Annotated in this window: 122 protein-coding genes, 1 tRNA gene, 1 other RNA gene and 2 pseudogenes (2 of these 126 only partly in view); 42 read left to right on the forward strand and 84 right to left on the reverse strand. The window is 55.2% G+C overall.

What is annotated here, in order from left to right; all coding sequences use genetic code 11:
- Both dnaK and grpE read right to left on the reverse strand, forming a co-directional pair.
- Positions 1–1,164, reverse strand: partial view of a molecular chaperone DnaK gene (gene dnaK, locus ACT3UM_RS02225; RefSeq protein WP_498895751.1) — the 5' portion only. The gene continues 768 nt to the left of window position 1, outside the view; the window shows 1,164 of its 1,932 coding nt (coding positions 1–1,164); the start codon lies at positions 1,162–1,164; its stop codon lies off the left edge, out of view.
- 158 nt (positions 1,165–1,322) lie between these two features.
- Positions 1,323–1,964 (reverse strand): nucleotide exchange factor GrpE, encoded by a 642-nt coding sequence (gene grpE, locus ACT3UM_RS02230; protein ID WP_035582918.1) that lies wholly within the window; start codon positions 1,962–1,964, stop codon positions 1,323–1,325.
- Between the two features lie 211 nt (positions 1,965–2,175).
- Here grpE and recN point away from each other — a divergent pair, with 211 nt between their 5' ends.
- Positions 2,176–3,849, forward strand: coding sequence for a DNA repair protein RecN (gene recN, locus ACT3UM_RS02235; protein ID WP_498895754.1), 1,674 nt, complete (start codon positions 2,176–2,178; stop codon positions 3,847–3,849).
- Positions 3,850–4,005: 156 nt separating this feature from the next.
- Here the strand turns inward: recN and fur are convergent, their stop codons facing one another.
- Positions 4,006–4,458 carry a ferric iron uptake transcriptional regulator gene (gene fur / locus ACT3UM_RS02240; RefSeq protein WP_007111850.1) on the reverse strand — a complete coding sequence of 151 codons (453 nt, stop codon included), beginning with the start codon at positions 4,456–4,458 and terminating at the stop codon, positions 4,006–4,008.
- A gap of 72 nt (positions 4,459–4,530) precedes the next feature.
- Between fur and bamE the strand changes: the two genes are divergently transcribed.
- Complete coding sequence (bamE, locus tag ACT3UM_RS02245; RefSeq protein WP_498895756.1) at positions 4,531–4,989, forward strand: outer membrane protein assembly factor BamE; 459 nt, start codon at positions 4,531–4,533, stop codon at positions 4,987–4,989.
- Between the two features lie 8 nt (positions 4,990–4,997).
- On the opposite strand, the gene ACT3UM_RS02250 is transcribed toward bamE, so the two are convergent.
- Positions 4,998–5,315, reverse strand: coding sequence for an RnfH family protein (locus tag ACT3UM_RS02250; RefSeq protein ID WP_498895758.1), 318 nt, complete (start codon positions 5,313–5,315; stop codon positions 4,998–5,000).
- A complete protein-coding gene (locus ACT3UM_RS02255) occupies positions 5,305–5,739 on the reverse strand; it encodes a type II toxin-antitoxin system RatA family toxin (protein WP_498895761.1) in 435 nt (144 codons plus the stop codon). The genes ACT3UM_RS02250 and ACT3UM_RS02255 overlap by 11 nt, the downstream gene beginning before the upstream one ends.
- 125 nt (positions 5,740–5,864) lie before the next feature.
- On the opposite strand from ACT3UM_RS02255, the gene smpB reads away from it, so the two are divergent.
- The 5 genes from smpB to ACT3UM_RS02280 all read left to right on the forward strand — a co-directional run bounded on the left by smpB (position 5,865) and on the right by ACT3UM_RS02280 (position 8,934).
- A complete protein-coding gene (gene smpB / locus ACT3UM_RS02260) occupies positions 5,865–6,356 on the forward strand; it encodes an SsrA-binding protein SmpB (RefSeq protein ID WP_007111854.1) in 492 nt (163 codons plus the stop codon).
- A gap of 45 nt (positions 6,357–6,401) precedes the next feature.
- Positions 6,402–6,782: a transfer-messenger RNA gene (gene ssrA / locus ACT3UM_RS02265) on the forward strand.
- A 204-nt stretch (positions 6,783–6,986) separates the two neighbouring features.
- Positions 6,987–7,217, forward strand: coding sequence for a DUF1654 domain-containing protein (locus tag ACT3UM_RS02270; protein WP_498895763.1), 231 nt, complete (start codon positions 6,987–6,989; stop codon positions 7,215–7,217).
- Positions 7,214–7,663, forward strand: a complete 450-nt coding sequence (locus tag ACT3UM_RS02275; RefSeq protein ID WP_498895765.1) for a LexA family protein — start codon at positions 7,214–7,216, stop codon at positions 7,661–7,663. Before ACT3UM_RS02270 ends, ACT3UM_RS02275 begins: the two co-directional genes overlap by 4 nt.
- On the forward strand, positions 7,660–8,934 hold the full coding sequence (locus ACT3UM_RS02280; protein ID WP_498895767.1) for a Y-family DNA polymerase: 1,275 nt from the start codon (positions 7,660–7,662) through the stop codon (positions 8,932–8,934). The genes ACT3UM_RS02275 and ACT3UM_RS02280 overlap by 4 nt, the downstream gene beginning before the upstream one ends.
- A 60-nt stretch (positions 8,935–8,994) precedes the next feature.
- Here ACT3UM_RS02280 and ACT3UM_RS02285 read toward each other — a convergent pair whose 3' ends face one another.
- From ACT3UM_RS02285 to ACT3UM_RS02310, 6 genes are all read right to left on the reverse strand, one after another.
- Positions 8,995–9,342, reverse strand: coding sequence for a hypothetical protein (locus ACT3UM_RS02285; protein WP_498895769.1), 348 nt, complete (start codon positions 9,340–9,342; stop codon positions 8,995–8,997).
- 333 nt (positions 9,343–9,675) lie between these two features.
- Positions 9,676–11,121 carry a hypothetical protein gene (locus ACT3UM_RS02290; protein ID WP_498895771.1) on the reverse strand — a complete coding sequence of 482 codons (1,446 nt, stop codon included), beginning with the start codon at positions 11,119–11,121 and terminating at the stop codon, positions 9,676–9,678.
- Positions 11,114–11,833, reverse strand: a complete 720-nt coding sequence (locus tag ACT3UM_RS02295) for a hypothetical protein (protein WP_498895773.1) — start codon at positions 11,831–11,833, stop codon at positions 11,114–11,116. The genes ACT3UM_RS02290 and ACT3UM_RS02295 overlap by 8 nt, the downstream gene beginning before the upstream one ends.
- A gap of 3 nt (positions 11,834–11,836) precedes the next feature.
- Positions 11,837–13,456 (reverse strand): hypothetical protein, encoded by a 1,620-nt coding sequence (locus ACT3UM_RS02300; protein ID WP_498895774.1) that lies wholly within the window; start codon positions 13,454–13,456, stop codon positions 11,837–11,839.
- Between the two features lies 1 nt (position 13,457).
- Positions 13,458–13,802 (reverse strand): hypothetical protein, encoded by a 345-nt coding sequence (locus tag ACT3UM_RS02305; RefSeq protein ID WP_498895776.1) that lies wholly within the window; start codon positions 13,800–13,802, stop codon positions 13,458–13,460.
- A gap of 61 nt (positions 13,803–13,863) precedes the next feature.
- Complete coding sequence (locus ACT3UM_RS02310; protein WP_498895778.1) at positions 13,864–16,680, reverse strand: phage tail tape measure protein; 2,817 nt, start codon at positions 16,678–16,680, stop codon at positions 13,864–13,866.
- Positions 16,681–16,810: 130 nt separating this feature from the next.
- On the opposite strand from ACT3UM_RS02310, the gene ACT3UM_RS02315 reads away from it, so the two are divergent.
- Positions 16,811–17,020, forward strand: coding sequence for a hypothetical protein (locus tag ACT3UM_RS02315; RefSeq protein ID WP_498895780.1), 210 nt, complete (start codon positions 16,811–16,813; stop codon positions 17,018–17,020).
- 121 nt (positions 17,021–17,141) lie between these two features.
- Here the strand turns inward: ACT3UM_RS02315 and ACT3UM_RS02320 are convergent, their stop codons facing one another.
- From ACT3UM_RS02320 to ACT3UM_RS02390, 15 genes are all read right to left on the reverse strand, one after another.
- A complete protein-coding gene (locus ACT3UM_RS02320; RefSeq protein WP_498895782.1) occupies positions 17,142–17,639 on the reverse strand; it encodes a hypothetical protein in 498 nt (165 codons plus the stop codon).
- Positions 17,640–17,711: 72 nt separating this feature from the next.
- Entirely contained in the window at positions 17,712–18,704 is a 993-nt protein-coding gene (locus tag ACT3UM_RS02325; protein WP_498895784.1) for a hypothetical protein, read from the reverse strand.
- An 89-nt stretch (positions 18,705–18,793) separates the two neighbouring features.
- The gene (locus ACT3UM_RS02330; RefSeq protein WP_498895786.1) at positions 18,794–19,204 is read right to left on the reverse strand and encodes a hypothetical protein; all 411 of its coding nucleotides are present in this window, start codon (positions 19,202–19,204) and stop codon (positions 18,794–18,796) included.
- A gap of 1 nt (position 19,205) precedes the next feature.
- Positions 19,206–19,778: a phage tail protein gene (locus tag ACT3UM_RS02335; protein WP_498895788.1), complete on the reverse strand. Its 573-nt coding sequence runs from the start codon at positions 19,776–19,778 to the stop codon at positions 19,206–19,208.
- Positions 19,775–20,095 (reverse strand): head-tail joining protein, encoded by a 321-nt coding sequence (locus ACT3UM_RS02340; protein ID WP_498895790.1) that lies wholly within the window; start codon positions 20,093–20,095, stop codon positions 19,775–19,777. Before ACT3UM_RS02340 ends, ACT3UM_RS02335 begins: the two co-directional genes overlap by 4 nt.
- Positions 20,095–20,301, reverse strand: a complete 207-nt coding sequence (locus ACT3UM_RS02345) for a hypothetical protein (protein ID WP_498895792.1) — start codon at positions 20,299–20,301, stop codon at positions 20,095–20,097. Before ACT3UM_RS02345 ends, ACT3UM_RS02340 begins: the two co-directional genes overlap by 1 nt.
- A gap of 60 nt (positions 20,302–20,361) precedes the next feature.
- Positions 20,362–21,387, reverse strand: a complete 1,026-nt coding sequence (locus tag ACT3UM_RS02350) for a major capsid protein (protein ID WP_498895794.1) — start codon at positions 21,385–21,387, stop codon at positions 20,362–20,364.
- 39 nt (positions 21,388–21,426) lie between these two features.
- Positions 21,427–21,780 carry a head decoration protein gene (locus ACT3UM_RS02355; protein WP_498895796.1) on the reverse strand — a complete coding sequence of 118 codons (354 nt, stop codon included), beginning with the start codon at positions 21,778–21,780 and terminating at the stop codon, positions 21,427–21,429.
- Positions 21,781–21,815: 35 nt separating this feature from the next.
- Complete coding sequence (locus tag ACT3UM_RS02360; RefSeq protein ID WP_498895798.1) at positions 21,816–23,045, reverse strand: S49 family peptidase; 1,230 nt, start codon at positions 23,043–23,045, stop codon at positions 21,816–21,818.
- A 104-nt stretch (positions 23,046–23,149) separates the two neighbouring features.
- Positions 23,150–23,728: a hypothetical protein gene (locus tag ACT3UM_RS02365; protein WP_498895800.1), complete on the reverse strand. Its 579-nt coding sequence runs from the start codon at positions 23,726–23,728 to the stop codon at positions 23,150–23,152.
- A complete protein-coding gene (locus ACT3UM_RS02370; protein WP_498895802.1) occupies positions 23,712–23,915 on the reverse strand; it encodes a hypothetical protein in 204 nt (67 codons plus the stop codon). The genes ACT3UM_RS02365 and ACT3UM_RS02370 overlap by 17 nt, the downstream gene beginning before the upstream one ends.
- A 212-nt stretch (positions 23,916–24,127) precedes the next feature.
- Complete coding sequence (locus ACT3UM_RS02375; protein ID WP_498895804.1) at positions 24,128–25,780, reverse strand: phage portal protein; 1,653 nt, start codon at positions 25,778–25,780, stop codon at positions 24,128–24,130.
- 3 nt (positions 25,781–25,783) lie between these two features.
- A complete protein-coding gene (locus ACT3UM_RS02380; RefSeq protein WP_498895806.1) occupies positions 25,784–25,999 on the reverse strand; it encodes a DUF6148 family protein in 216 nt (71 codons plus the stop codon).
- The gene (locus ACT3UM_RS02385; protein ID WP_498895808.1) at positions 25,996–27,996 is read right to left on the reverse strand and encodes a phage terminase large subunit family protein; all 2,001 of its coding nucleotides are present in this window, start codon (positions 27,994–27,996) and stop codon (positions 25,996–25,998) included. The genes ACT3UM_RS02380 and ACT3UM_RS02385 overlap by 4 nt, the downstream gene beginning before the upstream one ends.
- Entirely contained in the window at positions 27,944–28,498 is a 555-nt protein-coding gene (locus tag ACT3UM_RS02390) for a terminase small subunit (protein WP_498895810.1), read from the reverse strand. Before ACT3UM_RS02390 ends, ACT3UM_RS02385 begins: the two co-directional genes overlap by 53 nt.
- Positions 28,499–28,662: 164 nt before the next feature.
- Here ACT3UM_RS02390 and ACT3UM_RS02395 point away from each other — a divergent pair, with 164 nt between their 5' ends.
- Positions 28,663–28,974, forward strand: a complete 312-nt coding sequence (locus ACT3UM_RS02395; protein ID WP_498895812.1) for a hypothetical protein — start codon at positions 28,663–28,665, stop codon at positions 28,972–28,974.
- Between the two features lie 124 nt (positions 28,975–29,098).
- Here the strand turns inward: ACT3UM_RS02395 and ACT3UM_RS02400 are convergent, their stop codons facing one another.
- The 6 genes from ACT3UM_RS02400 to ACT3UM_RS02425 all read right to left on the reverse strand — a co-directional run bounded on the left by ACT3UM_RS02400 (position 29,099) and on the right by ACT3UM_RS02425 (position 33,721).
- Entirely contained in the window at positions 29,099–29,557 is a 459-nt protein-coding gene (locus ACT3UM_RS02400; protein ID WP_498895814.1) for a hypothetical protein, read from the reverse strand.
- Positions 29,557–30,057 (reverse strand): lysozyme, encoded by a 501-nt coding sequence (locus tag ACT3UM_RS02405; protein ID WP_498895816.1) that lies wholly within the window; start codon positions 30,055–30,057, stop codon positions 29,557–29,559. Before ACT3UM_RS02405 ends, ACT3UM_RS02400 begins: the two co-directional genes overlap by 1 nt.
- Positions 30,054–30,308 carry a hypothetical protein gene (locus ACT3UM_RS02410; protein ID WP_498895818.1) on the reverse strand — a complete coding sequence of 85 codons (255 nt, stop codon included), beginning with the start codon at positions 30,306–30,308 and terminating at the stop codon, positions 30,054–30,056. The genes ACT3UM_RS02405 and ACT3UM_RS02410 overlap by 4 nt, the downstream gene beginning before the upstream one ends.
- 293 nt (positions 30,309–30,601) lie before the next feature.
- A complete protein-coding gene (locus tag ACT3UM_RS02415) occupies positions 30,602–30,982 on the reverse strand; it encodes a hypothetical protein (protein ID WP_498895820.1) in 381 nt (126 codons plus the stop codon).
- Positions 30,983–31,220: 238 nt separating this feature from the next.
- Positions 31,221–32,687, reverse strand: coding sequence for a primase-helicase family protein (locus tag ACT3UM_RS02420; protein ID WP_498895822.1), 1,467 nt, complete (start codon positions 32,685–32,687; stop codon positions 31,221–31,223).
- Complete coding sequence (locus tag ACT3UM_RS02425; protein WP_498895824.1) at positions 32,687–33,721, reverse strand: PriCT-2 domain-containing protein; 1,035 nt, start codon at positions 33,719–33,721, stop codon at positions 32,687–32,689. The genes ACT3UM_RS02420 and ACT3UM_RS02425 overlap by 1 nt, the downstream gene beginning before the upstream one ends.
- 247 nt (positions 33,722–33,968) lie before the next feature.
- On the opposite strand from ACT3UM_RS02425, the gene ACT3UM_RS02430 reads away from it, so the two are divergent.
- The 3 genes from ACT3UM_RS02430 to ACT3UM_RS02440 all read left to right on the forward strand — a co-directional run bounded on the left by ACT3UM_RS02430 (position 33,969) and on the right by ACT3UM_RS02440 (position 35,412).
- A complete protein-coding gene (locus ACT3UM_RS02430; protein ID WP_498895825.1) occupies positions 33,969–34,457 on the forward strand; it encodes a hypothetical protein in 489 nt (162 codons plus the stop codon).
- Positions 34,458–34,581: 124 nt separating this feature from the next.
- Complete coding sequence (locus ACT3UM_RS02435) at positions 34,582–35,094, forward strand: hypothetical protein (RefSeq protein WP_498895827.1); 513 nt, start codon at positions 34,582–34,584, stop codon at positions 35,092–35,094.
- A 42-nt stretch (positions 35,095–35,136) separates the two neighbouring features.
- Positions 35,137–35,412 carry a hypothetical protein gene (locus tag ACT3UM_RS02440; protein WP_498895829.1) on the forward strand — a complete coding sequence of 92 codons (276 nt, stop codon included), beginning with the start codon at positions 35,137–35,139 and terminating at the stop codon, positions 35,410–35,412.
- On the opposite strand, the gene ACT3UM_RS02445 is transcribed toward ACT3UM_RS02440, so the two are convergent.
- The 3 genes from ACT3UM_RS02445 to ACT3UM_RS02455 form a co-directional block, all read right to left on the reverse strand.
- On the reverse strand, positions 35,405–35,617 hold the full coding sequence (locus ACT3UM_RS02445; RefSeq protein WP_498895831.1) for a TraR/DksA C4-type zinc finger protein: 213 nt from the start codon (positions 35,615–35,617) through the stop codon (positions 35,405–35,407). The two genes, ACT3UM_RS02440 and ACT3UM_RS02445, sit on opposite strands and share 8 nt — an antisense overlap.
- Positions 35,610–36,116, reverse strand: a complete 507-nt coding sequence (locus ACT3UM_RS02450) for a phage regulatory CII family protein (RefSeq protein ID WP_498895833.1) — start codon at positions 36,114–36,116, stop codon at positions 35,610–35,612. The genes ACT3UM_RS02445 and ACT3UM_RS02450 overlap by 8 nt, the downstream gene beginning before the upstream one ends.
- 189 nt (positions 36,117–36,305) lie before the next feature.
- On the reverse strand, positions 36,306–36,557 hold the full coding sequence (locus tag ACT3UM_RS02455) for a hypothetical protein (protein WP_498895835.1): 252 nt from the start codon (positions 36,555–36,557) through the stop codon (positions 36,306–36,308).
- Positions 36,558–36,645: 88 nt separating this feature from the next.
- Between ACT3UM_RS02455 and ACT3UM_RS02460 the strand changes: the two genes are divergently transcribed.
- The gene (locus ACT3UM_RS02460; RefSeq protein ID WP_498895837.1) at positions 36,646–37,278 is read left to right on the forward strand and encodes a LexA family protein; all 633 of its coding nucleotides are present in this window, start codon (positions 36,646–36,648) and stop codon (positions 37,276–37,278) included.
- A 12-nt stretch (positions 37,279–37,290) separates the two neighbouring features.
- A complete protein-coding gene (tcmP, locus tag ACT3UM_RS02465; RefSeq protein ID WP_498895839.1) occupies positions 37,291–38,154 on the forward strand; it encodes a three-Cys-motif partner protein TcmP in 864 nt (287 codons plus the stop codon).
- Here the strand turns inward: tcmP and ACT3UM_RS02470 are convergent.
- The gene (locus ACT3UM_RS02470) at positions 38,147–38,896 is read right to left on the reverse strand and encodes a DUF5131 family protein (RefSeq protein WP_498895841.1); all 750 of its coding nucleotides are present in this window, start codon (positions 38,894–38,896) and stop codon (positions 38,147–38,149) included. The two genes, tcmP and ACT3UM_RS02470, sit on opposite strands and share 8 nt — an antisense overlap.
- A 211-nt stretch (positions 38,897–39,107) precedes the next feature.
- On the opposite strand from ACT3UM_RS02470, the gene ACT3UM_RS02475 reads away from it, so the two are divergent.
- The 10 genes from ACT3UM_RS02475 to ACT3UM_RS02520 all read left to right on the forward strand — a co-directional run bounded on the left by ACT3UM_RS02475 (position 39,108) and on the right by ACT3UM_RS02520 (position 43,883).
- Complete coding sequence (locus ACT3UM_RS02475; RefSeq protein ID WP_498895843.1) at positions 39,108–39,314, forward strand: hypothetical protein; 207 nt, start codon at positions 39,108–39,110, stop codon at positions 39,312–39,314.
- A complete protein-coding gene (locus ACT3UM_RS02480; RefSeq protein ID WP_498895845.1) occupies positions 39,311–39,640 on the forward strand; it encodes a hypothetical protein in 330 nt (109 codons plus the stop codon). The genes ACT3UM_RS02475 and ACT3UM_RS02480 overlap by 4 nt, the downstream gene beginning before the upstream one ends.
- Positions 39,637–39,963: a phage antirepressor KilAC domain-containing protein gene (locus ACT3UM_RS02485; RefSeq protein ID WP_498895847.1), complete on the forward strand. Its 327-nt coding sequence runs from the start codon at positions 39,637–39,639 to the stop codon at positions 39,961–39,963. The genes ACT3UM_RS02480 and ACT3UM_RS02485 overlap by 4 nt, the downstream gene beginning before the upstream one ends.
- Entirely contained in the window at positions 39,947–40,324 is a 378-nt protein-coding gene (locus ACT3UM_RS02490; RefSeq protein WP_498895849.1) for a pyocin activator PrtN family protein, read from the forward strand. The genes ACT3UM_RS02485 and ACT3UM_RS02490 overlap by 17 nt, the downstream gene beginning before the upstream one ends.
- Positions 40,317–40,676 (forward strand): YfdP family phage-associated protein, encoded by a 360-nt coding sequence (locus ACT3UM_RS02495; protein ID WP_498895851.1) that lies wholly within the window; start codon positions 40,317–40,319, stop codon positions 40,674–40,676. The genes ACT3UM_RS02490 and ACT3UM_RS02495 overlap by 8 nt, the downstream gene beginning before the upstream one ends.
- A 50-nt stretch (positions 40,677–40,726) precedes the next feature.
- Complete coding sequence (locus ACT3UM_RS02500; RefSeq protein ID WP_498895853.1) at positions 40,727–41,527, forward strand: DUF2303 family protein; 801 nt, start codon at positions 40,727–40,729, stop codon at positions 41,525–41,527.
- Between the two features lie 71 nt (positions 41,528–41,598).
- Positions 41,599–41,844: a hypothetical protein gene (locus ACT3UM_RS02505; protein ID WP_498895855.1), complete on the forward strand. Its 246-nt coding sequence runs from the start codon at positions 41,599–41,601 to the stop codon at positions 41,842–41,844.
- Complete coding sequence (locus ACT3UM_RS02510) at positions 41,841–42,194, forward strand: hypothetical protein (RefSeq protein ID WP_498895857.1); 354 nt, start codon at positions 41,841–41,843, stop codon at positions 42,192–42,194. The genes ACT3UM_RS02505 and ACT3UM_RS02510 overlap by 4 nt, the downstream gene beginning before the upstream one ends.
- Positions 42,195–42,344: 150 nt before the next feature.
- Positions 42,345–43,511: a site-specific integrase gene (locus tag ACT3UM_RS02515; protein ID WP_498895859.1), complete on the forward strand. Its 1,167-nt coding sequence runs from the start codon at positions 42,345–42,347 to the stop codon at positions 43,509–43,511.
- A gap of 57 nt (positions 43,512–43,568) precedes the next feature.
- Entirely contained in the window at positions 43,569–43,883 is a 315-nt protein-coding gene (locus tag ACT3UM_RS02520) for a hypothetical protein (protein WP_498895860.1), read from the forward strand.
- Between the two features lie 378 nt (positions 43,884–44,261).
- Here the strand turns inward: ACT3UM_RS02520 and ACT3UM_RS02525 are convergent, their stop codons facing one another.
- From ACT3UM_RS02525 to ACT3UM_RS02545, 5 genes and pseudogenes are all read right to left on the reverse strand, one after another.
- Complete coding sequence (locus tag ACT3UM_RS02525) at positions 44,262–44,528, reverse strand: DUF2442 domain-containing protein (protein WP_498895862.1); 267 nt, start codon at positions 44,526–44,528, stop codon at positions 44,262–44,264.
- Positions 44,488–44,727, reverse strand: coding sequence for a DUF4160 domain-containing protein (locus ACT3UM_RS02530; RefSeq protein ID WP_498895864.1), 240 nt, complete (start codon positions 44,725–44,727; stop codon positions 44,488–44,490). The genes ACT3UM_RS02525 and ACT3UM_RS02530 overlap by 41 nt, the downstream gene beginning before the upstream one ends.
- A gap of 49 nt (positions 44,728–44,776) precedes the next feature.
- Positions 44,777–45,154 (reverse strand): annotated as a pseudogene (locus ACT3UM_RS02535) (carotenoid oxygenase family protein).
- On the reverse strand, positions 45,136–45,279 hold the full coding sequence (locus tag ACT3UM_RS02540) for a hypothetical protein (RefSeq protein ID WP_498895866.1): 144 nt from the start codon (positions 45,277–45,279) through the stop codon (positions 45,136–45,138). The pseudogene ACT3UM_RS02535 and the gene ACT3UM_RS02540 overlap by 19 nt, the downstream one beginning before the upstream one ends.
- The gene (locus ACT3UM_RS02545) at positions 45,276–45,872 is read right to left on the reverse strand and encodes an NAD(P)H-dependent oxidoreductase (RefSeq protein ID WP_498895868.1); all 597 of its coding nucleotides are present in this window, start codon (positions 45,870–45,872) and stop codon (positions 45,276–45,278) included. The genes ACT3UM_RS02540 and ACT3UM_RS02545 overlap by 4 nt, the downstream gene beginning before the upstream one ends.
- 94 nt (positions 45,873–45,966) lie before the next feature.
- Between ACT3UM_RS02545 and ACT3UM_RS02550 the strand changes: the two genes are divergently transcribed.
- The gene (locus ACT3UM_RS02550) at positions 45,967–46,851 is read left to right on the forward strand and encodes a LysR family transcriptional regulator (RefSeq protein ID WP_498895870.1); all 885 of its coding nucleotides are present in this window, start codon (positions 45,967–45,969) and stop codon (positions 46,849–46,851) included.
- Between the two features lie 228 nt (positions 46,852–47,079).
- On the opposite strand, the gene ACT3UM_RS02555 is transcribed toward ACT3UM_RS02550, so the two are convergent.
- From ACT3UM_RS02555 to ACT3UM_RS02580, 6 genes are all read right to left on the reverse strand, one after another.
- Positions 47,080–47,928 (reverse strand): sulfurtransferase, encoded by an 849-nt coding sequence (locus tag ACT3UM_RS02555; protein ID WP_498895872.1) that lies wholly within the window; start codon positions 47,926–47,928, stop codon positions 47,080–47,082.
- A 189-nt stretch (positions 47,929–48,117) separates the two neighbouring features.
- Positions 48,118–49,005: a carbon-nitrogen hydrolase family protein gene (locus ACT3UM_RS02560; protein WP_498895874.1), complete on the reverse strand. Its 888-nt coding sequence runs from the start codon at positions 49,003–49,005 to the stop codon at positions 48,118–48,120.
- Between the two features lie 13 nt (positions 49,006–49,018).
- Positions 49,019–50,290 carry an APC family permease gene (locus ACT3UM_RS02565; protein ID WP_498895876.1) on the reverse strand — a complete coding sequence of 424 codons (1,272 nt, stop codon included), beginning with the start codon at positions 50,288–50,290 and terminating at the stop codon, positions 49,019–49,021.
- 54 nt (positions 50,291–50,344) lie between these two features.
- Positions 50,345–50,743, reverse strand: coding sequence for a lysozyme inhibitor LprI family protein (locus ACT3UM_RS02570; protein WP_498895878.1), 399 nt, complete (start codon positions 50,741–50,743; stop codon positions 50,345–50,347).
- 162 nt (positions 50,744–50,905) lie between these two features.
- Positions 50,906–51,613 (reverse strand): metal-binding protein ZinT, encoded by a 708-nt coding sequence (locus ACT3UM_RS02575; protein WP_498895880.1) that lies wholly within the window; start codon positions 51,611–51,613, stop codon positions 50,906–50,908.
- A gap of 225 nt (positions 51,614–51,838) precedes the next feature.
- Positions 51,839–52,045 carry a cold-shock protein gene (locus ACT3UM_RS02580; RefSeq protein WP_007111857.1) on the reverse strand — a complete coding sequence of 69 codons (207 nt, stop codon included), beginning with the start codon at positions 52,043–52,045 and terminating at the stop codon, positions 51,839–51,841.
- Positions 52,046–52,415: 370 nt separating this feature from the next.
- Here ACT3UM_RS02580 and ACT3UM_RS02585 point away from each other — a divergent pair, with 370 nt between their 5' ends.
- Entirely contained in the window at positions 52,416–53,372 is a 957-nt protein-coding gene (locus tag ACT3UM_RS02585) for a calcium/sodium antiporter (RefSeq protein ID WP_498895882.1), read from the forward strand.
- Positions 53,373–53,457: 85 nt separating this feature from the next.
- Here ACT3UM_RS02585 and ACT3UM_RS02590 read toward each other — a convergent pair whose 3' ends face one another.
- The gene (locus ACT3UM_RS02590; protein WP_498895884.1) at positions 53,458–54,435 is read right to left on the reverse strand and encodes a TAXI family TRAP transporter solute-binding subunit; all 978 of its coding nucleotides are present in this window, start codon (positions 54,433–54,435) and stop codon (positions 53,458–53,460) included.
- A 458-nt stretch (positions 54,436–54,893) separates the two neighbouring features.
- Here ACT3UM_RS02590 and nhaD point away from each other — a divergent pair, with 458 nt between their 5' ends.
- Positions 54,894–56,372 (forward strand): sodium:proton antiporter NhaD, encoded by a 1,479-nt coding sequence (gene nhaD / locus ACT3UM_RS02595; RefSeq protein ID WP_498895886.1) that lies wholly within the window; start codon positions 54,894–54,896, stop codon positions 56,370–56,372.
- Between the two features lie 75 nt (positions 56,373–56,447).
- Here nhaD and ACT3UM_RS02600 read toward each other — a convergent pair whose 3' ends face one another.
- From ACT3UM_RS02600 to ACT3UM_RS02620, 5 genes are all read right to left on the reverse strand, one after another.
- The gene (locus ACT3UM_RS02600) at positions 56,448–58,286 is read right to left on the reverse strand and encodes a sensor domain-containing protein (RefSeq protein WP_498895888.1); all 1,839 of its coding nucleotides are present in this window, start codon (positions 58,284–58,286) and stop codon (positions 56,448–56,450) included.
- A 9-nt stretch (positions 58,287–58,295) separates the two neighbouring features.
- Positions 58,296–58,967, reverse strand: a complete 672-nt coding sequence (locus ACT3UM_RS02605; RefSeq protein ID WP_498895890.1) for a glutathione S-transferase — start codon at positions 58,965–58,967, stop codon at positions 58,296–58,298.
- 214 nt (positions 58,968–59,181) lie between these two features.
- On the reverse strand, positions 59,182–59,757 hold the full coding sequence (locus ACT3UM_RS02610; RefSeq protein WP_498895892.1) for an antibiotic biosynthesis monooxygenase: 576 nt from the start codon (positions 59,755–59,757) through the stop codon (positions 59,182–59,184).
- 127 nt (positions 59,758–59,884) lie between these two features.
- Positions 59,885–60,292 (reverse strand): hypothetical protein, encoded by a 408-nt coding sequence (locus tag ACT3UM_RS02615; RefSeq protein WP_498895894.1) that lies wholly within the window; start codon positions 60,290–60,292, stop codon positions 59,885–59,887.
- Between the two features lie 7 nt (positions 60,293–60,299).
- Positions 60,300–60,527, reverse strand: coding sequence for a DUF2835 family protein (locus ACT3UM_RS02620; RefSeq protein ID WP_022520746.1), 228 nt, complete (start codon positions 60,525–60,527; stop codon positions 60,300–60,302).
- Positions 60,528–60,625: 98 nt separating this feature from the next.
- On the opposite strand from ACT3UM_RS02620, the gene ACT3UM_RS02625 reads away from it, so the two are divergent.
- Positions 60,626–61,279, forward strand: coding sequence for a putative metalloprotease CJM1_0395 family protein (locus tag ACT3UM_RS02625; RefSeq protein WP_498895896.1), 654 nt, complete (start codon positions 60,626–60,628; stop codon positions 61,277–61,279).
- On the opposite strand, the gene ACT3UM_RS02630 is transcribed toward ACT3UM_RS02625, so the two are convergent.
- From ACT3UM_RS02630 to ACT3UM_RS02680, 11 genes and pseudogenes are all read right to left on the reverse strand, one after another.
- Entirely contained in the window at positions 61,276–63,081 is a 1,806-nt protein-coding gene (locus tag ACT3UM_RS02630; RefSeq protein ID WP_498895897.1) for a putative bifunctional diguanylate cyclase/phosphodiesterase, read from the reverse strand. The genes ACT3UM_RS02625 and ACT3UM_RS02630 overlap by 4 nt on opposite strands.
- A 313-nt stretch (positions 63,082–63,394) precedes the next feature.
- Positions 63,395–64,025 (reverse strand): annotated as a pseudogene (locus ACT3UM_RS02635) (histidine phosphatase family protein).
- Between the two features lie 39 nt (positions 64,026–64,064).
- A complete protein-coding gene (phnE, locus tag ACT3UM_RS02640; protein WP_498895899.1) occupies positions 64,065–64,880 on the reverse strand; it encodes a phosphonate ABC transporter, permease protein PhnE in 816 nt (271 codons plus the stop codon).
- Positions 64,881–64,909: 29 nt separating this feature from the next.
- On the reverse strand, positions 64,910–65,728 hold the full coding sequence (gene phnE, locus ACT3UM_RS02645) for a phosphonate ABC transporter, permease protein PhnE (protein ID WP_498895900.1): 819 nt from the start codon (positions 65,726–65,728) through the stop codon (positions 64,910–64,912).
- Positions 65,725–66,570, reverse strand: a complete 846-nt coding sequence (gene phnC, locus ACT3UM_RS02650) for a phosphonate ABC transporter ATP-binding protein (RefSeq protein ID WP_498895901.1) — start codon at positions 66,568–66,570, stop codon at positions 65,725–65,727. The genes phnE (ACT3UM_RS02645) and phnC overlap by 4 nt, the downstream gene beginning before the upstream one ends.
- An 81-nt stretch (positions 66,571–66,651) precedes the next feature.
- Entirely contained in the window at positions 66,652–67,617 is a 966-nt protein-coding gene (gene phnD, locus ACT3UM_RS02655; RefSeq protein ID WP_498895902.1) for a phosphate/phosphite/phosphonate ABC transporter substrate-binding protein, read from the reverse strand.
- A 91-nt stretch (positions 67,618–67,708) separates the two neighbouring features.
- Positions 67,709–69,493: an EAL domain-containing protein gene (locus tag ACT3UM_RS02660; RefSeq protein ID WP_498895903.1), complete on the reverse strand. Its 1,785-nt coding sequence runs from the start codon at positions 69,491–69,493 to the stop codon at positions 67,709–67,711.
- Positions 69,494–69,651: 158 nt separating this feature from the next.
- Positions 69,652–71,571 carry an alkaline phosphatase D family protein gene (locus tag ACT3UM_RS02665; protein ID WP_498895905.1) on the reverse strand — a complete coding sequence of 640 codons (1,920 nt, stop codon included), beginning with the start codon at positions 71,569–71,571 and terminating at the stop codon, positions 69,652–69,654.
- 19 nt (positions 71,572–71,590) lie between these two features.
- Positions 71,591–72,967, reverse strand: a complete 1,377-nt coding sequence (locus ACT3UM_RS02670; protein WP_498895907.1) for a sensor histidine kinase — start codon at positions 72,965–72,967, stop codon at positions 71,591–71,593.
- Positions 72,964–73,638, reverse strand: coding sequence for a response regulator transcription factor (locus tag ACT3UM_RS02675; RefSeq protein ID WP_498895909.1), 675 nt, complete (start codon positions 73,636–73,638; stop codon positions 72,964–72,966). The genes ACT3UM_RS02670 and ACT3UM_RS02675 overlap by 4 nt, the downstream gene beginning before the upstream one ends.
- Before the next feature lie 46 nt (positions 73,639–73,684).
- Complete coding sequence (locus ACT3UM_RS02680; protein ID WP_498895911.1) at positions 73,685–74,053, reverse strand: PepSY domain-containing protein; 369 nt, start codon at positions 74,051–74,053, stop codon at positions 73,685–73,687.
- A 159-nt stretch (positions 74,054–74,212) separates the two neighbouring features.
- Here ACT3UM_RS02680 and ACT3UM_RS02685 point away from each other — a divergent pair, with 159 nt between their 5' ends.
- Positions 74,213–74,689 (forward strand): PepSY domain-containing protein, encoded by a 477-nt coding sequence (locus tag ACT3UM_RS02685; RefSeq protein WP_498895913.1) that lies wholly within the window; start codon positions 74,213–74,215, stop codon positions 74,687–74,689.
- Between the two features lie 120 nt (positions 74,690–74,809).
- Positions 74,810–75,835 (forward strand): DUF1853 family protein, encoded by a 1,026-nt coding sequence (locus ACT3UM_RS02690; RefSeq protein WP_498895914.1) that lies wholly within the window; start codon positions 74,810–74,812, stop codon positions 75,833–75,835.
- Here the strand turns inward: ACT3UM_RS02690 and proB are convergent.
- The 4 genes from proB to rplU form a co-directional block, all read right to left on the reverse strand.
- Positions 75,832–76,971: a glutamate 5-kinase gene (proB, locus tag ACT3UM_RS02695; RefSeq protein WP_498895915.1), complete on the reverse strand. Its 1,140-nt coding sequence runs from the start codon at positions 76,969–76,971 to the stop codon at positions 75,832–75,834. The genes ACT3UM_RS02690 and proB overlap by 4 nt on opposite strands.
- A gap of 103 nt (positions 76,972–77,074) precedes the next feature.
- Entirely contained in the window at positions 77,075–78,262 is a 1,188-nt protein-coding gene (cgtA, locus tag ACT3UM_RS02700; protein WP_498895917.1) for an Obg family GTPase CgtA, read from the reverse strand.
- A gap of 209 nt (positions 78,263–78,471) precedes the next feature.
- Positions 78,472–78,729 carry a 50S ribosomal protein L27 gene (gene rpmA, locus ACT3UM_RS02705; protein ID WP_008957069.1) on the reverse strand — a complete coding sequence of 86 codons (258 nt, stop codon included), beginning with the start codon at positions 78,727–78,729 and terminating at the stop codon, positions 78,472–78,474.
- 29 nt (positions 78,730–78,758) lie between these two features.
- On the reverse strand, positions 78,759–79,070 hold the full coding sequence (rplU, locus tag ACT3UM_RS02710) for a 50S ribosomal protein L21 (RefSeq protein ID WP_035562544.1): 312 nt from the start codon (positions 79,068–79,070) through the stop codon (positions 78,759–78,761).
- Positions 79,071–79,426: 356 nt separating this feature from the next.
- Here rplU and ispB point away from each other — a divergent pair, with 356 nt between their 5' ends.
- Positions 79,427–80,431, forward strand: coding sequence for an octaprenyl diphosphate synthase (gene ispB / locus ACT3UM_RS02715; RefSeq protein WP_498895918.1), 1,005 nt, complete (start codon positions 79,427–79,429; stop codon positions 80,429–80,431).
- A gap of 102 nt (positions 80,432–80,533) precedes the next feature.
- Positions 80,534–80,610, forward strand: a tRNA-Pro gene (locus ACT3UM_RS02720).
- 136 nt (positions 80,611–80,746) lie between these two features.
- On the opposite strand, the gene ACT3UM_RS02725 is transcribed toward ACT3UM_RS02720, so the two are convergent.
- Positions 80,747–81,700: a sensor domain-containing diguanylate cyclase gene (locus ACT3UM_RS02725; RefSeq protein ID WP_498895919.1), complete on the reverse strand. Its 954-nt coding sequence runs from the start codon at positions 81,698–81,700 to the stop codon at positions 80,747–80,749.
- Between the two features lie 305 nt (positions 81,701–82,005).
- Between ACT3UM_RS02725 and ACT3UM_RS02730 the strand changes: the two genes are divergently transcribed.
- A complete protein-coding gene (locus tag ACT3UM_RS02730) occupies positions 82,006–83,145 on the forward strand; it encodes an MFS transporter (RefSeq protein ID WP_498896227.1) in 1,140 nt (379 codons plus the stop codon).
- A gap of 17 nt (positions 83,146–83,162) precedes the next feature.
- Here the strand turns inward: ACT3UM_RS02730 and ACT3UM_RS02735 are convergent, their stop codons facing one another.
- From ACT3UM_RS02735 to ACT3UM_RS02790, 12 genes are all read right to left on the reverse strand, one after another.
- Positions 83,163–83,945, reverse strand: a complete 783-nt coding sequence (locus tag ACT3UM_RS02735; RefSeq protein ID WP_035582815.1) for a sulfite exporter TauE/SafE family protein — start codon at positions 83,943–83,945, stop codon at positions 83,163–83,165.
- Positions 83,946–83,966: 21 nt separating this feature from the next.
- Complete coding sequence (locus ACT3UM_RS02740; protein ID WP_498895921.1) at positions 83,967–86,249, reverse strand: ATP-dependent DNA helicase; 2,283 nt, start codon at positions 86,247–86,249, stop codon at positions 83,967–83,969.
- Complete coding sequence (locus ACT3UM_RS02745; RefSeq protein ID WP_498895923.1) at positions 86,246–87,937, reverse strand: VRR-NUC domain-containing protein; 1,692 nt, start codon at positions 87,935–87,937, stop codon at positions 86,246–86,248. Before ACT3UM_RS02745 ends, ACT3UM_RS02740 begins: the two co-directional genes overlap by 4 nt.
- Positions 87,938–87,978: 41 nt before the next feature.
- Positions 87,979–89,748, reverse strand: a complete 1,770-nt coding sequence (locus tag ACT3UM_RS02750; RefSeq protein WP_498895925.1) for a M14 family metallopeptidase — start codon at positions 89,746–89,748, stop codon at positions 87,979–87,981.
- Positions 89,745–90,599 carry an ABC transporter permease gene (locus ACT3UM_RS02755; protein WP_035582806.1) on the reverse strand — a complete coding sequence of 285 codons (855 nt, stop codon included), beginning with the start codon at positions 90,597–90,599 and terminating at the stop codon, positions 89,745–89,747. The genes ACT3UM_RS02750 and ACT3UM_RS02755 overlap by 4 nt, the downstream gene beginning before the upstream one ends.
- A gap of 2 nt (positions 90,600–90,601) precedes the next feature.
- Positions 90,602–91,525 carry an ABC transporter permease gene (locus tag ACT3UM_RS02760; protein ID WP_035582805.1) on the reverse strand — a complete coding sequence of 308 codons (924 nt, stop codon included), beginning with the start codon at positions 91,523–91,525 and terminating at the stop codon, positions 90,602–90,604.
- A 97-nt stretch (positions 91,526–91,622) separates the two neighbouring features.
- Entirely contained in the window at positions 91,623–93,152 is a 1,530-nt protein-coding gene (locus ACT3UM_RS02765; RefSeq protein ID WP_498895927.1) for an ABC transporter substrate-binding protein, read from the reverse strand.
- Positions 93,153–93,202: 50 nt separating this feature from the next.
- Positions 93,203–95,050 (reverse strand): ABC transporter ATP-binding protein, encoded by a 1,848-nt coding sequence (locus tag ACT3UM_RS02770; protein ID WP_498896229.1) that lies wholly within the window; start codon positions 95,048–95,050, stop codon positions 93,203–93,205.
- 326 nt (positions 95,051–95,376) lie between these two features.
- Positions 95,377–95,712, reverse strand: coding sequence for a hypothetical protein (locus tag ACT3UM_RS02775; protein ID WP_498895929.1), 336 nt, complete (start codon positions 95,710–95,712; stop codon positions 95,377–95,379).
- Between the two features lie 102 nt (positions 95,713–95,814).
- Positions 95,815–96,849, reverse strand: a complete 1,035-nt coding sequence (locus tag ACT3UM_RS02780) for a histone deacetylase family protein (protein ID WP_498895930.1) — start codon at positions 96,847–96,849, stop codon at positions 95,815–95,817.
- Positions 96,850–96,858: 9 nt separating this feature from the next.
- A complete protein-coding gene (locus tag ACT3UM_RS02785) occupies positions 96,859–97,158 on the reverse strand; it encodes a GIY-YIG nuclease family protein (protein ID WP_498895932.1) in 300 nt (99 codons plus the stop codon).
- A complete protein-coding gene (locus ACT3UM_RS02790; protein WP_498895933.1) occupies positions 97,151–97,624 on the reverse strand; it encodes a YchJ family protein in 474 nt (157 codons plus the stop codon). The genes ACT3UM_RS02785 and ACT3UM_RS02790 overlap by 8 nt, the downstream gene beginning before the upstream one ends.
- Before the next feature lie 184 nt (positions 97,625–97,808).
- Between ACT3UM_RS02790 and ACT3UM_RS02795 the strand changes: the two genes are divergently transcribed.
- Positions 97,809–98,120, forward strand: coding sequence for a hypothetical protein (locus ACT3UM_RS02795; RefSeq protein ID WP_144813993.1), 312 nt, complete (start codon positions 97,809–97,811; stop codon positions 98,118–98,120).
- 93 nt (positions 98,121–98,213) lie between these two features.
- Here ACT3UM_RS02795 and argE read toward each other — a convergent pair whose 3' ends face one another.
- The gene (gene argE, locus ACT3UM_RS02800) at positions 98,214–99,377 is read right to left on the reverse strand and encodes an acetylornithine deacetylase (protein WP_498895936.1); all 1,164 of its coding nucleotides are present in this window, start codon (positions 99,375–99,377) and stop codon (positions 98,214–98,216) included.
- Positions 99,378–99,593: 216 nt separating this feature from the next.
- On the opposite strand from argE, the gene ugpB reads away from it, so the two are divergent.
- From ugpB to ACT3UM_RS02835, 7 genes are all read left to right on the forward strand, one after another.
- Positions 99,594–100,919, forward strand: coding sequence for a sn-glycerol-3-phosphate ABC transporter substrate-binding protein UgpB (ugpB, locus tag ACT3UM_RS02805; protein ID WP_498895937.1), 1,326 nt, complete (start codon positions 99,594–99,596; stop codon positions 100,917–100,919).
- A 90-nt stretch (positions 100,920–101,009) separates the two neighbouring features.
- Entirely contained in the window at positions 101,010–101,894 is an 885-nt protein-coding gene (ugpA, locus tag ACT3UM_RS02810) for a sn-glycerol-3-phosphate ABC transporter permease UgpA (protein ID WP_498895939.1), read from the forward strand.
- Positions 101,895–102,177: 283 nt separating this feature from the next.
- A complete protein-coding gene (ugpE, locus tag ACT3UM_RS02815) occupies positions 102,178–103,020 on the forward strand; it encodes a sn-glycerol-3-phosphate ABC transporter permease UgpE (protein ID WP_498895940.1) in 843 nt (280 codons plus the stop codon).
- Between the two features lies 1 nt (position 103,021).
- Positions 103,022–104,077, forward strand: a complete 1,056-nt coding sequence (locus ACT3UM_RS02820) for a sn-glycerol-3-phosphate import ATP-binding protein UgpC (protein WP_498895942.1) — start codon at positions 103,022–103,024, stop codon at positions 104,075–104,077.
- A 133-nt stretch (positions 104,078–104,210) separates the two neighbouring features.
- Positions 104,211–105,455: an RNA polymerase sigma factor gene (locus ACT3UM_RS02825; RefSeq protein ID WP_498895944.1), complete on the forward strand. Its 1,245-nt coding sequence runs from the start codon at positions 104,211–104,213 to the stop codon at positions 105,453–105,455.
- 82 nt (positions 105,456–105,537) lie between these two features.
- The gene (locus tag ACT3UM_RS02830; protein WP_498895946.1) at positions 105,538–105,927 is read left to right on the forward strand and encodes a YciI family protein; all 390 of its coding nucleotides are present in this window, start codon (positions 105,538–105,540) and stop codon (positions 105,925–105,927) included.
- Positions 105,924–106,292 (forward strand): DUF1428 domain-containing protein, encoded by a 369-nt coding sequence (locus tag ACT3UM_RS02835; protein ID WP_498895948.1) that lies wholly within the window; start codon positions 105,924–105,926, stop codon positions 106,290–106,292. The genes ACT3UM_RS02830 and ACT3UM_RS02835 overlap by 4 nt, the downstream gene beginning before the upstream one ends.
- 65 nt (positions 106,293–106,357) lie before the next feature.
- Here the strand turns inward: ACT3UM_RS02835 and ACT3UM_RS02840 are convergent, their stop codons facing one another.
- Together ACT3UM_RS02840 and ACT3UM_RS02845 are read right to left on the reverse strand one after the other, a co-directional pair.
- Entirely contained in the window at positions 106,358–107,989 is a 1,632-nt protein-coding gene (locus tag ACT3UM_RS02840; RefSeq protein WP_498895950.1) for a bifunctional metallophosphatase/5'-nucleotidase, read from the reverse strand.
- A 307-nt stretch (positions 107,990–108,296) separates the two neighbouring features.
- On the reverse strand, positions 108,297–109,301 hold the full coding sequence (locus tag ACT3UM_RS02845) for a porin (RefSeq protein WP_498895952.1): 1,005 nt from the start codon (positions 109,299–109,301) through the stop codon (positions 108,297–108,299).
- A 321-nt stretch (positions 109,302–109,622) separates the two neighbouring features.
- Between ACT3UM_RS02845 and ACT3UM_RS02850 the strand changes: the two genes are divergently transcribed.
- Positions 109,623–109,786 carry the 5' portion of a glycosyltransferase family 4 protein gene (locus ACT3UM_RS02850; protein ID WP_498895953.1) on the forward strand. The gene runs 1,000 nt beyond the window's last position, so the window shows 164 of its 1,164 coding nt (coding positions 1–164); it begins with the start codon at positions 109,623–109,625; the stop codon falls past the right edge of the window.

Below are 109,786 nucleotides of genomic sequence, written 5' to 3' on the forward strand. Positions count from 1 at the left end.
GTCTTTAACGTCGCCACCCAGTACGCCGCCCTGAATTGCTGCACCCACGGCAACCGCTTCGTCCGGGTTAACGTCTTTGCGGGCTTCTTTACCGAAGAAGTCAGCGGCTTTCTTCTGCACCATCGGCATACGTGTCTGGCCACCGACCAGGATCACTTCGTCGATTTCAGACGCGGACAGGCCAGCGTCTTTCAGCGCCATTTTGCACGGCTCGAGCGAGCGCTGAACCAGCTCTTCGACCAGCGACTCCAGCTTGGCACGGGTCACCTTAACGTTAAGGTGTTTCGGGCCAGTGTTGTCGGCAGTGATGTAGGGCAAATTCACGTCGGTCTGTTGAGCGCTGGAGAGCTCAATTTTGGCTTTCTCAGCGGCTTCTTTCAGACGCTGCATGGCCAAGTTGTCACCGGAAAGATCAATGCCGCTGTCAGACTTGAACTGGTCTACCAGGTAGTTAATCAGCGCCAGGTCAAAGTCTTCGCCACCCAGGAAGGTGTCGCCGTTAGTGGCCAACACTTCAAACTGAGTTTCGCCGTCGACATCAGCAATTTCGATGATCGAAATATCGAAAGTACCGCCACCCAGGTCATAAACCGCGATGGTTTTGTCGCCGCGGGATTTGTCCATACCGTAGGCCAGTGCGGCAGCGGTCGGCTCGTTAATAATGCGCTTAACGTCTAGACCGGCAATGCGGCCGGCGTCTTTAGTCGCCTGACGCTGACTGTCGTTGAAGTAGGCCGGTACGGTAATAACCGCTTCGGTCACCGCTTCGCCCAGGTAGTCTTCGGCGGTTTTCTTCATTTTCTTCAGCACTTCCGCACTTACCTGCGGCGGTGCCATTTTTTTGCCTTTTACTTCAACCCAGGCATCACCGTTGTCGGCTTCGCTGATTTTGTACGGCACCATTTTGATGTCTTTTTGGACAACGTCATCTTTAAAACGACGGCCAATCAGACGCTTGATGGCGTACAGGGTGTTTTCTGGGTTAGTCACGGCTTGGCGTTTAGCGGCCTGACCCACCAGCGTTTCACCATCATCGGTATAGGCGATGATAGAAGGCGTTGTGCGACCGCCTTCAGCATTTTCAATGACTTTAGCGCTGTCACCATCGAGCACGGCCACACAAGAGTTAGTGGTGCCCAGGTCGATACCAATTATACGTCCCATAGCAATACCTCGAATTCGGTTGTTACAAAACTGGAAATTTATTTTTTAAAGCTTGTCTGCGGGTTTCCCCGCGGGGTTGCCCTTTATTTGGGGGCCGCCGCTGACATTTCAAGGGCTTTTTTTCACACTCTTATTTAAGACTCTGTGTCGCCAGTGGCTTAATCGGCTTTTTTACTCACTACGACCATGGCCGGGCGCACTAGGCGTCCATTGAGCAAATAGCCTTTCTGCATAACGTCCATCACGGTATTCGGGTCAAGATCCGGGTTAGGCACCATGGTCATGGCTTCATGCACCTGCGGGTCGAAGGGCTCGCCATGGGGTTCAATGCTTTCAACGCCGAATTTGTTAAGCACATCCAACTGCATCTTCAAGGTCATGGAGACGCCTTCACGGTGAACCTCCGAGGCCCCCTCTTCCATGGTCTCAAGGGCTTTTTCCAGGCTATCCACCACCGGCAGCAGCTCTTTAACAAACTTCTCCAGGGCAAACTTGCGCGCTTTCTCGGCTTCCTGCTCAGCGCGGCGACGCACATTTTGTGCTTCCGCGGCGGCGCGCAGGGCTTGATCCTTGGCATCGGCCAAGCTCTGCTCTAATTCACCCACCTGGGCGGCCAGCATTTCCGCTTCAGGATTGTCGGAACTGCCTTCTAGGGGCTCTTCGTCATTGATCAATCCTTCCAGCTCGCCCTCCATCAAGCGCTCTTCAGCGACTTTCTCAGCCGCTTGCTCGGCGCCATCGGCTTCTTGCTCGTGGCGGGCCAGCTCATCGTCCATTGGTGTTTGCGGTTCTTTCGCCATGTTGTGCTCCTAAAAAGTAGGGCGCAGCCACGCGGGCGGCGCGCAGAGAAGTAAGCCTTTAAATCACTCGCTTTAACTAACTATGCACGCTATATGGGGGCCATAAATTCCATCTCAAGAGGTGCATTGAAGTGAGTTATTAACTACTGTATAAATCAACAACTATTGGATAAGTATCCAGCTTCTGCGCTGAACCGCCTCAGGAGGCGCCATGCTTACTCAGCTAGCCATTCAAGATTTCGCCATTGTCGATCACTTAGAGCTCGACTTAACCGGCGGCATGACCGCGATTACCGGGGAAACCGGGGCAGGCAAATCGATTCTGTTAGGCGCCCTGGGGCTGTGCCTGGGCGAGCGCGCCGACGCCGGAAGCGTGCGCCACGGCCGCGAGCGTACCGACCTCTCCGCACGTTTTGACATTCAGCACCTCCCCGCCGCCGTCGAATGGCTGACCGCCCGGGAACTTCCAGCAGAAGAGTGTTTGCTGCGACGTGTGGTCACCGCCAACGGCCGTTCCAAAGCGTGGATTAACGGCCAACCCGCGACGATTTCCGATCTCAAATCTCTCGGCGAGCAGCTGATTCAAATTCATGGCCAGCATGCTCATCACGCTTTAATGCGCGAAGAGACCCACCTGGCCTTGCTGGACGATTACGCTGGCCTCAACGATGCCACCGCTCAATTAGCCGTCACCTTCCGCGCATGGCGCAATGCGCGCCGCCAGTTGAAAAAGCTCAGTGAAGAAGGCAGCGAAGTAGAGGCCAAACGCCAACTGCTGCGCTATCAGGTAGAGGAGTTGGATCAGCTCGCTTTAGCGGAGGGGGAATTAACCACGCTTGAGGAAGAACAGCACACCCTGGCTCACGCGGAGGAGACCCTGCGCGAAACCCAGTTTGCCGCCGACTGCTGCGCCAGCGATGAGGGCGGTGCGCTGTCTTTACTCAATCAGGCGTTCGCTCATTTAAGCGCACTGCCGGGAAGTGACAAAGGCACCCTGGCCAACACGCTTGCCATGCTGAGCGATGCGCGCATTCAAGTGGAAGAGGCCTCCAGCGAGCTCAACCGCCTCGCCAGCACCACCGAATTAGACCCCGACCGGCTGGCCTGGGTAGAAGAGCGCATGACCGACGTCCATCGCATTGCCCGCAAGCACCACGTTGCCCCTGAAGAGCTATGCGCCCTGCATGCCGACCTACAGCGAGAAGTCGCTCAGCTCGAAGAGGGTGGCAATGACCTGGAGGCACTCAGTGCACGGGTAGGCGTACTACGCGAAGCGTATCGCCTAGAGGCGAAGAAACTCACCGAGCGTCGTCAAAAAGCCGCTCTTCGTTTGGGCAAAGAGGTACAGCAGCAACTGGGCTTTTTAGCTATGGGTAAAGCACGCTTTGAAGTGGAAGTCACCGCCAAAGACGCGCCCTCCCCGGAAGGCCTCGACCGAGTGCAGTTTTTAATTAGCGCCAACCCCGGCCAGCCTGCACGCCCATTGACCAAGGTCGCTTCCGGCGGCGAATTGTCGCGGATTAGTCTCGCCATTCAAGTCGTCGCGGCGACGCACTCAACGGTGCCCAGCCTGGTATTTGACGAAGTGGATGTGGGTATCTCGGGCGCTACCGCAGAGATCGTTGGCCAACTGCTGCGCAAACTGGGCGAAAACGGCCAGGTCATGACCGTGACTCACTTACCGCAAGTGGCAGCCCAGGCCCACCAGCATCTGCATATCGAGAAACAGGCGAAACGCGACACCACCTTGACGCAAATGGCACTGCTCGACGAACAGGGCCGCATCAGCGAACTGGCGCGCATGCTGGGCGGCGTGACGCTTTCTGACCAAACACTCGCCCACGCACGGGAAATGCTCCACGCGAGCCAGCGCCCACCCCACTGACGCGCTGAACTAATGCACCAAATTAACACGCTGCATAAACACAAACGCCCCTGATCCACTGGCCGAATTCACTTAGCGAACTCGGCCCAGTAGATTAGGGGCGCTCATATTTCGAACAGCGGCTAGCGGTTTTCGACTAGCGGCGACCTAGGAACGTTATTTCTTGTTCGTCGGCCCGCTGTCCTGGCGCGTTACGTCGGAACCGCGCGGACGCACATATAGCACCAGGGCATGATCGACTAGTTCGTAGCCGTGCTCTTCAGCAATTTCTTGCTGACGTCGCTCGATGATCTCATCAACAAATTCAATGATCTCACCGCTTTCAAGGCACACCATATGGTCATGGTGGTCCTCTTGGGTCATCTCGAATACCGCATGTCCTCCGTCGAAATTATGACGGATTACCAAGCCCGCTGACTCAAACTGAGTCAATACGCGGTATACGGTAGCCAAGCCAACATCTTCGCCCGCATCGATCAGTGTTTTGTACACTTCTTCTGCGCTAAGGTGGTGCTGACCCGAAACATTTTCGAGAATTTGAAGTATCTTGACGCGCGGCAGGGTCACTTTTAGACCGGCTTTGCGCAATTCATGGTTCTGATCGGCCATGGTCGCTCTTCGCAGTAACTGGTTAGGTCGGGTATGATCAACCGAAACCACGATAGTGAAGAATAGGCCCAAATGCAAAAATTGACTCAAATCATCACGCTCTCCGTTGCCCTTACCGTCATTAGCGGCTGTAGTTACGTAGGCGTGTATAAGCGCGATATTCCCCAAGGCAACCTAGTCACCCAGGAGATGGTCAGCCAGCTTCAGCCTGGAATGACCCAGGAGCAGGTGACTTATGTCATGGGCAGGCCACTGCTGGAAGCGCCCTTTGACGCCAGCCAGTGGGATTATGTGTTCCGTTTAGATAAAGCGTATGGCGATGTAGAGCAGCGTCGCGTAACGCTCACCTTCGATCCCCAGGGTCGCTTGGTGAACATTGAGCAAGAGGGAGATCTATCTAAACCGCTGCCGCTGGAAGGCGAGAGCAGTATGGGTCCTGCAACAGAAGGGGTTGACCCAATGGATGCGCTACCTGAAGAGAGCACTCAGACACGGCCACCTGAAGGCACACAGCCTGTTCAACAGCCTTAATAAACGCCTTATTGCCTTGGGTCGCTCGCTTGGCGCTTAGCACGCTCTAAGCGAGCAACCTTGGGGTCGATCGCCAACGGTCGGTACACTTCGACACGATCCCCGTCGCGTAACGGCTGGGTATCGGGGTTGCGTAGCGCCTTACCGAAGATCCCCAGCGGTGCCTCGGCAAACATATCGCCGGGCACCTCGGGAAACAGCGCTGGCAAATCAGCCAAGGCAACGGCTTGGCGCGCAGTCGTGCCCTCAGGCACCCTCAGAGCCACTATGTGCTGTTTAGACGGCAACGCAAAGGCTACCTCAATGGCCAGCGCTTCAGCGCCCATACAGCTCGTTAGCGCGCTTGGTGAAGGAATCGACCAGTTGCCCGGCGATTTGCTGAAAGAGTTTTCCGAACGCCATGCCGAGCAAACGATTGGCGAACTCAAACTCCATTTCCAAGCTCACTTTGCAGGCGCCCTCTCCCATGGGGATGAATAGCCAGCGGCCGCTAAGTCGCTTGAAAGGGCCTTTGACCAGCGACAGCTCTATACGCTCAGGCGCGAAAAGGTCGTTGCGCGTGGTGATGGTTTGTTCGACACCGGCGCGCCCAAGGGTCATTTCGCCGATCAGATGCACATCATCATGCTCGAGCAAACGCGCCTGTCGGCAGCCTGGCAAAAACTCCGGATAGCGTTCGAAGTCGTTAACCAAATCGAACATTTTCTGGGGGGTGTGCCGCACTAAGGCGGAACGATTGACGGTTGGCATTGACCTCTCCGCTGACTTCACAGTGCCCAAAGCGTATCATGGGAAACATTTTTCAGACCCTAAATGGTATCACGCCTCCCCTAATAACGAAGGGGATGCCACTGACAGATTAATTATGAGGTTCCATGGCCACTAAGAAAGGTAACAGTAAAGGTCCCGGTAGTAGCGTCATTGCCCAAAACAAGAAGGCCCGATTTGAATATCATATCGACGAAACCTTCGAGGCAGGTCTATCACTCGCTGGCTGGGAAGTTAAAAGCATGCGGGCCGGTAAAGCTCAGCTCACCGATACCTATATTTTGGTGCGCAACGGCGAGGCGTTTCTGTTGGGCAGTCATGTTATGCCGCTTAACACGGCGAGCACCCACGAGATCGCCGACCCGACGCGCACCCGTAAGCTGCTGCTGCATCGTAAAGAGATTGCCAAGATCTTTTCGGTCACCCAGGACAAAGGCCATACCTGCGTGCCCCTTAAACTTTATTGGAAGCGCAATAAAGTGAAGTGTGAGCTAGCGCTCGTGACCGGTAAACAGCTGCATGACAAGCGCGCCACAGAAAAAGACCGCGACTGGAATCGTCAAAAAGGTCGAATTATGCGGGAACATACCAAGGCATAACTGGTCAATCAGCTGTGAGCACGTTAGAATGCTCACCTGTATTAAGGGGGCGACATGGTTTCGACGCCGGTGACAACCCTTGAGGTGCATGCCGAGAGCGTGATGTATCTCGTAAATCCCACATCACGAAAAAATAGTCGCAAATGACGAAAACTACGCTCAAGGCGCGCTAGCAGCTTAAACACTGTTAGCTTCTTGTCTGGCCCCAAGGTGATGTGCCTATTCATCGCTGAGGGGATACGAGCTAAAGCTGATAGGACCGCGTTTGGTGGTGTCTTCTCGCCAACCGTTAAACTTTAGAAGGCTCGCGTTGCTGAATCCTGACCGTCGGAGTCAGTCGCGCTAAACTAAATGACGGAATCTAAGCATGTAGAGCCAATAGGCGCGTGCTGGCGGACGCGGGTTCAATTCCCGCCGCCTCCACCACCTTACTATACAAATCAAGCACCTACGGGTGCTTTTTTTGTGTCTATGGGCTGTAAAAGGCTGTTTTAGGCATAGCTATGTCAACATTTGAGTCAACATTTTTGATCCTGCCTGCCACCAATTTCCCTCTCGCTTTCACAACCCCCCTTCTCTATACTCGCTTCTAAATACTGTATATATCACCAGTTATTTAAGGAGGCGCTTATGTCAAAATCCTACGAGCAGCTAGTCAAGCGGGTGCAGAAAGAGATCGGCAGCCCAGGAGCACAGTCAAAGCACTGTGTCGAGCTTCAACGCCGAGAAGATGAGAGCCCTGAAGATTGGGCACAAATGCTTGCTGACCTGAGCACCGTTGAGAACGTGACGCTAACCCACATGAACGATGACGCTGAGCATATTCGCATCACATGGAATCCCGAGGAGAGCATGGCATGAGTATGCATCTCTCAGTGCTAGGACGCGTAGATACCACCTCCCCTCCGATTAAATTGCCCCTCGCCGCAGGCGAGGTACGCACCGGCTTTCCTAGCCCGGCCGATGACTACCTTGAGGCTGAGCTGGATCTTGTCGATCACCTAGTTCAGCATCCCAGCGCGACCTACTATCTTCGCGCCAAGGGGACATCGATGACCGGTGCCGGAATCTACGATGGGGATCTCTTAATTGTCGATCGCTCCCTTGAACCTAAATCGGGCCATATTGTGATTATGAGTGTTGATGGTGAGCTCACGTGTAAAAAGCTGGGCAAGATCGGCAACCGCCCTTACCTAATTGCCTCAAACCCCGAATTTCGCCCAATCCCACTTGAGGGCAAGGAATGCCAGGTGTGGGGCGTGGTCACCCATAATATCCACTCACTGGCCCCCGGCTTCTCAACATGATCGCCCTGGTCGACTGCAATAATTTTTACGTCAGCTGCGAGCGCGTATTTAACCCAAAACTGGAAGGCCAGCCGGTTGGCGTGATGTCAAACAATGATGGCTGCGTCGTGGCTCGATCAGCTGAGATAAAACAGCTTGGGGTAGCTATGGGTATGCCCGCCCACCAGATCGATCCTCACCTTCGTCGTCAGTGCATTCTGCTGAGCTCGAATTATGCGCTGTACGGTGATATGAGTCGTCGCGTCACTGACGTTCTCAGCCAGCACACACCGCACGTTGATGTGTATAGCATTGATGAATCGTTTCTGAGCTTTGAGGGTTTCGATCCCGAAACACTTGAGGCTCGATGCCAGGCAATGCGGCACCAGGTGCGAAGGGATACCGGCATTCCGGTTAGCGTTGGACTGAGCACCAGCAAAACGCTCGCCAAAATCGCTAATCATCGGGCCAAAAAAGAGAAAGAGTTCGATGGTGTGGCCATCATGCAGCCAGATAGCGATGACACGCGTGCGTTCCTCGAGCAACTGCCGGTTACTGAGATCTGGGGCGTGGCGGGTCGAAGTGCTGTCCGCCTGCGCACCCTCGGAATTGAAACGGCCTGGCAGTTGCGCGAATCTTCGCCCAAGCATTTGAGAAAGCACTTCTCGGTAGTCATGGAGCGAATCGTCTGGGAGTTACGCGGCGATGACTGTATCCCGCTTGATGATATGACCCAGCCGAAGCAACAGATCATGGTCAGCCGCAGCTTTGGGCGCCTCACCAACAATAAAGCCGACCTTCACGAAGCGATCCGCGTGCACACGTCCCGGGCAGGTGAGAAATTGCGCAAGCAACAAGGCTTAGCCCAGGCGATTATGGTGTTTGTGAGAACCAACAGGTTTCGCAGCGACTTACCTAGCTATAGTAAAAACTTGGTGATACCTCTGCACCGCCCGACCGACGATAGCCGTGAACTGGTCAAGGGTGCCTTAGCGGGATTGGAAAGAATATTCAAGGAAGGAATTTGGTACCAGAAAAGCGGCGTGATGTTGATGGATCTCTGCGACCATGAGAATGAGCAATTGGGCTTACTGGCTGAACCACTGGGCGAAGAGAAGCGCGCTAGAAATAAAAAATTGATGGCGACGATGGATATGTTGAATCGTGAGCATGGCAAAAATACGGTACGACTGGGGATGCCAAGGCAGATCAATGCATGGGAATTGCGTTGCGAGCACCGGACACCTAGGTATACGACATGCTGGAAAGAACTAAAGATCGTAGAAACGTAAAACCCTCATTTCTGAGGGCTTAATGTATCGCTACATAGTGACTAAACTTTCATCTAATCATTAGAAAGATGAGGCCACCGACTGGCTATCACATCCCTTTTGGCGGCGGGCATTCTCTAGTGAGAGTAGCCGATCATTCGCACTTTCCGTAGCTGCATTCTTTTCCATTACATTACCGATGCCAAAATCACCCATAAAGGATAATACTGATCGGCCATCGAACTGGCTTTCATCTTTGATACGATCTAGAAAGCCGTGTGTTTTCGCAATTTCAATACTGATGGTTTGGCAGTCCAACAATGCCAATTCGCCTTCAGTGACCGTCGGTTGGCGGCCGTAGTTTTTAGTTGCACAACCTGCGACCAGAACAGAAAGGCCTAGCACCGAAAGCGTATTTATTAATTTCATATTGTTCCCTAGATTAAGGTAATCGCACCTCTGTGGGTACGACGGAAACAATAAAACGCTATTAAGCAAAGCTTGGCAAGAAACGTGGCCAACGCTTGGACACTGAAGATCAATCAGCCATCCCTAGCAATATCGAATACTTTCCCCTATTGGTCATGCGTTTTGTGACACATTCGACATGCTTAAAGCGGCGTTTATGGCGTCACGCATACAGCCTATCAGCTGAGGTAGCTGAATTCTGTAAGCCATATACCTCAGTTTTTGTAAGCAATCTCTTACATCAGTAGGCTAAATCACTTCACTAACATGATCGTATGCGGTCGATCCCCAAAACTATTCAACATCTTCAGGCCACTCCCCATTGCACCCCTTCTCAAGGATCAAGCTGCCCCTGCTTTCCGTATACGTGATCGATCTACCTTTTTGCGCGATACCTTCCCAGCCGCCCTCATCCTCATAGCCAACCTCCAAAACAGGCAACGGATCGCTCATGACAGGGGAACCGTTTGCGTCTATTGGCCCCTGCCCCCAGGCAAGCCAAGCTGGGCCTCTGTGTACAGTGCCGCCAGTATCGATGAAGTCGGATGATGCGTGCCATCGGCCACCCGCAAAGTCGGCACGGGCGGTAGGCGTAAGCTTTCCCATTACATCGCCCTCAGACTTGCTGCTGTCTTCCGAGTAAAACAGCTCCGCCACCACCTCTCTACGGATCACATCAGCTTCGTCTGGCAAGCCGTCCAACCGATAACTACCATCGGTGGCCTTAATAACGCCGCCGCTGTAAACAACCTCATTATCGCTTTCACCGGTGATACGCCACTCAGTGGTAGCGCCACCGGAAATCACTAAATCGCCATAGATTGATTGAACCTCCCAAAGCGCGTCTTCGTTGCTGTATACCGCCAGCACTTCCGGCACACAGCACACCTTTGGCGCCTGCTCAAACCCCACCACCGTTGGCCCTTCCACATTGCCTGCAAAGGCCACCAACACCTGATCGCCCTCTTCAAAGGCACTACCGTTGCAGTCCATATACAGGATCGGCACGTTGCTATAGCTCGCCCGGGCATTAACACCCAGCCCCTGCTGGCTGCTGGTGGCGGCATCCAACGTGATCGAACAGGTATCATCTTGCAGGCTGGTAATGGTGGCTATGCGGAAAGTCGGCCGCCACTTCTGCCAGCCGGGCAACATAGCCAGGTTGTAGAACGTTGCCGCTGGGGTGCTGGCCAGCGTGGGCTGCACGACACCATCTTCTGTGGCGCTCCAGGCGTTGCCTTCAAAGCCCGGCTTGATAATAACGTTGCCTATTTCACCGGGTACTTCCGCCGTGGCGACTTCGCCGCTCAAGTCTTCGGAGTAGTCCGCGCACCAGGCCTGCATCTGGCGCAGCGGTGGCAAAGCATTAATACGCGCCACCAGGGCTTCATCGGCAGCAATACGCAACTCATGGGTGCGTTGTTCTGCTTGTAGCGCATCGCGCTGGCTCGCCGCTTCAAGCAGATCGCGGGAGAACGCATCCAGGTTGATGCTGGACTGGCCTTGCTCTGCCATTTCCTGCTGGTACTGGTTAATGGCTGCATCCTGCTCGGCGGCGGCTCGGTTAACAGTTGCCTGGGCTGAGGCGATGCGTTGTTCCAAGGCCGTGATATTAGCCCGAAAAGTCTGGATCCGCGCTTTGGCTTCCTGTTTTGCAAGCTCTGCACGCTCACGGGCTTCGATAATCTCTATCGTATAGCGCCCTTCACCATGTGCTTCAAGTATCCGTGCTTTACCCATTGCCCACCTCGATCACTTCCATGGCCGCGCTTGTCGCGTTAACAAAATACTGGATTTGCTCTACTTGGAACGCGGATCCATCACCATCAACAGCGTAGTTACCGGGCCGCAAAAGCAGGTCTACGGTGGAACGGACACGCCGCACGCCTTGATTGATCGACCGGGTTTGCACGCCCTGCAATGTGCGTTCTCGGGGATCGGCCTGCGGGAAGTCGCCATAGCCACTCAGGGTCAGCGTGTAACGTGTCGGGCCTTCATCGCTCCTGATTTGCTCCAGTGGTGCCAGGGCAATGGTTTCCAGGCCGTCGTACTCATCAGCGCTGGGATAGTAGTAACCCAGTTGCACCTGCATCAGTGCACCATACTCCAGCGTGGGCAATACGTTGTCACCGGCGGGCACAATGGCTTGCAGGAAGGATTTACCCGTGCGGCGCATGGTGGCCTGGAACGATGACATGGGCACGCGCAACTCACCAATCAGCAGCAGATACACCTCTACCCGTTCCAGTGGATCAAACAGTGCACCTTGAGGGCCATCATCGCAGCCGATGACGATGGTGCCGCCGCTGGCGTTCAGTGCCCAGCTACCTAGCGGTGAACTATTCAGCACACTACCGGGAAGCCGTTTAATGATCGGTACACAGTCAATCCCGCCCTCTGGCGGCTTGGGTGACCCCAGCGCACGGCTATTGAGCGGATCGCTGTTCAGCATGGCTTAGATCTCCATGACGTAGCCGCGCACCACCACTTTGGCTGACAGCGTGCCGGTACCGGCAGCGACCACCGAGACACGTAGCGTTGTAACGCCGTCACTGATGAGTGGCTCAAACGTCTCACGCTCGCCTATAGCCGTTTTACTGATCGCCGTGGCTGCTAAATAATCAGCCGGATCGGTGTCGTCGGGGCCAATCTGAATTTCCGGCGCTCCCCCAACGCTATCAGCGTCGATGACCACCAGGTCAAAAGCGTCGGGAAACAGCATGGCGTTGGCAGGCAGCGTAAGGGTGGCCACTGCGTCACTGTCAGTAAGATCCAGTGGTTCAGTGGCTACCACCACTTGCATGGCTGCTTGTCGCGAAGTGTTCGGAGGTGGCCCCGCAAACTCACCGGTCTGGTTATACGTTGCCGGTATATAGCTGATCGCGTTGACCGCCAGGCCGCCTGGAATGTTAGCCACTGCACCGCGTCCCAGTGCCACGCAATAAGGTGCTTGCGCAGTGGCTTCAAGGCCAGCAGCGACCGTTTCAGGTGACAGCCCCTGGGCGCTAGAGCCTATTGCCGTCACCCCTGGTGGCTGGGCCTCAGCGCCATCACCATAAGCAGACGATTTAGGGCTGCTGGCGGCAGCATTTCGCCCGATAACGGTAACGCCCTCCGCATTGCCTTGGGCGCCCTTTCCGATCACGACAGAGGCTGGGCCGTTAGCACTCGAATCGGCGCCTAGCGCGATCCCTTCAGGCGCATTAACACCGGCTCCAACGCCTATAACAATGGCGGCATCGCTATAAGTGGAGCCAAACACTGCAAATGAGCTCTCACCTCCGCTGTTAGCGTCAGCACCGAGTGCGACAGCACCATCGCTTGATGCGTAGCCACCCGCTGCCGCTAATGAGTCATCGCCGTGACTACTGCTATTAGCGCCGATGGAACAGCTACGCGCCCCATTTGCCGAAGCTCCCGCTAGCGCGATCGAGCGCACCCCGTAGGCGCGGGAGCCGTCACCTATCGCAATACCCAGACCGGCAGTTGCCTGAGCACCAGGGCCAATAGCCATGGCACCGGTGGCATTGGCCTGGGCAGCACTCACCAGTACCGGGTCACCCTCCCATTCCAACGCTGCGTAGACCTTACCGCCTATTGCCATGGCGCTATCGCTGGTCGCATAGGATCCGCTGCCCAACGCCAGTGCTCCCGCCGCCACCGCCTGGGCAGGGCCAAAGGCTTCGCCTTCATGTTCATAGGCACCGCCAAGTGCAATCGCGCCAGCAATGCCTGTCGGCATGGTACCCGCGACTCCTTGGAGCATTTGCTGAAGGGGGGCTGCCGTTAACCGGGATTCCACACCATCCCCCGCCGTAAACGTAGCGGCAGTCGTGCCCTCTTGTTCACGCTCGACGGTGACCATGCTCTCAGCCACTGCCGTGGCATACACCACTTCGCGCTTGGTTTCGTTGCCCTGGGCGTCAACAACAAACAGCGTTAGCGCGACGGCGTCCGCATTCCCCAGCGCCGTGGCGATTGCTTCCGCGCCTGTTGACAGTTCAATCTCGATCGCGTCTTCGGCCACCGGCGCTGCCAGCTGCGCAGCGAAGTTATTCAAAAATCCAAAGCGCATGTCACGCCTCCTCGGCAATTAGAATAGTCAGTTCCTGGCGACGCTCCGCGTACTCGCTGGGCACACCGATAAAGCAGCCATCGGGAATCGACAGCGTGACCCGGGCATGGAGACGCACCATTCGGCGGGCCTGATCGACAAGCTCCCGCGGCAAGCCGCTAAAGGACAGCGTGACGGTGCGATCACCAGGGCTATGGCCGCGATTGGTGACCGCGACACCGCCATCCAGGGTGCTGACCCGGCTAACACGGCGGCTCACGTCGCCCAATGTAGAGCCTGCGCGGTGCGGCAACAGCATGGCCCCGCGCGGGTCATAGCCACGCGCGGCTAATCCAATTAGATACATAAGAGTTCTCGCCAGAAGGGATAGACGGAGCGTTAAACGCTAGAAGGGCTTATAGAAGAGCTCAAAGACCAAGCAGGAATTCAGCGCCTTCGGCATTGGCGCGCATCTGAATTTTTTCCAGCACCTGCCACATGATCATTTCCAGCGCAGGCTCCAGGCCGTCCGAGCTAATTTTGATCAGCCCATCGCCACTTTGCAGCGCCTGAGTACGCGCACGCATTTGCTCTACTTGCGCATCAATCAATTTGCCCTGCTGAGCAGCGGCCTCTTCTTGGATCTTCATCTGCTGGTCGATAGCATCACGAGCTGCCCACTGGTCACTAAAACCCAGATCGCCGCTGCCCAACGTATCGAACATGCTGGCGGCAGCCTCTCCGGTACTGGCAATGGTGGTGCTGGTGGCATTGAGAATCGCCTCCACTTTCTTGGCGTCCGCTTCCATTTGGGCGATTTTAAAATCAACCGCGAACTCCATGTTCTTGATGCGCTCATTGCTAGCCAGCTCTTCCAGCGCGAGGGATTGATCCAGCACGGCCTGCTTGGCTTTGAGTATCGCGTCTTCGCTACTCAATACCTCGCCAGTCAGCGACTCCTGACCTTGTGCCGCTTGCTCGCTGCTGTCTTTTAGCTCCAGCAGCGCGCCGGTCAGGCTGCGATACTGCTGTTCATTGATGTCGCCATTGTTGAAGGCGTCTTGAACGCGGCCTAGTGCAGTGCGAATCTCTTCACTGGTAGCCGTAATCGACGCCTCACCGCTACTCAATGCGGCCGCTGCGTCTGATAGCGTGCCCGGTAGATCCGCAATCTGATCAACCAAGGGGCTATCGATTGCTGCCAAGCCCTCGCTTAACTGATGACTGGCATCGGCTACCGCGAGCGCGGTTTCAACCGCGGCATCAGACAGCAGCTTAATATTGTCACTGCTTTCACCGCCCATACGCTGCGCCGCGCTGGCCACCGCCACGGCCGCGGCTTCTGCCTCGGTACCGACCATTGCAAAGTCTGCGGCCGCTTCCTCACCCCACCCAAAGTGCTGGCGTAGCGACTCATAGCCCGCTAGCAGGTTTTCAACGTTGAACAGTGAGAATTCATCGCCTTGTATGTTCTCGACGTCCGCTAAATCCTGCTCGATTTTCGATGCCAGCGTGATGGGCTGTTCATTGAACGCATTCACTTTGCCCATCAGGTCGTCAATGGCGGAATACGCCAGCCAGGCCGCGCCCGCGGGGCCCGCTATCTTACCTAATGAGGTAACAAAGCCACCGATTGCCCGGGTGGCCACGGGTACCGCGCCGCTTGAGCCACCCAGCGCCTGCAAAATAGTTAAAAAGCCGCCTATGCCTGCCAGAATACCGGAGGCGGCAACGCCCACGCCGCCAATAGCACCGCCCAGGGCAACCACATCGGGGTCAAGCTGTGTCACCCACTGCGCCAGCTCCGCCAGGGTTTCCATAAAGGGAACAAGCTGCTCAATCGCGCCCGCGGTGAACTCGCCCAGCAAATTAACGCCGCTGCCCAGCGTCTCAATAACGCTGACCAGGCCTTCTGCGGTGCTTAAATCAGCGTTATCGAACAATCCCGCCACCGCATCGCGCACGGCCTCAAAACCACCCACAAAGCCTGACAGGTCGGCGGCCTCTAAGGCTTGGGGCAGTTTTTCCGCGGCATCAAGTAGCGATTGCTCCAGGGAGCCCATCACCCCGTCGATTAAGTCGACAAACTGCTGCAGCTGGCCATCACTGACGCTGGCCCCAATGCTATTAAAGATCGCGGCTATGGCCTGCTGAATGCCGCCAAACTCATCAAGGAGCGGGTCACCTATCGTAATCAGCAGACTCTGGAACGCATTGCTAATACGCTGGTTGTTGTTCTCAACGGTATCGGCCATCTTCGCGTAGGCGACTTCCGTAGCGCCCGCGCTGTTGGCCATGGCGTCCAGGTTGTCAGCAAAGCGTTGCGCGCCGGTACCGGTTAACCCCAGCGCGCCGTTGAGTGCCTCACTACCGGAGAACAGTTTCGCCATGCTTTCGACGTTGCCACCAGTCGCTTCCTCAACTTCACGAAGAACGCCTTCAAGCCCCTTGCTTTGTAACGCGGTCGCGCCGAACTCAACACCTAGCTCTTCGGCGTACTTTAACGCGCCTTGTGTCGGGCTGATGATGGCGGCAATGGCGGCACGTATCTGGGTAATGGCCTGGCTGGTAGGCGCCCCCGACGCGGTGATGGTCGCAATAGCAGCAGAGAGAACATCAAACTCAACGCCGCCTGAGCTAGCGGTTTTGGTCACCTGGGCAAGTGAAGCGCTTAACTCAGGTAGCGTGGTCTGGCCGCTGCGCACGGTTTGGAACAACAGATCGCTATAGCGCTCGGCCTGATCCATGCCGTCGCCGTAGGCATTCAGCGTGGAGACCAGCACCGTCAGCGAGCTATCAAGATCGCCCTTACCGGCCACTGCCAGCTGTTCAGCCTGGCGAACCGCATCCAGTGACTGCGTGTAATCCACGCCAGCGGAAATCGCGCCGTAAACAGAGGCGTTGATCTGCTCATACGATTTAGTGCTGTCACGACCGTAGGCCAGAATATCGCCACGCAGCTTATCGAGGCTTTCGCCGGTGTCATCCACCAGCGTGGTGGCCTCTTTGAACTGGGCATCGAAGTCACCGGCCATTTTGACAGCCAGCGCGGTGGCCGCCGCGCCACCCGCTAACAGCGCCGCTTCAAACTTGAGGATGCCCGCGGTTGCATTAGCGATAGGATCAACCACGCCTTGCGCGGATCCGACGATGCTATTGAGGCGTTTTGTGGCGCTATCGACCCCGGCGCCCATTTGGTCAACGCCTTCGAAGATGATGGCAACGGATCGTTCCAGGTCAGCCATCGGCCACCTCTCTTAAATTGCAGGCATGGCAAAGCCCCATCAACGTTGAGAACGGACGCTAGTGGTAGCATTTGACGAATAAAAAGCTTGGGCTAAAGTAAATTAAGCCCATCACATAAGCAGGTGCAGTATGACTAACTGGCCCGACAATAAAGGCAAAGCATGGTCTAAGCAGGATGAGAAGCAGTTAAAGCAGTTGGCGAAAGAAAACACACCCACCAGAGTTATTGGCCTAAAACTAGGTAGAACCGAAGGTGCTGTATACAGCAAGGCTCAAGAGTTAAACACAAGCCTCAAGCCAACTAACCAAGCCCCTTACAACCGAAAGAAAACACCTTAAACGGTCATCTAGCTGCTTTTCTTCCGCTGCTCGAAATACATACCCCAAAGATCACACTCCAGCTCCGTCAGCATCGCCAGCGGGAACAGGTCAGGTCGAACTCGGAATAGAAATTCGCCCTTCAGGTCGCAGAGCTGGAGGGCGATTTGGATACCGGGCTGCCTGAAGAGCGCTTCGGCTTTCCCGGCTCACTGCCCAGGCCGGTCAGTTGGGTAATCTTGGTGGTCAGCTCCCAAAACTCGATGGGAAAGGCTTCCGCCAGTTTGACCGCTAATTGGTGGCTGCACTCTGGCTTCACACTCCCCATCACCAGCATTTCAATACGCCGCGCCAGGTCATCTGGCACGCTGTCACCGGATCCGATCAGTTCACGCACGGCATCGGTCACCTTGGCGTCTTTCTGGGATAAGAGCCCTTCCGCGATGGCGTTTCGATTACGGTTGCGAGCCTGGGCTTCATTAACGCTGGCCAACTCTGCACCGCTCAGGCCACGCACCCGCCACATCGGGGTTTCACCTTCCTTGATGCCCTTGAACCAATCACGTAGGTCGGGCACCGGCACATCCTCCTCACGGCGCTTAAAGCTGGCACCGGTGAAGCGGTTTACATCAAATTCCATGGCATCACCCTATTTAAGACTCATTTGGCAGAGCTGAGAAAGCCCGCCGCGGCAGGCTTTATGACGAAACGCTTAGCCTTCAAAATCGACGGTGGCTTGTTCAGCCGATACGGTGCAGCTGATATTCACATGGTCGCCCGCTGGATACGTGCGCCCGATGCCCAGGATGCCCTGGGTCAGCGAGAACGGCGCTCGGTGACGGTTCTGGTACCAGCGAAACCACAGCCGGTTGTTTTTAAGTCGAACCAGCGGATCGGTGGCATCGCCTTCGCCGTAATAGGTGAAGCTGGCCTGCCCAAGCGTTTGCGACACGCTGCCCAGCGTGCCGTTATAGATCTGCGTCGAGTTGGTGGAGTGGGAGGTTTCAGCGGGCACCCAATCACTGGCCCGGGGAATTTCTGCAAAGATGGGCGTATAGCCCCGCACACTGACGCGCTTGGGCAAACTCCCTGTATGGATCTTAGGCAGTTCTGCTGCGAAGTGGACTTCCCCACTGGCGGGGTCGGTTTGCCAAACAGGGCTGTCGTAGCGCTCCTGGTGGTTGCCGACGACCTGATAAATGTCAGTATCGTTCACGGGGGCAGCGCTGCTGCTGGCAAGACGCACCTGGCCAATCTCGACAGAATCCACGGGAATGAACGCTGGCCCGCCCGGTTCGCCACGCTGTTCGCTGAAGGTAGCGCCCTCGGCGCCAGCCACGGCCACTAGCGCGCCGCTGTTATCCACCGTAATGCTGGTAATCACGTGGGTTTCAGTGGAAGCACGCTCAATGGCCACATCCGCACTGGCCACATGCACCAGGCCATCGCTTGCTGCACCAGCAGCGGTGGGCATGTAAGCCGTTAACGCGGCCACAGTCACGTTGTCATTGCCGGTACCGGCGCGAATCTGCCCACCGGTCGCCAGCCCCCAGGGGCGTACCTCCGCTTCAAAGCCTGCGCGCCCGCTCCAGGGGGCGAACGTTGCTTCAAAAACGGTAGCATCGCCAATGTCAGATAGATGCTCCCAATCGTTAAAGGATTGGCCGGACTCATATTCCAGTTTAGGGTTGTCGGTAATCGCCACGGGGCGCCCTCCTATGTTGCTTGGATAAAAGCCCGGCACGCGGGCATAAAAAAACCCGCACACGGCGGGGAATATCAGAATTGCAGGTACTACTGGGAGTAAGGATCCCCCACGGCATGCGACCAGCGCACGGCAAGCACTAGATCCACGCCGATAATGTCGCTGCCCTCTTCGGGGTAATAGATCGTGCCGCCGGTATAGGCGATATCCTCGCATAGCCCGCCAAGCGTGCGATCGTTACCAGTGGCGGTGGCTATCAGCTCGGCCAGGATGGTATTGCCTTGGGTGCTCCACTGGCGGTGGTCGCGGTCGGCCTGGTGCACGGTTTCAACGGTGATTTCCGTGGTCACGCTCACACCGCCGTAGCGGTTGCGCTCCACAAGGCCGTCACTGCCATCCCAAAGGCTTCGCGCGGGCAAGGTGTCGATGATGCTGTTTGCCCGCTCTGCACTTAGCCGCTCGGCAAGTGCTGCGATGATCTGCTCTCTGATAGGGGTCATATCATTGCCGGTTCAGTAGTCGTTCTGATTCATAACTCATACGCTGCATTAAGCGGTTGCCACTGGGCGCCTGCAGGTCGTCTTTAACATCGCTAAACACCTGGCTGGTAGAGGGGCCGTAAAGCACTTTGATGCCTTCACTGCGCCCAAGGCCAGGGCCGTATTGGGTGCGAATAGCAATCGCCTGTACGCCGTTGGCGAAGCGGATAAAGAAGGCGCCAGGCATGCGCTTTTTGCCGCCGCTGGGTTTCACCTGCACGCCCACCCCGCCCGCTTTATAGGCGCGGTGTGGATAGCGCGTCAGTAGCGTGCCCCGCGTTGGCGTCCGGATCGCGCCGTTCAAGCTATTAACGGTGGCCCGTTTAACGGTCAGCTTGTCACGCACGTAGCCCGCTTTGAGCTTCACCTGCTTACGGATCTCTTTGCTGGCCTCGGTACGGGTGACACCTAACGTGTGATTGATGGCGCGGCTCATGGCGCGTGGTGCACCATTCTTTATGTGCATCAGGTCGCTTTCGATACGGCGGATCGCCTGCGTATCTACCGTAATCTTGATCGGGGAGGTTTGGCTCATGTTCGCTCCGGAGTCACAATCCAGGTCACCAGGTAACCGTCGTCGCGGGCCTTTTGGCCCAGCCGCCAGCCCTTGCCGTTCAGCGTCACCACATCGCCGCGGGAACCCGCACCGAGTTCACTGGTGTAGCCGGTTAACTCGGTACGGGCTTCCATGATGACGCCCTGCATGCCTGCCACCGTGCGCTCCACGTCTCGATCGAGCATGACGGTGACAGGCACAGGGTCGGCATTCAGCGCGGCGAAGGACGCGGGATCACCGGCTTCCACCAGTATTTCCCGCGTGCCTTCCCGCACTTCGTCGTCAAAGACGCTCATCACTCACCGCCTGTGCCCTGGCTGGGCATTGTGTTAGCTTCAGGTTCAAGGGCTTTCTGAGAACCTGGGGCCTCCCCAATCACCCCCGCTTTCACCAAGCGATCCTCCTCAGCTTTATTCTTTGGCTTGTAAGGCTGACCACGTTTCGCCAGCACCTCTTTGCCCTTTTCAATCTGCCCACGAATCACCACGAATTGCTTGGCCATGATGGCCTCCTGTCCAGTTTATGAATGGCATAAAAAAAACCGCATCATTTGGCGGGTCAGTTATGCAACGTTGGCGAAAATGAACGCGTCCGGTTCGTGGAAGCCTGGAAGCGGTGCTGACTGCATCATTAACCAGCGAACGCCAGGATCATCTTCCAGCCAGCTTTTCGGGTAGCGCGCCACATCAAATAGCCCGCCTTCCAGCGCTTTCATATCCTGAATAGCGCCATACAGCATTGAGCAGCGGGTTGAAGTTGGCCCGACGATCAGCCCGCCAGCGGGAATCATCGGCGCTTCTTCGCCCTTATCAGGCTGGTACCACTCTTCGTAGGCGTAGAGATCCATACCAGGATCATTTAAGTAACCTAGGTACGTCACACCGTCTGGCAGCTCTTCCGGTCGGATCATGCCAAGGTCGATGCGGCGCGTATTCAGCTTCTTGATCACCGATTCATTATCAAGGAAGGCATCAGCCGCTTCGGAGCTCATGACGCAAGCGTTAGCCGTGCGACCGGTTTTCTTGGCGATGCGGCGCTTGTACTTGCGTAGATCGGCAACCGGATCGGCGGCGTCTTCCGTCCACTGAACGGCCTCTGTGATCAAATTATCGTCGTCCATCTGGTAGTCGACAATATCGTCAACACCGTCACCTTTGACCTCCACCATGCCGGTGGTGAGCGCCTGGGCAACCATCCACTCTTCACGGCGATTGATCTGGTCATCCAGATCTTCCATATCCCGTGCCAGCTGATCACCGGCGCGCTCAAGCGGTGTGCGACCCGTATAGATATGCTCTCCCGGCTGACGCTGGTTCAACAATAGGCCAGCGCTGGTTTCCAGTTTCTGTTTAACGTAGGCAGGCTTATAGCTGCGCATAACGCTACCGGAGCGATCAACCACTTTGCCGGGGCGGTTAGGGTGCACAAAGGGCGCCATCTTGCGGTTACCCTTGATGATGTCGATATCAACATTTTCGGTGGTTGCTATGACCGGCTCAGCACCGAAGTAGAGGGTGCCCAGGAAGCGGCGGCTGTGCTGCATTTGACGGATAGCAGCCAGCATGGTGCGTGTTGCAAATAAGTCCATGGGATTCTCCATGATTGATAATAAATAGCGCGGCTAGGCTTAGTCGTGCACGAACAGGCTGAGCGGCCGCAGGGCTTTACGGACACTGCCCACTGTGTGCCCTTCTCCTAGCGTCAACGCCGCGGCACGCAAATCGCCGGTAAGCTGAACTTCAGCCCCCACCGTGCCCTCGGAAGCATCGACCGCTTCCCAGAGCACTACACTTGGCTTTTCGCTCCCGTCCTCGGCTGCAGCGGCGCTGAGTTTGAATTCTTCGTTGGCAGTTACCTCACCAAGCACGCTGCCAGCAGCCAGCACTTCACCTGCAGCGATGGTGACTGTGGCGTAACGGCGGGGGAAATCTCCCGCCATCATTGCCATTTGGGGATGGTTGGTTTGTGTCGCACTCGACATGGGTGTCTCCTCTTATCGCGTGTAAAGCGCTTGGCTTACTTGGTCTGCCAGCGGCGCGAAATTGCCGACACCGCTTGCTGTTCGTCTTCAGCTTCTTTGCCGCCTTTTGGTGGCGTTGCCGGGGGCGCCTCGGTACTGTCTTGCTGCATGTCGGCCAGCGATATGCCACGATCCTGAGCTGCTTTGAAAAGCGTTAAACCGGTTGCCTCAACGCTGTCCCCATTGGCCAGCGCCGCCGCGACTTCTTGTTCAAACCCTGGTGCTGCCAGCGATTGAATGCCGATACAGCGCTGGCGTTCAGCCTCTGCCGCTTCAGCACGTACCTTTTCGGTATCCACGGTTTCTGCAGCTGCAATTTGGATGGTTTTGGGATCGGTACCCGCGTCAATGGCTGCCTGAAGTTCAGCGGTCGTTTTAACGGTCGTCATCATGACGCTCCTTTGGGTGTTAGCTTGTGGAGTTGAGCCTGCCAGTTCGGCAATCAGGCCCTCTAGTGAACCGAGTCGGTCGGCCATACCGGCCTCCACGGCAAGTGCACCAGTAGCGATACCGCCCTGGCGGAAACGGTCATTAACCTCTTCACGGGGAATGCCACGGTTGCGGGCCACCTTGTCGAGGAACACATCAGCCAGTTCATCGGTGCGCGTTTGCAGCTGGGCACGGCCTGCCTCGGTTTCCAGATCAGGGCGCTTATTCGGCGCGTTGCTGGAAACGATCTCGTAGCTCTTTTCGCCGGGGCGGTCTTCGCGCTTGCGCAGGCTCAGTACCACGCCAACGCTGCCCAACTGGGCAGTGTCATCAACAATCACTTCATCAGCAGCACTGGCAATCCAGTACATGGCACTGGCTGCCTGCCCACCTACGTAGGCTTTGATCGGCTTGGTACCGCGCGCCTGATAGATCATCTCTGCCAGTTCATTAATGCCGGTGGCTTCACCGCCGGGGCTATCAGAGCTGACGATGATGCCCTTGATAGCGGGATCATCCAGCGCCGTTTGTATGTCGGTGGCGAGTACCTGGGTGCTGGTAGCGCCGCTGATCTCTGTGAAAAGGTTGGCGTAGCGGAAGATCGGCCCGGTAATGGGAATTACCGCCACGCCATCGCGCACCGTGACATTACGGGTATTGTCCAGCGAACGCCCCAGGCGGGCTTCCAGCGCCTGGATATCACCCTGGCGATCCGCAACGGCCATCAGGCTATCCAGTGCATCACCGGTCATCAGCCACGGGCGTGACGCCGCCAGCTCAAATGCAGTGCGGGGCATAGGTGGCTCCTTGATTTTCAGGCACAAAAAAACCCGCCGAAGCGGGTTATAAGAAAGCAAAAACCCCGTTAGGACGGGGCTTCAAATACGAACGATATGATTATCTACTCTGCATCTTCTGACTCGTCATCCTCAACGGCTTTCTTGTTACGCCGTCCTTCTAGAACTCGAGGAGCTACAAATAGCGCTACCATGCCGAATAAATCAAGAGTACCTATAATTCCCGCGGCAAAGGCGCTGTAGGGAGCGATTAGAACTGCTGCAATCAAACCCACAACCGCAATGGTGACACCACACAGCTGGCCTCTACGATCCTTCAGGATGCTTCCGGAAAGGCCTGTTTTGTTCATTTCGTGAACGTGTTTCTGATCATCAACTGCCATCTGTACGATGGTTCGGCGAGTTTCATCATCGAACTGATTCAAGATATCTGGATGAGGCAACGGGCCGCTGAAGCTTGTTTGCCTGACCCGCTGATGTATATGCTGCTCTCTTGCTGGCTCGATTTGCAAATGTCTAGAGAGTTCTTGCTGTTGCTCTTGAGTCAGGTTGCCTCGTTCAAGTTTAGCAACGAGGCGTTCAATCTCAGAGTCGGATTCAAGCTCCCCCTCTGCTAGTTCAACATGCCTATCAGCGTCGGAATGGCTATCGACTGCTTCATCTTTCTCAGGTTGATCCGGCATGCTGTACCCGCTTTTGATAATCGCTTACCGCTTTATACAGATGAGATCCAGCATTGGCCCAATGTTGGCCAATACGATCCTGAGCGGTGCCTTTCGGCATGTGCTGCGAGTAATCTCCAGTTGGCCAGATCTCCATGACACTACCAGCCGCAAGCACAGTGCGCGGAACCTTGTAGTGAGATTTCATGGTTTTGCTCCTATTTTCACCAACATACAGTATGTGTGCCAGTGTGTAGTTACTCCCGTCACATCAAGATGCCACCGAAAAACTACATTATTTAGTGTACTGTGAAAGTACAGATTAATGGAGCTTAAAAAGTTGCGCAAGTTCAGCTTCATTACTTCCCATATCCCCAAAAAGTAAGCACCGGCGTCATAACAGCGACACATCCGTTTATTCTACAAGCTTTCTTCACTTACCTTTTCAGGAGCCTCCTGAACCTTGCCACCCACATACAGCGGCACGCCGTTTTCACGTTTCCATTTGATCTCTCGGGCGCGATCCTGGGCAACGTCGTGCCAGTCTTCGCCGTGTAGCGCCATGGTTTCCAGCGTTTCATTGCTAGTACCGTTGGCGATGCGTTCAGTCGCGGCGCGGGCGTCCACCAGCTCATTCAATGAGCCAAGCGGTTCACCGATCCACAGCGCACGGGTATAGGCGCGGCGCTTGGCCGGGTCTCGATATCCAGGCATATGGATCATGCCCCGCGCTACCATCTCATCCACGACCAGGTCATAGGCAGGCTGGCACCATTGCGTGGTCAAGTGATGGCGGCGCTGTTTAACGAACTTCCACAGCTGGTTAAAGGCGGCGCGTGCTGCCGTATAGCTGGTTGAGAAGTGCATTAGCAGTACTTCTGCTGGCTGATCCAGCGCGGCGCCGATCTCTTTGACCACGGCCACAAAGAACGGGTCGAATTGGGCATTGGGGCGGTTAGGGCTGATCGGCACCGGCTCAGCGCCCTCTTCTAAATCCCAGACAGCCCCTTCACCCAGCGTCAGGTTGTCGCCTTCAGGTTCGTGATCTCGGTCGCTCTGCACCACCGGGCGTGATGGCTTGTTGGGATCGTTACTCTGTTCATCCCACAGCGTTGCGCCACCCAGGCCCGGTTCGTCCTCGCTTTTGTCGTGCTTGATGGCCACGGTGAACATGGCACTGATCACGGCGGCGGTCAGCTCGGCCTGGCTGAAGCGCTCAAGCTTCTGCAGTGCTTCAAGAATCGGTGCCAAGTACGGCACACCACGCGTCAGGCCAGGGCGATCCTTTTCATTCATCAGGTGGAGTATGCGGCGACGCCCGGTTTCTGCGCCGAAAACCGGCACCCACTCCCATGTTTGCCGGGTTAGATAATCACTTGGGTACCCGTCGCAAACCCGCACGTGGGTAGGTTTGCCAAGGGAGTCCACGCGTACACCGTCGATTTCGTTGGCGGTGTTCATATCTGTTAGCGGGCTGCCAACGCGCTCAGCCTCCACCAGCTGCAGCTTGAGATCAAACAAGCCACCGGGGCGGCGATCCATCGGCGTGAAGCCAAATACATCGCCACTCACCAGAGCACTGACAAACGCCAGCCGCTGCAGCATATAAAAATCCAGCGTGGCTTCCGCATCACATTCAGCGGGGTTCTCTGCCCATAAACGAAACCCGCGTGCCAACTGGTCGTTAAGAACTTCAGTTTGTTCGTCATCCAGCCCAAGAGCAGCACCATCAACGTTGGGTCGAACGGTCAGCCCCATCCCCACCACATTAGTGGCGGCACGGCTGATCGCGGCACGGCCCAGCATGTGATTGCGATAGGCGTCCCGCGATCGTGATATCAGCGTTTCGCGCTCGCTAGTCGGGTTATCCTGCCTGGGGCTGCCCAGGCCGGGTATCCAGCTCAACATGCTACGCAGCATGCGGCTGGCACCACGGTGGCGGGTTTCACTGCCCACATTGGCGTGGCTAGTGGGTTGGCTGGCCTTCAGCCTTTCTAGCTCCGCTGTCGCCTGTTTTGCCTGGGTTTCAGCAAGACGCGCGCGGGCATTACCCAAATTTCTAAAAATACCCATCACTCAGAACCCCACATAACGAACACGGCTACGACCACGTGATGCCGCTTGTTCTTTAGCGGCCATGCGCGCGTAGTGAGTCTCCATGCGCTGGAGCGTACCGAGATCGGAACGAGTGTATTGCCGATCGCCAAAGCGCCATGACTGTGAGCCAGAAAGAATTTTATCAATGGCTTCGCGTACCAACCTCAGGCGTTCGGTGTACGTTTGCTGTGTCATACGCTTCGATTCCTCATACGGCGGCCACGGCGGCGCGGCGCTGGCTGCTGTTGCTGCGGCTGTTCGAGCGGCGCTTCAAATAGCGTGGTTTGCGTTAGCGCGGCTTCCAGGCGATCCCAGTCACTTGCGCGCAGCACGTGCGTTCGGCAGCTGCGAGCGGCATGCAAAGCGTAAACCTCGCAGTCCAGTGCTTCATTGGGCTTGCCCGCTTTCTTCTGCCACACGCGCTTACGCGGATTGCGTGGATGTGGTGCTTTTACTTCCGCGGTGATCTGTTCCCAGTAGTCAGGGCGAACATCCTCATACCAGTGCATGCGACCGGGGCCGCTGCCCTGCAGTCGAATGCGTGTGTCGATCAGGTCTTTAGCTTTATGGGTACCCACGATAAACGGGCGTAAGCCGTACTTGTCCGCCTTCGTGTTATGGCGGTTGGTATCATCGGAAACTTTCGGACGGCTGAATATTTCGCGGTTTTCGTTATTTACCGACGCGCCTTTGACCGCCATCACACCGTGGCGCTGGCGAGCGCGTACATAGTGATACACCGCATCGCTGGTCTGGCCATCCGAACTGTCGATACCGCTTGCTGTGACGCGAAGGGTAGCGCCGCTTTCGTGCACAAAGCCTGTGGTCAACAGCTTGTCCAGCTCATCCCATACCGGATCCACCTTATCCATGGTGTTGCCGTAGAGTTCGCCCCAGTAAATCAGCCAGCTCTCTTCCCCCCGACCCCAGGCGCGAATAATCACCGCCAGCCGATCGTGCTGAACGTCCATACCAGCGGTAAGCAGCAAGCCGCCGCGGGGAATCGTTTTCTCTGCGTAGGCTTCAGCACGATCCTTCAGCTCATCGACTTCAGGCGCGTCCCCTTTGAACTGGTACGTCAGCCCCATTGAACTGTTGGTGAATACAATCAGATCGCTGAAGTCACCCTGCTCTGCAGCATGTTGAGCCGACAGCCACTTTTCCATCAGCTTGGCGAAGCGTGAATCAGGAAAGGTGCTTAGCAGCTCATTCATGTAGTACCCGGCCACACCTCGAAACTCTGCCGTGGCCACCCAACGCCCTTTTTTCAAATTGGCGTTTTTCTCGCGATCGCTCCATTCACTGCCACAGTGGGGGCAGGCATACACCGTTTGCTCAGGTCGGAAAGCACCATAAATGGGGTGCTGTTGTTCTGCGCTGGTAGGACAAACCAGATTATCAAAGCTCAGTTCGTGAGACTCGCCACAGTGGTGGCAAGGCACCAGCACGCGGCGCTTATCGCTAAGCTGCATTTCCGCTTCAATGGAGGAAAAGCCTGCAATGGTAGGCGTGCCACCGATAATGTATTTCTTGCGTCCACGGCCATAGGTTTTGCCGCGCTCTTTCAGCAGCAAGATGGAATCGCCCTGACCTTTCAGATTCAGGTTGCAGTCATCAGGCTCTTCAACAAAGCCGCGCGGGCTGGGGGTCGATTTCACTGACGCGGGCGAATTGGAGCCCACCAGCTTTAGAAAGCCACCAGGGAAACGCTTGAACTGCTGCCGCTGCTGCAGCTTCCGCGAACGCAGATCAATTTTGCTGCGTAGGCGCGGCGTTGCTTCCACCATCGGCTCAAATTTTTCCGCTACATACTCTTTAGCGGCCCCATCCTTCGGAAACAAACCGATGATCGGCGAAGGGTCGATATCGATCCAACGGCCAAGGGCATTACCAAGCACTCCGGATGTCCACGCGACCTGCGCTGACTTTTGGCAGCACACCTCTTCAACATTGGGATCGTCGATGGCCTCCAGCGGGCCGCCGGGCAATGCCAGCGCTGGCGTTACGTGGATGCTGTACTTACCAGGGCGCGCGGTTTCAACTTCGCTCATCCAACGATGTTTGTTCGCCCACTCCAACGTGCTGATACGCTCAGGGGGAGCCCACTTTTGAGCCAGCGACCGCGCCCAACGTGCAGCGTTACGCTTCAGCGCACTCCTCATCGCTGGGTTCAGGTTCGTCGCTGGCGTCATAGTGGCTCAATGTGGTTAACGCATCTTCGATATGACGGCGGATCACAGACACATCCACCTCTTCGCCGTGAATGGCTGATAACTCAGCCGCCAACGCATCGGGCGTGTTAAACAGCAACTCAGCGCGGGCAGCCTCCACCATCGCCTCATACTCAACATCCAGATCTTCGGGCATCACCAGCACGTCATCTTCCTTGAGCATTTCCCGCTCCAGCTGGTCACCACGTAGGCGATCCAGGCGATCTTTTGCAGATTCGCGGCTGGTATCGTTGGCACGGGTCAGTAGCCATGCCAACACATCGGCGGGCGAATACTCATTGCTTGCGCCACGCCCTGCAGAAACGGCCACCGGCATGCCTTTTTGCTGCCAGTCAGTCAGTGACCGTTCAGACACTTCAAGCAACTCAGATAAAGCCCGCTTATTAACCGTCACTGACAGGCCAGCAGCATGCCAATTCAGCAACGCTTGCTGGCAAACATTGATCAGTTCAACTGAGGTCATGCGGCTAACCCATTGATCAGATTAAAAGTAAGGAAGCCAGGGAGGACTCACAGCTGCACAAAATCCGGGGCTCTGCGACCCCGTGTAGCGCTGAGGGCGGCTAGGAGGACCCAAGCATTTACGTTAGTCTTTCCAACTAGTGAACTCGATGACGGAGGTAACCTATGCTGGCAAGCGCATGGTTTGGCGGTAGCAAGAAGTCACCCACTTACGGTATTCGTGTTGGTAATCAAAACCGAGATACTTACTTTGATCCTGCCTGGAAAACAGTAACGATCACCATCAACGGAACCAATGAGACCTTCAACATCACGCGAGGTTTTTGGAATAAATGTCCTGAAATACGAGATAACAGAAACAAAGCCATTAGAAGTTGGTTACAAACTAACCATCCACCACTCCCCTGGGATAAGTATCAGAACCCCAAATTTGAGCTAACCTCTCATGGCAGAGACCACTTTTCATTGGATGAGTAAATCTCACGGCCCCTCTGTCAAACTAGGATTGAGCAATATTTGGCCAACAGTCACTCGATCCGCATTCGCCCGTTTACGCAGCGATTCATAATCAGCCAGCAGCTGGAGCAAATCCCGATTGCTTTCAATCCGGCGTTTCGGTTCTGGTAGTGGCTTCAGCAGATACCCCGGCACCTCCGGGGTCAGCACGATCGGAACGGTCAACCTGCCCGGGGAGTTGGCGCAACCAGTGACGAACAGCATCAGGAACAGCAACGCCAGTCCAATCAGCCGTTTCTTCATCGGTTTGCTCCAGTTGTTCTAGCGCTTCCAACTGCTGGCTGTGTTCAGCTCTTACACGCTGCAGCTCAGCCTCCCGTGCTTCCAGCGCCTTCAGTTGCCGAGCTGCTTGTTCGCGTCGCCACTCCAGCGCGCTTTCAAGCACAGCGACCTCCAGGCGGGACGTTTTCAGTTGCCCGATCGCATCATCGCGTTCAGCCACCAGCCCCTGGATGTGGCCCCAAAGCAAAAAGGCCGCGATCACCAATGCGATCACAGCCCATAGCCAACCCGGCACCCAACGCAACAGTCTCCGGAAATGCATCACTCAGGCCCCGCCATTTCAGGCACTTCGTCGGGCTCCATCAAGCAAAGCTCACGCTCTGCATATCGCCGGTTGACCAGGCCCTGTAGGCGCACACCTCCAGCATGAACCCAACGTAATAACTCATCACATGCCGCCTTCACATTCCCCGCGTTCAATCTGCGTAGCAACGTCGAGCGGGCAAAAGCGCCTTCCCCAACGTTATAAACAAATGAAGCCAGCGCTGCCTCCCGGGTTGCCGGAAGCGCTACGGTTACATGACGTTCAACTGCATCGAACGCGTGCCCCAGATCCTGCTTTAGTAGCGCTTCGCACTCTTCATCAGAATGGGTTTGTCCAATGCGGGCGGTGGCGGTGTGCCCGTAGCAAATGGTCACCACACCTACCGGGTCGTGATACGCCTGGTTCTCCTTACCTTCAAAGAAGCCAACCGTGGCAGCGGCAATCGCGATGGCACCTGCACCGATGGCAGGCAAGCCAATCCGTTTTTTCCATTTCATTCGCCTGCCCTCTCACGCTCTGCCTTGAGTTTGGCTATCGTGATGTTGTGCTCACGCTTGGCCATTTCATGCTTTTCGCGCTCAATGCGAGCGCGGCGGACAATCAGAAATAACTGGGCCAGCATATAAATACAGGTCAACAGCCCGGCAATCAGCGTTACCTGGGTGCTAGGGTCAGAGCCAAGCATTGCAGCCCAACCCAATGGCACCGGCGCAATGCGCGCGCTCTCTTGCATCATTACAGAGGACATAAGCAGGCATCTTCAGCAGTCAGGCCATTACCAGAATCGGCAGCAGCACAAAATAAAATGCCCGGCACCGACCAGAGCCAGTACCGGGCACCGCCCACCACGGCGGGAGCAATAGGTAGTCATACGCCCAACAAAAACCCCGACACAAGGCCGGGGCTGATTAACACTGTGTGGACGCAACTATGTGACGGTAGCTGAATGATGGGCGCTGACTGCGGTGGCATCAATAGGTCGGTAATGCCAACGCCGTAATGTGCAGGCAATCCGCCGGGCCAACGCCGCAATACGCAGGGTTACGCCCGGTGTTTTTTATCGAAACTGGCTCGCAATACAGCCTTTAGGCGCACGTGCAGCCGATCAAGCCGCTCATAGTAAGTTCTTTCCGCCATGCCTAAACGCATCGCTTTGGCGTCGTTATAGCCATGCCAGCGGTAATGCTCATGGGCCAGCACCTGATCTTCATCGCTCAACGTGCGTAGCGCCTGCTCGACTTGCCAAGAAAGCTCATCCAACTCACCCAGTCCTAGCGGGTCACGGCTGCCTTTCGGCCCACTCCCCTGCGGCATCACGCCTTTAAACTCTGCCAGCCTACCCAGCGGGCTGCACTGACGCAGACCACGGCCACGCTGCTGATCGGCCCAATGCTGCAGTAGTTCGTCTATTTCTTTGATCATATCACCCTCTGTCTGACTGTCTGATTATCTGTCTGAATGTTTGTCTGATAATTTTTATCTTACTTATTAACTACTTATTTAATTATTCAGACATTCAGACAGTAATATATATAGTTAGTCATGTGCGTACGCGCGCGCACGGGCTACTTGGATAAAGTTTGTCGGACTGTCGGAAACCGCATGATGCCGGGATTCCTCTGTCTGAAAGTCTGTCTGATAGTCCGTCTGACTGTCGGAATCATGAATCAGAATCTCCGTGCTTCACTTCCACCTTGAAACGAAACTGACGCGCTTGATCTGCTGCAAAATCAGGCCAGCCGGGCTTACCGATCTTATCGGCGTACTCAGGGGGCACAAACATGCGCGTAGATTTGAAAGCACCAGAACTAGCCGGGTAACGAATATCACGCTTATCTCTTAACATGTCCCGAGCCACCTCATCACAGAACCACCTTTTCTTGGTCTTGAACTCGTTAGTGTTTTCGCACCAACGAAGGAATGCTTTCCAGAGATCAGTCACTGCCGCGACGCCATAGGGCAAATCCAAATCACCGTTGCGCCACTCGTGAACAAAATACCGAGCTGGGGTCAGACTGGAGTCAATCAGTCGTTGTTTCGCTTCAGATAGTGGCGGCTTGGTATGCGCCTTAAAATCACCCAGCGGAAGGTTCAGCAGATAGTGATAGAACGACTCAACGCCACCGTTATCTATCTCCTCAGAAAGTGCCTCAAAGTATTCAGGTGGCGGCACATCCTCCACGTGCAGCACGAAGTAGCGGCGATCGCCAAGGTCGAGCTCCAGCGGTACCGTTGAGTTAGATAGGAAGACGAAGTTCACATGGTTACGCTCACTGCGTAGCGGCATGTTCTTTTCGTTGATCTGAAGCTCATCACCGGTGACCACGTGCTTGAGAACACCTTTGTAATGCGCCTTCTCTGCCCTACTCACCACCTCTTCAGCCAGCGCGAATAACCGCCGCGACTGCCAACCGGTGAATTGGCTTTCCAACTGGGCCTGTCCGATCGTGATGCCATACTCGCCATAGATGCGCTTCAGTATCCCTTCAAACAGCAGTGACTTACCGGTACCTTCAGCACCGTGAACCAGCACAGCGCTGGCCATCTTGGTACCCGGTTGCTGCAACGGCAACGCCATCCACTTTAACAACCACCAGAATTCAGCATCTCGGTTACCACACAGCCGATAGATATGTGCCCGAATCAACTTACAGCCTTCGTCACTTCGTGGATCAGGCTCCATCTTAAAGCCGTCATACAGGTTCACGTTTAAGCGCGGATCCACCTCTTCAGTAGGGTCAAACACCACCTCCTCGGCAATCATCCGCCAGGGGTGATCCTGCCACTCCTTGAACGTCTCTCGGCCAACGGCTTCGCGGATATGAGGCACGCGAATCAGTTTGCCGCGCATCCCATCCCATACCAAGTCCGTGCCGTAGATCAGCCGGAAGTGCTTGAGCATGTCATCTTTGCGGATGCGCACGCCGTAAGGGTTTTCCTCCTGCCCCTCCGGTGGGTGTGAGGGCGCGGCATTCTGCCCTTGATCATTATCACTGGTACCGCACTCCGGAGAGGGGGCGCTGGGGAGAGGTTGGGAGCTATCATTCGCCGCTTCAACAGCGGCCAACAACTGTTGCCGAACAGCATCAAGCCCCTCAGCAACATGCAGGTCATTCCAATCTGCCATTACGCGGCCTCCCTGTTCAGCTGCGGGAATACCGCGACGGCATGCATGGCTTGCGCCACTTCCTCAGCTTTTTTACGCCCTGGGTTATCTTTTACCTGTGGGTCATCATCCCCACAAATTACCAAGCGCGCCTGTTGATAGAGCTGACCAAGTAACGGCACCACCCGCTGCAAGTTGCCTGCATCCAGGGCAACGGCTACCGGCCAGCCGGTCGCCATATGGATGCTAGCCGCGGTTGCGTAGCCCTCTGCCACGGCCACCACCGCCGCTTCATTAGCATTGCCAATGCGGTGCCAGGTACCCGACTTGCGGCCATACTTCGGGAACAGCTTGGTACCGTTGGGCTTGATCACCTGGATCGACACCACCTTGCCGTGCACATCACGCAGTGGCACCACCACATCGCCCTGCTGGATACGCATAAACGAAATATGATCCGGTCGCGGTTGAGGCAGGTCATCAAAAAACCGTTTAACCTCCGGCCCCGGCCATACGTCCGCCCGCTGGGCTTGATCATCAATGCTGATCACCACAGAGCAACGCGGGAACCACACCCCTAACGCGTCCACCTGTTTGGCATCCAGGTAAGGTGAGCGCCCTTCCCGGCGACAATGCTTTTTGATGAAGTGGCGGCACGCCATAGCCACCGTATTGCGCATTGCATCCCGGCGGCTCTCATCCACTTCGATCTCAGCTTGGCGCGCCTTCCGCCGCTGCTCTTGCTCTGCCTTCATCTGTTTGCGATCGGCCGCGCTCATCTCCACTTTTGCGCGCGTCCAACCGTGCTGTTGGGCTAGGTGAATGATGGTGCCCAAGCGATTACTACCCACTTGCAGGCTACGCCACACGCTCTCCGCATCCTTCGCGTTGTAACTCTCCCCGCCCTGGCTCCATTCATCCCAGGCAAACCAACCATTATCGCCATACTCTGTTTTAACGGCGTTGCCCACCTTCACCCAGGTATCGCGGTCATCAGGCGGGATATGGGTTAACGCCAACCGTAGCTCATCCAGAGTTAGTAGATCACGCTGCATGGTCAACCTCCTCTGCAACGCAATCATGAAAGGGTGGGCACTCAGCTTGATCGTGCAGTAAGCTCTTAGTTGCGAACACCAAGCCCATCACACTAACCAAGGAGTACCCATGACAACCGAACGTCGTGATCCAGCAAAAGTACCTGTATATCGGCCGCCCGCTGACGTAGACCGGGGTAAAGCGCAGGTACCTACGTCCAAACGCCCGCCACCCAAAGGCCAGTAAGAAAAAACCTAAGGAGACACTATGGAAGAAGTAATAAACGTTCCACGAGATCGACAAGAAGTGGAATGGGAGCTGAGAACGGCCATTTGTCTCCTTAGCCGGTATCGTAATCTTGCACGTAATGCTGATCTGGCACTTACGCTGGTAACGCTTATCGGCCTTAGCAGTGCAGCAGGGTCGGTTTTTAATAGCAGTGCCGTACTTGCCAGTGTGGCTGGTGTATTGCTGACCATGACTAGCATCATGCAAATCGTTTACAAGCCCGCAGAAGCAAAGGTTCATGCAGCTGTTAGCCGAAAAATGTACACCGACCTTTGGAGTGAGTCCTATAAGCTCTCTGACGCAGAATTCGATAAACGCGTGATCAAGCTGCACGGCGAAGATATAGGCGTTGTTGAAGGTTTGCGCCTTGTTGCCGAAATTGACACAACGCTTCAACTGGGGCTTGAAGATAAAGAGCTGATTGCGCGACTCACTAGCTGGAATAAATTCCTGCGCTTTTGTAGCTAACATCCACTCGTTACCCACCTGCATACAAGTATCGCGGTCATCAGCAGGGATGTGTGTCAACGCTAAGCGCAATTCGTCTATGCTAAGCAATTTAAGCACGGCCCACCTCTTTGCGAGATACGTTATGGTTAATAGAGAACTGCAATTGCTTCTTCTGGAAAGACTTAAGGCAGGAGGCCTTAAAAAGTACCAAACGCAGCTTGAGGCAAGTGAATACAGGCATGTAAACGAAGTAGATTTTAACTTGCGCTATTTGAGTGAGCTTGGTTTGCTGGAATGCACACAATGGAATGTAATATTGACAAGACCTGATAATCACCAAGCAGAAATCGCTGGTGTTAGCGTCACGGGAAGGATCACAGCAAAAGGCGTTGATTTTTTGGAAGACGACGGAGGTATTTCCGCCATCCTCGGCACGGTTAAAGTCAAGCTCCACGCAGACACTCTCCGAGGTCTTATTGATGCAAAAATCGTCGAGAACGAAGCCATACCTGAGCAAGAAAAACACGCCCTTCGTGAAGCCCTCAAGGGCATGAAAGAAGAAGGTTTGAAGCAACTGACCACTCGCCTGATAAGCTACGGGCTTGATCAGGGAGCCATCACAGCACAGCAACTCTCGACATGGCTCAATATCTAAGCGAATGTTAAATTCAGCAGCAAATTTGCAAGAGGTTCTGTAATGGCAGACCTGGACGACAATGACTGTCGCTTTCTCAATCAAATGCGTGATTCGGAACGCAAGCTTTTGAATTCCATTGCTCCCTTCAGCAGGGAAAAACCGTTTACTGCAGAAACCAAATATATGTCCATCCTCAAACTTATAAGGCTCGGTCTGCTTACCGGGGAGATAGGTGTAGAAGCCAACAAAACGCTTAACTATGCAAACATCACATTTACAGAAGAAGGCAAAAGGGCCTGGACTAAGCAAATGCTTATAGGGAAGTGTCTTAACTAACATTGCAGCCCTCCCTCATCGTCTGACAGGCAACACATAGCTGCACCCCAGGCAGTGCCTCACGCCGTGCTGCCGGAATGGGTTCCTCGCATTCTTTGCACTCCAAACGGCTTGCTATTGCCGGAACAGCCCGCCGGTGGCGCGCATTCATCACTTGTTCCAGCTTCCACTCGATCAGCTCCTGGGCGATATCAGCCTTATCCATGGCGGGCCTCCGCGTACTGATCGGCAGCGGCTTCAATGGCCAGCGCTGCCCCCATCAAACGCCGTACACGCAAATGCAGCTCAGCCGCTTCCAGCGGTGAAATCACCCCGTCTTCTAGGCTTTCCGACAGGGTTTTAACCATTTCCGCCACACGATCCTGCAGCACTGACAGCGTGGCCATCATGCCTTGCATCGGTGTTTCTGCCGTGGCTGTGCAGGGTGATACCCATATACCCCCGCCTGCCATTTCACCGATGCTATCCATGATGCGTTCATCACGCGTGACCGACAGCACCGCTTCCAAATCTTCCAGGTTGGGCTTATGGGGTTCGTGGGTAGGGCTCAGCTTGTGCTGCAGGGTGATGGGGTTAAGGCCGAAGGTAACGGCCACGGCCTTGATGCCGCCCTGGTAATCGCGAGCGGCGTGGTAGAGGGCCAAGGAAAGCGGCAGCACTTCACGCTGTGCTCTTTCCTTGGAAGATGGCCAGCGCTTAGACATGGCATTACTCCCGTAACGTTGCCATGCAACCCGCCCGCCAATCGGTTATATTGGAGACGTGCTGCATTTCATTGCATTGGTTTGCGCACACGCAGAGAGGGCCTGTGGTGGGCATTCAACCTCTCTGCACCTCGCCGGGGAGGTTCTACCTGTGGTGGGAAGGTCTCCCCGGCACCCTAAAACCGCTGGTTAGGCGGCTTTTTTGTTCAGCTCTTCAGCAGTCACTCCGTAGTGCATCAGCACTTCAGGGAGTGACACATTGCCCTCGCTTGCCTCGGCCAGCTTTCGCATATACCGCAACGAAGCAGCTTTACGTGCCTTTAAGACATGGACACGTAAATAGCCTGCAGATGTACCAACGCGATCTGCATATGCTTCAAGCGGGTTTTCACCTGAATACTCTGGCCGATCTAACTCACGAAGATAGTCATATAGCGTCATAATCACCTCGATACTACCTATACGGTATTAATATCTCAATACCTAAATGCTCGTTTACCTTTTAGGTAATGTCAAGGAAACTTGGGGTATGGACATTAAAACTACGCGCCGCATGCGCGTCCAAACCCTCATAAAAGAGCGCGACCTTACCCTCAAAGCATTTGCCGATATGATCGACAGAAGCCAGGGCCAAGTAAGTGCCATCGCAGGAGCCTCAGCCCACAAGGGCATAGGGGATGCCTTGGCGCGCCATATCGAACAATGTCTCCACCTACCTCATGGCTATCTTGATCAGCCGCTCGCTGACAATAATGCCGCTGTTATCACCACCACTACATCGCGCCAACTACCGGTACTTGGCCTAGCATCGGCAGGAAAGCTCATGGAAAACATCCAGGAAGCCTGCGTAAGCGAGTATGTCATTGCACCTGGGCCAACAGGCCCGAATGCCTTTGCGTTGCGCATCGAAGGAATAAGCATGGAACCGCGCTTTCAGGAAGGCGATAAGATCGTTATCGACCCTGATCTTGAATGGAAAAATGGCGACTATGTTTACGCAATGAGAATTTCTGATAACCACGGAACCTTCAAACAGCTCCGTTGTGAAGATGGGGAAATGTACCTTTGCGCTACAAATTCAAGCTTTGAGCCACGTTATACCCGGATGGACGGCGAGTGGACGATATTAGGTAAAGCCCGTTGGAGAGTCGAAGACTTATAATAAGGAGGGAGCATGATTCATGAAAAGCACAATTTTGGTGGTATTTGGACTACTAGAAAGTTAGAGATAATCGATAAGTATCTTAGATTTTATTCTACTGCGCTGAAAAATATGCCCTTCAGGAAACATTATATCGACCCGTTCTCAGGTACTGGCACTGTTGACTTCGATGATGGGCTTTTTAATAGCGATCCTATTGAGGGTTCAGTAAAAAGGTCTTTAATGGTATTCCCTCCTTTTGATCAATACCATTTCAACGAGCCACACCCCAAGCGAAACGCACAACTACAATCCATAGTTTCAGAGTATTGCAAAACTCAAGTTGATATCACCAGCCTGGATGCTAACGTTATGATAAATAACGTATGTGAGAGTCTTGGCAGAGATCGAGCGGTATTCTTTATAGATCCATATGGTTGTCAGTTAGACTGGGAGTCATTAGTTAAAATCTCAAAAGGCAGAGGAAATGATGTTTGGCTGTGGTTTCCAGTCAGCGCTGTGATTAGACAAGCGGCTGTAAACGCTAGTGATATTCATGAAACATGGAGACTCAGGTTAAACAAATTATTTGGTGACGACAGCTGGGAAAAAGCTCTTTATGACTCTGCAGAAGATGAGCACATCGGCTGCACTGGCTCACTATTTGATGATGATCCGCTACCAAACACAATACGATCCCGTCAAACTGGCACTGCACAGCTTGACAAATACGTCATGTCAAAACTCAAAGAAATATTCCCGTATGTAAACGAAAAACCAATGGCTTTTAACAATGCGAGAGGCTCAACTTTATTTAGATTGTACTTTGCAATGTCTAATGCAGATGAAGCTGCAATAAAGCTTGCAACCAGAGGCGTAAATAGCATCCTTAGGTGATCATTTGGTGAGATATCAGGGGGAATTGGTCATAAATATGCCCGTTGAGATCTCGCCCGTTAGCTTTTTTACTTCTTTTCTTACCGTCTTGCCCCCAGCCCCCCCATTGCTTGAAGAAAAAAGCGACATTTTGGGTTTCACATTGATGCTGAATATTCGCTGCCCACTCAGGCTGCATTGGGCGAGCGCCTTTACCAGACTCACCTCCAACTATGACCCAGTGGATACCGTCTAATTCCAACTGACCAATATCTTCTAGTAATGGTTCAGCACTAATAAACCTGACTGAAACAGATACTTTTCGTAGGTCTGCAATTCTGGGCACACCATATTTCCTATCTTCTACAGATACACCAAGCCATAAATTATCCGGCGCAATGCGATCGGCAAAGAATTCTGGCAACCGCCACCCACGCTTTGTTAATACCTGATAGGTATGCTGTGGCGTCTGAGACATAACAGCCAGCACCTGATCAATATAGCTATCAGGCACATCTTCGTGAAAAAGATCACTCATACTATTAACAAAGTAAGTGGTGGGCTTTTTTCTTTTCAGTGGTTGTGAGAGGCGCTCAGGCATGAGAGAGAGCTTAAACCCGTTTTCGTACCCTCGAGCCCCCATAGCCTTGAGCCGGTGCGCCATAGCCTCTGCATAGCAATGCTTACATCCAGGTGACACCTTTGTGCAGCCCGTAATGGGATTCCACGTATGCTCTGTCCACTCAATGTCACTTGAACTCATAAAACACCACCATTACTGTATAAATAACCACTACAAATTAGCATAACTGGGTTAATTGTACTAACTATGGCAAAAGGCTGCTTGAAGAGATTTGTATTTAATTTACCCCTGAATTTATTCTCCCCAACAAAAAATACCCAAATGGTATTTACACAATACCTAAATGGTACTAATCTGTTTTCTACACGCCCACCACGTGTAGGAGAAAGCTATGCAAACCAATGCCCACCCATGCCGGGTAATCCTTCACCCGGCGGCTGGCAACAGCCATATCGCCATACAGGCAATGCAACACGTCACCGGACGCGTTGCCGCTCGCTTGATCGGCTCAAAATCCCGCACGATCTATCTGCTCACCCCTGAAGAAGCGGCCCGCTATCGTAATGACCAGCGCGCACCGCAAGGCGGTGCTGCATGAGCTCCGTTGTTCATATTTCAGCCCCCAGCGTACTTACCCAGGCGCATCGCGATGCCATGGCCTACATCCAAGAGCTGGCCACCACCATCAGCATGCAAGGTGTCTATTGCGTTAGTGCGGAGTATGCAGGCGTTTCTCATGAGTTCAGGACTAGCGTGCTGCTGTTTAGTGAAATCGCTAAAGAAAACTTTAAAGCGCACACCACCCTGAACGTATACCTCCCGGGTCGCGAACGCTGGGCAGGTGATAACGCGCTTGAAGAGCTGCAGGCTATGGCACGCGTACTGGAAGGCTTCCTAATCCCACCTTCAGGAGACGCCGCATGAACGCCCCTCAACACCCACAACCGGCCCACGCACTCGGTAAACGCTACACGCTCATGGAAGCCGCTACGTTACTCGGTACCGGTCGGAACACACTTTGTAAGCAATTGCGTGCGATTGGCATGCTGGACGCTCACAACCTCGGCACGCGACCACACACCAGCGCAGGTCGCCTATTCGTGGAACTCAAAGCATTCGAGCATACCGGGCTGGGGGCAGAGCGCACCTATGGCAAAACACTGGTGACCGAGCGCGGCTTGCTCTATATCGCCAACCGCCTGGGGCTGCGACTTCAACGCGAGGCCGCGAATGATGCCGACGTCTGACCGCACCCACATTGGCAAGCTCAGCACTCGCCAGCCGATTGGTAAAACGCAGACCACCACAGCACTGCTTTACCAGCAATTTGGTGATGTGCTGATCCCGCTTGAAAAAGTACGGCTGGCGTATTTCCGAAACCGCAGCCCGGAGCGCTTTCGTCGTGCCCTACGCGAACAGCGCATCCCACTGCCCATTGTCACGCTGGATGACTCCCACAAAGGCCAGGGCTTTATCTGCCTGCACCATTTGGCAGCGCTAATTGAGTCACGCGCCCTTGAAGCCATCCAGCACCAATGCGATGACGACATCGCAGACACCCTGCGCTTCGGCGCAAACCACCACGAAAAGGAGGCCAGCAATGGCTAACGAACCCACCACCACCGATATCAATGCCCTTTTTGATGACCTGGACGCCGGTGTATTCCGCGACAAAGTTGGCCGCGCACTTAGCGAAGTCGCCGCGGGCATCGTCGCCACCGGCAAGCAAGGCAAAGTCACTGTCACCTTCGATATGAAACAGATCGACGACGCCCGGCAGGTCAGCTGTACCCACAAAGTCAGCAAGATTGAGCCCACCCAAAAGGGTAAGCGCTCAGAGGAAAACACCACCTCTACCCCGTTGCATGTAGGTCGTGGTGGCAAGCTCACGCTATTCCCTGAGAACCAGGGCAAGTTCGACTTCCAATCGGAAGGCCAAAGCGAAACCCAACGCGCCTAACCAGCGCTTAATCCACCACAACGCAAACCAATGCTATGAAGGAACACACCATGGATCACCAGGTAATTGAGAAAATCCAGGCGCTCGTACACGCGGCACAGATTGGCAACCCGGGCACTGATGTGCCCACCCTACTGGTGCCGGATGGCTATGAGCTCAAGTCGCTGGAGCAATACCAAGAAACGCCATCCCGCTTCCGCGGCACTTTCTCCACCAGCTCGATTGAGGACTACGGCAACTACGTCAACGCCGAAAATGAAGCCCGCGTATTCGTTGATATCGACGATATGCGCGCCGCAACCTTTTTTGACCTGGGCAACCCAGGTGCTCCCGGCCACGGCGAACACCGCGCATACCTAAAGCTTGAAGCCACTGGTGCTTATATAGCGTGCCTGCAAGCAAACGGCACGAGCTTTGCTCAAAAGGAATTGGCTCACTGGATTGAGGACTGGCATCACTGCATCACAGGGATCGATAGCAACGGCCAGGAGCTCACCGCCAAGCAGTTAGCCAACGCCGTGCGCAAAATCGAGATCAAAGCGACCTCAGAACGCAGCCATGAAGATGGCGATTGGAATACCAAGCGTTCGGGCATGGATGCGCTGGATGCCAGTGCCGGTGACAGCACCCCGGATATTATCCGCTTCCACTGTATTCCTTATGAAGGTCTTGCCTTCCGCACCTTTGAAATCCGCGTCTCGATAATGGCTGACGACACCAAGCCGCGCCTAAAGCTGCGCATTATCGGCCTGGAAACCGCAAAGGAAGAAATGGCTAAAGAGTTCAAGCAGGTGCTGATCGATGAGCTAGATGAACACGTCACGCTGCTACTTGGAGCGTTCAGTAAGTAACTCTCTGACCCGCAAAACAGCCCTGCCGCTGCCCACCACGGCGGCAGGGCTTCCACCACAGGAGCGAACCAATGCAAACCTTACAGAACCCGCCAGAGGCAGGCCCACAATATCCTCAGTTCAAATTCGTCGAGTTCAATAAGCGCCGCCAGATGCGCGGTGCCGAAGCTGCACGCATCGAGATCATCCACAGCGAAGGTGATCACGAAGAGCTTTGGATGACCGCAGGCGACCTACAGGGAAACATCCGCCTATTTGGCAAGCACGAAGCTCTAACCGAAGCACTTAAGGCTTATGGCCAAGGGGGTCGGGGATGAACTACGAGACTTGGCGCGCCACATTTCAAGACAGTGAGCAGGCCGCGAAAGCGGCCTATGCAGATGCCGAACGCTGGGAACGGCTATTCGCCATGGCGATCGGCAGCTTGGTGGAAGTCGCTGAAGCCGCTGGCATCCGCAAGGAAGACCAGCTGACAGGCGGCACTTTCCAAACCCTCACCGCTATCGAAAAGCTCAAGGAACGGCGTGACAAATGGAAAGACCGTGCTCTGAAAGCAGAAAAGGTAAACCGAGATCTTTTCCGCTTTGGCATTAACCCCGCCAGGATGCCAAGCCAACCCGCCGCCCTAAACGGCAAACTATCAGGAGGCGATCATGCTGCCCGTTGATCATGTGACGATCGAAAGATTTAGCGAGCTGACTGGCTACAGCGAGTTTGCCGTCAGATCAAAGATCAAGCGCGGCGACTGGCGCCAGGATGAGCAATTTTTCAAAGCCCCTGATGGGCGAATTTTAATGTCATTGGAGGGATACGCGCAGTGGGTAACCAAGGGAGTCACTACGAAGGGGTCAGGATCGGGTCTGCGAGTAGCATCAGCATCGACTTCATCTATAAAGGCGTCCGTTGCCGCGAACGGCTCAAGCTCAAGCCCACCCCCGCTAACTTAAAAAAAGCGGCGCAGCATCGCGCCGCTATCATGTCAGCGATCGACGCCGGTACCTTCGATTATCAAGTGACCTTCCCGCGCAGCAAAAACGCCAGAAAGTTTCTCCGTAAGGATCGGCTGGATAACTACCTGCGCAATTGGCTTAAAGCCAAACAGCCGACCATAAAAGCCAGCACCTATAAGGATTACCGAAAAACGATCGAAGGCCAGTTGATACCTCAATTTGGCCACCTGATGCTTCAAGAAATTAAACGTGGCCACGTGCGAGATTGGGCGGCCACTCTCACCTGCTCAAACAAGCGAATTGCCAACATCATCAGCCCACTACGCGCTGCGCTGGATGATGCCATGCACGACGAACTGATTCAGCATAACCCGCTGGCAGGCTGGCACTACCGAAAGATTGAGCCACCAAAGGAAGTCGATGATATCGATCCATTCAGCGCTGAAGAACAATCCGCGATCCTGGCGGCACTTCCAAAAGATGGTGTGCCACTGATTCAGTTCGCCTTCTGGACTGGGCTGCGCACTTCAGAACTGGTAGCTCTTGAATGGGGCGATATCGACTGGCGACAAAAGCGCTGCAGGATCACCCGGGCGATTACCCAGGCCTCAAAGGGAGAGGCAGAAACAACGAAAACCACCGCGGGCACCCGCACGATCGACCTGCTACCCAGAGCGATAGAAGCACTCAAAGCACAAAAAGCCATGAGCTACCTTCACCTCAGTGGCCGGATATTCCTTAACCCACGCAACGGAGAGCCATGGACAGGCGACCAAGCCATTCGTAAGACTATGTGGATCTATGCCCTTAAACGCGCTGGCGTCCGGTACCGCCGCCCTTATCAGACCCGCCACACCTACGCATCAATGATGGTCAGTGCAGGCGAGCCGCTGGCTTGGGTATCTAAGCAGATGGGGCATACTAGTGTTGTGACTACGGCTAGGATCTATGCGGGGTGGATACCGACGACTAATAGCAATGCAGGTATGCTGGCAAATGAAAAGTACACAATAAAACTTAGCACCTACTCTTGAAAGCGGTTAGATTTGCCTCCATTTATTAAGCAGACACCAAAAATAGGAGAGCACTGTATGACAATCGATACACCAATGTCTGAAGAAGGATTTGTAGTCCGAGCACTATCGCTAGCTATTGCTGATGCTGACCTGCAAGCAAGTCTTGTATGTAAGCAAGACCTTTTCAATGGGGCTTCTAGTGATGAAGTTAACCCTACTGCCAAAGCCTATACCATTGTAAGTATGGATATATTTCAAGCTAAATGCGTTGGAGTGAATTTAGTGGGCCCTGTTGTTGATGCCACCAATGCAAAAACATGCGGTGAACTTCAAGTAGCCATAGCTGAAGCCATCAACATATTGAGTAGTCGTAACACAGGTGGTTATTGATCTCCTGCAAATCATAGTCAGGAATTAGTCAACAGTTACCTTAAGTGATTGATATTAAAAAAGAGGAAGCGGGTTCAATTCCCGCCGCCTCCACCACCTTACTATACAAATCAAGCACCTACGGGTGCTTTTTTTGTGTCTGTGGGCTGAGAAGGGCTGGTTTTGGCATAGCGTGGTCAGCTTTATGGTCAGCCTTTTTTCTAAATATCTTCATCAAGCAGGATTAGTCAAATTGTCGTCCTAACCATTCTGACGGTTTATCGGCCACTTGTGCTTACGGGGCATATCATTTTCGGCAACGTGCGCGGCATTCAGCATGCACGGTTACGGAATGGAGGCGGAGTCGCAATGGAAAAGACCTCACCGTGTCTACGATGCTTACGTGCTGTGGGCGACGTTTGGAAATCTCTCAGGATGCTCGATGATTTCTTCTGTCAAGTCGACATCAAGGTCGGGCCAATAAAAGTGGCCTGGGGATTGTTCCTCAACATTCACAATCGCGCTAACCGGCTGCTCCTTAAACCAGGGGAAACTGTTATAGGGCATGAAAAACTCACGATCGTGCGCCAAAAGCCACACCCCATGCGCAGAAATGTTCGTCACCTCAACTTCCGAAGTGTTGTTTCCAAGCGCTGACAAGCTCATCCCGGTGATCCTCCACCAATGATTCGATTTCTTTCAATTGCTGCCGGTTGTATCCGTAATTTTTGGCCAGCTCAAGATCTGGTTCAAGCCAAAATTTCGCCTCGCCATCACCTGATACTACATGAACATGGATGCGAGACTCCTCTCGCGAGAAGAAAAAGAAACGGTATCCTTTTTCTCGGAATACTGTGGGGCTCATCCATACTCCTCGCACATCACAGGTATTAGGCTGTATATCCAAATTTAGCCTAGCACAGGATGCTTAAGTCGGCTGAGTATAGTAAGCGTGAGCTTTCCATTTCCAACTCGCCAAAAAAGCAGGAACTGCTATGGGTGATGTCCACCAAGTAGCAAATGACTATGGCCTTACGACGCAGGTCAGTGACAAAGGCTAATAACCATCCGTTATCTTCGCCGCGCCCCTGTGGATCGGGAACGAAGCAGGGCTCGGCCACATAGACACCTGCGGGAAGGTCAAGCACCCAGCGCCGGTCTTACTCCATGTCATATTTGACGATACCGTACCGGCGCGCGTCGGGGAAAACCACCACATAGGCGAAGCGGTTTTGCCGCCCGGTGACGCTGGGGTGGATCATGGGGAATTCAATCATAAGGTCATCGAGCAGCCAGGGACGGGGCCGGGGCTGCTGCCACTCTTGGCGAACGCTTCGAAGCTCAGGATGGAGGTTGCGAATGTGCTTGCAGCGAGGCCGCTTGCCATACGCAGGATATCGCGTCTGGTGTAATTCATTGGGCTGCTCTCCTTAGCTCAAGCTCCTTCACCCCGAGCGCTGTACTGCTTACGATCCAGCGCTTGAGTGTGGCGGCATACTCAACAGCAGCGGCATCAAGTGCTTCCGCGGACAGCTTGTCGGCCTGATAGAGAACAAAAGGCTCTGCCCATGGCAGACCACAGCGATGCGCAGTGGCCTGCAGCGGAGCAAAGAGTGCATTCATTGTGAACATGTTGCACCCGCCGGGACGGTAGGCGCCTGGTACATTACCGGCCGTTGCAGCCACCATGAGCGGCGTGCCTTCCAACATACGCCCTTCCGACTCGTAGGCGATGTAGAACATCCGCGTCAGCACGGCATCCTGCCAGGCTTTTAGCAGCAGCGGCGTGGAGTACCACTGAATCGGGAACTGCAGCACGATACGGTCACATTCAAGCAGCCGCAGGGCCTCGCGCTCGCCGTCTTTGGATAGATCGATGCCATCGGGGTAGATGGCTTGCATATCGACGACCTCTACACCGGGTAGCTTGGCCGCTGCCGCAGCTAGCGCAGCGTTGGCCTTCGAATGCGCAAGGTCGGGGTGGAACAGAAGAATGAGCGTCTTAGTCATGGGGTTTCGCCTCCTTTAGGTAACTGCACGGAAACGATGCACCCACGACCAAAATTACTCCAATCGATTAATAATATGTTCTATTATTTGTTTCATGAATCTTCGCTCACTCGACCTCAACCTGCTCGTTGTCCTTGATGCGCTTCTGGATGAGGCGCATGTCAGCCATGCTGCCGATAAGCTAGGCCTGTCACAGCCTGCCGCCTCCGCCGCACTGCAACGCTGCCGTTACCTTTTCAGAGATGAGTTGTTGGAGCGCGGTCGCGGCACGATGCGGCTAACGCCAAAGGCCGAGGCGCTGCGTGCACCGCTGAAATCACTACTTGCGGAGGTGATTAATCTTGTCGATCCGCCCAGGGTGCCGCTGGCTGAAATACGCAAAACAGTGCGGATCGCCATGGCAGACTATCCGGCGGTGTTCGTAACTGCGCCCTTGCAGCAGGAGCTGCAGCGTTCAGCTCCTGGCGTCGATATAGTGATCCAGCCCTGGCATGGCGCCGAGGCCGCACGTCAGGCACTACTCGACGGGGCCACCGATGTTGCTATCTCTGTTTTCTCGTCTGCCGAGGAAAAATTGCATCGTGAAGAGGTGTTTGTTGAACACTATGTCGTCGCCATGCGTGCCGGGCATCCTGTCGCCGCCGATTTCAATCTGAATGCCTGGTTGGAATACCCTCACATCATCGTCTCCGGGCGTGGCGACAAACGGACGTCGCTGGATTCGGAGTTGGCCAAGCTAGGCAACTCACGTCGGGTTGGTGCGGTGGTGCCCAACTTCCAGATGGTGCCAGCGCTGTTGCAGGGATCCGATATGATCGCCATGCTGCCTTCCCGTGTCGTAACTGACTTCACAACCCTGATATCTTTACCGCCCCCGGTGCCGGTACCCGGCTTTACCCTGCACTTGGCATGGCATCTGCGCCATGAGAAGGATCCTGTCGTTCGACACGTTGCTGATATTCTTATCGAACTGCTTTAGTAATACCGCCAGGCGATACCCAACCCGCAATCTGGGAGAGAATGTTCCAGACTACAGTGGTTATAGCGATTTCTGTAGCTGACATGGAGCTACTACGTCGACCAGAAAGCGCCTAGCACTGAGCTTAGCGGTGACCTTGTAATGGAGGCGAAGCCGCAATAGAGTAGACATCGCCGTGCCTGTGATTGTTAGGAACTGCCAATTCCTCTTGTAGCGAGATGATGTCCGCTACGCCACCGGCAATGACTCACTGCTGCCCCAGTCGGCCCAGGAACCGTCGTACAGCGACAGCTGAGTATACCCGGCCAGCTCGGCCGCCAGTAGGATGATGCAGGCGGTGATGCCGGAACCACAGGAAAACACCAGTTGGTGTCCGTTGCTGGGCTGAAGGGAGGGAGCGAGGTGGGCAAACGTTGACGCCAGTTGGCTGGCTGGCTTGAACCGATGACCCTCTAGCACCTCTGTAAACGGCAGGTTGAGGGAATTGGGGATGTGACCACCGCGCACACCAGGCCTGGGTTCTGGCGCTTGCGCCAGGAAACGTGCCTGTGATCGCGCATCGACGACCGTTACTCGCTCGTCCTCCAGATGCTGGAAAACGTAGGCAGAATCTCGAACCAGGGTGTGATCGAGCTTGCCAACCACGCTGCCATGCTTGGCCGCATCTGCCACCGAAGCAGAATCGATGTCCCGCCCTTCGGCCAACCACTGCGGCAGGCCGCCATCTAGAACAAACACCTGTTTGAGGCCCATAGCCCGCAGAATCCACCAGGCTCGTGGTGCCGAGTAGATACCCTGGTTGTCGTACAACACCACCAAGCTCTCGGGCTCGATGCCCAATCTACGGGCCTCCGCCGTGAACTGCTCTTCCGTCGGGAAGGCGTGAGCTTGGGAAGCTCCGGTATCGCAAAGCGCTCCTTCCAGGTCGATCCGGAAACTTCCCGGGATCAACATCGGACGGTCATAAACAATCGGCTCCTTGCCAACGACATTGGCCATGCTAGCGTCGATCAGTACCAAATGTTCGTTATCCAGATTGTCCTGCAGCCAGTCGGTGGTCACGAGGGGGGAAGGCATGGTGTTCTCCGGTCTAGGTCGACATGCAACAGTACATGATCGCGGACGGGCGAGACCAGCAAGTTAACGCGGATCGCGTAATCCACAGTATGCTGATCGACGAGCTGCAGAGCACCGGGCATGCCGATTGGATCGGGTGCTGGAGCCGTGTCCATATCGCCTTTTTCTCCAGTGATGGTGGTAGGCTGATTAACGCTTTTTACTCCACTTTCGCGGATCAATGCGCCCTTCGTACATGGGTAATTCCAGCACAGGGTCATCGTCTCGAAACTGAGACCACATACGGTTCAACCCTGCAGTGCCGAAGGTACGTACACGCACGACCTCATCCAGGTTGAGTACATCGGTGAGAATGCCCGGAGTAGCGCCGGACATCCGCGCGCGGATGCGACCCTCGGGGTCGACGATCAAACTCTGACCTTCCCCCGCAGGCGCGGCCGAATTAGCGCTCACCATATACACCTGGTTGAAAATAGCATTGGCCTGCACAAGGATTTGCTCCTGGGCGCGGTCGCAGGTGGTGGTAGCCACCTGGTTGATGATCACCTCCGCCCCCAGCCACGCTAGCTGACGTACCGTCTCGGGGAACCAGATGTCGTAGCAGATGGCCAGGCCAACCCGACCTATGCCTGGCACCTCGAACACTTCAAAGCGATCTCCCGGTTGATAGGGCTCGTAAGGCCGCCAGGGTAAACACTTACGGTAGGCAGCCACTCGCTCACCTTCAGGCGAATACACTGGCGCGGTGTTGTACAGATGCCCGTCCTCACCCCGTTCACATACCGTGCCGGGCAGCAGCCATACTCCCAGGTTGCGGGCGATACGTGATAAGTGCTGATGGCGAGGGCCATCGATCGGTTCAGCCGCGGCTTCCAGTTGCTCCCTGCGCTGCTGAGGCGTACCCGTGGCCCCGCATAAATGGAGCTCTGGATAAACCACCATCCTTGGCTGTTCAAAATCGGCACCGAAGTCGCTCAGGTGCACCGCCAGCGCGGCCTCGAAGTCCAGCAGTTCGGAGTCAATGCCGTGCGGCCGCGAGGCTTCCTGCACCACAAGGACAGGCAAATTTCTGGACATAGTGGATCTCCGTTTAAAGGGGCGCTTTTACCGAGGCGGGCGCTGACTCGGGCTCTGATTCATCAAAGGCCACTTCCGGCGGCTCGCGACGGAAAAAGCGGGTCAGGTAGGCCAGTTGGGCGAGACCGATTGAAAGCCAGATCAGGCCCAGAATAAAGGCGTTGATATCCAGCTTACTCATCAGCCAAAGGTTAACCAGGGCACCGATGAGCGGCACTAACATCCCTCTAATCACTCCATACTGGCGCCTTGCATCGGCGTCTTTGCTGACCAGAAAGATCACTGACAGGTTCACCATCGTGAAGGCGATAAAGGCACCGAAGTTGATAAACGAGGCGGCAGATAACACATCAAGGAACAAGGCAATGATGCCGATAGCACCCGTGAGGACGATGTTGAACACTGGCGTGTGGAAGCGTGCGTGCAGCGCTCCGAACAGCTTAGGCGGCAATACCGCATCCCGCCCCATGGCAAACAGCAGCCGAGAGGCACTGGCTTGAGCGGCCAAGCCAGACGTGAACTGGGCGAGCACCATGCCGGCCAGGAAGATAGCGCCGAAAAGATCCGCACCGATGGTCGTGGCAATCTCAAAGGCGGCGGAGTCTGAATTTACGAAACTGCTGCCAGGATGCACCAGCTGGGTGGTGTAGCCCACGAGTACGTAAATACCGCCGCCGATCAGAGCGGTGAGCATAATGGCCTTAGGGATATTGCGCTTCGGGTCGATGGTTTCTTCGGTCAGGGTGGTGACAGCGTCGAAGCCAAGAAAAGAGTAAGCGGCCACCGCTGCGCCCGCGGCAATCGCGGTAAAACCAGCATCCTCCCCCAAGAACGGCCCCAGGCTAAAAAGTGCGTCGCTGCCGCCGGTCGCAAATACATGACGAACCGACAGCAGCACGAAGAAAGCGATCACCAATATCTGGAACACCATCAGCAATGAGTTCACTTTGGACGCGAGCTTGATGCCGTAGATATTCAAGAAGGTGGTGATACCAATGAAGCCGAGCAGGAATATCCAGCTTGGCACGTCAGGAAAGCGCGCATTCAAGTAAGCAGCGCCGATCAACCAGATCACCATGGGCAGGAAGAAATAATCCAGCAGCACGCTCCAACCCACCATAAAGCCGACCCGGGAGTCGATGGCTCTGCGGGCGTAGGTATAGGCAGAACCTGCTACCGGATAAGTACGCGCCATAATGCCGTAACTGTAGGCCGTGAAGAGCATGGCAGCGGTGGTAATAATATAAGCGGTGGGTACGGCGCCATTGCTCGGCTGAACGAGCACGGATGACACCTGCACCTCGGGGCAACGGTTTGCACTCAAGCGATTGACCGCCGTTTACCGAGAGCAGCTGAGATCGCCCTCTTCGCAACTAGCATGCTCACGTAGTTGCTCAGTACGTTCCGCTGTCAGCGTTTCCAGACAGCCGTTACGCACCATGGGTTGGGCGCTACCGCCTTCCACAGCGCTGCTTTCAAATGCGCACTCAGCATCACGAAAGCCGATCCACGCCCGCTGCGCCGCTCTGAGCTTCTCGAGTGACGCTGAATTGTCCTCCAGACGGCTAACAACGGTTTGGTAAACCGCGTTGAGCTCGTCATCCGCCGCTTGATAGGCCTGTGCCGTGCACTGGTTTAGCTCGGTTTGCGTATTGGCGCTAGCACACGAATCATCCGCGGTAGCAAAGCTACTTGATAGCAAAAACCCGATACACAGAAAGAGAGACGATAAGCGCATAGTGACACCTCTTGATGCTGGTTAAATCCGAACCGGGAAAAGTTAGCACATGTCCACGAAGCTGTTTACCCTGTACTAATAAAGCAAAGCGCTGGCATCTCGGCCAGCGCTTTGTAGTCATTCGTACACATCAAAAGATGTTTTTCGCTTAGGCGGTAACCGCTAGTGCGCAATCATTTCTTCGACAATTTCTTCACCGCTCAGCTCCGATGGGTAATAAGTCGGCCAGTTGGTCACTTCTTCTAACAGCGCCTCACGGTCATCGCCCCAATAGAGATGGAAGTGATGCGCATCGGTGGGGTAAATACTGTGGTCACTAAATTGGATGTATTGGGGTAGATCGTCAGATGCTTCTTCAAGCGCGTAGATGAACCGCACACCCCGGTTACCCGCTTGGTAAGTTAAAATTTCATAGCCATCGTATTGGTATTCACCCGTGCGCTCTTGGCCATTTTCAAAGAAAGTGACGTCGCTTCCATCAATAACGATACGCGCTACATCCGTTTGGTAACCGGTATCGTAATACGCTTTATACTCTTCGGCGGTCTTGTCACCATTGTCTGCTTTATGCGCAAACACTTCGTCAAGGGTGCCATCTTGCAGGTAGGGATAAACGGACTGCCAATCACCCTCCCAGTCAGATAGCGCGCGATCCTCAACCTGGTCGTCATCAAAATAGCCCGAATAGATATCGCTATCGTGGTCGTGGTCGTGGTCGTGGTCGTGGTCGTGGTCGTGGTCGTGGTCGTTATGAGTATGATCGTGCTCATGCTCATGGCCATGATCGTCGGCGCTAACGCCTTGAATACCCGTCAGTATCAAAGCACTCAATACAAGCGCGCTGGTGCTCTTAAGTGGCAATGCTGTCATCTCCGATCTCTCCTTTTGCCGATTGCGAAATAATGCATCTCCAGAAAAAGATACATTATAACATAACTCTAAGCAAACCATTCTTATCTCAGCTTGGCTACAGCACAGAGGAGGTGCATTTAAATGGAAAAATCGCTTTTAATAGACACAAACGCATCGGGCCCCGCCTAAGCGGGGCCCGATCATCGAATCTAGAAGATTCGAGAGCTTACATAATCGCTAGGATTAAGAAAGCAGCTTGATGTTTGAAGCTTGAAGGCCTTTCTGACCTTGGGTAACGTCAAAAGAGACGTTAGCGCCTTCAGGCAGAGTTTTGAAGCCATCAGACTGAATTTCAGAGAAATGAGCAAAAACGTCATCGCTGCCGTCAGAAGGAGCAATGAAACCGAAGCCTTTAGAATCGTTGAACCACTTAACTGTGCCAGTTGCCATGATATTAAATCCTTTTCGCAAGTCGCGAATTGTAGAAATCCTGGTATTACCCAGATAAATAGTGAGTAGAACAAGGAATACAATTACAGACTACCGAAAGAATTCGAATGTTTCTGGAACCATGCTTGCTTGCTAACTTACTAACTGCGGACATCCTGCCACGTAGTCAGCAGCAGGTCAAAGCCTTTATGTTTTTTAATTTGTTGTTCTGCCTCTCATAACCGTTTTGAAACCGCGCAAATTATCCCAAATAGCCGTAATCTTGCCGATGAGCCAGGCAGCCTTAATTTGACCGCCTGGCGTACTTTGGCTTGCCTGGTGAATCCCGCGTTATTCGCGGCCTGGCGAGCTCTCTGGAAGAGGGTTTAACATGCTATACGGACTTAGTTTGTTGGCGGGTATTGTGCTACTGACCCTGGGTGGAGAATCGCTTATTCGCGGCGCGGTGGCGGGCGCGCGAAGAGTCGGGGTTTCGCCACTGCTAACCGGGCTAGTAGTGGTGGGTTTTGGCACCTCGGCCCCGGAACTGGTTGTCTCTATTGATGCTGCGATTAATCAGCAGCCTGATATTGCGGTTGGCAATATTGTGGGCAGTAATATCGGCAATGTCTTATTGATTTTGGGCATGTGCGCCGTTATTAGCCCAATGGTGGTTCAACCCTTAGCACTGCGCCGGGATGGCCTGGTGGTGGTACTCGCCAGCCTGCTGTTTATTGGACTCTCCTTCGGCGGCGCACTAGGGCGAGTTGATGCGGGGATTTTTATAGCGGGTCTCGTCGGTTATCTTATTTGGGCCTACGTTAGCGAAAGCCGCCAACACCTTCCTGTCGCGGAAATGCACGCATCAGAAGCGCAGGAAATGACCAAACTGCCCACCACTGGCTGGATGATCGCCGTAGCACTGGTGATTGGTTTGGGCATGCTGATTGGCGGGTCACAGCTACTTTTATACGGCGCCATTGGATTGGCACAAGCCATGGGCATTTCCGAAGCGGTGATTGGCCTGACCATCGTCGCTGTTGGCACGTCACTGCCGGAGATGGCCGTGTCGGTGATTGCTGCATTACGCCGTCATGCGGATGTAGCGGTGGGGAATATTTTGGGCAGCAATATTTTCAACCTGCTTGGCATCCTGGGCATCTCTGCCTTTTTACAGCCGCTGCCCCTTGCGCCGCGGGTGGCTCTGTTTGATCAGTGGGTAATGCTGGGAGCGGCGGGCATACTGGTACTTTTTCTATATACCGGTATGCGCTTAGCACGCTGGGAGGGCGCCGCGTTGCTCGTCGGTTATGCGGCTTATATCGCGTTAAGCTTTACGATTTTTTGACCTTAATGGCGGTGGTAGGTCTGGAGACGAGCGCGCCACTTGACATCGAAAGTGGCCCGCCGAAGGTACCAGGTAATCAAAAAGGCTAACGCAGCGCGTCAGGCACCTCGATACCTGCTTCTTGGTAGTAACGCAGCGCTCCTGGGTGGAACGTCCCGGTCATGTTTGCCACCATATCGGGGGTAATACTGCTCCACCACGCAGTTTCTTCCGCCATTGCATCGAGGTGCTCCCAATACGTTTTGGTTAGCGTATAGGCAGTTTCGTCGTCCATCGCCGTGGTGGTGTAGGCAATCACAGGGAGCGACGTCGTTTGGACATCGTTGTTAACACCAGGGTAAGTGCCGCCGGGTATTGTTTGGCGTGACGCTCCGGTTTGTTCGATTTGCTCATCGCTCAGGCTGACTAAAGAGATCGGCAGACGGCCAGCCGCCTCGATCACACCAGGAGAGGGGTAGGCACTTGCGGTAACAAAGCCATCAATCTGGCCGTTTTCGAGCGCATCGGGCCCGCTGTTAATAGCCGCATCAGCAATTCGGACGCTATCATCCAGGTCAAACAACGCTAGGTAGCGAGTTGCCTCACGAGCACTGAAGGTGCCTCGACCAATCAGTATATGCTTGCCTTCAAACGCGGAAAATTCAATGTCGCCTTTATCGCCTGCAAGCACAAAGTGCATGGTCATAGGAGGCAACGGAAATAAACCACGAATCTCTTGGAAACGAAGATACGGGCGCTCTGCAAAAGCCCCTTCCCCGACCACAGCCTGTTCAATTAAAGCTGACGGTGAGGTGAACACGTAATTGCCTTGGCGAGCCAATACTTCCATTACGTTTTGTACAGACCCCTGACTCTCTTCCGAGGCGAGCACAATGGCACCATCCGTCCCTTTACGGACGGCCTCAGCAAACTCTACGCCCATTAGGTAGTAGGAAGTACCCGCCGCGGCTGATTTATAGGTCACTCGGGTTTCAGCATGGACGGAGAAAGCGAGACTTACCAACGCTAGCATTGCTGCCGAAACGCCAAGCGCGTGGCGTAGTAAGCAAAAGGGGTTGCGCATCGTGTTATTCCTTAGCGTAAATCGGCCTTGTTTTATCGTCACCAGCTGTTTTGGCTATTGATCAAGCTGAGAGCATGACGCTGCCCAACATAACACGACAGCGCTCAGCCGGGCACGCTCCTCCCTCGCCCTTATACTCCAATACTCCACTTTCACCACATCTGCGGACATATAGTTTAAGGCCAAACATTAGCTGGAAAAGATATATGCTCTGAAACTTACTCAACAATGCTATGCGGCGATAGTATAATAATAAGTTGTCTATTAACTTTTTTATAAAACTAATACGCGGGAATTTACCATTACCTAAAAGATTAATTTCCTAAAAAAAGATGCTATTGCCTTAAGAAGAACTACTTTCGTTCGTTTTAATAAGGTATTGCGGCGCAATATAGGCTGATAAGATAAGGCCGTTTTTACACCACTCCTGACAACTTAACCATGAGGAAGAACGTCACATGCCTACGTTGTGCCAACCCTCTTGCCAGCCACGATTATATCGTCGCTGGCTTTTTTTGTTAGCGGCCTCACTATTAAGCGTAAGCCCCAACGCTTTTGCCGTGACCGGTGAATTAGACCTAACCACCTCTACCGTTGGCTTTTTCGCTGTTGCCATTTTCGTCTTGGCCTATGCGTTAGTCATGGCGGAAGAAAAGATCCATATGCGCAAGTCTAAGCCGGTGTTAGTGGCCGCCGGTATCATCTGGAGCCTCATCGGCTGGGTGTATGTCCAAAACGGCATGTCGGATGCGTCTGAGTACGCTTTCCGCGTCACGCTTTTGGAGTTCACCGAGCTGATGCTGTTCTTGCTGGTGGCCATGACCTACATCAACGCCATGGAAGAGCGCCGCGTCTTCGATGCCCTGCGCTCCTGGATGCTGCGCAAGGGCTTCAACTACCGGACACTGTTTTGGCTGACCGGCGGTCTCGCCTTTGTACTGTCCCCGATTGCCGACAACCTCACCACGGCCCTGCTGATGTGCGCCGTGGTAACCAAAGTGGCCGAAGGCGACCAGCGCTATATTAACCTGGCTTGTATCAATATCGTCGTGGCTGCCAATGCAGGGGGCGCGTTTAGCCCTTTTGGCGACATTACCACTCTAATGGTATGGCAAGCGGGCATGGTGGAGTTCCAGGAGTTCTTCATTCTGTTCTTCCCCGCCCTGGTCAACTTCATGATTCCCGCCTGCATCATGAGCCTATTTATCAAGGATGAAAAACCCTCCAGCGTTTATGAAGATGTGTGGCTAAAGCGTGGCGCCCGGCGCATTGTGCTGCTGTTTTTATTGACCATCGTTACCGCCGTGCTGTGTCACGTTGTGCTCCACCTCCCCCCGGTGTTAGGTATGATGACCGGCCTGGGCTACTTGCAGTTCTTCGGTTACTACCTGCGCCGCAGCCTGCCCCGCTCCTTGGAGCGCAAGCGCGAACGCTATAGTCGCCGTGGCGACAACAAAAAGCTTGAGCAATTGGGTGGCGTGGTGCCGTTCGATGTCTTTAACCGCGTGGCGCGGGCTGAGTGGGACACTTTGCTGTTCTTCTACGGGGTGGTGATGTGCGTTGGCGGGCTTGGTTTTATGGGCTATCTCGGCTTGCTGTCGGAAGCGCTGTATACCGGCTGGAACGCCACCGCCGCCAACATTGTATTAGGCGTTGTTTCAGCGGTGGTGGACAACATCCCGGTGATGTTTGCGGTGCTGACCATGGAGCCGGATATGTCCCATGGGCAATGGCTGCTGATTACCCTAACCGCGGGTGTCGGGGGCAGTTTGCTATCGATTGGCTCCGCGGCCGGTGTGGCCGTGATGGGCCAAGCCAGGGGTTCCTATACATTTATGGGCCACTTGCGCTGGTCGCCGGTTATTTTACTCGGTTACATTGCCAGCATTTTGGTGCATATGTGGCTTAACGCAGAGAGCTTTGCGCTGTTCAGTTAAGTACAGCTCAGTTAAGCACAGTAGTTAATTAGCAGCACGTTTAACCCCCTTTTCACCTGGCTGGAAAGGGGGTTTTTAATAGCTTTCAAACAGGTACTCAATGGGCGTCGGGCGACCAAATAGATACCCTTGATAGCGATAACAGCCGTGGCCTCTCAGCCAGTCGAGCTGCTCTTTTTTCTCCACTCCTTCCGCCACCACGGTTAAGCCTAAACTCACTGCCAGCAGAATGGTGGTATCCACAATCGCGGCGTCTGTTTTATCAGTGAGCAGTTCGTGAATAAATGATTGGTCAATTTTTAACTCATCCAGCGGTAAGCGCTTTAGGTAACTCAACGATGAGTAACCGGTGCCAAAATCATCCAGCGCAAAGCGAATCCCCTTAGCACGAAGCTTCAACATCGTATTGCGCACCCGGATTGGCTCGCGCATCAACAGGCTTTCGGTGACTTCGAGCACCAAGCGGCTAGGTGGCGCCTGGGTTTCGGCTAGCAGCGCCTCGACATCACACACGAACTCTGGCTGCTGGAACTGCACGGAACTCACGTTGACAGAAATACTTAACGGCGCGTAGGCCGCCTGGTGCGACCATTTGGCTAGCTGCTCGCAAGCTGACCGCAGCACCCAATAGCCAATCGGCACAATCAGCCGATTCTCTTCCGCAAGTGGAATAAAGGTCGCAGGGGAGACCCAGCCACGCAGAGGATGGTACCAACGTAGTAACGCCTCTACGCCGGTAGTCACGCCCTGGTGGTCGACCTGCACTTGGTAGTGCAGCGCCAGTTCGTTGCGCTCCAGCGCCTTATGCAGGTCGGCCTCTAAACTGGCCCTTTCCAGTACGCTGGTTTGCATATCCGTATTAAAAAAGCACAGCGTATTGCCGCCCGCACTTTTCGCCTGCTGCAACGCCATATCAGCCTGTTGCAGCACGCTATCCATACTGTGCTCGCCTCCTCCCGTAAATAGCGAAATACCGATACTGGCACTGATGGGTAACGAGTGACTGCTTCTTAACTGCGTAATGGTCTCCAGTAGTTGCCGCGCCACACGCTCGGCTTTTAGTGCAGCGTTCGTCTGTTGCTCGCCCAGATCATTGATTAGCACCACAAACTCATCGCTACTGAAACGCGCCAGCGTTACCTCTGGCTCAAGCCGCTGGCGTAGCTGTTCAGCGACGCTGATCAATAGCTGATCGCCACTCTCATGGCCCTGAATATCGTTCACTAAGCGGAAATTATCCAGGTCGATCACCATTACTGCACTATAGGACGCGGCCCACTCATCGTGCTCAATTGCAGCCGTTAAGGCGTCCATCAGTTGCCGCCGATTGGGTAGCCCGGTTAGCGAGTCATAGAAGGCCAAATAGTGGGTGCGCGACTGCATTTCGAGGTAGTCAGTCAGTTCGGTCGAAATACCGCACAGGGAAGGGGGAGCGCCGGGCGACATGGAAAGCGGCATTTTAATCGATAAGAACGTTCTTACCCGGCTTTCGCCCTGCAAGACGTTGCTCTCTTCTACCGTCACTTTTTTTCCTGAATCCAAGACACTGCGATCAACCTGCTTAATTTCAGCGGCGCTTCCGGGATCAAAAAAGGCCTCGTCGCGCTTGCCAATGATTTTGTTGGCCGGCAGGCCGAATAGATCGCTAATGCGATGGTTAACGTATTGATACTCTAAGGACGGCGACTTGATATAAATAAACGCATCGACGCTATCCAGAATCGTCGCCAGCATCTCTTTATTGGAATTGAGTAGCGCCCGGTTATGCCGCATACGCCGCTTAAGCAACAGATTGCCCAGCAGCGCCAAAAGAAGAAAAACCAGCAGCAAGGCGATCCCCCAACGCCCCAGGTGGCCATCAATACTGCGTATCAGCTCCGCCGGAAGCGCTGCAGACGAGGCAAAATAGTCCATAGCGGCTGGTCACTGACCCGGCATGGTAAGCGGGCCCGCCCGGTCTACCACTCGCTGCCAAGCGGCGTCTTGCTCAATGCGTGACACAAAAGCCGCTATGGCAGGATAGCTTTCCAGCGATTGGATGGCGGCCACCGCCTGAAGCGGGAAACTCATTTGCATATCGGCGCCGCTGGGCCACGGCCCGCCAAAGTTGCCCTCCGCTAACAAGTGTTGGTTAATAAAGTTGAGGTGCCGCTTAATCTGCGGTGTCAAAAAGCGCTTGCTGACGGTATCGCTAATCCCTTTCGCCAGCGGCTTAATCAGCCAGGGGGACTGTTTTGGAATTTGGCTGAACACAAGCTGCATCACCAGCAACGGCATGAATGAGCCTTCGGCATAATGCAACCAGTAGCGGTAATCCACCCAAGCACGCATATCATCCGACGAAGGCTGGCAGCGGCCCTGCCCATAGCGCTGCACAAGGTAATCAATGATCGCTCCTGACTCAGCCACAGTGAGATCGCCATCGGTAATCACCGGAGACTTACCCAACGGGTGGATTTTTTTCAGTGCGTCGGGCGCTTGCTGTGTTTTGCCATCGCGTTGGTAAACCACCAATTCGTAGTCCAGTTCCAGGGCTTCAAGTAGCCACAGGATGCGATGCGAACGGGACTTTTCCAGATGGTGAACGTGGATCATAAACTCTCCATGGGGCTGAGTTGCGCACCAGCTTGCACTGGCGACACTTATCCTTTGTTTACAGGCACATTTAGCTTAGTACCATAAAGCCCATCATCATAGGCGCAATAAACGCAGGTGAGTATCAACGCAACGTCGAACCCCATGGAAGCGCGAACGCAAGCAGTGGTTATTAAGAACTGTGTATTAAAGACAGTGCATTAAGACCGGAGCATTAAGACCGCTGCGCGTGGCGCCAACGCGCCAGCCAATCCAACGGTGACCATTTACCTTGTAACCAGGGCGCCAGTAAACGCATAGAGAGCGGAATAAACACACACACCATCACCGGGGTCAACATCAGCGTGCTTACCACTACCCGCGGCAGCAGCGCCCACTCGGCCAGTACGCCACCGAATACCAGCTGAAAAATCAGTGAGATAGGAAAAAAAGCCAGCCATACGGCCACGGCCTGTTTCCAGCGCGGCGGCGCATTGCTGCCGGTTTGAAACCATGCATCCAGGCCCGTGGCCCGGTGCTCATGGGGCGCTTCATACAAGCCCTTTCCGCGCGCCAACCACGCATGGCGTGAGGCGGAATGCTCCCAGGCGGCTAGGGTTTCACTGCTGCTAAAGCGGAAGATAATCTGGTATTCATCGTCGTCAGCCGGTGGCGCCAATACGCCGGAGCCGAGGTAGCCAGTAAAATCGGCCGCCAGCTCGCGCCCTTCGTTCAGCCAACGATTAAAATCAGCGTAGCGGCCGTGCTCAACGCGACGAGCCACCATCAATGTGACAGGTGAGGCAGACATGGTATATCTCCTAATGTGTCCACAGCCAGCGCCGGGTAGGCAGGCTGTTTTCTTTCAAGGGGGTAACCCTGAAAGTCGAATGGTCACATTATACAAGCAATGTTGATGCCATGCTGTGAATGTTGCGCTATAGCCGATAACGCGGCGAGGGCTCACGCCCAGGAATAGGTTGGGGGCGCTCACCCCGTTGGAAAGCGCATACGTGGATATAGATTTCCACCGCGCTATGAATGGCATCGGCCTCTTGGGGGTCGGGTTCTACTACCGGGCCAGTATACTCGCCTTCGCTGCGTAGCACGGCATCTACCTCGGCCCGGTAACGGCCCAGCAGGTGCTCAAGGTTCATCCGTATACGATGAATCTCCAGCCCAAACGCCTGACGCTGATCGGTGCGTTTAAGGATATCCAACGGGTTCGAAGCGGCTTCGATCAAGCTTTCTAGCGTAGCGAAAACTAACTTTTCAGCGCTGTTTAAATTGGGAATAATGGAATAAATGAGGTCATGTAAGGTGATCGGTGTTCCAAGGCGGTGCATAGGCAATTCAACGTCCGGTTAAGGGATCAATGCTAATAAATCGGCCCTGCTCAGAAAAACTTAATCGATAAATACCGCGAACGCCATCACGCCCCACCACTCGGCGAATCGCCTCGGCGGGAAAGATCACCCAGCGGCCATCCACGCTACGGGTACGTACGTTGGCAATACGCCCTTCGTAATGGGCTAGGCACTCGTCGTAGTTAAGATTAATGACTACATCAATGGTTTGCATAGGGTCGGCATAAGATCGGCATCGTGCAAACTTGCACTCTCGGCATTGCTCGCTAATACTTCATGGTATCCCAACTCGTACTTAGTCGGTAATGACCTATGGCCGTTTCTTCCGTTAGCAACGTTTCCCTCACTGCCTGGGCGTATCCAGCAGCAAACGCTACATCACCTCGCGTTGAACAAGCCGCAAAGGATCGTGCTCTTGAAGAAGATACGGCATCTAGCGACGATCCCAATGCGACAAGCAATAGCGAAGAGAGCAGCAGCGACGCCGCTGGCCCCAAACGGGCTGACGGAACGCCCATGGCGCCGGAAGAGATTCAGCTACTAGATCAGCTTAAACAGACGGATCGCGAAGTTCGCCAGCACGAGATGGCCCACCAAACAGTGGGCGGCGCCTATACCGGCGGCGCCAGCTATGAGTACGAAGTCGGCCCCGATGGCAAGCGCTACGCGGTCGCAGGCGAAGTGCCGATAGATTACGGCCCGGTGCCCAATGACCCCCAAGCGACTATCGAAAAAATGCAGACGGTGATCGCCGCGGCCATGGCGCCTGCGGATCCGTCGCCAAAAGATTACCAAGTGGCCGCCCAGGCACGTCAGTATCTATTGGAAGCCAAACTCGAAGCGTCCATGCAACGTAGTGAAATGGAGCAAGCCCGCAGCGACGGCGCCGCGGCGACACCATCCACTGCGATATCCACTACTACTCCCTCCGCTGATGAATCAGCCGCTGGTGAGCTAGCCGCTTAGTTGTCCGATACTGCGAGAGCGTTCCACTCTTCACGCTTAGGCCAATTCGCTAACCAGGCAGGTAGCGCCTCGGCGGGCATTGGCCGAGCGATACCATAGCCTTGGGCTAAGTCGCAGCCCAAGGCCATCAAGGCTTTGGCATGCGCTAAGGTTTCTACACCTTCCGCCAACATGGGTCGCTTAAAGCGATTCGCCATGTAAATAACGCTCTCTACAATCGCCATATCGTCCTGATCGCTAAGCATATCGCGGACAAAGCTCTGGTCAATTTTGATCAAGCTGACCGGTAGCTGCCGCAGGTGGGTCAACGACGAAAACCCGGTACCGAAATCATCAATAGCAAAACTCACACCCAGTGACTGGCAGCGCGACATATTTTGCAGTGCGGCCTGGATGTCGTGCATCGCGGCACTCTCCAGCACTTCGAGCTTGAGCATGGCGGGCGGCACATCGGGGTGACGTGCCAATAGCTCGCCTAAACGTTGACTGAAATTACCCACGAGCAAATGCGTGGGGCTTATATTCACATTGATCGGCAGCGCAATGCCTTGAGCCTGCCATTTAGTCAACTGGCGCAACGCCTGCTCAATAACCCACTCGCCTAGATCCACTTCTAACGGCGTGGTATCGATAATGGGTAAAAACTGCCCTGGCGCAAGTAGTCCCTCTTCAGGGTGCTGCCAGCGAATTAGCGCCTCCAAGCCGACCACGTTACCACTACGCATATCGACCTGAGGTTGATAATAGAGGCAGAGCTCGTTGTTATTGAGGGCATCAATAAAACGCTGCCGCTGCTCATGGCGCACCTGCAGCAAGCGGTCATGGTCAGGATCAAACAAGTGAAAGGTATCACGGCCGCGCTGCTTAGCGCGGTACATCGCCTGATTGGCATGGCGTAATAGCAGATCGCCCTGAACGTGATCATTCGGGTAGACCGTCACCCCCAGGCTTGCCGTCAGGTGAATGCTCTGCCCGTCGATCATCAGCGGTTGGCGAATGGAGAATAACAACTTCTCAAAAAAATCGTCGTCGACGCCATGGTGGAGTAACAGCACAAACTCGTCGCCCCCCACCCGCGCCAGCACATCATCGCCAAACAGCAGATGGCTTATCCGCTGCGCAAAAGAAGACAGCAGCGCATCGCCCACGGTGGAACCCAGGCGGTCATTAATATTTTTGAAGAAATCGATATCCAGCGAGCACACCGCCAAGGGTAGCTGCTTTGCATCGGCATGCTGCATGGACTCTTGAATCAATTGCGTCAGCAGTTGCAGATTGGGTAGCCCGGTTAGGGCATCAAAATAGACTTCTCGGTTCAGGTGGCGGGCATGAGCCGGTATAGCCGAAAGGTCAGCCAGCACAATGACATGGTGGTCAACCTCGCCGTGTTCGTTGCGGACGCGATTAATCGACATCATGCCCGGATAAAACTGGCCATCGTGGCTACGGTAGCTCACCTGGCTTTTACTACGGTCACGCAACTGCAGTTCTTCACGCATCAATCGCGTGGTGCGGCTATCATCCAGCGGTAAAATGCTGAACGCTTCCGGTGTTTTGCCCTGTACATCACCCTGGGTAAACCCCGTTAACTCACAAAAAGCGGGGTTCACCTCCACCACCCGATTTTCCCCATCGGTAATAATGATCGCTTCATTGGCGTAGCAAAATACTGATTCAGCGGGAGACACTGTTTGGCCGACAGATGCTGTTGGCATCGCGTTCGAACGGGGCAGTGAAGGTGTTGGCTGGGAGTGCTGTTGAGACAAAGACTGTTCCTTCGATACCTTCAAGGATTCATACATACGTCTTTGCTCTCCTCATCGTTTTTATAGAGCCATTGTTATAAAGCCATCGCTATAGGGCCATCGCTATATCGGTGCGTTGTTATAGAGAACCATTATTAAGTAAACAAAGCCGCTATTATGCGGACAGTATCATTGCTAGGTATAATAACACTCTATGACGGCTAAGGTACTTTGCGCTGCAAAGTACCTTATCGGCTGACGAGGTAATAAGTTAAGCCGCTACACAAATATAACGGCCAACAAGCTACGCGAGATAGAGCGATAAGCGGTGGGTTACCACCCCCTTATTATGCACCGGATAGAGACGGGGCTAGCGGCCGATCCACTCGACAAAGCTGGTTTCACCCAGCGCATGACGCTCATGGCGCACCCGGCTCATCGCCGCGTAGGGTAGATCCATTGCCAGTACCCGCGAAAGCGGCTGTTCAATCACCCGGCGCAGCAGGCCATTGCAGACAAATAGATGCGCCACTACCAGCACATGCTTGCCCGGTGGATTTTTTAACAGTTGCTGCCAGGCCTCGGCCAGGCGCGCGTCAAAGGCTTGTAGGCTTTCACCACCGGGGGGGAGACACCGTGGCAGGGTCGTACCAAAAGGCACTCATTCGCTCGGTGCCCTCTTCGGCAAATACCTGGGCGTGGGTTTTGCCCTCCCACTGGCCCAGGTGAAGCTCGGCGAAATCCTCTTCGACCTGAACGGGCAGATCAAACTCTTCGCCCAGCCACAGGGCAAATTCGCGGCAGCGCGTTAATGGCGAAGTCACAATCGCATCGTAGGGTAAATGCCCCTCTACGGTATGGCGCATCACGGCATCGGTGACCTGCTGCCAGCCGGTTTCACTCAGCGGATGGTCGGTGGAGCCACGCAGCATACGGCCACCTACCGGCTCGCCATGACGCAATAAATCAATCGTTGTGATCTCCGCTTCGGGAAAACGCATACTCGCCTCCTGGGCGGCTAACTCAGTTAAATAGTTCCGTTAAATAATCGCGTGGCGCACCCGTGCAGACACCCACTCCGACACTAGCACGGTGGCAAAAATCATAATAAAAATAACGCTGACCTGATCCCAGGCGAGGCTATTGATCGAGGCATTCAACTGCAGGCCAATACCACCGGCCCCCACCAAGCCCAACACCGTGGATTCGCGGATATTAATGTCCCAGCGGTAGACGCTAATGCCGGCAAAGGCGGGCATGACTTGCGGTAACACGCCGTAGTTCATCACCTGCATGCGGCTCGCGCCGGTCGCGCTAATCGCCTCAACGGGGGTGGGGTGAATCTCTTCAATCGCTTCGTAAAGCAGCTTGCCCACAAAGCCGATGGAGCGCAGGGCGATAGCGATAATCCCCGCCAGCACGCCAGGACCGAGAATGGTCACCAGCAGCATCGCCCAAATCAACGAGTTAATGGAGCGCGACGAGACAATAACCATCAGCGCGGCGCTGCGCACCAGCGGATGCGGCGTGGTATTCCGGGCCGCCAAAAATGCCACCGGAAACGCCATGATAATGCCTAATGCGGTGCCCAAGGTGGCAATATTGATGGTGTCCCACATGGGCTTCCAAAGCACATTGGCGTAGCCCCACTCTGGCGGCGTCATTCGACTGATTAAGTCTGCCCCCTGGCGGCCGGCATCTTCCACAAACACCCACATAGTGTTGTCGGAAATCATCTTCCAGCAGAGCAGAAATAGGCTGACACCCGCCAGCCAAGCCAAGTACTGCAACCATTGAGCGCGGGTAGTGCGCCGCCGCCAAACTGGCTGACCCTGGGATGTAGTAGATACGGGCATAACAGTTCTCCAGAATTTCAGGGTCAGCGTTACTGGGTCCAGCGGCGAACGTGGCTAGAGCTATATTCACACAGCAGCACGATGGCGATGATGATCAACAGAATCGCCGCGGAGGTGTCGTACTCATAGCGGCTCAGCGACGTATTCAGCGTGGCGCCAATCCCGCCCGCGCCGACAATGCCGATTACCGAGGACTCACGGAAGTTGATATCCAGGCGGTACATGGAGAGCCCGATCAAGCGCGGCATCACCTGGGGCTGCACGGCGTGATTCATGGTCTGCCACCAGCTGGCGCCCGTGGCACGCACCGCTTCCACCTGACGCCAATCCAAGTCTTCGATATCTTCCGCCAGCAGCTTGGCCATAAAGCCAATCGTCGCGAAGGCCAGGGTAATCATGCCTGCAAAGGGCCCAAAGCCGAACATCACCACAAACAGAATCGCGATGATGATCTCCTGGAAAGTGCGCGAAACGGCAATAATCGCGCGACACACAAAGTAGATCGGCAGCGGGGAAATATTGCGTGCCGCGCCTAAGCCCACGGGTATCGCCAGCAGTACGCCCAACACCGTGGAGGTGAGCGTCATGGTCAAACTTTCCAACAAGCCCGCGACAATATCGTCGTAGCGGCTAATAAAATCAGGCTGCATAAAGGCGCCTAAAAAATTAACCGCCCGCGCCGCCCCTTCGGCGACCCGCGCCCAGTTCACCTCTACCGAGGCAAGCGCCAGGATGAGATAAACCACCGCGCCGATGGCGAGCCCCCAGCGCAAGCGTGGACTTTCGATCAACGGAAGCCGACGCCACTCACCGCGCTGGGCCGCCTGCTGGCGCGCCTGTTCGTTCATCGTACTGCTCCTGCTTCGATTGACGACATCACCCGTGCATAAGGCGGATCAACCGGTGCATCATCTGCCGCTTCATCGTCCATGGGCTCCGGCGTGGTGTCCCACTCCTCTTCGCCATAGATCGTGGTAAGCATCTCGCTGTCGAGCTCGCTGGGAAGGCCGTCAAAAACAATTTCACCCGCCCGCAGGCCGACAATACGGTCGGCAAACTGCTGAGCCAGCGCGACGTCGTGAATATTGATAATCGCCGCCAGTTCTCGCTCTGCGCATAGCTCACGAATCAGGCGCATGATTTGGCGAGAGGTTTTCGGGTCAAGGCTGGCGGTTGGCTCGTCAACCAGCAGCAGCTTGGGGCTTTGCAGTAGCGCCCTGGCAATACCGACCCGCTGGCGCTGGCCACCGGAGAGGGCATCGGCGCGCTTGTCGATGGCATGGGTCAGCCCTACCCGCTCTAGCAGACGGAAGGCTTCGACCACGGCCTCCTGAGGGTAGCGGCGCAGAAAGCTGCGCCAAAAGCCCACATACCCAAGCTGGCCGGAGAGCACGTTTTCCATCACGGTAAGGCGGTCTACTAACGCATACTCTTGAAAAATCATGCCCATGGAACGGCGAGCGTGGCGCAGTTTATGGCCCGACAGTTTGGTCAGCTCGGTGTCTTCCAGACGGATGCTGCCCTGAGTAGGTTCAACCAACCGGTTCACGCAGCGAATCAGCGTGCTTTTACCCGCGCCAGAAGGCCCTATCAGCGCCATCACCTGGCCTTTGGGCAGGGTGAGTTCAATATCGTTAAGCGCTCGATCCCCAGTTGGGTAGCGCTTGCCTACGCCACTTAGTGTCAACATCGTTCTACCTCTTATGTATAGCGAAACGGCCAGAAGGTGAGCCCTCCTGGCCGAATAATTGCAGATTGCAGAGTCGACTGATTAATCGCAGTCGTAGGTCACGCCGTTGGCGTCGGCAATGGTGCGAATAACGGCCCAGTTTTCCTGATAGGTAATCGGAATAAACTGTGCTTCGCCGGAGTTGGCGAATTCTGACTCGAGGGCAGTGCCTTCCCAGTCATAGCTGAAGAAGGCGTCTTGAATTTTCTCGGCAAGTTCAGGGTTCAGGTTATTGGCCAGCCCGTACGCGGTGGTAGGGAAGGTTTGTGAGGTGTAGATAATGTCGTAATCACCTTCGTTAACCACACCGCGGGAAATCATACGCTTGCCTACGGAGTTAGCGATTGCAGCGGCTTCGTAGTCTTCGTTAACCACGCCGAGAATGGAGTTGTCGTGAGAGCCCGAAAACGCGGTCTCAAAATCTTCACCTGCTTCCATGCCGTACTCAGAGCGCAGCAGTGCAGAGGGAGCGCGGAAACCGGAGTTGGAGGTCTCGGAGGTAAACGCTAACTGGCGACCTTCCAGGTCTTCAACAGCCTCAATGCCGCTACCTGGATAGGTAATGATTTCCATCTCATAGCCAAAGCTGCCATCTTCGGCGGCCATCATCGCAAACGGGCGGAAGCCACCGCAGTTAACCGCCACCGGTACGCCGCCGGTATTAAAGCCAGCGACGTGCAGACGGCCAGCGCGCAGCGCTTCCTGCTGGGCAGCGTTGGACTGCACCGGGAAGAACTGGACTTTTTTGCCAGTGGCTTCGCTCAAGTGATCTAGAAAGTCAGACCAGACATCCGCGTAAACCGCAGGATCTTCAACCGGCGTATAGGCAAACACCAAGGTATCCGGATCTACCCACTGAGACTCGTCGCTGGGGACATCGGCGACCATGTCGCCATCGTTATCCACATAGCGCGATGAGAGATCCGCAGAGGCGTTCACCGCAGCCAAGGCAAAGGCGCTGGCAACAGCGGCGCTGATTAACGTGCGGGAGAGAGATAATGTCTGCATGGATCACCTGTAGCGTTGTTAGAAGATGCCAACATCCTGACGGCTTAAAATGACAAAGATGGGGCACTTATATGTCTACTGGGTGACTTTTTTATGAACGCTCAGTGACAGTGCTCGTCGCCTTGCCCTTGGGATCCGAGCAGCGACCACGACGTTCCACAAACAGACTGTTGCCAGGGATTTTTTTGGCCTGGTGCTTCAGCTCGGAAAGTTCGCCTGCGATGTCCAGCGATTGAGAGTTGGTCGTATCAAGAACGGGTTTCACCGCAATCGAGACACTGACAAAAGGGAAAAACGTCAGCCTATTTTGGCGGTTTTCGACCTGAATCCCGCCCTGAAGGCGGTCAGCTTCTTCATAGAAACCGGGTGCCATCACTTCGAATGAGTGCAGAATTTGCTGGCAAACACTTTCCCAGTGCTCAAGCGGCAGCAGCATCATAAAATCGTCGCCGCCAATATGGCCGATAAATCCCCCGGCGTTTTCTACCTGCGCTTGCAGCAGCCGTGATAGCGAAATAATGATGTGGTCACCTCGTGCGTAGCCATAGGCGTCGTTAAAGGCTTTAAAGTTATCCAAATCAACATAGGCCGCGGCAAACCCCTCCTCGGCAGCCAAATAGGTGACCAGGGTTTCATTAATCAGAATATTGCCCGGTAGGCCAGTCAGCGGATTGGCGTGGCGGGCTTGGCGCACCTGAATCGCGGTAATTTCGCGCAAAAGATCAACGATATTGCCCATCCCCAGATAGTCACCGTCAGCGTTAACAATGACAAAATCTTCCTGCTCGATATCTCGGCTATCGGTCAGCTGCTGGCTCAAAATTTCCAGTGGCGTATCCGCTTCCGCCACCAGCATACGGGTGTCAGCAACGTCCAGCACGCGGCGCTTGGCATACAAAGAGTGGCTGTAGGGGTTGGTAAACAGGGTTAAAAACGCATTGCGACGCACCACTGCCACGGGCTTACGATTTTCCAGCACGGCCACACAGCGCAAACTGGGGTGCTGGCGAAACCGTTCAGAGATATCGGGCACCGCGCAATCCGTCGTTATGGCGTCAATAGCTCGCAAAATCGAGCGCGCAGTGCGGCCTGCTGGGCTTTTTAATTGGCGGGTTGCGGGCAGCAGCATATTGATCTGTAACGGCGGCTGCTGGCTGGGTCGGGCGAAGTAGAAGCCTTGCAGCAGTGCGAGGCCGCGGTCGAGTTCCCACAGGCACAAATGCTCAGCGGCGGTCTCCACGCCTTCGGCGATCACTTGGCAATCCAGACTACGGGCCACGTCGAGAATCGAACGCAGGAATTCTCGCTTGGCAGGATCCTGGTCGATGCCAGAGATAAAGTGGCGGTCGAGCTTAACGAAATCCGGGCGCAGCTCCGACCAGTGGCGCAGGCTTGAGTGACCTGCACCGAGGTCATCCAGCGCCACCTGGAAGCCCATGGTACGGTAGTGATCCACCGCCTGGCGCATTAGCTCGTAGTCATGGATGGGCACGTGTTCGGTGAGTTCAATCACCACCCGCTCTGGGGGCAAACCACTGTCACGAATAAAGCCCAGCGTTAAGCCTTCGCGAAAATCGCGCTCGACAATCGTCAGCGGCATCACGTTCAGAAACAGCAGACCGGGCAGATCGAGCTGTGCAAAGCGCTGTATGGCGAGGCGCCGACAAAGTAAATCTAACTCGACTAACTTCCCTGCCTGGGTAGCCACCTCAAACAAACGTAACGGGGAGTGCAGCGGCGAGGTTTTAGGCCCACGTATCAGTGCCTCATAACCATAAATCGCCTGCTGGCTGGCATCCACAATGGGTTGAAAGAGCACGTGCAACTCTTCTTGTGCAATGATTTTTTTCAGCCACTGCGCTTCTTGTGCGGTCATTTGCCTGCGGCCCTCTTCTGCCACCCTCATAACCAGCGGTGGTGTCGATGATGTGTCACCTTCCCTGGAGGTTGTTGATAAGCTGCAAGCGTGCGTCATTTTTGTGACGCTATCATGACAATCATTAAGGGCATCAAGCAGTTGGCGCTAAACGGAGGTCATGAGAGGATCTTCTCTGGGGCAGGAAAGACAACTTCGCTACCGTTGGCGTCCAGCTGACGGATATCGATAGGGCGGCCTTTCTCGTCAAGGGTCACTAAGCCAATACCGCTGGCGTTCCACAGCCGTTCGCCGGCGCTGGCGCGGTCAGGGTCGCGGGGGTGAACGCTTAGTTTACGGCGCTTGGTAAATGCATTGAGCGGTGACCAAGGGGCGTAGAGCCAGCGGTTGAGGCGGTCAAAGGTATTGAGTAGCTGCTTAGGGAACGTATTCTTGATGCCGCTAGAGGTAATCTGCCACAGGTGAGGGGCGCTTTTTCGCCGACGTACCAAAATGTCGTAGACAAACGAGTAGTGCACGTCGCCCGATAAAATCACGTAGTTGCCGGGGGTTTTGGAGTGCTGCCAAATCTGTAGCAGCGTATTGGCTGCCCCACGGTGGGCCATCCAGTTTTCAGCATCCACCACCAGCGGCTTTCCGGCGAGGGTAAACAGCTTTTGAATGCCCTCTATCAACTTGACGCCAAACATCGGCGCGGGAGAGACAATCACCGCGCTCTTGGCCCCCATTAGCGCTTGCTGCATTTCCATTAGCGCCTCCCAGTCCATCAAGCCCGAAGGCCGATGCGGGCTGCGCTCGCTGCGCCAGCGGCGGGTGCGGGTATCGAGCACAATCAGGGCGGGGGTGCCCGGCACCTGAAACTCCCAGCCCTGAAAACGCAGCAGCCGCTCAATCAGCCCATCCTGCTCGGCACATACTAGCGGCTGGTCGCCATCGCCCAGCAGGGTGGAGGCGTGATGGACTAACGGGTTCATTTTATCCGGGTCGTTACCCCAGCCTTGGCAGAGCAGATAGGCCACCAGGGCATTACCGATAATGCGTTTAGAGAACGGATGACCATAGGCGGCGCGTTCCCAATCGGCGGTCAGGTTCCAGTCGTCGGTAACATCGTGGTCGTCAAAGATCATCAGACTGGGCAAGTGCGCCATCAGCCGCGCGCACTGGGGCAAACCCGCAACAAAGTCATCCATCACCGCCTGCTCCTGGCGATACAGCTCGGCATCTTTGTCACCTAAGGCAGGCGCCGTTGGCGCAATCACTTGCCAGGGCGTCGGCGACCACACCAGGCAGTACATGGCGAGCATTTCGGCAAGCGTCATCAAATGGTTATGGGCATTCGCCGAGGTAAACACCGGCTTTTTGACACCGCCAAAAAAGCGCTCCCGCAGCGCCGCGTTGCTGGTCACATCGGGCAGCAACTGCGCACGCTGGTAGTAGCTATCAGGCGACTGATAAAGCGCCTGGCTATCATCGACCGTCGCCCCTTCCAGCCACTCATCCACCAGCCCTAGCCGTTCAATCAGCGCATGCACGGCGCGTAGCATCGGCCCGGCCACATCGTCGGCGTACACCTGATCACCGGTCATCAAGAGCCAAGCGGGCCATTCGGTGGGCGCTGACTGCTGTTCGGCAAGCCAACTATCGGCGCGCACCAAGCCATCGGCACTGTCGTGATGGGGCTTGCGGCAGGAGCCGTGCATCAGGCGGTGGTGCCGCGAGGCAATCACAAAAGCAGGGTAAGCGGCACCGTCATAGCACAGCCACGGCGCCCACTCGGGCAGCGAGCGCCACTCGCCCTGCGAGGTTTCTACCTGCAGGTCGTATTCGATGCGCTCGTCGCAGGGCAGTGCTGACTCAAGCTCACAATCAATCAGGTAGATAAACGCGCGTTCACCGATAGCGATACACTGCTGATGGTGCGCCAGACCGATTGACTGGCTATCGGGGTGCCCAGGGTGCAGCACCAAGGCCATGTTCAGCGGCCGGGTGGCGACCAGCCAAAGTACCAGCCGGTTAGTGCTAATGCGTCTTAACAGGGGGCCGGCGACTATATCGGGCAGCGTATCTGTGCGATTCATTCGGTGCGGTCTCCATTATTTATGCGCGGCGATTACGCGCGACGACGGTTAGTTTCACCACCACTTTCAATCCGCCAGAACTGGCGCGACTCAGCTGCATTTGGCCGCTATACAGGGCAACCAGGTCAGTCACAATCGCCAGCCCCAGGCCGCTGCCCGAGCGCTGTTCGTCTAATCGTTTACCGCGCTGTACCGCCTGCTGGCACTCGGCTTCCGACATACCAGGGCCATTGTCGCTAACGGTCAAGGTTAATGTCTGCTCGTCAATCGCGACCTGTAGCTGCACATCGCTGTGCGCCCAGCGCAGCGCGTTATCCATTAGGTTACCCACCAGCTCTTGGATATCCTGCTCATCCATATGCACCTTAACGTCCCGCGGCCAGGTTTGGCGCAGCGCAATGCCGCGCCGCTGGGCAAGCCTGGCTAGCCCGTTGAGCAGCGGCGCTAGAGTGGCGTGCAAATCAATCGGCGCAAAACGTACGCCCTCGCCCGCTGCCGATGCCCGCGCCAGATGGTGACGTACCGCGCTATCCACGCGTGCCAGCTCAACTTCCCAGGCGGCACGGCTCTCTTCCGGTAATTGGCGTAGCTGCAGGCGCATCACACTCAGCGGGGTTTTCAGCGCATGGGCCAGGTTACCAGCGGTATGGCGGCCGCGCTCGATCAAGCGCTGGTCGCGGGCCAGCACCGCGTTCATAGAGGCCGCTAGCGTCGCTAGCTCGTCAGGCAAGCGGGTATCCAGCTGTTCGGCGCGCCCCTGCTCCACATCGTGTAGATTGGCATGCATACGCCGAAGCGGCGCTAGCCCCCAGCGTACTTGCAGCGCCAATACGCCGAGCAACAGCGCGCCCAAGCCTACTAAACCGCCCCATAGCAGGCGTTGAAATTCGCCAATATCGCGGGCTAACACACCGTCCCGAGCGGCCACGCTAATATGCAGCGGCGCCTCTAACGGCGCCAGATAGATATCGCGCTCTACCACACGCAGCGACTGGTCCCGGGGGCCCGGTATCAAGCGGGCGCTAAGGGTATCATTGTCGATGACCGGTAAGCGCTGATCCCACAGCGAACGCGAAGCCAGGGTGTTTTCCTCGCCATCGGTAATTTGCCAGTACCAGCCGGAATAGACATTCTCAAAACGTGGGTCACCCAGCGCCCGGTCGTGGACGAGCTGCTGTTCAATGGGGTCATAGGTAACGCCCGCGATAATGACGTTGAGGGTGGCTCCCAGGCGCTCGTCAAAGGCCTGAGTGGCGGAGGTCCGGTAATGATGAGACAGCAGCATACCCGCGATGGGCAACGCCAGCCCGACCATCACCAATACGGCCAGCAGTAGCCGTACGCTGATAGAGCGTTTTGCCCAGCGGTCTTTCCATGCGGTGGTGTCTTGACTCATTCGCTAGCAGGCTCTTCAGCTAATAGCCGATAGCCCTGGCCACGCAGGGTAGCAATCCGCCAGCTGCCCAATTTGCGGCGCAGACGGCTAACCTGAACGTCGATCACGTTGGAGTCTGGCTCGTGGTCGCGGTCGTAAACGTGCTCTGAAAGCTCGGTACGGCTGACAACCCGCGGTGCGGCGTGCATCAAATAACCCAGCAGACGGGTCTCCTGGGCGGTTAATCCCACCGGGCGACCGGCAAGCGAAACGTGCTGGGTGTGGGTATCCAAACTCAGCTCGCCCATTTTCAGCACCGGGTGGGCATGGCCATGGCTTCGTCGCACAAGTGCGCGCAGGCGAAAGAGGACTTCCGCCGATTCGAACGGCTTGGTGACGTAGTCATCCGCACCGGCGGTAAATCCTGCGGCTTTATCGGCCCAGCGCTCCCGGGCGGTAAGGATCAGCACCGGCAGGTCGATACCATCTTCCCGCCATGCTGCCAACCAGCGGGTGCCATCGCCATCGGGTAGCCCGACATCCAAAATCAGCGTGTCGTAGGCTTCCGTGCGGACTAGGAAATCGGCGTCCTGGCCTGTCGCTGCATGCTCCACCAGCCAGTCTCCATCGCGCAGGGACTGACTTAGCTCACGAGCCAGCGCCTGGTCATCTTCTACCAACAAACACTTCATTGGCTAACTACCTTTCTTCTTTTGTATGGCAAATGATAGCAACAGGCTAGCGGCGCATATCGTTGATACGTACACCTTCTATCGACATCAACTGGCCGTTATGGCCATCAAATTCAAACTCGACGACTTGCCCTTGCGGGCCAAGCAGCTTAATTTCGTACTCGACATAACCCCCTTCACGCTCCACTTCAACCTCCAGTACTTCACCTATGTAGTGCGCTTCCAGCCAATCCAGAATAGAGTCAAGAGGCACAACCTCGCCACGGCGAACCTCTCCGTGCAATGATTCCCAGGGCTGGTCGCCCACCGCGCTACCTACTAGCAATAGCACTAAGGCTAAACCAGTGACGTTGCGTCTAACGCGCCGTGGGACGCTGCGCAACGGCATTACAAGGTGACGCAGGAGTTTACTCATGGTGCTAGGATGCCAAAGGCAACATGAACGTTAGATGAACAGTTTTGTCAGCTTAAGGAAAGTATCGCGGTGATATAAATTCCCTGTCGCATTCGCTGAATGCCGTTATCCACTGTTGTACAGACATTCACGTTTAAATACGCAAAGAAGGAATTTGATATGAACTCCATGAAAAAAATGCTGCTGATCCCGACCTCTGCTCTGCTGCTTGCCGCGGCTGCAAGCACTGCCCAGGCCGATTCGCTGCCGATGGATCGCATCGATGACGTCTTGACCCACGCCAATGACTACGGTTTCAGCCACTACGAAGAAATTAGTATCGAAAGCCGTAGCCGCGTAGAAGTAGAAGGCTGGCTGGACGATGAGTGGTACGCCGACGTGGACTTCTCTCTAGACAACGGCGAAACCCTACAAGAGCAACGTGAGCGCCAGATTACCGGTGCTTGGGGCATGAGCGAAGATGATATCCGCCAAGCGTTAGACGTGGCCAGCCAGGAAGGTATGGTCGAATTTGAATCTCTCGATATTGGTAAAAGCGGCATCATCGATATCGAAGGCCGTGGCGAAAATGGCCGCGAACTAGAAATCAGCGTGCGTCAGGGCTCTTCCGATGTTACCCAAATTGACCGCGATTAATATTTTCAGCTAATCGCTTTGCGGGCTCCCTACGGGGAGCCCGCTGCGTTTATGGTAGGCTGCCCAATCATGTCGCTAATTTTATAGTGCCGACCTTACCAAGGTGCTGAGGAGACATCCGTGCTGAATAAAAGCCTTCATGGCGTGCTGGAGGATGGCGCACTCGGCAACACGGTGTCAGCACTCAAGACTGTGTCAGCACTGAGAGACCTAGCCTGGCTGGTCGCCACGCCTGACCTGGTGGAGCTGCCGCCCCCCATCCCCTGCGCTGGGCGCCCTACACTGCAAGAACTAGGCTTGGAGCATACCCTGCTGCCCTGGCTGCGCCAGTTACAGCCATTAGCCGCTTTAAACGGCAGCCGCGCGACGCGCATGGGCCATTATCACGAACGCCTGTGGCACACGCTGTTAGACCACGCACCCAATACACGGCTGCTCGCCAGCAACGTACGCATCACGCGAAAGCGCAATACCCTGGGCGAGCTGGATATGCTCTATCGCACCCGCGATAACCCGGCGCCGGTGCATTTGGAAGTGGCGATCAAGTTCTACCTGGGGTTACCTGAAGGGCCTGGCGCGCCCAACAGCCAAAGCCGCTGGATTGGCCCCGGCGGACTGGATAGCCTGGCGCTCAAGTGCACGCATCTACAGCGTCATCAACTGCCACTCTCCAACACACTGCCCGCGCTGGAAACGCTCGCCCATTGGTTAACGCCACGAGATCTGGGTGTATCAAGCGTCAGTTTAAGCGAACAGTTAACCCATCGGCTGGCAATACCTGGCGTGTTGTATTACCCCTGGCACGCTGAGATGCCAGCCCCGGAGGGTGCAACGGCTGATCACCGCCGTGGGACTTGGTGCTATTTGCGCGATTGGCCTGAGATGGCCGCCAGCCTTCCCGCCATGCCAAAGATGGTATGGCTGGAAAAACCCCATTGGCTGGCACCACCGCCGCGCAGCGCTTTTCGCCCTGCGGCGGAGGTACTGCCCAGCATTATCGATAGAGTGACAACGTGGCGTTCACCGCAGCAGGTTATGTTCTGTTATTCAGAGAGTGAGCACGATGATCCGCGCTATGAGCGGCTATTTTTGGTACCCGATGACTGGCCGCGGCAAGTACCCCTACCGCCCCGCGCTAGGCGTTAAATAACCACCAGGTTATCGCGGTGAATCAGCTCATGGGCTTCCACGTAGCCGAGGATCGCTTCAATCTGGTGGCTGGGCTGGCCCGCCAGCAGACGCGCTTCCTCCACGCCGTAATTGACCAAGCCTTTAGCCACAGACGCGCCCTGCTCATCCACGCAGACCACCATGTCGCCGCGCTTAAAGCTGCCCTGCACATCGCGCACACCGACTGCTAACAGGCTAGAGCCTTTATCGCGCAGCACCTTGACCGCTCCGGCATCCAGCACCAGCGTGCCACGTACCTGCAGTTGCCCCGCCAGCCAGCGCTTGCGCGCCGCCATGGGGACTTGGTCAGGCCGCAGCAGCGTGCCCAGCGCTTCGCCCGCCATGATCCGGTTGATAACATCAGGCTGGCGGCCGCTGGCGATGACCGTCACCGCGCCGGAGCGCGCCGCTAATTGCGCCGCGCGTACTTTGGTGCTCATACCACCGCGCCCCAGTGCCCCGCCGCTACCTGCGACGGCGGCTAAGCGCGGGTCGTCGGCGCGCCCTTCGGCAATCATCTGGGCATTGGGATTGTGGCGTGGATCGGCGTCAAACAGGCCTTCCTGGTCGGTCAGCAGCAGCAGCGCGTCCGCTTCCAGTAGATTGGCGACCAGCGCGCCGAGGGTATCGTTATCGCCAAAGCGAATCTCATCGGTGACCACGGTGTCGTTTTCATTGATCACCGGCACCACGCGCATTTCTACCAGGGTGCGTAGCGCAGAGAGCGCATTCAGGTAGCGCTTGCGGTTGGAAAGGTCGTCATGGGTAAGCAGAATCTGCGCCGTCAACATTCCGTGACGAGCAAAGTGCTGTTCGTAGCATTGGGTTAGGCCATTTTGTCCCACCGCCGCCGCTGCCTGGAGCTCATGCACGGCACTGGGGCGCACCTGCCAGCCAAGCCGTACCATGCCCGCCGCCACAGCGCCGGAAGAGACCAGCACCACCTCAATCCCCTGCTGGTGCAAGGCGGCGATCTGATCTACCCAGCCGCCAATGGCGGGTTCGTCCAGGCCGCGGCCATCATTCGTCAGCAGCGCACTGCCAATCTTCACCACAACCCGCCGCGCACGGCTGAGCGCGCTGCGCCCCAGGATTTGCTCGTTACTTCCCATGCGACCCACCTCAATCAGACACTTACAAAAGGGGCCGCGCGAACGCAGCCCCTTTTTAGCTTATTACCTTAAGCTTACTACCGAATGCACCCGTTCAATACCACTAAGGGGCATATTCGACTTCAACATCGTAATCATCATCGTCAAAGTCTTCGTCATCTTCATCGTCACGCTTACGCCGACGTCCCAAACGATCTTCAGTACGCGCAACCGACTCCTCTTCCATGCGGCGGCGCATCTCATCCTCGCGGGCCAGCGCTTCTTCATCTTCGTTCTCAAGGCGACGCTGCTCGGTCAACCAGCGGTAGGCCGCCTGTACCAGCTTATCGGTGCCGTCGCTGCTAATCGCCGAAATTCGGAACACCGGGCCTTCCCAGTTCAGCGCCTGAATAATCTTCTGAGCGCGCTCTTCACGCTCATCTTCCGGCAGCAGGTCAAACTTGTTCAGCACCAGCCAGCGCGGGCGCTCGGAAAGTGCCGGCGAGAACTGTCCCAGTTCGTGGACAATCGCCTTGGCCGCTTCAACCGGGTCAGACTCATCAAACGGCGCGACGTCGACCACGTGAAACAGCAGCCGCGTACGGGTCAGGTGCTTCAAAAAGCGCAGCCCTAAGCCAGCGCCGTCAGAGGCTCCTTCGATCAAGCCGGGTACATCGGCCATGACGAAGTGCTCGTGCATCCCCAGTTTTACCACGCCTAGGTTAGGCACTAATGTGGTGAACGGGTAGTTAGCGACTTTAGGCTTGGCGGCTGACACCGAGCGAATCAGCGTCGACTTACCTGCGTTGGGCATGCCCAGCAGGCCAACATCGGCCATCACCTTCATTTCCAAACGCAGGTTGCGGCGATCGCCGTCGGTGCCAGTGGTGGTACGGCGCGGCGCACGATTGGTCGACGACTTAAAGTGGATATTACCCAAGCCACGACGTCCGCCTTCGCCCACCAGCACTACCTGACCAATTTCGGTCACATCGGCGATGACTTCCAGGGTGTCTTCATCGATCACCGTGGTGCCCACCGGCACTTTGACGTGCAGGTCTTCACCGGCCTTACCGCTCATTTGACGGCCCATGCCACCCTGGCCATTCTGAGCTTTATAGAAGCGCTGGAATTTGAAATCGATCAGGGTGTTAAGTGCATCGTCACCAATCAGGTAAACGCTACCACCGTGACCGCCATCACCCCCATCAGGGCCGCCCCTGGGCACATATTTTTCGCGGCGAAAGCTCAGACAGCCATTGCCGCCTTTGCCCGCCTCAACAATAATCGAGGCTTCATCGACGAACTGCATTGGATTCTCCCGGCCGCTTCCGCCGCCCTAATATGCACTACTGTTTTCCCAAACCTGTTCCCAACCCTTTATTGCCACCAGCATACTGATAAAGGCATGGTGATAAAAACATCGTGGTAACACGTATTGGAAAAGAGATTTAACCGACAAAAAAGCCCCGCCATAGCGGGGCCTTTTTTTCTCGCAACCGCGAGCATAGCACTAGCCGTTTAGGCAGAAACGATGCTTACGAACTTGCGGTTTTTCGGACCTTTGGTCTCAAACTTCACGAAACCGTCGCTCAGTGCGAACAGCGTGTGGTCACGACCAAGGCCTACGCCTGTGCCCGCGTGGAAACGCGTACCGCGCTGACGCACGATGATGTTACCCGCAGTCGCCGCTTGGCCACCGAAGAGTTTCACACCTAAGCGTTTGGACTCGGAATCGCGACCGTTACGCGTGGAGCCGGCTGCCTTTTTATGTGCCATTGCAAAATCCTCCTAAGGGAATTGACCGCTTACGCAGAAATTCCGGTAATTTTGACTTCAGTGAACCACTGGCGGTGGCCCTGACGCTTCATGCTGTGCTTACGACGACGGAACTTGATGATGGTGACTTTATCGCCACGTCCGTGGGAAACCACTTCGGCAGAGACTTTAGCACCACTGAGCATCGGCGCACCGATGTTGAAGTCATCGCCGTCTGCGACCATCAGCACTTCGTCAAACTCAATCGTTTCGCCGGTAGCGACTTCGATTTTTTCAAGCTTGAGGGTTTGACCTTCTTGAACGCGGTACTGCTTACCACCGCTTTTGATAACTGCGTACATGTCGCTCTCCGGACTGTCGTTAGTGCCGTTTATTCAACCGTTAAACAGCGCTCATCGGGAATCGCTCTTATCGACCTGCTGCGAGTGGCGCCCCTTTTGGAGCCATCTGACAGGGAGCATGATGAGTGGGTCGCGGATTATAACGACTATCTCCTCTTATCACAAGACTATCGATAAATGTCAATTGCCAATGATGACGAATGCGATACCGTAACCGCTGTGCGTATCTTGACGCCCAACAGGCAGCCCCATAGCATGGCCCCAACCTATGACCACAACTACGTGACCACAATTACTACGTGGCCACAATTACGGGCGACACTAACCGCCTCCATCTGCCGCGATGAACGAATCCCATGACCGCTAACGTCTCCTCAGCCCAGCCCGTCAGCCCAACGCCTTCACCGCTGCACGCCGTGGTGGCCGATGATTTCGCAGCCGTCAACCGGACGATTGTCGAACAGCTTAACTCCAAAGTACCGCTGGTCGAAACCATCGGCCAGTACATCACTGAAAGCGGAGGCAAGCGTTTGCGCCCTTTATTGGCGCTACTCGCCGCCCGTTCCCTCAATTACACCGGCGACAAGCATATCCCGCTGGCCACGTTGATTGAGTTTATGCACACCTCAACCCTGCTCCACGATGATGTGGTGGATGAGTCGCATATGCGCCGGGGTAAGAAAACCGCCAACGACGCTTGGGGCAATGCGCCTTCGGTACTGGTCGGTGACTTCCTTTATGCCCGCTCGTTTCAGATGATGGTCGATGTCGGCTCCATGCGCATTATGGCGATTCTCTCCGGCGCCACCTGCATCATCGCGGAAGGGGAAGTGCTGCAGTTGACCAACATCGGCAACCCCAGCATCTCCGAAGAGGACTACTTCGAGACCATTTTGGGTAAAACCGCCAAATTATTCGAAGCGGCCTCCCACAGTGGTGCCGTGTTGGCGGAAGCAACACCAGAACAGGAGCAGGCGCTCCAGTATTACGGCCGCTACTTGGGTCTCGCCTTCCAGCTGATTGACGACCTGTTGGATTACCAGGGCGACGCCGATGCCATGGGCAAAAACGTCGGCGACGACCTGGCCGAAGGCAAACCCACGCTCCCGCTGATCTACGCTATGGAGCAAGGCACGCCGGAGCAGGCCAAGTTGATTCGCCAGGTAATTCGCGATGGCGGGCTTGAGCAACTCGACGCCGTACTGGAAATTGTTCACGCCACCGGTGCACTCGATTACACCCGCCAGCGCGCCGAAGAGATGGCCGATAAAGCCCTGCAGCAGTTGGATGCCCTACCGCCCAGCGCCTACCGCGACAGCATGGCCCAGCTAGCCCGCTTAGCGGTTGATCGCCAAGCATAAAAATTGCGGTCTGACGACACCGAGGACTTGAAAAAATACCTCTGGCTAAGTATTATCCACCTCCGTTGTTGAGAGCGAACACTTAAGCCTCAGCAACCTATTCGGAATATAGCTCAGCTTGGTAGAGCGCTGCCTTCGGGAGGCAGAGGTCGTAGGTTCGAATCCTGCTATTCCGACCAAATTTTCATTAAAAACAGTCACTTAGTTAATAAACCGAGTGGCTGTTTTTGTTTGGTTGGTGCTAGGTGACATATAGGTTCCTGGCGTCACAAGTTCTTTTTGCCTGCCTTCAGCCTGTCCGCTTATTGATAAGTGTTAATTAGCTTCTACTTGAGGGCCGTTGATGCGGTCACGCCCGCTACGCTTAGCTTGATAAAGCGCATCGTCGGCGTCCTTGAGCAGCGATGAAAGGCTTTCCGAATCTACGATCTCTCGGCTTGCAAGGCCCATGCTCAAGGTAACAAGCCCAGAGTCTGTCATAGGGTGCGGGATGGCACTTATACGTAAACTGCGTCTAATTCTCTGGGCCACCTGCTGAGCTAATGACAGTGATGCATCCAGCATCAGAACCAGAAATTCGTCACCACCCAGCCTTATCGGGTAGGCCTCGCCCAATCTAAGGCTGCTTCGTATTACCCGGGCCACCTGCTGTAAGCATAAGTCACCCTGCAAATGCCCTAGCGTATCGTTGTAGGATTTAAACTGGTCAATATCGATCATCAAAGCAGTCACCTGAAAATGACGCCCCTTACTTGCCAGAATCTTGCGCAAACGCTCTAAGGCGCGGCGATTGCCCATATCCGTCAGCAGATCAGTTTCCGCTTTGACCAGTGCATTCTGGTATTCCTGCTTTAAAGCCGTTGTAATGTTCTTTGCCTGGGTGATGTCCACACCGATATCTAGCAGCCCCCCACCCGGAACCAGTGTTTCTGTCATCAACAGCCAGCGGCCATCCCATGCGTCAACTTCAAACTGGCGGTAATTTTGCGTGCGCCGCTTTGCTAGCGCTGTGCGAATCCACAACTCAATATCATCCGTCTCAACAATCAGCCCTTGCCCCTTGGCATAGTTGTCGCGCACGATTTCCGGCCAAGTTGGGTGCGAACCCCGGGTATGGCAGATAAGGCTATAATATTGGTCGTTGCCATAAAGCAGCCGATCCTGATCATCGAACAGGGAAACCGCTGTGTCGCTGTTATCAAACAGGCGGGCCGTCACCGGCAAGATATCCGCCAGTGGGTCTGTACTATCATTGGACGAAAACGCCACGTTAACTGCCCCTGCTGATGTGCTCACTCACTTTTAGCTATAACAGATAGACGCCAACAAACCTATTAGATCAACGGTGATATGGCCATCTTCAAACGCCTAGAATTCGTTGCCAACATGAAACGGGGTTACTTTACTTGCCGCGCGCGAGGCTAGCCTTAGCCACTCGGCGAGTCGTTCACATCAGGCAATAACTAGCCTGCTAAATAAATGCTACTATTTGTGCTTGTGATGTAAGCCATCCCCTTTTAATTTGATGTGGAAGCAGACCCATTAGCCAGTTAACGCACATTAAAGCCGTACTGCTGTTTGCCAGCACCATGACCGTCATGTCGGGGGCGATTATCGCGCCTGCGCTGCCGGGGATCAGCCGCCATTTTCCCGACCAGCCCCAGGTCGTGATCCAGCTGATTCTGACTCTGCCTGCGCTGATGATTACGCTGTTCAGTCCACTGATGGGCTATCTTGCTGACCGGTTTGGGCGCAAGAAATTGCTGCTGCTGATGCTGGGCATCTACGGTTTTGCCGGGGTCGCGGGCTTTTTCATTGATCGTGTGGATCTGCTATTAAGCTCCCGCGCGCTGATGGGCATTGCGGTGGCAGGCATCCTCAGTATCAGCACCACGTTGGTGGGGGATTATTTCGATAGCGCCGAACGCGCCCGCTTTTTAGGGCTACAAAGTAGCTGTATGGCTTTGGGCGGGGTTATTTTTATTAATCTTGGCGGAATACTTTCCGACTGGAGCTGGCGCGGGCCGTTTTTACTCTACCTGACTGGCGTGCTGCTACTCCCCTATGCCTGGACGATTCTTCAAGAGCCCAAAGCCAGCGATAGCGTTAGCCATGATAGCAACGATGCGCCGGTGAAGGTGGATGTCGGACGCACGGGCCTTGCTTACCTCATCGCCATGCTCAGCATGACCATGTTTTATATGTTCCCCGCCCAACTGCCCTTTTTGCTTTCTCAGCAGGGCCAAGTCAGCGGCATGGCGATTGGCATTGCGCTTTCCATGGCGGCCCTAACGGCCAGTATCGTGGCGTTTTGCTACGGCTACTACAAACCGTTTCTGTCAGTGATGACGATCTACGTTTTAGGCTTCCTGCTGGCAGCCGCCGGCTTTTTGATCGTTGGGTTCACCCAGAGCTATGCCATGGCCATAGTGGGCGCGGCAATCTCGGGCTTGGGCCTTGGCGCCTTTATGCCCAACACCACCACATGGCTGATGCGCATCACACCACAGAGGGTACGTGGCCGGGTATTTGGCGGATTTACCTCAACCTTCTTTTTCGGCCAATTTATATCTCCAGTGGTGGTCGCCTCTGGGATGATTTGGCTTGATTCACTGCGCAGCGTCTTTATTGCCATGGCAGTGCTCTGCTGCCTGTTCGCTATCACACTGACTATTTTAAGTAAAACGACGCTACAGGCCGACAGCCAGCTATAGACGGCGGCGGCAACTGGCTACCCGGGTGGGTGGATCAACCCCACCACGCTGACCACAATCAACACCGCGCCCAGCACACGAAAGAACAGCCCGGTATCCGCTTTTAACATATAGCGGTGGGCTCTCTCGCCGACTAAATGACCAATGAAAGCGCAGGGCAGAAGCCACAGCTGGTGAATCAGTTGAAGGTCAACACCCGCAATCAAGAACGACACCATCTTGATCACCACCAGGATAAACCACAGCACAAACATGGTATCCCGCAGTTGCTCTTTGGCGACGTGCGTGGCAAACACCGCCACAATCAGCGGCGCGCCAATCAATGAGGTACCGCTGACATAGCCGCCTAGCGCCAGCAGCACGTAGTCCACGTATTTGTTTTTACTTTTGAACGGTTTGTTGAGCACATAGCCAATCGCATAGATGAATACAATGCCGAAAATGATGCTGGTCATGACCTGCGCAGGCAGCGTTAACAGCCCCACCACCCCAATTAGCTTGGGGATAATCATGATTTTTAAGGCTTTGGTTAGATAGCCCCAATCGATATTACTCTGTGACGAGGAGCCTCCTGCCCCCTGTTTCTGCAACTGTCGATGCCCGTTCCAAGCAATCCAGCTAGAGAAAATCAGCAGGTGAATGGCGATAATCGGCAGGAAAACCAAGGGCTGATTGGTCACCAAGAGCAGGAAGGGCAACGCCAGCACGGCACCACCAAAGCCCAGGCTCGTCCTCACAAAGCCGCTCCAGGCAAAAATCAGCCCGATCAGCGCGTACTGGTACCAGAGTAAATCCGTCATTGGCTCGCCTAACCATCGTCGTTATTGAGTAAGAGTGTCCACCGTCCACCAGGAAGGTAGTAGCGCACGTACATTAGATTGTGCGAAACGATCATCCATTAATACCACAACCCCTTCATCTTCTGGACTGCGAATCACCCGCCCCGCCGCCTGCACCACTTTGATCATGCCAGGAATGCGGTAGGTGTAGTCGTCGCCCTGGCCAAAGCGCGCGCTTAAACGTGCCTTAAGCGCTTCGTTGAAGTCGTTAAACGGCGGCAGGCCCAGGGTGGCGACAAAGGCGCCGATTAGCCGGTCGCCGGGCAGGTCGATGCCTTCCGCGAAGGCGCCGCCCAGCACCGCAAAACCGATGCCTTTGCCACCGGGAGTAAAGCGCGCCAAAAACGCCTCGCGTTCGGCCTCCGGCATCCCGCGGGTTTGGCTAAATACGGGCACGTCTGGGTGCGCTTCGCGAAACCGCGCCAGCGCTGCTGCAAGGTAAGCAAAGCTGCTGAAAAACGCCAAGTAGTGGCCCGGCCTGCGCTGATACTGCTGCGCCATGGTCGCTATGATGGGCTCGATGGAGGCATCCCGATCACGAAAGCGGGTGGAAATATCGTGCCGTATACGCACCTCAAGCTGGCGGGCGGCAAACGGCGACGCCACTTCGCGCCAGACCGTATTGTCCGGCAAGCCGAGCAGATCCCGGTAGTAGTGAGCCGGCGTTAGCGTTGCCGAGAACAGCACCACCGAGTGTGCGGCGTTGAATCGCGCGGCCAGAAAATCGGCGGGTATCAGATTGCGTAACCCCAGCACCGCCCGGCCACGACCATAACGGCTAAGGTCGCATAGCGAGTGTTCGCCAAAGCGCTCCGCCAAGCGGCAAAAAGCCAGCGCTTCAAACAGCAGTTCCTGAAGCTCAAGCGTCGCATCCTCAGGGTGTTCACCCAAATGATCGGTAATCGACGCACCCACCTGCTGAGCGGCGGCCACCAGCTTATCGGGCAGCGTCGTGAGCAACCGATAGCCAGGCTTACCCGGCTCGCCTGCCTCCTCCAACCCTGTCTCTTTAATAACGGCCTGCCACTGCCTAGCTAAACGATTCAAAGGGCGGGAGAGCGATGTTGGGGCAGAGCGGCGCACCCGATTGAAACGCTGCTGATCAAGCTCAGCGCTGTACATGCCCCGCGCACGCTCCACCAGGTTATGGGCTTCATCGACCAGCACGCCTGCCCGCCAGTCGTTGGCCTGGGCCAGGCCGTGCAGCAGCGCGTGGCTATCGAACCAGTGGTTAACGTCGCCGACGATTACGTCCGCCCAGCGCGAAAGCTCCTGGCCTAAATAATACGGGCACACGTCATGAGCCAGCGCCACCTCGAGGAGCGCCTGGCGATCAAGCCACGCCTGCTCTACTGCCGCTTGGCGGGCGGCAGGCAGGCGATCATAGAAACCTGCTGCCAATGGGCATGATTCGCCATGGCAGGCGCGGTCCGGGTATTCGCAGGCTTTGTCCCGCGCCACAAGCTCCAACACCCGCAGCGGCTGTGCTTCAGAGTTCAACGCGGCCAAAGCATCCAGCGCCAAACGGCGGCCGGGGGTTTTCATGGTCAGAAAGGCGATGCGATCGAGCTGCTGGCGCGGCATGGCTGAGAGCATGGGGAACAGCGTCGCCACGGTTTTGCCAATGCCCGTGGGTGCCTGGGCGAGCAGGCAGCGGCCAGTGCTGGTGGCTTTATAAACGTCTTCGGCGAGCTCACGTTGGCCGGGGCGGAACGTGGCGTGCGGGAAGCGTAGCGTTTGCAGTTGACTGTCGCGGCGTTGGCGATGCTCGGCCTCCTGCTCCGCCCAAGCCAGAAAGCGTTGGCACTGGTCGGTAAAGAACGCCTGCAACTCGGCCGCAGAGGCCTCTTGGCTAAGCACGGTCTCTTTACCGCTGGCAATCTCCAGATACACCAGCGCTAAGGTAATACGTTCCAAGCCTCGCTCGGCACACAGCAGCGCGCCATATACCTTTACCTGCGCCCAGTGAAGCGCGCGCTGGTTACCCGCCATGCGCTCCAAGCTGCCGCGGTGGGTTTTCACCTCTTCCAGGCGGTTAACCGTGGGGTCAAATCCATCAGCGCGGCCCGTCACTGCCAGTCCCTCAAAGGTGCCTGAAAGCGGCAGTTCGGCTATGTAGTCTGCCCCACGGCGGCTGGCTACCAGCGTATGCCCTTGTATGCCTTCCTGGGCACTGGGCGCAGGGGTAAAGCGGTGATCGAGATCACCTTCGCGGGCGGTAAAATCGCACAGCGATCGCACCGCCACCCGATAGGTCGCACTCATGGCGTTGTCTCGGCGCTGTCCGCCCAGCGGACGTAGCACACCGCAACGGGCATCTCGTGACGGTGAAAAAACGTTAGCCAGCGGCGCTGGTTATCCTGCAGCCGATCGCCAGGGCCTTTGACTTCGATCATCAGGTAGCGCGGCGTGCCCGCGGGTGCATCGGGCAACAACTGAATAAGATCCGGCAGCCCGGCCCGGTTGGCTTTTAGATCCCCCAGCAGCCGCTCAAAACAGGCCCGCAAATGCTTAGCGGGGATACACTCCAGCGCCAGCTCAACCAGCGTCTCATCGACAATTGGCCAGTGGACAAAGGGGGAGGCAAGACCGTTTTTTTCCCGCCAGGTTGCCTGAATCACCTCCCGGTAACTGCCGTCTTCCAGGCGCGCTAAACAGCCGTCAAAGGCATCACGCCGCCGCGCGACGAAATCGTCGCGGTATAAATCCGCCGGGCCGTTATGGAAAGGATGAAAGAAGGCGCCGGGCAACGGCGCAAATATCGCTGGCCAGCAGAGTAGGCCAAACAGCCCGGTAATGAGGCTGTTTTCCACATAGCAGACCGGCGCCTGGGGTTCGCTAAGGGCTGCAACCACCGCCCGCTCGACGCTTTGTGGCCCTGGCAGAGTGAGATCCCAACGCACATGGTCCGGCTCGGGGTCACTCGCTACAGCAGGCAATTTAAGCCGTCGCCGCAAGCGGGGCAGAATCCGCGTCAACGCCTGGTGCTCGGTTTCAGTGGGGCTGCTATCGAGCGCCTGGGCAGCCAACTCATAAGCTGTTTGATGCTCGCCCAAGCGCTCCAGCAGTCGCAGCTGCCGAATGCGCGCTTCGCTACTCCCAGCATCGCCATACAGCGTCAGCGCGAGCGCCGAATCACCGCTGCGCTCCGCCTCACGGCCCAGCTGTAGCAGTAACCGTGCGCGCCGGGTGGCCAGCCAGCGGTTATCCGAGGGCGGCGGCACTTCACGGTGCAGGTCAACAGGCGATTCGCCCTCATCGAGACGTTGGCGCAAATGATGGAGCGCTAAGTAGGTGTCCACTTCCTGACGCGTTTGAAAGGCGCGGGACTGCGGCGTGAACGGCACCACCTCAAACCGCTGCAGGCCAAGTTCAGTCAGCACAAATTCCGCCCAGTCCTGCCTCAGATTGCCAAAGAACATCAGACGCAAACGGTCGCAGATATTCATCACGGTGAGGCGCACCACCCGGTCAGGTGCCTCGGGCCACCAGGTCTGTAGCGGCGCGGCTTGCGTTAAGCGGCTAACCAGCGTGGCGTAGAGCACGGTTTTGGAACTCGATACGCTAAGCCCAGCGGCGCGTATCTCTTCCGCCAATATCTGGCGCAGCTCGGCGAGGCGCAGTTGGGGAAACAGCTCATCGATACTCAGCGCTGGCGCATGATCGACCCAGCCCAGCGCAACCAAGGGTGCCATCGCCGTGGCACTGTCACCGACCTCGGCATAGCTGAGCTTGCCAAGCCGGAACAGCTCGCCTTTGCGCATCACCATACGCACCAGCAGTGCTTGGGAAGCGCGCGGCAAGTTATCGAATTGATTCAGAAAATCACGCTCGTCTGCCGAAAGCAGGTCAGCGTGGCGCTCCCCCACCCAGGCCAAAACGAAGCGAAAGTTCGTTAGGTAGTAGAAAGGGTCATCAAGGGAGGCAGTAGGCGTCGCGAAAGCACTGTTCATTTATCCATTGTAACAGTGCTCACACGATCCCGTCATTGAGATTAACCAGGTAGCGCCAGCGTCTGAAAGGCATTATAGGCTGCCACGACGGTGGCCATTTGCGCCGTATGCGCCTGTATGAAGGCGTCACCAGAGAGTGTTTCGTCAGGGTATTCGGTAATCAGCATCAGCGGCGTTAACTGGTCAGCATCTTGCGAAATTAGATAGGGGAAGCCATTCAGCACCGGGAAGGTTAACGCGCCCGCATGGGTCTCAAACAGCGCAATTTGCGTGGCATTAAATTCGACTAACCCAGGCACTTTAGCCAGTTCGTGGGTAACGGCTTCCACTAGCTGCTCTGCCGCGGCTTCCCAGCCTGGTTGATGGCGCAAAATCAAAAAGAAACCTTTGGGAATCGTCCACATTTCAAAGCCGCGGGGCACGTAACCGCTTAACGGCCGTGTCCACTCATGGGCGGGGTAGCCGTGCAGATTGATATGCAGTCCTGCATTACTCAGGGCGAATGCCTGCTCACGGATAGCGTGTTCAAAAGACTGGCCCAAGGGTTGGCTCTGCAGGTCATTGCCAAACGCGGTGTAGCGCGCCGCGTGATGCATATGACGCGGCTGGTTGGCGATTAGCCTGCCCTGCAACGCGTAGCCATCAGGGTTCTCTAGCGGCGAGATAACAAAGTGTGCTTCTGGCTGGCGGCTAAGTGCTTGGGTTGCGCGCAAAGCCCCCACCACACCGGAAGTTTCGTTGGCATGTTGGCCCGCACTGATCATGACAGCGCGGTCACTGCCGACGATATAACGTGCGTCGACTGACCGCCCTGCTCGCGTCGTGCTTCGGAACGATTGACCACCCAGGTCTACCAATAACTGCTCTATTTGCGTAACGCCGATGGCCTGCTGGGCGGTGTCCAACTCGACTAGATCGCGCTGCGGTTGGGAGGCATCCAAAGACCGCCTGCTTACTTTCAAATAGGCGCACTCTCCTTGGGTGGAGACTTCCGGCACAATCTGCCCCGGCTGAATAGAACGATCCCCCAACGCCAACCCTGCTCGTCGCTGGAAATACTCCAGGCTAGAAAAATAGAGTTCTTCATGGAGCGCTTCGGCAAGGCTGATATGTTCATCATCCCAGGCTAAACGGCGGTCACTGCTCGGCAAATGCACGGTGAAGTTAAGTTCTTCGAAGTAAGGCGATGCGACCTGCCACTGGGCGGAGGCTAACGTCGCCATGGCTGCTTGAAACAGCGCCTCAACGTCGGTCTCAACAATTGTCTCGCTGATCTCGCCCTGAGGAGAAGTCAGCCGAAGCCAACCGCAGGGTGAGCACTGTGCCTCATCTACATGGTCTAGGTGTTGGCGATTAGGCGCTTCAACAGCATACGTTTCCAGCTCCCCGGTGCTTCGCTCCACACGAACACGGTATTGGAGAGGGGAAGTGATCGCGGTGGGTTCTACTCCCTCCCACCTCAGGGTGACATCTTCTGGCACCAGCGCTGCCAGTGGGTAGGCTTCTAGCAGAAAGCGGCGAGGCGCGGTCGCTAACACTGGGTACTCAATCACCAGTGATTGCAGCGACTCCCAGGAGAATTCCTCTAAAAAGAAATGCACCAGGGGCTTATAGGCACTGCGCAGGCACGCGTTAATGCCAGCGGCCTTAAACGCCATTTCGGTCGCGTGGCGTTCGGCCTCGTCATCGAAAACCCACGCCTCCAACTGGTAGCCTTGATAGGCAGGTGTCGCGTACTCATCCAGCAAACTGCGCGTGGTGCGCGGGAAAGAGCACTCTAGCAACGCCTCAATTTGAGCACCGTTGGTCATAGGGAAGTACGTCCAGTGGGATCCAGGGCGTCGCGCAACCAGTCACCGAGCAGATTCAGCCCTAACACGGTTAACAAAATAGCCACACCAGGAAATACGCTAACCCACCACGCCGTTTGCAGGTAAGTGCGCCCTTCTGCCAGCATGCCGCCCCAACTGGGAATCACCGGATCGACGCCCAGCCCCAAGAACGTAAGGCTACTCTCCAGCAGAATATTGTTGGCCACATTGAGCGTCATCAGCACGATCACCGGGCCGATCAAATTCGGCAGCAGATGCTGAAACAGAATGCGGATATCTTTTACTCCGATCGCTTTGGCCGCGAGGATAAATTCGCGGTCGCGTAGGGAGAGCACCGAGCCACGCACCAAGCGGGCATACTGCACCCACTGGGAGATAATCAGCAGAATAATCATATTGGTCAGCCCGCCACCAATCACGGCGATAAAGGTAATCGCCAGCAGGATAAAGGGCAGCGCAAGCTGCACATCGGCAAAGCGCATCACGATCATATCCAGGAACCCACCGTAGTAGCCGGATACCAAGCCCATAATGATACCGATCACCACGGCACCAAGGGCTGAATAGACCCCGACTTTTAGCGAGATTTCTCCACCAATAATCACCCGCGCCAGCACATCCCTACCTAACGGATCCGTGCCTAAGGGAAAGCCAGGCTCCACCAACGGCGGCGTTAATCGATAGGCTAGATTTAGCTCTGAGCCACCGCCGGGAAATAGCCAGCCGGAGAAGATCACGGCAAAACCAATCCCGCCGACGAGCAATACACCGAGGATAAACTCCAGGTTCTTAAAGCGTTTCAATTTGTCGGTTTTGATAGCTGCCGTCATGGTTATTCCTTACGCACCCTGGGGTCGACCAACCCATAAGCGATATCAACGAGAAGGTTGATAGAGATGATCATTAGCGAGAGCACGGTGATAACGCCCTGCAAGACCGGATAGTCCCGGGCTGACACGGCTTCAAAGGCCAAGGTGCCAAGCCCCGGCCAGTTGAACACTCGCTCGACAACGACAATACCGCCCAGCAGGCCACCGAACTGCAAACCAAAATACGTAATCAGTGGGATAGAGCAGTTACGCAGCGCGTGCTTGTAGAGCACCACATTGTTGGAAAGACCTTTTGCCCGAGCCACCATAATGTACTGGGATCGAAGGGTATCCAGCATGGTGGTGCGTACTAGGCGCACGTTGGTCGCGGTTAGGATGATCCCCATGGTCGCGGCGGGCATAATGAAGCTGGAGAAGCCTTCCATGCCACTGGGCGGCAGCAGATTGAAGGTGATGGAAAGCAGTAGCACCAGCATGATGGCTAGCCAAAAATTGGGAAAAGAGAGCCCAAGCAGTGAGAAAATTCTAATCATCTGGTCGGGCCACCTGCCTCGCGATACTGCCGCCTTAATACCTAGCGGTATCGATACCACGATAGAGACAAATAGCGAAGCGAAAGCTAGCGCCAAAGTGGCGGGTAAGGCCCGACCAATTAGGTCGCTGACAGGTGTACCGCCCATAAAACTGCGACCAAAATCACCCACTACTAGACCTTGCAGGAAGCCTATGTACTGGGCCAGGAAAGATTGATTCAAGCCCAGCGCTTCACGAATCCTTTCCAGATCCGCCTCGGTGATACTGCCCGCACCTTGAGCTAGCATCACCGCTGGGTCACCGGTTAACCGAATCGCAAAAGAGACAATCAGCGTTACGGCGATGACCACAAAGATGGCCTGCAGTATTCGGTAGAGAAGAAATTTTGCCACTATAACCTCTGCGCACTAGAGTCCATATCGCCGTGATAATAAGAGTCTGTCGTAACACCTACCAACCGCTCTCTCGAACGGCCGGTATTGGTCACAATCAGTCAGTAACATCAACGTCGGTCAAACGCATACGGTTATCTGGGGCGGGCTCAAAATTCTGCACCCGGTCGCGCACGCCATACAGTGCATTGATGCTATAGAGCGGCATTTCCAAGGCGCGATCCTGAGTATACTGGGCGATAGCCTGGAGCAGTTCTTCACGCTCTGCCTGATCAGTAATGCTGCGCTGGACTTCGAGCATTTCATCTAACTCAGCGTCGCTGTCATAAGGATTCCAGCGTTCGCCAGTGTGGTACATCAGGTAAGCGGTATTGTCGAAGTCGAACGTCCAGCCGCCCCACTTCTGCTGGAACATCTCGCCAGTGCGGCCTGCCGGAATAATGTCGTTAAGCAGCACATTGGTCTCGTAAGGCTGGATCGAGGCGGTAATACCCACTCCTTGTAGATAGGACGCCACCACCTGGGCAACTTCACCGAAGGTTGCGTCGTTCCCGCGTACATCAATCTGTACCGTTGCGCCTTGCTCGACGCCCGCTTCATCCAGCAGTTCGCGAGCCTGCTGCGGATCATACGGCAGGGGCTCCATATCAGGGTCATTCCCAAAAGACTGGGCGCCCTGGAAGCTAGCGATCATTTCGCCTTCGCCCGCCAAGATAGCGTCGATAATGGCCTGACGATCAACGGCCATGATCATGGCTTTACGCACTCGTTCGTCGGCGGTAATACCTGACTGGGTGTTGAAGCGAATCGCTTCCACCGTAGGCGAAGCCACACTGACAATGCTGGCACCGTCATGGTTATTGATCGTTTCGATCATGCCAATAGGAATCGTCGGCGGTATAACAATATCTACTCGCCCAGCCTGTAGCTCAGCCACGGCGGTGGATGGCTCGGAGATAAAGCGGTAAGTCACTTCGTCAAGTTTCGGCGCGCCGCCCCAGTGGTCAGCAAACGCCTCAAGCTGAACGTCTTCGCGAGGATTATATTCCACTACTTTGAAAGGACCGGTGCCTACCGGATGAGTATTGAAGTGTTCATCGCCATGCTCGGTCAGGTACTCCGGTGGCACAATCATCGCCCCGTAGCCTGCTAGCTTAGTGAGCAGTACTGGGTCGGGCTCATTCAGGTGGAAGTCGACTGTATAATCATCGATGACTTCCACGCTTTCAATCGCCGTGTAGTTGGAGCGCTGGGGCCCCTGCCCCCCTTCCTCACCTAATAAGCGATCAAAGGTAAACTTTACCGCTTCAGCATTGAAGGGCTCGCCATTATGGAAGGTGACGCCTTCACGCAGAGTGAAACGGATACGGGTACCATCATCCAGTTCCTCCCACTCGGTTGCCAGACCGGGCACCAGATCTAAATCAGGGCCTCGATAAGTCAAACCATCGAAAATATTGGTGGCAACCGAGGCCCAATTCACCAAAAAAGTGTCGATGGGATCCCAACTACCGGGATCTTGCGGCGAAGCAATCGTTAGTGAACCTGCCTGAGCGGAGGCAGAGAAGGCAACGCTCAGTGCTATTCCTGCGATGGCGCCATTGAGAACGCGTTTGTTTTTCTTCATGGGATTACTCCTGTTGTTGTCTCACAGTTTTTGTATCTTCAGAAAACTAACTATGACGCCAAACGCTCGGCGCTACCTACTTCCTGGGCAACGAAATGGCCGCTAGCCACCTGCACTAATGGCAAATGTTCTGGCTCATCACCGACTTTACGGATGGGGCTAAGAATATCGCCCTGCAGCAACACCCGCTCCCGCCGCTGAGCCGGGTCGGCCACTGGCACAGCGCTTAAGAGCTTGCGGGTGTAGGAGTGCTGAGGCGAATCAAACACCGCCCGACGCTCGCCTAGCTCAACGACTTGGCCAAGGTGCAATACCGCCACGCGATGGCTCATTTTTTCTACTACGGCCATATCGTGGCTAATAAACAAATAGGCTAATCCTTCATCTTGCTGCAACTCCATCAGCAGATGAATGATTTGCGCCTGGATGGAAACATCCAAGGCGGACAGCGCCTCATCGGCGATGATTAACTTCGGCTTGGAGGCTAGGGCACGAGCGATACAGATTCTTTGGCGCTGGCCTCCAGAGAACTCGTGGGGGTAACGTTCAGCTTGGTCGGCACTTAGGCCAACGCGCTCCAGCAACTGCTCGACTCGTTGTCGAATGGCCTTCGAACCGTGCAGCAAGCTATGGGTACGGATAGGCTCGGCAATCGAAAAGCCGACGGTCTTGCGTGGATCGAGGGATGCAAACGGGTCTTGAAAAATATACTGCACTTCCTGGCGTAGACGCATCTTCTCTGCTCGCGACATATCCGCCACGGCCTTACCGCCAAAACGTAGCGTGCCACTGGTGCTTTCCTGCAACTGCTGGATGGTGCGCCCGATGGTCGACTTGCCGGAACCCGACTCCCCTACTAGCGCCAGCGTCTCTCCAGGGAAAATAGTAAAGCTGACATTTTCCACCGCATGCACACGATGACTGACACCACCAAAGAACCCTTTACGAATGTCGAAGCGGGTGACTAAATTTTCTACTTCCACGACAGGAGCGGCATCAGTTCTTGCGGTATCCTGCTTGCGGCTTACACCACGCGTACGCGCAATATCACCTTCCAGCTCGACCAGTGGATCCATACGCGGTAAGTCTTCGCCCTGCATGCTTCCCAGTTTAGGGACTGCCGCCAGCAATGCTTGGGTGTAAGGGTGTTGGGGGCGGGCGAATATCTCCTCCACTGAGGCTTCCTCAACCTTTTCGCCATGGCGCATGACCACCACCTGATCAGCCATTTCGGCCACCACTCCCATATCGTGGGTAATGAAAATGACCGCCATTCCCAGTTCCTGCTGCAGGTCGCGCATGATGGTTAAAATCTGCGCTTGAATGGTGACGTCCAGTGCGGTTGTAGGCTCGTCCGCCACCAGCACCTTAGGTCGACACGCCAGCGCCATGGCGATCATCACCCGTTGTCGCATGCCGCCGGATAACTGGTGAGGGTAGCGTTTTAACAGTGCTTCGGCATCGGCTAACCGAACCACCTTTAACAGTTTTACCGCTTCAGCGCGTGCCGAAGCCTGGGTGTGCTTTTCGTGCAACACCAGCACTTCGGTAATCTGATCGCCAATGGTGTAAACAGGATTCAGCGACGTCATCGGTTCCTGAAAGATCATGGCGATTTCCTTGCCACGTATCTTGCGCATCGCCTTATCGGAAAGCTGGGTAAGATCTAGTGGCGGAGAGCCCTTGGCATCGCGATGAAACAGTATCGAGCCACTGGTAATCTCGGCATTCATGTACTCCACTAAGCGCATAATAGCCAGTGAAGTCACCGATTTACCCGAGCCAGATTCACCAACGATCGCCGTTGTTTTACCTGGATAAACGTCAAAACTCAGATTTCTAACAACCGGATTGGAGCCAAAATTAACGCTCAAGGAGCGAACCGATAGCGCTGGCATCGTTGTCACAAGATGTATTGCCTCCTGCACCTAAATAGCGTTTTTGTAAATAGAATAGCGTTTATATAGATAGGACACTCACTACCGATTGCTTTACAACCACCTGCAAGCTTCGAGCCTTTATAAAACGTTAGTCGTGTATACAGACCACCTCAAACTACTCATCTTGTTAAACTTTTGTCAACACATCATTATTAAGCGCCCACTAATCCACCTACGTTTAAAAACGCTACTAACCGCTGAGGAATACGCTTCGCGCACAAAAAAGCTCCCACGAGGAGAGCTTTTGGTACCGTTGATGTTGATTAGCACTACTTATTTTAACATCACCCCACCCGGTGCTGCTTAAGCACGGTGAGGCTTCGCTCTTCTTCGTTTTGCGGCTGAGAAGGCGCTTGGCGCGTGCCGACCAGCACGTACCACTCCGCTTCACTCAGGTAGGTTTCGCACCAGTGGCCTAGGTCGTGGGCGCACTCTTCGCGGGTGAGTTGACCACCGCGGTAGTCGTGGGCGAGCAGCAATAAATTCTGCCGGGCGGTACGGGCACGGGCATTACCGCCGTGTACTTTTGCTAACGGGCAGCGTCTGTCATAGGCTGCGTTGGTCAAGGCATTAAGCCAACGCTCCAATTCGTGCGCTTGAATTCCACCATACACTGCCACGCTTGAGCTCCCTGCCCCGTTGAAAGGGCAATAGCCTGCCCGATTTAGGGGCCGCTGTCACGGTTAACCTTTACCCTTGTGTAGATGCTGTTTCAGACCTTGTTAAAGGGCCTGCTCAAAACCTTGTAACACGTTGACTACATTGACACCTATTTCATCTACCGCATAGCCCCCTTCCATCAGAAATACGCTGGGTAAGCCTGCCTGGGCCAGGCGTTCACCTAAAACGGTGAAATCTGCGCTGGTAAAGGTGAAGGCACTGATCGGGTCATCCTCAAAAATATCGACCCCTAGCGATACAATCAGTAACTCGCACTCTGCGACGTTAATCTGCGCCAATGCCTGATCCAGTGTCGCCATCCAAGTGGTAACGCTGGTGCCTGGCGGTAACGGGTAGTTAACGTTAAAGCCCTTACCTTTACCCTCGCCGTTTTCATCAGCGTAGCCCAAATAGTAAGGAAAAGTGGCCTCGGGGTCACCGTGTAACGAAATGAACAGCACATCGTCGCGGCCGTAGAATATCTGCTGGGTGCCGTTGCCGTGGTGGAAATCGACGTCAAGAATCGCCACCCGGCGCTTGCCTGTATCTAAGGCTCGCTGGGCGGCAATGGCGGCATTATTGAAGAAGCAGTAACCGCCAAACTGATCATAGGCAGCGTGGTGGCCCGGCGGCCGACACAGTCCAAAACTGGGTTCACCCGTTTGAAGCGTATGTTCTACCGCGCCTAACGCCACATCCTTGCTCGCCATGGCGGCTTCAAAGGTGCCTTCTGAGATCGAGGTTTCCGCCGCCAAGGCGTAGTAACCTAGCTGGCCGCTGATAGAGCGAGGAATGCGGTCACCACGCATGCTTCGCGATGGCCAAATATTGGGAATTGCCTCCCCCTCATGCCCGGCGGCACCCCACGCTTGCCAGCAGTTGGCTAAAAACGACACGTAGTCTTTGTCGTGCACCGCCAGTACCGGTGCTAACCCATAAGCGCTAGGGGAATGGATCTCGCCAAGCCCGGACTGACGAAGATACTTCAGCACTAGATCAAGGCGTTCAGGACACTCAAACGGGGTCACCAGCGCGCCGTCATGTAACTCCGTGCGCGCTTGGCGCAAACGGCTATCCTCTGAGTAAAATGTCAGCATTGCGGCTCCTTAATCGGCCTCTAACTGGATAGGCCACTGCTTGGCCCAGCGGCGCTTTTGACTTGGCGTTTGTTGCTTTAACTGATATTCAGCCCGGCTTGCGGCCGCGCGGTCATTAAAGGGTTCGGCACCCAGCAGCGCAACAGGGGGGTTTGCACGGGTATAACGCGCCCCTTTGCCGGTGCAGTGCGCCTGGTAGCGCTTTGCTAGGTTGTTGGTAATCCCCGTATAGGTGCCGCGCTGGCACTCCAACAAATAGAGATACCATTGCGGTTCGGCTTTCGGAGGCTGAACGATGCCACTATTCACCGCAACATACCTTTAATTTGCGCCCGCTACCACATAAGCACGGGTCGTTTCGGCGTGGTTTTAAGCGGGTAAGTGTAGGAGTGCCATCGACATACCACCAGCGCTGCTGCTCGTTAACGAAGCGGGAGACCTCTTCTAATACATGCCACCCTTTTTGCACGCGCCCCCTTTCATAAAAACAGGCACGAAAATGCACGTAACCGATATTCTCGATCGGCGGTTCTGCGGAGATGATGGATAGCGACTTCCACTCAGCGTCAGGATCCGGCGCAAGCTCTGCAGGGCGGGTAGAGGGATGCCATGTTGCCAACAGGTAATCGGTAAGCCCTAACACAAAGGCCACATAGCGCGAGCGCATCAAGGCTTCAGGCGTAGGCGCCAGTTCGCCTTGATGATAACGGCCACAGCATTGTTCAAGCGTTAAATGGCTACCACAGGGGCAACTTAGATCAGTCGTAGGGGTCATAAACAAGCTCGTTAGTCACATCTTTGATAGCCTAACCGATACGTCCTATGCGCGTCGCCCGACGCGTATCACTATTGTTCGATATTTATGCAGCGTTAGGTATATAGTAGTGGGGCAATACATTCAGACGATGGGGTACGAATCACGATCGATCATTCTTTCCAAAATTTTTGGAGGTTCTCCTATGAAGGTCTTTAAACCGGAATGGCAGTGCACGTTTAGCGTAAACGAAGGCGCGGAAGAATCAGCAACTTGGAAAGAGAGAATCGCGTGGCGACTCAGGGGAGTTGCGGATCGGCTGGAAGGTGGCGGGCGCACGGTAAAAATCGATTACCGAGTGACGCCAGCGGTTAGCCAACAGGAAGTCGATACTTGCTTAGGCAAGGGCTTCGAAGTAACTCAACGCCTGCTAACGCAGTTAGCCCAACAGCAGGCGTGCGAAGATGTGATGCGCCATGCCAAAGCTGAGCTGTTTGAACAGCATCCTCAGCATTAATTGATATGCATTAATTGATATGCATTGGTACGGTATAAAAAATCCCACTCCTTTTAAAGGGTGGGATTTTTCTTGGGCGGTCACTTAATCCGTTTAAGCGGATATTTCGAGCGCGCCGCCCATCTTAGCTAGAAACGCCTCACACGCTTCAAGCTGTTCAATATCAATATATTCATCGGGTTGGTGTGCCTGGGCGATGCTGCCGGGGCCGAGAATAACGGTTTGCAGGCCCTGCCCCTGGAACTGCCCGGCCTCGGTTGCATAGGCCACCGCGTGGTCGCAGCACCCTGCGGGCAAATGGTCTTTGGCTAAGCGAAGCACCTGATCATTATCGCGATCTGCTAGCCCCGGCACGGTAACGTTAAGGGGCTCGGTGATGATTTCAACGTACTTGCCTTTGGCCTGTAGCTCAGCGCTGAGCTGGGCGCAATAGGCCTCAAACCGCGCGTATATTTCGTCGAAGGTGTCCGTGGGCAGATGGCGAATCTCCCACTCAAACTGACACTCCCGCGCCATGATATTGATCGCCGTGCCGCCTTTGATTTTGCCAACGTGCAGGCTGGTGTGCGGCACGTTAAAGGCTTCATCAATGCGCCCCTCTTCCACCAGCGCCGCCATAGTGTCCTCAATAAAGGTCACCAGCCTTGCCGCCACATGAATCGCCGAAGTGCCCTGATTGACCTGGCTGCTGTGAGCTTCGCGGCCAATCACTGTAGTGCGTAGGTTGGTCGCCCCTTTCTGCGCGACCACCGGCTGCATGCTGGTGGGCTCGCCGACAATCACATGGGCGGTGGTGGAGTAGTGCTCGTAAAAGCGCTTAATGAGGCTTGGCGCACCCACGCAGCCGATCTCTTCGTCATAGGAGAAACCCAGATAAATCGGCTGCTGCAGAGGCGCTTTCGTCCAAGTGGGCACCATCGACAATACGCAGGCGATAAAACCTTTCATATCGCAGGTGCCACGCCCATAAAGGCGCCCATCGCCACCATCACGCAGGGTGAACGGATCGCTCGACCACGGCTGACCCGCCACCGGCACCACATCGGTATGCCCGGAAAGCATCACCCCGCCCGGCGCCGCTGGGCCAATTCTTGCGATCAGGTTGGCTTTGGTACCGCAAGGGCTCATCACCCGCTCGGCGCTCACGCCGTACTCGGCTAAATAGCCTTCCACATACTCAATCAGCGCCAGATTGGATTCACTGGAGGTGGTGTCAAAGGCGACCAGTTTTTCGAGCAGCACAATGGCGTCGGACATGAGGTTCTCTTTCCTAACGTGTCAATATAGCGTTGCGTTAACCCTAACACCCTCCAGACCCTTCGCCTACTCCCGCCCACGAACGTTGACTGTCACGGCAGGTTCATCGTGCATTCACTAAAACGTCATCTACACTTCTTACTGTTCAGTGCATCTAAAAATCTCAACAAACGCATTGCACGCCTGACTAAGTTCAGGCCCACAAGGAGCTTCTTTATGTCTCGTTTTACACTGCACGCGCTTGCCGTAGGGGTGGCGACGGCCAGCCTAAGCCTGTCTGCTCAGGCGGCAACAGAGATTAGCTGGTGGCACGCCATGGGCGGCCAACTGGGCGAAATTCTCGAAGAGATGACCCAAGACTTCAACGAGTCTCAGGACGACTACCACGTTACCCCCAGCTATCGCGGCACCTATACCGAAACGATGACCGGCGCGATCGCCGCCTTCCGTGCCAATGAGCAGCCGCATATCCTGCAGGTGTTTGAAGTCGGCACTGGCACCATGATGAACGCCAAAGGCGCCATCTACCCAGTGTACGAGCTGATGGAAGAGCATGGCCGCGCTTTCGATAAAGAAGCCTTCCTGCCAGCCGTCGTGGGTTATTACACCGACACCAACGGCAATATGCTCTCTTTCCCGTTTAACTCCTCTACGCCAATCATGTACTACAACAGGGATATGTTTGAAGAAGCGGGTCTAGATCCTGAGCAGCCCCCACAAACATGGGAAGAAGTAGCCGATTTTTCGCGCCAAATTGTCGATTCTGGTGCGGCAAGCTGTGGCTTTACCACCTCCTGGCCTAGCTGGGTAATGCTGGAAAACTTCTCTGCTTGGCATAATCTGCCGCTAGGTACGCTGGAAAACGGCTTTGGCGGTATGGAAACCGAGTTTACCTTCAACAATGAGCTAGTCGCTCGCCACTGGGACAACCTCCACGACTGGCAGGAAGAAGGTGTCTTTAAATGGGGTGGCCCCGGCTCCGGTCCCGACTCTGAGCCGATGTTCTACTCCCAGGACTGCGCGATTTTCTTCGGCTCTTCTGCTTCACGGGCGGACGTCGCCGCCAATTCAGAATTTGAAGTTGGCTTTGGCATGCAGCCCTACTACGACGACGTAGAAGGCGCACCGCAAAACTCAATTATCGGTGGCGCCACTCTGTGGGCACTGCAGGGCCATAGCGATGACGAATACGAAGCCGTTGCGGCGTTCTTTGAGTACCTCTCCCAGCCCGAAGTACAGGCACAGTGGCACCAGCAAACTGGCTACCTGCCCATCACTCAGGCCGCTTGGGATCTGAGCCAAGAACAGGGCTACTACGAAGAGAATCCAGGCGCGGATATTTCGCTGAAACAAATGACGCTCAACGAGCCGACCGAGAACTCCAAAGGCCTACGCTTTGGTAACTTCGTGCAGATTCGCGACATCATCTCCGAAGAGATGGAAGCGGTGATGACCGGTGACAAATCGGGTCAGGAAGCAGCGGATGAAGCAGTAGCACGCGGCAATGATCTGCTCCGTGATTTTGAAGCTGCCAACCAGTAAATAAGCACTCACTTCGCCGTCTACCCTTATGGGTAGGCGGCGATTTCGTTTGTTGATGCTTATTTTTGCTAACAATTTGCAGAGCTGCCCATGCAAACCAAACGCATGACCTACCCTGGTCGCTTTTTGCCCTACGCGCTGCTGGCGCCCCAGGTGATTGTGACACTGATTTTCTTTATCTGGCCTGCGGGCCAGGCGCTGTATCAGTCGCTGTTGCGCGAAGACGCCTTTGGGCTGCGCTCAACGTTTGTGGGTCTTGAGAACTTTGCCCGTCTATTTCGTGACGGCAGTTATGTCAATTCTCTATCGGTGACGATGGTATTCGCCGTGGGCACTACCCTGCTATCGATGACAGTGGCGCTTTTATTGGCCAGTACCGTCAACCGGATGATTCGCTCACGCAGCACCTACACCACGCTACTGGTGTGGCCCTACGCCATCGCCCCCGCGCTTGCGGGCGTGTTGTGGTGGTTTATCTTCAACCCCTCTATCGGCATTGTGCCCTATATGCTGGAAATGGTGGGTTACCAGTGGAACCACCGTAACTCGGGCAGTGACGCCATGCTGCTGGTGATTTTTGCCGCCGCCTGGAAGCAGATTTCCTATAACTTTTTGTTTTTCCTGGCGGGCTTACAGTCAATCCCGCAATCGCTGATTGAAGCCGCCTCCATTGACGGCGCCAGCCCAACGAAGCGCTTCTGGACGATTATTTTCCCGCTGCTCACGCCTACCACCTTCTTCTTGCTGGTGGTTAACGTGGTGTACGCCATGTTCGACACCTTCGCGATCATTCACGCCACCACCGCGGGCGGCCCCGCTCAGGCGACCAACATCTTGGTTTACAAAGTGTATGCCGACGGTTTTGTAGGGCTAAACCTTGGCTCGTCAGCGGCTCAGTCGGTGATTCTGATGGTGATTGTGGTGGCATTAACGATGATCCAGTTCCGCTTTATTGAGCGCCGAGTCAACTACTAGGGCCTGTTGAAGTTTCACTCACGGCCGCGCTGGAGCCCGTTTTTATTCGCGGCAAGGCAGGAGGAGAGAGGTTTGGTGATTCCAAATGAACGACGACTAACGCCGCCGCGGGTAAAAACGGGCCCAGCCCTACGGGTTGCCCCACAAATCGCGCCATACGGCGTTGCAAAACTTGAAAAGGGAACCACCCTTCCCTGCGTTTTGCGCCTTGTCTGGCGCGATTTGTGGGGCAACGCGGTTCGCGATGAAACGTCAACAGGCCCTAGCCTTTGGGAGAACGTTAATGGTTGAAAACCGCCCTTGGGCTAACCTGATAGCCCATATTGTTTTGATCTCTGGTGTCGCGCTGGTGGTTTTTCCGGTGTATGTCGCGATCATCGCCTCTACCCATTCCCTATCGGGTTTGCTGCAGGGTACGCTGCCACTGCTGCCCGGCGGCCACGGGATCGAAAACTACACGCGCATGTGGCAGTCGGGCGTCTCCAATGCCGGCGCACCGCCGGCAGCCTTAATGCTGTGGAACAGTTTTATCATGGCCATGGCGATCACGGTGGGTAAGCTGTCTATTTCGCTGCTTTCCGCCTTTGCCATCGTCTACTTCCGTTTCCGCTTCCGGATGTTCTTCTTCTGGATGATCTTCGTCACGTTGATGCTGCCGGTGGAAGTGCGCATTATTCCGACTTTTCAGGTCGTTGCGGATCTTAAAATGCTCAATAGCTTTGCCGGGCTATCGATCCCGCTGATTGCCTCGGCTACCGCAACCTTCTTGTTCCGCCAGTTCTTTATGACCATTCCCGAAGAGATGCTCGAAGCCGCCCGGGTCGATGGCGCCGGGCCACTGAAGTTTTTTAAAGACATCTTGATGCCGCTGTCGGTGACCAATATCGCCGCGCTGTTTGTGATCATGTTTATCTACGGCTGGAACCAGTACCTCTGGCCACTCATTATCACCACCGACCCTGATTATTACACCATTGTGATGGGCATTCAGCGCATGACCTCTGAAGAGAACCCACAGTGGCAATTAGTGATGGCCGCGGTGGTCATGGCAGCGCTGCCGCCTGTATTAGTGATTCTGTTTATGCAACGCCTATTTGTAAAAGGCCTGACCGAGACGGAGAAATAAGATGGCCAGCATTACCTTGGAAGGGCTAAAGAAAACCTATAGCGGCGATGTTCACGCCGTGAAAGGCATCGATTTACAGATTGCAGATGGCGAATTCGTGGTGCTGGTGGGGCCTTCCGGCTGCGGCAAATCGACCCTGCTGCGCATGGTGGCAGGGTTGGAAACCATTACCGAGGGTACGCTCAAAATCGGTGACCGGGTGGTCAATAAGCTAGAGCCCGCCGAGCGTGATATCGCCATGGTGTTCCAGAACTATGCGCTCTACCCGCACATGACGGTGTACAACAACCTTGCTTACGGCCTCAAGAACCGCGGGTTTAACAAAGAAGACATTGAAAAGCGCGTGCGAATTGCCGCCAAAATGCTCGAGATCGAAGAGTTTCTGGAGCGCAAACCGCGCAAGCTCTCTGGTGGTCAGCGCCAGCGCGTCGCCATGGGCCGCGCGTTGGTGCGCGACCCGGCAGCCTTTCTATTCGATGAGCCACTTTCCAACCTGGATGCCAAACTGCGCGTGCAGATGCGCGTGGAGATCAAACAGCTGCAGCGGCGCCTGAAAACCACCAGCCTCTATGTAACCCACGATCAGTTGGAGGCCATGACTTTGGGTGATCGCTTGGTGGTGCTGAACGCTGGGCAGATCGAGCAAGTGGGCACGCCGATGGAGATCTACGCCCGCCCCGCGACCATGTTTGTGGCCGGGTTTATCGGCTCACCCGCCATGAATATGCTGCCGGTGGATTACCTGAACACACCAAGTGCCAACGGTCTGCTGGATAACCTGCCCGAAGGCACCGATATCGTCGGCATTCGCCCGGATGATATGCACCTAGCGCCGCCTACCGCGCCTCACCTAATTGTTGACTCGACGCTTGCGCTGTTTGAAGCCGCCGGTGCTGAAAGCCATCTGTACGTGACCCTCGCCGATAGCGATCAGCCCACGGTGATCCGCGTTTCGGGGCAGCCGCCCGTTGCCGAAGGCGAAACCCTGCGGTTTTTTGTGACCCGTGACGCTCTGCACCCTTTCAACAGCACCACGGGGAAACGTACGGGAGATTGAAAGCCTATCCCCCAAAAACAAGCCAAGAAAAAAACAAGTCAACGGAGAAGCCATGCGCTACGTTTGAGAGAGCGAGCATGACGCATTTCTGCGCCTTCAGCCCTTTATCCGAGTCGCGTACGGATCTCCCTTGATGAGTACTGAACCTTTATACGTTGATAGCCTATATCGTGATCACTCCCGGCGCGTTCAGGCGACGCTAATACGCCTGCTGGGGGATTTTGAGCTAGCCGAAGAAGCCATGCAGGACGCTTTTGTGGCGGCTGTTCACCAGTGGCCGGTTAACGGCAAACCTTACAACCCCACCGCATGGCTAATTCGCACCGGCTACCACTGCGGAATAGACCAAATCCGCCAGCGTAGTACCGCACGCCGTCGGGCCCACTTGCTGTTATCTACTGAGCTTTTACTGACAGAAGAGACGCTGGATCTTGAGCCAACGGCTATCGAAGACGACGCCTTGCGGCTGCTATTCACCTGCTGCCACCCAAGCCTGAGCATGGAGGCACGGACTGCCCTGACGCTTCGCGAGATGTGCGGTTTGACCACCGAGCAGGTCGCCAGCGCGCTACTGATGAAGCCTACGACGCTGGCACAGCGTATCGTGCGCGCCAAACGCAAAATTCGCGATGCGCATATCCCTTATGCCGTGCCAACCCAAGAGGAACTGCCCGAACGCCTACCCGATGTGCTCAAAGTCATCTATCTGGTCTTCAATGAAGGCTACTCACGCAGCACGGGCGCCAGCGTGGTCGATATCAGCCTGACCCAAGAAGCCATGCGGCTGGGCAATGAGCTGGCACGGTTACTACCCAAGGGTGAGGTATTTGGGCTGATGGCCTTGATGCTGCTTAACGATGCCCGCCGGGATGCGCGCCAGGATAACGACGGAGAACTGGTAACCCTGGATGCTCAAGACAGACGCCTATGGCGCCAAGAGGATATCCAAACCGGCATTGCATGGCTGGAACAGGCGCTGGCGCTCACCCCCGCCGGGTACTACACCCTGCAGGCGTCGATTGCCGCCGTACACGCCCAGGCTAGCCACGCCGAGCAAACAGACTGGGGGCGCATCGTCAGGCTCTACGATGCTCTCTGCCGACGCTTTCCATCCCCCATCCTGGCGCTGAATCGTGCGGTCGCCATTGCCATGAACGGTGCGCCCGATACCGGCCTGAAGTTACTCGATGACATCGCTCATCACCCGCAAATCAGCCGCTATCATCTGTTCTATGCCGCTAAAGCGGATTTACTGCGGCGCCAAGGTCAGCATGAGGCCGCGCGCAGTGCCTATCACCAGGCGCTGCTATTAGTCACCCTGGATCCAGAAAAACGTTTTTTGAACAGGCGATTGGCAGAGCTCGAAAAATTCCCCTAAAAAAATGCTTAGGCTATGTCGATTCGTGAGCACGTCAAACGACTACGGAGAGTCATCACCCTGACCACCCAGGAGGCTCTCAATGAAGTACGTTGCGCTGGTCTATTACCAAGAACAGATTATCAACGCCATGAGCGAACAGGAGTGGCACGACCTCAACCAGGAATGCATTGCTGGGGTTGAGCGCCTAAGCGCCAGCGGCCACTACCTGACCGGGCAGCCGTTACAACCGACTGAGACGGCAACCACCGTACGCGTGCGCGATGGCGAAACGCTGATCTCCGATGGCCCCTTCGCGGAAACCAAGGAGCAATTGGCTGGCTTCTATCTGCTGGAAGCCCACGACCTGAACGAGGCACTGCAGCTGGCTAGCCGCATTCCGCCCGCCCGGCTGGGCAGCATTGAAGTCCGCCCGGTTCGAGAACTGCCACCTAAAGCAGCACCCAAAACAGAAATAGGAGAACAATCATGAATACTGCCGCCTACCCCTATGTGGATGGTTTCGTCGCTGCTGTGCCTAGCGTTAATAAAGCTGAGTTTATTGAACATGCCCGTGCCGCGGCCGTTGTGTTCAAGGAACACGGAGCGCTCCGCGTGGTGGAGTGCTGGGGCGACGATGTACCCGATGGGGAAGTGACCTCCTTCCCCATGGCGGTTAAGCGCAAGGATGACGAGGCGGTTATTTTTTCCTGGATAGAGTGGCCATCCCGCACCGTGCGCGATGAAGCCATGCCCAAAGTCATGCAGGACCCTCGCCTGCAGATGGACGTTAACCCGATGCCATTTGATGGTAAGCGACTCATTTATGGAGGCTTTGCAAGCATCATCAATGAGTAAGCGTGAACAAGTGGCCCAGAGATTTAATCCGAATCGTCCTGGGCCCCATTCTCTTCAGCTACATCTTATTGAGTTACATCAGTGATCCGCCCTTCAACCTGGTAGAACACCTCTTTGCGTTCCACCATATAGTCGCGCAGCATTTCCCAATCCGTATTGCCGACAATGGTGTTACGGCCATCTTCATAGGCTTCACCGAGTACCGTATGGCTGTCGCCACCGGCGGCGGTGAAGTTGTTGGTGGCGATGGTATAAGTACGCTCTGGATCAATCGCCTGCATCGCGCCTTCCTGGGCAACATTTAGGCTGATCACCCGTTCACCTGGCGGCTCGCTGCTGTCATATATCAGCTCAACGCCTGCTGACACCTGCAGAAAACCTCCGTTCTCATCGGGTGCATTGGCCAGGGCAATTTCAAAGGTTTCCAGCAGCTCGGCGCCGGTAACGTCGAGCAACGTCAGGCGATTGCCAAACGGCTGTACGGCGATCAAATCACCCACGGATACATCACCACGCTCAATCGCTTCACGGATACCCCCGCTATTCTGAATCGCCATGACCGTGTCCGGCGCTACCTGCTGCGCGGCATGCAGCTGGGCATCGGCGATTAAATTGCCCAGCGCTGTTTCATTGGCACGCACACTGTGTTCATCGCCGCTGCCGTGGCGCGGGTTGGGCAACGCTGAGATCGCCTTGGCGCCGATCAAGGTATCCCGCAGTGTTTCAATCTCAGCGGTGTAGGGTTCAAGCCGCTGAGCGGCGTCGGAGTCCGCCTCACGATCGTCGGCGGCGAGCAGCTCGCCGCTGGCATCTACCACCACGCCGTCCTCGTCGAAGGTGACCTGCATCACCCCAAGGTGCTGGCCATACTCGCCTGCCTGGCCAATCACCGTCGGCGATGGGAGCTCCTCACCTGCGCGGCTCTCGCTTAGCAGCCTGGGGGGCGAAACCTGGCTATGGCTGTGCCCGCCAACAATAATGTCGATACCTTCGACGTGCTCCGCTAGCAGCAAGTCGTTACCCACGCTGGGGTCGCTGTCGTAGCCCAGGTGGGTAAGGGCAATAATTTTGTTAACGCCCTGCTCTTCAAATGCCGCCACCATGGCTTCAGCCGCTTCACGATAATCGCTGATGGCTATTTGGCCGGGGCTTGAGATCGTTTCGCTATCCTGCGTGCTTAACCCAAAAATGCCGATCTGTTCGCCATTGTGCTCAACCACAATGCCGTCATAGAGCTGCCCGGCTTGCGGATCTACGCTGACAGACTCACCCAGCATGTCAGTAAACTCAGGGCCTGCTGAAAAGTCTAGATTGGCCCCTAATATGGGAAACGCGGCGCCTGCAAAAAATGCCGCTAGCGCCTGATGCCCCTGTTCTGCGTCACCCAAGTCAAACTCATGATTACCCGGCACAAAGGCGTCGTAGCCCATCAAATTCATAAATTCCAGCGCATCCTGGCCCTGAAACTCAGTGAAATAGAGCGTGCCTGAAAAGATATCACCCGCATCCAGTAGTAATCCGTCCCCATAGCGCTCCCGTGCCTCATTCAGCGTGGTGATCAAATGGGGATACTGATCGGTGCGCCCGTGTAAATCATTGGTGTGGAACAGCGTTAGGGTGTAGTTATCAGCCAAGGCGGGAGGAGCGGTGACGAATAACGCTGTCCCTAGCGCCATGCCATAGCGGTGAAAACGCATCTAAATGACTCCTTTCATAACGGTGTTCGAACACCTTAGCAGTAAAGATAGACTACCAGCGACATTTCGTCTCCATGGCAAATTATTACCTTTCCTCCTCTCCTTAAGTTTACGGTTAGCGAAATAACTCACCGAGAACAAAGACTGACTCTTTGAAGACAGCCAAATAAAGCATAAAACACAAAAACGCTAAAAGCCGGTGTGGAATTATCCACACCGGTAAAGATCGAAACATGCGAGCTAACTTACAGCTAAAGAACTAATGCAAAAAACTAATGCAACACTACCGCTAACATCACTCTATTAATTAGAAGTGATAGCGAGCGCCTAATGCGTAGTACATATCTTCTTCGAAGTCATTAACAGCATCCAGGTTACGATCGTTCAGCTCAAGGAACATATCGAAATTGCTAGACAGCTTATACATTGACCCTAGTGCCCAAGCGTTACGCTCATCGCTAGCGCTATCTACGTCGATGTTGTAGTAGTCGGCGAAGAACTTCCAGGAATCGACAGCGAAAGTTGCACCAACACCGATTTTATCGAAACCACCACCGTTAACATCGTCATCATCGCGGGTTTCATAACCTACACGAGCAGCGAAAGCATCCGTAATAGCAAACTCGCCTGTAGCGCCATAACGCACTTCACCGTTACCACCACCGCGTACCGTATCATCTACATAACCAAGCGCTAAACGAGCTGGACCTGTTTCGTAGACAACACCACCTTGAGTGGCGATAACGGATCCTTCGGAGGTCTGCTCGGCTTCAGTCAAACCACGCTCAGAGAAGTGCTTGGCAGATATAACCGCCTGAAAACCGCTGAGTTCTGGCGTTTTATAGCCAATCGAATCGCCGCGTGCCTGTACACCACCGCCAGCAAACTCATAGCCACGCTCAACGTAGACGTCGAACGGCGTCATTACGTAGCTATCGTAGAAGCTATCGTAGTTACCGGCCATGAAGGTACCAAACTGCTGGCTTTCCAAACCTAGGTAGCTGTTGCGCACTTCATCGAAACCAGAGTCCTGATTGCGCTCATCGCCGGTAAAACGCCACTCAACACGCGCAAATGCACGTAGATCCGTGGAGATTTGATGGCCAGCAGTAATCCTCAGACGGGATCCGAAATTACGGAATTCTTCGCCGTTATCAACACCGTTATCAACACCGCCGCCTTCAAACCCCATAGCAATACGGCCGTAGATTTCCAGGTCGGTACCGTCTTGATCATAAACGGTGGCTGCTTGTGCTGCAGAGGCTGCCAATAAACCGCTAACGGCCAGGGCCAATGTCGTCTTTTTAAACATGATCGTTCCCATTGAAGTAGTTAATGCTTGCGCTTTGCGAAGACACAATGAAGGACGAATAACGCCTCAACGCAGCCAACCTTAAAGGACATATATTTCATTTACTTTAAAGTTTTATTTTTTTGGGAACTTATTTTTTATACACTATTAAAGAAACTTTTCATTCAAATTTAACATTTAACTGATAGTACAGCGAAGATCGGTCTTTTCTCTCTTAGCCTATTTTCTTCAGCGTGTCATCGCTTATTCACCGGCTTGACTCCGCAGTGTCACTATTCCCATCCAAAATGATTAAAAATGTGATAAAGGGATGAATCGCTCATGCGGCTCTGCATCGTTAGTGAAACATGGTCACCGGATATCAATGGCGTAGCCCATACACTGAGCCGGTTAAGCTGTGAGCTTAACCGGCAAGGAGTGCCGGTTGATGTGATTCGCCCGCGTCCCAGGGGCGCGGGTAATGCAACCGGCATTAACCGCGAGCT

Source organism: Halomonas sp. AOP13-D3-9 (assembly GCF_052379125.1).
Taxonomy (GTDB): domain Bacteria; phylum Pseudomonadota; class Gammaproteobacteria; order Pseudomonadales; family Halomonadaceae; genus Vreelandella.

What these genes read in the sequence shown, in the direction of transcription:
- ugpB (WP_498895937.1), top strand. Translation starts at nt 99,594, where the DNA reads ATGTCTCGTTTTACACTGCACGCGCTTGCCGTAGGGGTGGCGACGGCC.
- ACT3UM_RS02385 (WP_498895808.1), bottom strand. Translation starts at nt 27,996, where the DNA reads ATGACGCCAGCGACGAACCTGAACCCAGCGATGAGGAGTGCGCTGAAG.
- grpE (WP_035582918.1), bottom strand. Translation starts at nt 1,964, where the DNA reads ATGGCGAAAGAACCGCAAACACCAATGGACGATGAGCTGGCCCGCCAC.
- ACT3UM_RS02335 (WP_498895788.1), bottom strand. Translation starts at nt 19,778, where the DNA reads ATGAGCCAAACCTCCCCGATCAAGATTACGGTAGATACGCAGGCGATC.
- ACT3UM_RS02375 (WP_498895804.1), bottom strand. Translation starts at nt 25,780, where the DNA reads ATGGGTATTTTTAGAAATTTGGGTAATGCCCGCGCGCGTCTTGCTGAA.
- ACT3UM_RS02620 (WP_022520746.1), bottom strand. Translation starts at nt 60,527, where the DNA reads ATGCAAACCATTGATGTAGTCATTAATCTTAACTACGACGAGTGCCTA.
- ACT3UM_RS02780 (WP_498895930.1), bottom strand. Translation starts at nt 96,849, where the DNA reads ATGCTGACATTTTACTCAGAGGATAGCCGTTTGCGCCAAGCGCGCACG.
- ACT3UM_RS02275 (WP_498895765.1), top strand. Translation starts at nt 7,214, where the DNA reads ATGAGTATGCATCTCTCAGTGCTAGGACGCGTAGATACCACCTCCCCT.
- ACT3UM_RS02795 (WP_144813993.1), top strand. Translation starts at nt 97,809, where the DNA reads ATGAAGGTCTTTAAACCGGAATGGCAGTGCACGTTTAGCGTAAACGAA.
- phnC (WP_498895901.1), bottom strand. Translation starts at nt 66,570, where the DNA reads ATGTTGACACTAAGTGGCGTAGGCAAGCGCTACCCAACTGGGGATCGA.
- fur (WP_007111850.1), bottom strand. Translation starts at nt 4,458, where the DNA reads ATGGCCGATCAGAACCATGAATTGCGCAAAGCCGGTCTAAAAGTGACC.
- ACT3UM_RS02845 (WP_498895952.1), bottom strand. Translation starts at nt 109,301, where the DNA reads ATGTTTAAAAAGACGACATTGGCCCTGGCCGTTAGCGGTTTATTGGCA.
- ACT3UM_RS02560 (WP_498895874.1), bottom strand. Translation starts at nt 49,005, where the DNA reads ATGTCCAGAAATTTGCCTGTCCTTGTGGTGCAGGAAGCCTCGCGGCCG.
- ACT3UM_RS02790 (WP_498895933.1), bottom strand. Translation starts at nt 97,624, where the DNA reads ATGACCCCTACGACTGATCTAAGTTGCCCCTGTGGTAGCCATTTAACG.
- ACT3UM_RS02290 (WP_498895771.1), bottom strand. Translation starts at nt 11,121, where the DNA reads ATGGGTAAAGCACGGATACTTGAAGCACATGGTGAAGGGCGCTATACG.
- proB (WP_498895915.1), bottom strand. Translation starts at nt 76,971, where the DNA reads ATGGGAAGTAACGAGCAAATCCTGGGGCGCAGCGCGCTCAGCCGTGCG.
- ACT3UM_RS02405 (WP_498895816.1), bottom strand. Translation starts at nt 30,057, where the DNA reads ATGAAATGGAAAAAACGGATTGGCTTGCCTGCCATCGGTGCAGGTGCC.
- ACT3UM_RS02510 (WP_498895857.1), top strand. Translation starts at nt 41,841, where the DNA reads ATGAACTACGAGACTTGGCGCGCCACATTTCAAGACAGTGAGCAGGCC.
- ACT3UM_RS02340 (WP_498895790.1), bottom strand. Translation starts at nt 20,095, where the DNA reads ATGAGCGTCTTTGACGACGAAGTGCGGGAAGGCACGCGGGAAATACTG.
- ugpE (WP_498895940.1), top strand. Translation starts at nt 102,178, where the DNA reads ATGGTTGAAAACCGCCCTTGGGCTAACCTGATAGCCCATATTGTTTTG.
- ACT3UM_RS02745 (WP_498895923.1), bottom strand. Translation starts at nt 87,937, where the DNA reads ATGAACAGTGCTTTCGCGACGCCTACTGCCTCCCTTGATGACCCTTTC.
- ACT3UM_RS02555 (WP_498895872.1), bottom strand. Translation starts at nt 47,928, where the DNA reads ATGCCTTCCCCCCTCGTGACCACCGACTGGCTGCAGGACAATCTGGAT.
- phnE (WP_498895899.1), bottom strand. Translation starts at nt 64,880, where the DNA reads ATGCCCGTATCTACTACATCCCAGGGTCAGCCAGTTTGGCGGCGGCGC.
- ACT3UM_RS02270 (WP_498895763.1), top strand. Translation starts at nt 6,987, where the DNA reads ATGTCAAAATCCTACGAGCAGCTAGTCAAGCGGGTGCAGAAAGAGATC.
- ACT3UM_RS02300 (WP_498895774.1), bottom strand. Translation starts at nt 13,456, where the DNA reads ATGCGCTTTGGATTTTTGAATAACTTCGCTGCGCAGCTGGCAGCGCCG.
- ACT3UM_RS02315 (WP_498895780.1), top strand. Translation starts at nt 16,811, where the DNA reads ATGACTAACTGGCCCGACAATAAAGGCAAAGCATGGTCTAAGCAGGAT.
- ACT3UM_RS02250 (WP_498895758.1), bottom strand. Translation starts at nt 5,315, where the DNA reads ATGGGCGCTGAAGCGCTGGCCATTGAGGTAGCCTTTGCGTTGCCGTCT.
- ACT3UM_RS02355 (WP_498895796.1), bottom strand. Translation starts at nt 21,780, where the DNA reads ATGTCGAGTGCGACACAAACCAACCATCCCCAAATGGCAATGATGGCG.
- ACT3UM_RS02255 (WP_498895761.1), bottom strand. Translation starts at nt 5,739, where the DNA reads ATGCCAACCGTCAATCGTTCCGCCTTAGTGCGGCACACCCCCCAGAAA.
- ACT3UM_RS02820 (WP_498895942.1), top strand. Translation starts at nt 103,022, where the DNA reads ATGGCCAGCATTACCTTGGAAGGGCTAAAGAAAACCTATAGCGGCGAT.
- ACT3UM_RS02460 (WP_498895837.1), top strand. Translation starts at nt 36,646, where the DNA reads ATGGACATTAAAACTACGCGCCGCATGCGCGTCCAAACCCTCATAAAA.
- ACT3UM_RS02280 (WP_498895767.1), top strand. Translation starts at nt 7,660, where the DNA reads ATGATCGCCCTGGTCGACTGCAATAATTTTTACGTCAGCTGCGAGCGC.
- ACT3UM_RS02830 (WP_498895946.1), top strand. Translation starts at nt 105,538, where the DNA reads ATGAAGTACGTTGCGCTGGTCTATTACCAAGAACAGATTATCAACGCC.
- ACT3UM_RS02600 (WP_498895888.1), bottom strand. Translation starts at nt 58,286, where the DNA reads ATGGACTATTTTGCCTCGTCTGCAGCGCTTCCGGCGGAGCTGATACGC.
- ACT3UM_RS02590 (WP_498895884.1), bottom strand. Translation starts at nt 54,435, where the DNA reads ATGCGCAACCCCTTTTGCTTACTACGCCACGCGCTTGGCGTTTCGGCA.
- ACT3UM_RS02495 (WP_498895851.1), top strand. Translation starts at nt 40,317, where the DNA reads ATGGCTAACGAACCCACCACCACCGATATCAATGCCCTTTTTGATGAC.
- ACT3UM_RS02840 (WP_498895950.1), bottom strand. Translation starts at nt 107,989, where the DNA reads ATGCGTTTTCACCGCTATGGCATGGCGCTAGGGACAGCGTTATTCGTC.
- ugpA (WP_498895939.1), top strand. Translation starts at nt 101,010, where the DNA reads ATGCAAACCAAACGCATGACCTACCCTGGTCGCTTTTTGCCCTACGCG.
- ACT3UM_RS02320 (WP_498895782.1), bottom strand. Translation starts at nt 17,639, where the DNA reads ATGGAATTTGATGTAAACCGCTTCACCGGTGCCAGCTTTAAGCGCCGT.
- ACT3UM_RS02380 (WP_498895806.1), bottom strand. Translation starts at nt 25,999, where the DNA reads ATGACACAGCAAACGTACACCGAACGCCTGAGGTTGGTACGCGAAGCC.
- ACT3UM_RS02455 (WP_498895835.1), bottom strand. Translation starts at nt 36,557, where the DNA reads ATGACGCTATATGACTATCTTCGTGAGTTAGATCGGCCAGAGTATTCA.
- ACT3UM_RS02445 (WP_498895831.1), bottom strand. Translation starts at nt 35,617, where the DNA reads ATGGATAAGGCTGATATCGCCCAGGAGCTGATCGAGTGGAAGCTGGAA.
- phnD (WP_498895902.1), bottom strand. Translation starts at nt 67,617, where the DNA reads ATGCAGACATTATCTCTCTCCCGCACGTTAATCAGCGCCGCTGTTGCC.
- ACT3UM_RS02440 (WP_498895829.1), top strand. Translation starts at nt 35,137, where the DNA reads ATGGCAGACCTGGACGACAATGACTGTCGCTTTCTCAATCAAATGCGT.
- ACT3UM_RS02350 (WP_498895794.1), bottom strand. Translation starts at nt 21,387, where the DNA reads ATGGACTTATTTGCAACACGCACCATGCTGGCTGCTATCCGTCAAATG.
- ACT3UM_RS02470 (WP_498895841.1), bottom strand. Translation starts at nt 38,896, where the DNA reads ATGAGTTCAAGTGACATTGAGTGGACAGAGCATACGTGGAATCCCATT.
- ACT3UM_RS02665 (WP_498895905.1), bottom strand. Translation starts at nt 71,571, where the DNA reads ATGAATCGCACAGATACGCTGCCCGATATAGTCGCCGGCCCCCTGTTA.
- ACT3UM_RS02605 (WP_498895890.1), bottom strand. Translation starts at nt 58,967, where the DNA reads ATGATCCACGTTCACCATCTGGAAAAGTCCCGTTCGCATCGCATCCTG.
- nhaD (WP_498895886.1), top strand. Translation starts at nt 54,894, where the DNA reads ATGCCTACGTTGTGCCAACCCTCTTGCCAGCCACGATTATATCGTCGC.
- ACT3UM_RS02615 (WP_498895894.1), bottom strand. Translation starts at nt 60,292, where the DNA reads ATGCACCGCCTTGGAACACCGATCACCTTACATGACCTCATTTATTCC.
- ACT3UM_RS02310 (WP_498895778.1), bottom strand. Translation starts at nt 16,680, where the DNA reads ATGGCTGACCTGGAACGATCCGTTGCCATCATCTTCGAAGGCGTTGAC.
- ACT3UM_RS02765 (WP_498895927.1), bottom strand. Translation starts at nt 93,152, where the DNA reads ATGAAGAAAAACAAACGCGTTCTCAATGGCGCCATCGCAGGAATAGCA.
- argE (WP_498895936.1), bottom strand. Translation starts at nt 99,377, where the DNA reads ATGTCCGACGCCATTGTGCTGCTCGAAAAACTGGTCGCCTTTGACACC.
- ACT3UM_RS02610 (WP_498895892.1), bottom strand. Translation starts at nt 59,757, where the DNA reads ATGTCTGCCTCACCTGTCACATTGATGGTGGCTCGTCGCGTTGAGCAC.
- tcmP (WP_498895839.1), top strand. Translation starts at nt 37,291, where the DNA reads ATGATTCATGAAAAGCACAATTTTGGTGGTATTTGGACTACTAGAAAG.
- ACT3UM_RS02570 (WP_498895878.1), bottom strand. Translation starts at nt 50,743, where the DNA reads ATGCGCTTATCGTCTCTCTTTCTGTGTATCGGGTTTTTGCTATCAAGT.
- ACT3UM_RS02365 (WP_498895800.1), bottom strand. Translation starts at nt 23,728, where the DNA reads ATGCCGGATCAACCTGAGAAAGATGAAGCAGTCGATAGCCATTCCGAC.
- bamE (WP_498895756.1), top strand. Translation starts at nt 4,531, where the DNA reads ATGCAAAAATTGACTCAAATCATCACGCTCTCCGTTGCCCTTACCGTC.
- cgtA (WP_498895917.1), bottom strand. Translation starts at nt 78,262, where the DNA reads ATGCAGTTCGTCGATGAAGCCTCGATTATTGTTGAGGCGGGCAAAGGC.
- ACT3UM_RS02575 (WP_498895880.1), bottom strand. Translation starts at nt 51,613, where the DNA reads ATGACAGCATTGCCACTTAAGAGCACCAGCGCGCTTGTATTGAGTGCT.
- ACT3UM_RS02750 (WP_498895925.1), bottom strand. Translation starts at nt 89,748, where the DNA reads ATGACCAACGGTGCTCAAATTGAGGCGTTGCTAGAGTGCTCTTTCCCG.
- rpmA (WP_008957069.1), bottom strand. Translation starts at nt 78,729, where the DNA reads ATGGCACATAAAAAGGCAGCCGGCTCCACGCGTAACGGTCGCGATTCC.
- ACT3UM_RS02490 (WP_498895849.1), top strand. Translation starts at nt 39,947, where the DNA reads ATGATGCCGACGTCTGACCGCACCCACATTGGCAAGCTCAGCACTCGC.
- ACT3UM_RS02735 (WP_035582815.1), bottom strand. Translation starts at nt 83,945, where the DNA reads ATGACGGATTTACTCTGGTACCAGTACGCGCTGATCGGGCTGATTTTT.
- ACT3UM_RS02295 (WP_498895773.1), bottom strand. Translation starts at nt 11,833, where the DNA reads ATGCTGAACAGCGATCCGCTCAATAGCCGTGCGCTGGGGTCACCCAAG.
- ACT3UM_RS02360 (WP_498895798.1), bottom strand. Translation starts at nt 23,045, where the DNA reads ATGCCCCGCACTGCATTTGAGCTGGCGGCGTCACGCCCGTGGCTGATG.
- ACT3UM_RS02505 (WP_498895855.1), top strand. Translation starts at nt 41,599, where the DNA reads ATGCAAACCTTACAGAACCCGCCAGAGGCAGGCCCACAATATCCTCAG.
- ACT3UM_RS02670 (WP_498895907.1), bottom strand. Translation starts at nt 72,967, where the DNA reads ATGAGTCAAGACACCACCGCATGGAAAGACCGCTGGGCAAAACGCTCT.
- ACT3UM_RS02625 (WP_498895896.1), top strand. Translation starts at nt 60,626, where the DNA reads ATGGCCGTTTCTTCCGTTAGCAACGTTTCCCTCACTGCCTGGGCGTAT.
- ACT3UM_RS02520 (WP_498895860.1), top strand. Translation starts at nt 43,569, where the DNA reads ATGACAATCGATACACCAATGTCTGAAGAAGGATTTGTAGTCCGAGCA.
- ACT3UM_RS02395 (WP_498895812.1), top strand. Translation starts at nt 28,663, where the DNA reads ATGCTGGCAAGCGCATGGTTTGGCGGTAGCAAGAAGTCACCCACTTAC.
- ACT3UM_RS02580 (WP_007111857.1), bottom strand. Translation starts at nt 52,045, where the DNA reads ATGGCAACTGGCACAGTTAAGTGGTTCAACGATTCTAAAGGCTTCGGT.
- ACT3UM_RS02400 (WP_498895814.1), bottom strand. Translation starts at nt 29,557, where the DNA reads ATGCATTTCCGGAGACTGTTGCGTTGGGTGCCGGGTTGGCTATGGGCT.
- smpB (WP_007111854.1), top strand. Translation starts at nt 5,865, where the DNA reads ATGGCCACTAAGAAAGGTAACAGTAAAGGTCCCGGTAGTAGCGTCATT.
- ACT3UM_RS02770 (WP_498896229.1), bottom strand. Translation starts at nt 95,050, where the DNA reads ATGCCAGCGCTATCGGTTCGCTCCTTGAGCGTTAATTTTGGCTCCAAT.
- ACT3UM_RS02435 (WP_498895827.1), top strand. Translation starts at nt 34,582, where the DNA reads ATGGTTAATAGAGAACTGCAATTGCTTCTTCTGGAAAGACTTAAGGCA.
- ACT3UM_RS02285 (WP_498895769.1), bottom strand. Translation starts at nt 9,342, where the DNA reads ATGAAATTAATAAATACGCTTTCGGTGCTAGGCCTTTCTGTTCTGGTC.
- ACT3UM_RS02430 (WP_498895825.1), top strand. Translation starts at nt 33,969, where the DNA reads ATGGAAGAAGTAATAAACGTTCCACGAGATCGACAAGAAGTGGAATGG.
- ACT3UM_RS02415 (WP_498895820.1), bottom strand. Translation starts at nt 30,982, where the DNA reads ATGATCAAAGAAATAGACGAACTACTGCAGCATTGGGCCGATCAGCAG.
- ACT3UM_RS02475 (WP_498895843.1), top strand. Translation starts at nt 39,108, where the DNA reads ATGCAAACCAATGCCCACCCATGCCGGGTAATCCTTCACCCGGCGGCT.
- ACT3UM_RS02680 (WP_498895911.1), bottom strand. Translation starts at nt 74,053, where the DNA reads ATGAGTAAACTCCTGCGTCACCTTGTAATGCCGTTGCGCAGCGTCCCA.
- ACT3UM_RS02485 (WP_498895847.1), top strand. Translation starts at nt 39,637, where the DNA reads ATGAACGCCCCTCAACACCCACAACCGGCCCACGCACTCGGTAAACGC.
- ACT3UM_RS02755 (WP_035582806.1), bottom strand. Translation starts at nt 90,599, where the DNA reads ATGACGGCAGCTATCAAAACCGACAAATTGAAACGCTTTAAGAACCTG.
- ACT3UM_RS02450 (WP_498895833.1), bottom strand. Translation starts at nt 36,116, where the DNA reads ATGTCTAAGCGCTGGCCATCTTCCAAGGAAAGAGCACAGCGTGAAGTG.
- ACT3UM_RS02685 (WP_498895913.1), top strand. Translation starts at nt 74,213, where the DNA reads ATGAACTCCATGAAAAAAATGCTGCTGATCCCGACCTCTGCTCTGCTG.
- ACT3UM_RS02420 (WP_498895822.1), bottom strand. Translation starts at nt 32,687, where the DNA reads ATGGCAGATTGGAATGACCTGCATGTTGCTGAGGGGCTTGATGCTGTT.
- phnE (WP_498895900.1), bottom strand. Translation starts at nt 65,728, where the DNA reads ATGAACGAACAGGCGCGCCAGCAGGCGGCCCAGCGCGGTGAGTGGCGT.
- ACT3UM_RS02530 (WP_498895864.1), bottom strand. Translation starts at nt 44,727, where the DNA reads ATGAGCCCCACAGTATTCCGAGAAAAAGGATACCGTTTCTTTTTCTTC.
- ACT3UM_RS02390 (WP_498895810.1), bottom strand. Translation starts at nt 28,498, where the DNA reads ATGACCTCAGTTGAACTGATCAATGTTTGCCAGCAAGCGTTGCTGAAT.
- ACT3UM_RS02425 (WP_498895824.1), bottom strand. Translation starts at nt 33,721, where the DNA reads ATGCAGCGTGATCTACTAACTCTGGATGAGCTACGGTTGGCGTTAACC.
- ACT3UM_RS02370 (WP_498895802.1), bottom strand. Translation starts at nt 23,915, where the DNA reads ATGAAATCTCACTACAAGGTTCCGCGCACTGTGCTTGCGGCTGGTAGT.
- ACT3UM_RS02630 (WP_498895897.1), bottom strand. Translation starts at nt 63,081, where the DNA reads ATGTATGAATCCTTGAAGGTATCGAAGGAACAGTCTTTGTCTCAACAG.
- ACT3UM_RS02410 (WP_498895818.1), bottom strand. Translation starts at nt 30,308, where the DNA reads ATGTCCTCTGTAATGATGCAAGAGAGCGCGCGCATTGCGCCGGTGCCA.
- ACT3UM_RS02330 (WP_498895786.1), bottom strand. Translation starts at nt 19,204, where the DNA reads ATGACCCCTATCAGAGAGCAGATCATCGCAGCACTTGCCGAGCGGCTA.
- ACT3UM_RS02660 (WP_498895903.1), bottom strand. Translation starts at nt 69,493, where the DNA reads ATGACCGCACAAGAAGCGCAGTGGCTGAAAAAAATCATTGCACAAGAA.
- ACT3UM_RS02585 (WP_498895882.1), top strand. Translation starts at nt 52,416, where the DNA reads ATGCTATACGGACTTAGTTTGTTGGCGGGTATTGTGCTACTGACCCTG.
- ispB (WP_498895918.1), top strand. Translation starts at nt 79,427, where the DNA reads ATGACCGCTAACGTCTCCTCAGCCCAGCCCGTCAGCCCAACGCCTTCA.
- ACT3UM_RS02675 (WP_498895909.1), bottom strand. Translation starts at nt 73,638, where the DNA reads ATGAAGTGTTTGTTGGTAGAAGATGACCAGGCGCTGGCTCGTGAGCTA.
- ACT3UM_RS02345 (WP_498895792.1), bottom strand. Translation starts at nt 20,301, where the DNA reads ATGGCCAAGCAATTCGTGGTGATTCGTGGGCAGATTGAAAAGGGCAAA.
- ACT3UM_RS02305 (WP_498895776.1), bottom strand. Translation starts at nt 13,802, where the DNA reads ATGTATCTAATTGGATTAGCCGCGCGTGGCTATGACCCGCGCGGGGCC.
- ACT3UM_RS02480 (WP_498895845.1), top strand. Translation starts at nt 39,311, where the DNA reads ATGAGCTCCGTTGTTCATATTTCAGCCCCCAGCGTACTTACCCAGGCG.
- rplU (WP_035562544.1), bottom strand. Translation starts at nt 79,070, where the DNA reads ATGTACGCAGTTATCAAAAGCGGTGGTAAGCAGTACCGCGTTCAAGAA.
- ACT3UM_RS02525 (WP_498895862.1), bottom strand. Translation starts at nt 44,528, where the DNA reads ATGAGCTTGTCAGCGCTTGGAAACAACACTTCGGAAGTTGAGGTGACG.
- recN (WP_498895754.1), top strand. Translation starts at nt 2,176, where the DNA reads ATGCTTACTCAGCTAGCCATTCAAGATTTCGCCATTGTCGATCACTTA.
- ACT3UM_RS02550 (WP_498895870.1), top strand. Translation starts at nt 45,967, where the DNA reads ATGAATCTTCGCTCACTCGACCTCAACCTGCTCGTTGTCCTTGATGCG.
- ACT3UM_RS02540 (WP_498895866.1), bottom strand. Translation starts at nt 45,279, where the DNA reads ATGAATTACACCAGACGCGATATCCTGCGTATGGCAAGCGGCCTCGCT.
- ACT3UM_RS02835 (WP_498895948.1), top strand. Translation starts at nt 105,924, where the DNA reads ATGAATACTGCCGCCTACCCCTATGTGGATGGTTTCGTCGCTGCTGTG.
- ACT3UM_RS02740 (WP_498895921.1), bottom strand. Translation starts at nt 86,249, where the DNA reads ATGAGTGCGACCTATCGGGTGGCGGTGCGATCGCTGTGCGATTTTACC.
- ACT3UM_RS02500 (WP_498895853.1), top strand. Translation starts at nt 40,727, where the DNA reads ATGGATCACCAGGTAATTGAGAAAATCCAGGCGCTCGTACACGCGGCA.
- ACT3UM_RS02545 (WP_498895868.1), bottom strand. Translation starts at nt 45,872, where the DNA reads ATGACTAAGACGCTCATTCTTCTGTTCCACCCCGACCTTGCGCATTCG.
- ACT3UM_RS02825 (WP_498895944.1), top strand. Translation starts at nt 104,211, where the DNA reads ATGAGTACTGAACCTTTATACGTTGATAGCCTATATCGTGATCACTCC.